Origin of the sequence: Methylomonas sp. EFPC3, from assembly GCF_029643245.1 — a bacterium.
Lineage (GTDB): Bacteria > Pseudomonadota > Gammaproteobacteria > Methylococcales > Methylomonadaceae > Methylomonas > Methylomonas koyamae_B.
This window is the reverse complement of record NZ_CP116398.1, coordinates 2,995,789-3,111,131: the sequence shown is the minus strand read 5'-3', so window position 1 is coordinate 3,111,131 and position 115,343 is coordinate 2,995,789. Positions and strand designations below refer to the sequence as shown.

96 protein-coding genes and 1 riboswitch (2 of these 97 only partly in view) are annotated in these 115,343 nt (G+C 56.4%); of the genes, 69 read left to right on the top strand and 27 right to left on the bottom strand.

What is annotated here, in order from left to right; translation table 11 throughout:
- From PL263_RS13920 to PL263_RS13865, 11 genes are all read left to right on the top strand, one after another.
- Positions 1 to 64, top strand: partial view of a FecR family protein gene (locus PL263_RS13920; protein ID WP_278209915.1) — the 3' portion only. Its footprint begins 896 nt before the window's first position; 64 of the gene's 960 nt are visible here — the last part of the coding sequence; its start codon lies beyond the left edge, outside the window; the stop codon is at positions 62 to 64.
- 128 nt (positions 65 to 192) lie between these two features.
- On the top strand, positions 193 to 2,667 hold the full coding sequence (locus PL263_RS13915; RefSeq protein ID WP_278209914.1) for a TonB-dependent receptor: 2,475 nt from the start codon (positions 193 to 195) through the stop codon (positions 2,665 to 2,667).
- The gene (locus tag PL263_RS13910) at positions 2,664 to 3,860 is read left to right on the top strand and encodes a PepSY-associated TM helix domain-containing protein (protein ID WP_278209913.1); all 1,197 of its coding nucleotides are present in this window, start codon (positions 2,664 to 2,666) and stop codon (positions 3,858 to 3,860) included. Before PL263_RS13915 ends, PL263_RS13910 begins: the two co-directional genes overlap by 4 nt.
- A 144-nt stretch (positions 3,861 to 4,004) precedes the next feature.
- The gene (locus tag PL263_RS13905) at positions 4,005 to 4,553 is read left to right on the top strand and encodes a sigma-70 family RNA polymerase sigma factor (RefSeq protein WP_278209912.1); all 549 of its coding nucleotides are present in this window, start codon (positions 4,005 to 4,007) and stop codon (positions 4,551 to 4,553) included.
- Between the two features lie 11 nt (positions 4,554 to 4,564).
- Positions 4,565 to 5,770 (top strand): PepSY-associated TM helix domain-containing protein, encoded by a 1,206-nt coding sequence (locus PL263_RS13900; protein ID WP_278209911.1) that lies wholly within the window; start codon positions 4,565 to 4,567, stop codon positions 5,768 to 5,770.
- Positions 5,771 to 6,320: 550 nt separating this feature from the next.
- The gene (locus tag PL263_RS13895; protein WP_278209910.1) at positions 6,321 to 6,821 is read left to right on the top strand and encodes a hypothetical protein; all 501 of its coding nucleotides are present in this window, start codon (positions 6,321 to 6,323) and stop codon (positions 6,819 to 6,821) included.
- 178 nt (positions 6,822 to 6,999) lie between these two features.
- Positions 7,000 to 7,368: a hypothetical protein gene (locus PL263_RS13890; RefSeq protein ID WP_278209909.1), complete on the top strand. Its 369-nt coding sequence runs from the start codon at positions 7,000 to 7,002 to the stop codon at positions 7,366 to 7,368.
- 51 nt (positions 7,369 to 7,419) lie between these two features.
- Positions 7,420 to 7,701 carry a hypothetical protein gene (locus PL263_RS13885; RefSeq protein WP_278209908.1) on the top strand — a complete coding sequence of 94 codons (282 nt, stop codon included), beginning with the start codon at positions 7,420 to 7,422 and terminating at the stop codon, positions 7,699 to 7,701.
- Complete coding sequence (locus PL263_RS13880; protein ID WP_278209907.1) at positions 7,685 to 8,155, top strand: hypothetical protein; 471 nt, start codon at positions 7,685 to 7,687, stop codon at positions 8,153 to 8,155. The genes PL263_RS13885 and PL263_RS13880 overlap by 17 nt, the downstream gene beginning before the upstream one ends.
- 246 nt (positions 8,156 to 8,401) lie before the next feature.
- Positions 8,402 to 8,803: a hypothetical protein gene (locus PL263_RS13875; RefSeq protein ID WP_278209906.1), complete on the top strand. Its 402-nt coding sequence runs from the start codon at positions 8,402 to 8,404 to the stop codon at positions 8,801 to 8,803.
- A gap of 806 nt (positions 8,804 to 9,609) precedes the next feature.
- A complete protein-coding gene (locus PL263_RS13865; RefSeq protein ID WP_278209905.1) occupies positions 9,610 to 10,167 on the top strand; it encodes a hypothetical protein in 558 nt (185 codons plus the stop codon).
- Between the two features lie 1,028 nt (positions 10,168 to 11,195).
- Here the strand turns inward: PL263_RS13865 and PL263_RS13860 are convergent.
- On the bottom strand, positions 11,196 to 11,642 hold the full coding sequence (locus PL263_RS13860; protein WP_278209904.1) for an NfeD family protein: 447 nt from the start codon (positions 11,640 to 11,642) through the stop codon (positions 11,196 to 11,198).
- A gap of 2 nt (positions 11,643 to 11,644) precedes the next feature.
- Positions 11,645 to 12,565, bottom strand: a complete 921-nt coding sequence (locus PL263_RS13855; RefSeq protein ID WP_278209903.1) for an SPFH domain-containing protein — start codon at positions 12,563 to 12,565, stop codon at positions 11,645 to 11,647.
- A 102-nt stretch (positions 12,566 to 12,667) separates the two neighbouring features.
- On the opposite strand from PL263_RS13855, the gene PL263_RS13850 reads away from it, so the two are divergent.
- Positions 12,668 to 12,931, top strand: a complete 264-nt coding sequence (locus PL263_RS13850; RefSeq protein WP_140913573.1) for a hypothetical protein — start codon at positions 12,668 to 12,670, stop codon at positions 12,929 to 12,931.
- 8 nt (positions 12,932 to 12,939) lie between these two features.
- Here PL263_RS13850 and PL263_RS13845 read toward each other — a convergent pair whose 3' ends face one another.
- Genes PL263_RS13845 through PL263_RS13835 form a run of 3 tightly spaced genes read right to left on the bottom strand, consistent with a single transcriptional unit; the run spans position 12,940 to position 16,747 of the window.
- On the bottom strand, positions 12,940 to 14,892 hold the full coding sequence (locus tag PL263_RS13845) for a DUF3488 and DUF4129 domain-containing transglutaminase family protein (RefSeq protein ID WP_278209902.1): 1,953 nt from the start codon (positions 14,890 to 14,892) through the stop codon (positions 12,940 to 12,942).
- A 2-nt stretch (positions 14,893 to 14,894) separates the two neighbouring features.
- The gene (locus PL263_RS13840) at positions 14,895 to 15,845 is read right to left on the bottom strand and encodes a DUF58 domain-containing protein (RefSeq protein ID WP_278209901.1); all 951 of its coding nucleotides are present in this window, start codon (positions 15,843 to 15,845) and stop codon (positions 14,895 to 14,897) included.
- On the bottom strand, positions 15,842 to 16,747 hold the full coding sequence (locus PL263_RS13835) for a MoxR family ATPase (protein ID WP_278212881.1): 906 nt from the start codon (positions 16,745 to 16,747) through the stop codon (positions 15,842 to 15,844). Before PL263_RS13835 ends, PL263_RS13840 begins: the two co-directional genes overlap by 4 nt.
- Before the next feature lie 134 nt (positions 16,748 to 16,881).
- Between PL263_RS13835 and PL263_RS13830 the strand changes: the two genes are divergently transcribed.
- On the top strand, positions 16,882 to 17,226 hold the full coding sequence (locus tag PL263_RS13830; protein WP_278209900.1) for a TraR/DksA family transcriptional regulator: 345 nt from the start codon (positions 16,882 to 16,884) through the stop codon (positions 17,224 to 17,226).
- A 64-nt stretch (positions 17,227 to 17,290) separates the two neighbouring features.
- Here PL263_RS13830 and yihA read toward each other — a convergent pair whose 3' ends face one another.
- Entirely contained in the window at positions 17,291 to 17,902 is a 612-nt protein-coding gene (gene yihA, locus PL263_RS13825; RefSeq protein ID WP_140913577.1) for a ribosome biogenesis GTP-binding protein YihA/YsxC, read from the bottom strand.
- A gap of 110 nt (positions 17,903 to 18,012) precedes the next feature.
- Here yihA and PL263_RS13820 point away from each other — a divergent pair, with 110 nt between their 5' ends.
- The 4 genes from PL263_RS13820 to PL263_RS13805 all read left to right on the top strand — a co-directional run bounded on the left by PL263_RS13820 (position 18,013) and on the right by PL263_RS13805 (position 22,332).
- The gene (locus PL263_RS13820) at positions 18,013 to 18,693 is read left to right on the top strand and encodes a c-type cytochrome (protein WP_278209899.1); all 681 of its coding nucleotides are present in this window, start codon (positions 18,013 to 18,015) and stop codon (positions 18,691 to 18,693) included.
- A gap of 46 nt (positions 18,694 to 18,739) precedes the next feature.
- The gene (locus tag PL263_RS13815) at positions 18,740 to 19,357 is read left to right on the top strand and encodes a thiol:disulfide interchange protein DsbA/DsbL (protein ID WP_278209898.1); all 618 of its coding nucleotides are present in this window, start codon (positions 18,740 to 18,742) and stop codon (positions 19,355 to 19,357) included.
- A gap of 110 nt (positions 19,358 to 19,467) precedes the next feature.
- Positions 19,468 to 21,006 (top strand): GGDEF domain-containing protein, encoded by a 1,539-nt coding sequence (locus tag PL263_RS13810; RefSeq protein WP_278209897.1) that lies wholly within the window; start codon positions 19,468 to 19,470, stop codon positions 21,004 to 21,006.
- A 12-nt stretch (positions 21,007 to 21,018) separates the two neighbouring features.
- Complete coding sequence (locus PL263_RS13805; protein ID WP_278209895.1) at positions 21,019 to 22,332, top strand: GGDEF domain-containing protein; 1,314 nt, start codon at positions 21,019 to 21,021, stop codon at positions 22,330 to 22,332.
- Between the two features lie 58 nt (positions 22,333 to 22,390).
- Here the strand turns inward: PL263_RS13805 and PL263_RS13800 are convergent, their stop codons facing one another.
- Both PL263_RS13800 and PL263_RS13795 read right to left on the bottom strand, forming a co-directional pair.
- Positions 22,391 to 23,074 carry a hypothetical protein gene (locus PL263_RS13800; RefSeq protein ID WP_278209893.1) on the bottom strand — a complete coding sequence of 228 codons (684 nt, stop codon included), beginning with the start codon at positions 23,072 to 23,074 and terminating at the stop codon, positions 22,391 to 22,393.
- A gap of 231 nt (positions 23,075 to 23,305) precedes the next feature.
- Positions 23,306 to 24,979, bottom strand: a complete 1,674-nt coding sequence (locus PL263_RS13795; RefSeq protein WP_347568917.1) for an exo-beta-1,3-glucanase — start codon at positions 24,977 to 24,979, stop codon at positions 23,306 to 23,308.
- 284 nt (positions 24,980 to 25,263) lie between these two features.
- On the opposite strand from PL263_RS13795, the gene PL263_RS13790 reads away from it, so the two are divergent.
- A complete protein-coding gene (locus tag PL263_RS13790; RefSeq protein WP_140913583.1) occupies positions 25,264 to 26,991 on the top strand; it encodes a multicopper oxidase domain-containing protein in 1,728 nt (575 codons plus the stop codon).
- Positions 26,992 to 27,051: 60 nt separating this feature from the next.
- Here the strand turns inward: PL263_RS13790 and PL263_RS13785 are convergent, their stop codons facing one another.
- Positions 27,052 to 28,704: a multicopper oxidase domain-containing protein gene (locus PL263_RS13785; protein ID WP_278209889.1), complete on the bottom strand. Its 1,653-nt coding sequence runs from the start codon at positions 28,702 to 28,704 to the stop codon at positions 27,052 to 27,054.
- Positions 28,705 to 28,944: 240 nt separating this feature from the next.
- Here PL263_RS13785 and PL263_RS13780 point away from each other — a divergent pair, with 240 nt between their 5' ends.
- A complete protein-coding gene (locus PL263_RS13780; RefSeq protein WP_278209888.1) occupies positions 28,945 to 31,581 on the top strand; it encodes a UPF0182 family protein in 2,637 nt (878 codons plus the stop codon).
- A 21-nt stretch (positions 31,582 to 31,602) separates the two neighbouring features.
- Here the strand turns inward: PL263_RS13780 and PL263_RS13775 are convergent, their stop codons facing one another.
- On the bottom strand, positions 31,603 to 32,049 hold the full coding sequence (locus PL263_RS13775; protein WP_260839377.1) for a sigma D regulator: 447 nt from the start codon (positions 32,047 to 32,049) through the stop codon (positions 31,603 to 31,605).
- Between the two features lie 90 nt (positions 32,050 to 32,139).
- Here PL263_RS13775 and PL263_RS13770 point away from each other — a divergent pair, with 90 nt between their 5' ends.
- Positions 32,140 to 32,967, top strand: coding sequence for a hypothetical protein (locus tag PL263_RS13770; RefSeq protein WP_278209887.1), 828 nt, complete (start codon positions 32,140 to 32,142; stop codon positions 32,965 to 32,967).
- Between the two features lie 74 nt (positions 32,968 to 33,041).
- Here PL263_RS13770 and PL263_RS13765 read toward each other — a convergent pair whose 3' ends face one another.
- Genes PL263_RS13765 through PL263_RS13755 form a run of 3 tightly spaced genes read right to left on the bottom strand, consistent with a single transcriptional unit; the run spans position 33,042 to position 34,995 of the window.
- Positions 33,042 to 33,518 (bottom strand): hypothetical protein, encoded by a 477-nt coding sequence (locus tag PL263_RS13765; protein ID WP_260839378.1) that lies wholly within the window; start codon positions 33,516 to 33,518, stop codon positions 33,042 to 33,044.
- A 56-nt stretch (positions 33,519 to 33,574) separates the two neighbouring features.
- Positions 33,575 to 34,408, bottom strand: coding sequence for an SDR family oxidoreductase (locus tag PL263_RS13760; protein ID WP_278209883.1), 834 nt, complete (start codon positions 34,406 to 34,408; stop codon positions 33,575 to 33,577).
- Positions 34,405 to 34,995 (bottom strand): DUF4124 domain-containing protein, encoded by a 591-nt coding sequence (locus PL263_RS13755; RefSeq protein ID WP_140913588.1) that lies wholly within the window; start codon positions 34,993 to 34,995, stop codon positions 34,405 to 34,407. The genes PL263_RS13760 and PL263_RS13755 overlap by 4 nt, the downstream gene beginning before the upstream one ends.
- Before the next feature lie 79 nt (positions 34,996 to 35,074).
- Between PL263_RS13755 and recC the strand changes: the two genes are divergently transcribed.
- The 7 genes from recC (at position 35,075) to PL263_RS13720 (ending at position 49,657) form a co-directional block, all read left to right on the top strand.
- Positions 35,075 to 38,176 (top strand): exodeoxyribonuclease V subunit gamma, encoded by a 3,102-nt coding sequence (recC, locus tag PL263_RS13750; RefSeq protein WP_278209882.1) that lies wholly within the window; start codon positions 35,075 to 35,077, stop codon positions 38,174 to 38,176.
- Positions 38,166 to 41,678: an exodeoxyribonuclease V subunit beta gene (recB, locus tag PL263_RS13745; protein WP_278209881.1), complete on the top strand. Its 3,513-nt coding sequence runs from the start codon at positions 38,166 to 38,168 to the stop codon at positions 41,676 to 41,678. The genes recC and recB overlap by 11 nt, the downstream gene beginning before the upstream one ends.
- Positions 41,679 to 42,209: 531 nt before the next feature.
- Positions 42,210 to 42,289, top strand: a riboswitch (cyclic di-GMP riboswitch).
- Positions 42,290 to 42,363: 74 nt separating this feature from the next.
- A complete protein-coding gene (locus PL263_RS13740) occupies positions 42,364 to 43,194 on the top strand; it encodes a hypothetical protein (RefSeq protein ID WP_278209880.1) in 831 nt (276 codons plus the stop codon).
- Positions 43,195 to 43,275: 81 nt separating this feature from the next.
- Positions 43,276 to 44,064, top strand: a complete 789-nt coding sequence (locus tag PL263_RS13735; RefSeq protein ID WP_278209879.1) for a hypothetical protein — start codon at positions 43,276 to 43,278, stop codon at positions 44,062 to 44,064.
- Positions 44,061 to 45,761: a sialidase family protein gene (locus PL263_RS13730; RefSeq protein ID WP_278209878.1), complete on the top strand. Its 1,701-nt coding sequence runs from the start codon at positions 44,061 to 44,063 to the stop codon at positions 45,759 to 45,761. Before PL263_RS13735 ends, PL263_RS13730 begins: the two co-directional genes overlap by 4 nt.
- A gap of 53 nt (positions 45,762 to 45,814) precedes the next feature.
- Positions 45,815 to 46,393 (top strand): hypothetical protein, encoded by a 579-nt coding sequence (locus tag PL263_RS13725; RefSeq protein ID WP_278209877.1) that lies wholly within the window; start codon positions 45,815 to 45,817, stop codon positions 46,391 to 46,393.
- 216 nt (positions 46,394 to 46,609) lie between these two features.
- The gene (locus PL263_RS13720; protein WP_278209876.1) at positions 46,610 to 49,657 is read left to right on the top strand and encodes a beta-propeller fold lactonase family protein; all 3,048 of its coding nucleotides are present in this window, start codon (positions 46,610 to 46,612) and stop codon (positions 49,655 to 49,657) included.
- A 49-nt stretch (positions 49,658 to 49,706) separates the two neighbouring features.
- Here PL263_RS13720 and PL263_RS13715 read toward each other — a convergent pair whose 3' ends face one another.
- A complete protein-coding gene (locus PL263_RS13715; RefSeq protein WP_278209875.1) occupies positions 49,707 to 50,621 on the bottom strand; it encodes an AraC family transcriptional regulator in 915 nt (304 codons plus the stop codon).
- 580 nt (positions 50,622 to 51,201) lie between these two features.
- Between PL263_RS13715 and PL263_RS13710 the strand changes: the two genes are divergently transcribed.
- The 4 genes from PL263_RS13710 (at position 51,202) to PL263_RS13695 (ending at position 55,033) form a co-directional block, all read left to right on the top strand.
- Positions 51,202 to 52,290 (top strand): AAA family ATPase, encoded by a 1,089-nt coding sequence (locus tag PL263_RS13710; RefSeq protein WP_278209874.1) that lies wholly within the window; start codon positions 51,202 to 51,204, stop codon positions 52,288 to 52,290.
- The gene (locus PL263_RS13705; protein ID WP_278209872.1) at positions 52,287 to 52,973 is read left to right on the top strand and encodes a DUF4276 family protein; all 687 of its coding nucleotides are present in this window, start codon (positions 52,287 to 52,289) and stop codon (positions 52,971 to 52,973) included. The genes PL263_RS13710 and PL263_RS13705 overlap by 4 nt, the downstream gene beginning before the upstream one ends.
- 269 nt (positions 52,974 to 53,242) lie before the next feature.
- On the top strand, positions 53,243 to 54,085 hold the full coding sequence (locus PL263_RS13700) for a hypothetical protein (protein WP_278209871.1): 843 nt from the start codon (positions 53,243 to 53,245) through the stop codon (positions 54,083 to 54,085).
- Between the two features lie 207 nt (positions 54,086 to 54,292).
- Positions 54,293 to 55,033, top strand: coding sequence for a M48 family metallopeptidase (locus tag PL263_RS13695; RefSeq protein ID WP_278209870.1), 741 nt, complete (start codon positions 54,293 to 54,295; stop codon positions 55,031 to 55,033).
- A 287-nt stretch (positions 55,034 to 55,320) separates the two neighbouring features.
- Here the strand turns inward: PL263_RS13695 and PL263_RS13690 are convergent, their stop codons facing one another.
- On the bottom strand, positions 55,321 to 56,334 hold the full coding sequence (locus PL263_RS13690; protein WP_278209869.1) for an IS110 family transposase: 1,014 nt from the start codon (positions 56,332 to 56,334) through the stop codon (positions 55,321 to 55,323).
- Between the two features lie 70 nt (positions 56,335 to 56,404).
- Between PL263_RS13690 and PL263_RS13685 the strand changes: the two genes are divergently transcribed.
- The 10 genes from PL263_RS13685 (at position 56,405) to PL263_RS13640 (ending at position 65,592) form a co-directional block, all read left to right on the top strand.
- Complete coding sequence (locus PL263_RS13685; RefSeq protein WP_278209868.1) at positions 56,405 to 57,631, top strand: M48 family metalloprotease; 1,227 nt, start codon at positions 56,405 to 56,407, stop codon at positions 57,629 to 57,631.
- A gap of 141 nt (positions 57,632 to 57,772) precedes the next feature.
- On the top strand, positions 57,773 to 59,662 hold the full coding sequence (locus PL263_RS13680; protein ID WP_278209867.1) for an ATP-binding cassette domain-containing protein: 1,890 nt from the start codon (positions 57,773 to 57,775) through the stop codon (positions 59,660 to 59,662).
- Positions 59,663 to 59,664: 2 nt separating this feature from the next.
- The gene (locus PL263_RS13675; protein WP_278209866.1) at positions 59,665 to 60,171 is read left to right on the top strand and encodes a hypothetical protein; all 507 of its coding nucleotides are present in this window, start codon (positions 59,665 to 59,667) and stop codon (positions 60,169 to 60,171) included.
- Positions 60,172 to 60,185: 14 nt separating this feature from the next.
- Positions 60,186 to 60,629: a universal stress protein gene (locus PL263_RS13670; protein WP_278209865.1), complete on the top strand. Its 444-nt coding sequence runs from the start codon at positions 60,186 to 60,188 to the stop codon at positions 60,627 to 60,629.
- The gene (gene cobU, locus PL263_RS13665) at positions 60,622 to 61,149 is read left to right on the top strand and encodes a bifunctional adenosylcobinamide kinase/adenosylcobinamide-phosphate guanylyltransferase (RefSeq protein ID WP_278209864.1); all 528 of its coding nucleotides are present in this window, start codon (positions 60,622 to 60,624) and stop codon (positions 61,147 to 61,149) included. Before PL263_RS13670 ends, cobU begins: the two co-directional genes overlap by 8 nt.
- 8 nt (positions 61,150 to 61,157) lie before the next feature.
- Positions 61,158 to 62,198, top strand: coding sequence for a nicotinate-nucleotide--dimethylbenzimidazole phosphoribosyltransferase (gene cobT, locus PL263_RS13660; RefSeq protein ID WP_278209863.1), 1,041 nt, complete (start codon positions 61,158 to 61,160; stop codon positions 62,196 to 62,198).
- A 131-nt stretch (positions 62,199 to 62,329) separates the two neighbouring features.
- Positions 62,330 to 62,743 carry a TM2 domain-containing protein gene (locus PL263_RS13655; RefSeq protein WP_140914376.1) on the top strand — a complete coding sequence of 138 codons (414 nt, stop codon included), beginning with the start codon at positions 62,330 to 62,332 and terminating at the stop codon, positions 62,741 to 62,743.
- 2 nt (positions 62,744 to 62,745) lie between these two features.
- Positions 62,746 to 63,465, top strand: coding sequence for an adenosylcobinamide-GDP ribazoletransferase (locus tag PL263_RS13650; RefSeq protein ID WP_278209862.1), 720 nt, complete (start codon positions 62,746 to 62,748; stop codon positions 63,463 to 63,465).
- On the top strand, positions 63,465 to 64,121 hold the full coding sequence (gene bluB / locus PL263_RS13645) for a 5,6-dimethylbenzimidazole synthase (RefSeq protein ID WP_278209861.1): 657 nt from the start codon (positions 63,465 to 63,467) through the stop codon (positions 64,119 to 64,121). Before PL263_RS13650 ends, bluB begins: the two co-directional genes overlap by 1 nt.
- Positions 64,111 to 65,592, top strand: coding sequence for a cobyric acid synthase (locus PL263_RS13640; RefSeq protein WP_278209860.1), 1,482 nt, complete (start codon positions 64,111 to 64,113; stop codon positions 65,590 to 65,592). Before bluB ends, PL263_RS13640 begins: the two co-directional genes overlap by 11 nt.
- On the opposite strand, the gene PL263_RS13635 is transcribed toward PL263_RS13640, so the two are convergent.
- The 6 genes from PL263_RS13635 to PL263_RS13610 form a co-directional block, all read right to left on the bottom strand.
- Complete coding sequence (locus PL263_RS13635) at positions 65,581 to 70,209, bottom strand: EAL domain-containing protein (RefSeq protein WP_278209859.1); 4,629 nt, start codon at positions 70,207 to 70,209, stop codon at positions 65,581 to 65,583. The two genes, PL263_RS13640 and PL263_RS13635, sit on opposite strands and share 12 nt — an antisense overlap.
- Positions 70,210 to 70,274: 65 nt before the next feature.
- Positions 70,275 to 70,943: a tetratricopeptide repeat protein gene (locus PL263_RS13630; RefSeq protein WP_278209858.1), complete on the bottom strand. Its 669-nt coding sequence runs from the start codon at positions 70,941 to 70,943 to the stop codon at positions 70,275 to 70,277.
- An 81-nt stretch (positions 70,944 to 71,024) separates the two neighbouring features.
- Complete coding sequence (locus tag PL263_RS13625) at positions 71,025 to 71,498, bottom strand: CYTH domain-containing protein (protein WP_140913822.1); 474 nt, start codon at positions 71,496 to 71,498, stop codon at positions 71,025 to 71,027.
- A 157-nt stretch (positions 71,499 to 71,655) separates the two neighbouring features.
- Complete coding sequence (gene lspA / locus PL263_RS13620; protein ID WP_140913823.1) at positions 71,656 to 72,135, bottom strand: signal peptidase II; 480 nt, start codon at positions 72,133 to 72,135, stop codon at positions 71,656 to 71,658.
- Positions 72,128 to 74,959, bottom strand: a complete 2,832-nt coding sequence (gene ileS, locus PL263_RS13615; protein ID WP_278209857.1) for an isoleucine--tRNA ligase — start codon at positions 74,957 to 74,959, stop codon at positions 72,128 to 72,130. The genes lspA and ileS overlap by 8 nt, the downstream gene beginning before the upstream one ends.
- Positions 74,960 to 75,187: 228 nt before the next feature.
- Positions 75,188 to 75,397, bottom strand: a complete 210-nt coding sequence (locus PL263_RS13610) for a hypothetical protein (RefSeq protein ID WP_278209856.1) — start codon at positions 75,395 to 75,397, stop codon at positions 75,188 to 75,190.
- Between the two features lie 109 nt (positions 75,398 to 75,506).
- On the opposite strand from PL263_RS13610, the gene PL263_RS13605 reads away from it, so the two are divergent.
- Together PL263_RS13605 and PL263_RS13600 are read left to right on the top strand one after the other, a co-directional pair.
- A complete protein-coding gene (locus tag PL263_RS13605) occupies positions 75,507 to 76,109 on the top strand; it encodes a nitroreductase family protein (RefSeq protein ID WP_278209855.1) in 603 nt (200 codons plus the stop codon).
- A gap of 34 nt (positions 76,110 to 76,143) precedes the next feature.
- Positions 76,144 to 77,517, top strand: coding sequence for a diguanylate cyclase (locus tag PL263_RS13600; protein ID WP_278209854.1), 1,374 nt, complete (start codon positions 76,144 to 76,146; stop codon positions 77,515 to 77,517).
- A 6-nt stretch (positions 77,518 to 77,523) separates the two neighbouring features.
- Here the strand turns inward: PL263_RS13600 and PL263_RS13595 are convergent, their stop codons facing one another.
- Positions 77,524 to 78,582 (bottom strand): TIGR03790 family protein, encoded by a 1,059-nt coding sequence (locus PL263_RS13595; protein ID WP_278209853.1) that lies wholly within the window; start codon positions 78,580 to 78,582, stop codon positions 77,524 to 77,526.
- Positions 78,583 to 78,883: 301 nt separating this feature from the next.
- Between PL263_RS13595 and PL263_RS13590 the strand changes: the two genes are divergently transcribed.
- The 7 genes from PL263_RS13590 (at position 78,884) to PL263_RS13560 (ending at position 88,798) form a co-directional block, all read left to right on the top strand.
- A complete protein-coding gene (locus tag PL263_RS13590) occupies positions 78,884 to 80,407 on the top strand; it encodes a fumarate hydratase (protein ID WP_278212880.1) in 1,524 nt (507 codons plus the stop codon).
- A 194-nt stretch (positions 80,408 to 80,601) separates the two neighbouring features.
- A complete protein-coding gene (locus PL263_RS13585; RefSeq protein ID WP_278209852.1) occupies positions 80,602 to 82,005 on the top strand; it encodes an efflux transporter outer membrane subunit in 1,404 nt (467 codons plus the stop codon).
- A complete protein-coding gene (locus tag PL263_RS13580) occupies positions 82,002 to 83,168 on the top strand; it encodes an efflux RND transporter periplasmic adaptor subunit (protein WP_278209851.1) in 1,167 nt (388 codons plus the stop codon). The genes PL263_RS13585 and PL263_RS13580 overlap by 4 nt, the downstream gene beginning before the upstream one ends.
- Positions 83,165 to 86,269 (top strand): efflux RND transporter permease subunit, encoded by a 3,105-nt coding sequence (locus PL263_RS13575; RefSeq protein WP_278209849.1) that lies wholly within the window; start codon positions 83,165 to 83,167, stop codon positions 86,267 to 86,269. Before PL263_RS13580 ends, PL263_RS13575 begins: the two co-directional genes overlap by 4 nt.
- Positions 86,270 to 86,478: 209 nt before the next feature.
- Positions 86,479 to 86,796 (top strand): hypothetical protein, encoded by a 318-nt coding sequence (locus tag PL263_RS13570; RefSeq protein ID WP_256612962.1) that lies wholly within the window; start codon positions 86,479 to 86,481, stop codon positions 86,794 to 86,796.
- 54 nt (positions 86,797 to 86,850) lie between these two features.
- Positions 86,851 to 87,483 carry a hypothetical protein gene (locus PL263_RS13565; RefSeq protein ID WP_278209848.1) on the top strand — a complete coding sequence of 211 codons (633 nt, stop codon included), beginning with the start codon at positions 86,851 to 86,853 and terminating at the stop codon, positions 87,481 to 87,483.
- A 685-nt stretch (positions 87,484 to 88,168) separates the two neighbouring features.
- Positions 88,169 to 88,798 (top strand): hypothetical protein, encoded by a 630-nt coding sequence (locus PL263_RS13560; protein ID WP_278209847.1) that lies wholly within the window; start codon positions 88,169 to 88,171, stop codon positions 88,796 to 88,798.
- A 52-nt stretch (positions 88,799 to 88,850) separates the two neighbouring features.
- Here the strand turns inward: PL263_RS13560 and PL263_RS13555 are convergent, their stop codons facing one another.
- The 3 genes from PL263_RS13555 to PL263_RS13545 form a co-directional block, all read right to left on the bottom strand.
- A complete protein-coding gene (locus PL263_RS13555) occupies positions 88,851 to 89,093 on the bottom strand; it encodes a hypothetical protein (RefSeq protein ID WP_140913966.1) in 243 nt (80 codons plus the stop codon).
- Between the two features lie 221 nt (positions 89,094 to 89,314).
- Positions 89,315 to 89,851, bottom strand: a complete 537-nt coding sequence (locus tag PL263_RS13550) for a J domain-containing protein (RefSeq protein WP_278209846.1) — start codon at positions 89,849 to 89,851, stop codon at positions 89,315 to 89,317.
- 410 nt (positions 89,852 to 90,261) lie between these two features.
- Positions 90,262 to 90,726 (bottom strand): hypothetical protein, encoded by a 465-nt coding sequence (locus PL263_RS13545; protein ID WP_278209845.1) that lies wholly within the window; start codon positions 90,724 to 90,726, stop codon positions 90,262 to 90,264.
- A gap of 766 nt (positions 90,727 to 91,492) precedes the next feature.
- Here PL263_RS13545 and PL263_RS13540 point away from each other — a divergent pair.
- From PL263_RS13540 to PL263_RS13525, 4 genes are all read left to right on the top strand, one after another.
- Positions 91,493 to 91,681 carry a hypothetical protein gene (locus PL263_RS13540; RefSeq protein ID WP_278209844.1) on the top strand — a complete coding sequence of 63 codons (189 nt, stop codon included), beginning with the start codon at positions 91,493 to 91,495 and terminating at the stop codon, positions 91,679 to 91,681.
- 295 nt (positions 91,682 to 91,976) lie between these two features.
- Complete coding sequence (locus PL263_RS13535; protein WP_140913961.1) at positions 91,977 to 92,171, top strand: hypothetical protein; 195 nt, start codon at positions 91,977 to 91,979, stop codon at positions 92,169 to 92,171.
- A gap of 200 nt (positions 92,172 to 92,371) precedes the next feature.
- On the top strand, positions 92,372 to 93,520 hold the full coding sequence (locus tag PL263_RS13530; protein ID WP_278209843.1) for a heparan-alpha-glucosaminide N-acetyltransferase domain-containing protein: 1,149 nt from the start codon (positions 92,372 to 92,374) through the stop codon (positions 93,518 to 93,520).
- A gap of 85 nt (positions 93,521 to 93,605) precedes the next feature.
- Positions 93,606 to 94,439, top strand: coding sequence for a thymidylate synthase (locus PL263_RS13525; protein ID WP_278209842.1), 834 nt, complete (start codon positions 93,606 to 93,608; stop codon positions 94,437 to 94,439).
- A gap of 87 nt (positions 94,440 to 94,526) precedes the next feature.
- Here the strand turns inward: PL263_RS13525 and smbP are convergent, their stop codons facing one another.
- Positions 94,527 to 94,862 carry a small metal-binding protein SmbP gene (smbP, locus tag PL263_RS13520; protein ID WP_140913958.1) on the bottom strand — a complete coding sequence of 112 codons (336 nt, stop codon included), beginning with the start codon at positions 94,860 to 94,862 and terminating at the stop codon, positions 94,527 to 94,529.
- A 196-nt stretch (positions 94,863 to 95,058) separates the two neighbouring features.
- Between smbP and nth the strand changes: the two genes are divergently transcribed.
- The 5 genes from nth to PL263_RS13495 all read left to right on the top strand — a co-directional run bounded on the left by nth (position 95,059) and on the right by PL263_RS13495 (position 98,558).
- Entirely contained in the window at positions 95,059 to 95,694 is a 636-nt protein-coding gene (nth, locus tag PL263_RS13515; protein WP_140913957.1) for an endonuclease III, read from the top strand.
- A 104-nt stretch (positions 95,695 to 95,798) separates the two neighbouring features.
- Positions 95,799 to 96,353 (top strand): hypothetical protein, encoded by a 555-nt coding sequence (locus tag PL263_RS13510; protein WP_140913956.1) that lies wholly within the window; start codon positions 95,799 to 95,801, stop codon positions 96,351 to 96,353.
- 31 nt (positions 96,354 to 96,384) lie between these two features.
- Positions 96,385 to 96,948 carry a DedA family protein gene (locus PL263_RS13505; RefSeq protein ID WP_064023096.1) on the top strand — a complete coding sequence of 188 codons (564 nt, stop codon included), beginning with the start codon at positions 96,385 to 96,387 and terminating at the stop codon, positions 96,946 to 96,948.
- A gap of 3 nt (positions 96,949 to 96,951) precedes the next feature.
- Positions 96,952 to 97,800 carry a DUF692 domain-containing protein gene (locus PL263_RS13500; RefSeq protein ID WP_278209840.1) on the top strand — a complete coding sequence of 283 codons (849 nt, stop codon included), beginning with the start codon at positions 96,952 to 96,954 and terminating at the stop codon, positions 97,798 to 97,800.
- A complete protein-coding gene (locus tag PL263_RS13495) occupies positions 97,800 to 98,558 on the top strand; it encodes a putative DNA-binding domain-containing protein (RefSeq protein ID WP_278209838.1) in 759 nt (252 codons plus the stop codon). The genes PL263_RS13500 and PL263_RS13495 overlap by 1 nt, the downstream gene beginning before the upstream one ends.
- Here PL263_RS13495 and PL263_RS13490 read toward each other — a convergent pair.
- Entirely contained in the window at positions 98,536 to 98,871 is a 336-nt protein-coding gene (locus PL263_RS13490; RefSeq protein WP_140913971.1) for an ASCH domain-containing protein, read from the bottom strand. The two genes, PL263_RS13495 and PL263_RS13490, sit on opposite strands and share 23 nt — an antisense overlap.
- Positions 98,872 to 99,113: 242 nt before the next feature.
- Here PL263_RS13490 and PL263_RS13485 point away from each other — a divergent pair, with 242 nt between their 5' ends.
- From PL263_RS13485 to PL263_RS13440, 10 genes are all read left to right on the top strand, one after another.
- A complete protein-coding gene (locus tag PL263_RS13485) occupies positions 99,114 to 100,187 on the top strand; it encodes a methyl-accepting chemotaxis protein (RefSeq protein WP_278209837.1) in 1,074 nt (357 codons plus the stop codon).
- 9 nt (positions 100,188 to 100,196) lie between these two features.
- Positions 100,197 to 100,565 carry a response regulator gene (locus PL263_RS13480; RefSeq protein ID WP_064027959.1) on the top strand — a complete coding sequence of 123 codons (369 nt, stop codon included), beginning with the start codon at positions 100,197 to 100,199 and terminating at the stop codon, positions 100,563 to 100,565.
- Between the two features lie 68 nt (positions 100,566 to 100,633).
- Positions 100,634 to 100,927, top strand: a complete 294-nt coding sequence (locus PL263_RS13475) for an STAS domain-containing protein (protein WP_278209836.1) — start codon at positions 100,634 to 100,636, stop codon at positions 100,925 to 100,927.
- Positions 100,928 to 100,931: 4 nt separating this feature from the next.
- Complete coding sequence (locus PL263_RS13470; protein ID WP_278209835.1) at positions 100,932 to 103,112, top strand: chemotaxis protein CheA; 2,181 nt, start codon at positions 100,932 to 100,934, stop codon at positions 103,110 to 103,112.
- A gap of 41 nt (positions 103,113 to 103,153) precedes the next feature.
- Positions 103,154 to 108,319 (top strand): methyl-accepting chemotaxis protein, encoded by a 5,166-nt coding sequence (locus PL263_RS13465; protein WP_278209834.1) that lies wholly within the window; start codon positions 103,154 to 103,156, stop codon positions 108,317 to 108,319.
- Positions 108,320 to 108,482: 163 nt separating this feature from the next.
- Positions 108,483 to 112,835 (top strand): methyl-accepting chemotaxis protein, encoded by a 4,353-nt coding sequence (locus PL263_RS13460; protein ID WP_278209833.1) that lies wholly within the window; start codon positions 108,483 to 108,485, stop codon positions 112,833 to 112,835.
- 9 nt (positions 112,836 to 112,844) lie between these two features.
- A complete protein-coding gene (locus PL263_RS13455; RefSeq protein WP_140914131.1) occupies positions 112,845 to 113,405 on the top strand; it encodes a chemotaxis protein CheW in 561 nt (186 codons plus the stop codon).
- A gap of 10 nt (positions 113,406 to 113,415) precedes the next feature.
- Positions 113,416 to 114,255: a protein-glutamate O-methyltransferase CheR gene (locus PL263_RS13450; RefSeq protein WP_140914130.1), complete on the top strand. Its 840-nt coding sequence runs from the start codon at positions 113,416 to 113,418 to the stop codon at positions 114,253 to 114,255.
- A 13-nt stretch (positions 114,256 to 114,268) separates the two neighbouring features.
- A complete protein-coding gene (locus tag PL263_RS13445; RefSeq protein WP_186289678.1) occupies positions 114,269 to 114,760 on the top strand; it encodes a chemotaxis protein CheD in 492 nt (163 codons plus the stop codon).
- Between the two features lie 12 nt (positions 114,761 to 114,772).
- Positions 114,773 to 115,343, top strand: partial view of a chemotaxis response regulator protein-glutamate methylesterase gene (locus PL263_RS13440; protein WP_278209831.1) — the 5' portion only. 518 nt of this gene lie beyond the right edge of the window; only the first 571 of its 1,089 coding nucleotides appear in the window; its start codon is at positions 114,773 to 114,775; the stop codon falls past the right edge of the window.

Sequence of the window (115,343 nt, the reverse complement as noted above, 5' to 3'; positions counted from 1 at the left end):
CCAGACTCTTCCCGTCAAAGTCACCACATTTGGTGACGCGCTGGTGTTTCTTTCCGCCGGCTGATTGTTTCGACGCCCGAAATTTTTTTTTCGGGCGGATGGATGCTCTACCGAGTTGATTTCGTCTTCATCGCAGGAGCCGGCGGCATAAGCCGCTGCCGGCCGAATCGGATAACAATCGACGGAGTCCCAATGATGCATGAAGCCAGTATCCCGCCGTTCGCCGCTGCCGCCAGCCCGGCCGCAAATGCCTGCCGCGAGCGGCGGGCGCAGGTCTGGGCCGCCCCGCTGCTTTGCGCCGGATTGTTGCTGACGGCCTTTCCGGTCCGCACAATCGCCGACACCACGGAAAAGTCGCCGCCGACGCTGGAGTTTAAGATTCCGGCCGGGGCGCTGGCCGATGCGTTGCTGCAGTTTTCCGAGGCCAGCGGCCAGCGATTGCTGATCAATGCCGATCTGCTGCGCGGATTGGTTTCGCCGGGCTTGCAGGGAACAATGACGCCGAGCCAGGCTTTGCAGCGCTTGTTGGCGGGCAGCGGTTTGACGGTCCGGCGTACCGAATCGGGCAGTCTGACCTTGGAAAAAGCCGCGGCCGCATCACCGCAGTCGGCCGCTTCCGTATTGCCCGGCGTGACGGTAACCGCTAGAGCCGAATACGCCGATACCGATCCGTACAACCCGCATTACAACCGGAGCGTTGCCAGCACGGCGACCAAGACCGACACGCCGGTGATGGAAACTCCGGTTTCGATCCAGGTGGTGCCGAAAGCGGTGCTGCAAGACCAGCAGGCGATCCGGGTCGGCGATGCACTGCGCAATGTCAGTGGTTATTTCGATACCCGCGGCGAGGAGTTTTTCTACGACACGGCTTTTCTGCGCGGTTTCGATACCGGTAGCAGCCAGTATATCGACGGCCTGCGCGACGTTTCCCAATCGCATTCGTTGGCCAACATCGAACAGGTGGAAGTTCTGAAAGGCCCGGCCGGGGCCTTGTACGGCCGATTACAACCGGGAGGTTTGATCAACTACGTTACCAAACGGCCGTTGGACACGCCTTACTACTCGGTGCAGCAGCAATTCGGTTCGTTCGATCTGTACCGGACCCTGGTCGATGCAACCGGTCCGGTCAACCAGGACGGCAGTCTGCTGTACCGCTTCAATATGGAGTATCTGGACAGCAATTCGTTCAGGGATGTGGTGCATAAAGAGCGCGGTTTCGTCGCGCCGTCGTTGGCCTGGATATTGTCGCCGCGCACCCGGCTGGATTTCGATTTTCGTTACCACGATGTCAACGGCCCGACGACTTTCGGCGTTCCGGCGGTCGGCCAGCGGCCGGCCAACGTACCGATCAGCCGTTATTTCGGCGAGCCGGCGCTGGATGGCGCCGATTTTAGCTTGCTTTACGGCGGCATGAGTCTGAGCCACGAATTCAACCAGCGCTGGAAGCTGGAAGCCAAGGCAGCTTACAACAGCAACCACCAATACAGCGCCGGCGTCGGCATCGAAGCCCTGGACGAAACCAGCGGCGAGGCTTCGCGCTGGTACAGCATGTACGATTACGACCAGGACAGCATTCAGGGTCTGATCAACCTGACCGGCAAATTTTCCCTGTTCGCTACGGAACATACGCTGGCGGTCGGCGGCGATATTTTTAAAATCGATTACCGCAACAACACCGCGTTGTTTCTGTGCGAAGTGGGCTGCGGCAATACTTTTCCGGCACGGATCAATATTTATCAGCCCATGGTTTACGGCCGGCCGGGCGTGGATTTGAGCCAGGAACAATACGATCCGACTTCGTCCGGCCGCGATTCCTGGTGGGGGCTGTACATCCAGGACCAAGTCAAAATCAGGGAAGATTGGCACTTGTTGTTCGGTACCCGTTACGACCAGGCCCGCACCAGCTGGGTCGATACGCCGACCACCGACGACGGTGAGTTCAGTCCACGGGTCGGCTTGCTGTATCGGCCGTTGCAGTGGCTTTCGCTCTACGGCAACTACAGCAAAGCCCTGAACGCCGCCAACAGCGTGTTGGTGGCGCCCGGCACGCAGCGCAAACCGGAAATGTCGGAAGGTTACGAAGCCGGCCTGAAAGGCGAGTGGTGGGACGGCAGGCTCAACGCCAGCCTGGCGTTCTTCGAATTGACCAAAAAGAACGTGGCTCAGACCGACCCCGGCGACCAACGCTACAGCATCTTCGTCGGCAAGGGCCGCAGCCGCGGGATAGAGTTCGATATGGCCGGCCGAATCACCGAGCAGTGGAATCTGATCGCAACTTATTCCTATACCGACACCCGGGTGGTGGAAGACGCCGACTTCCGCGACAAACGCTTCATTAATGTGCCGCGTCATGCCGGTAGCCTGTGGTCGAAATACGAGTTTGCCGAACCGGCCTTGAAAGGCCTGTGGTCGGGTGCCGGCGTCTATCTGGTCGGCCAGCGCGAAGGCGACAACCTCAACTCGTTTCAATTGCCCGGCTACGCGCGGGTCGATGCCGCGTTGGGCTACGCCTTTCATGCCGGCCCTTCCAAGATCAGTCTGCAGTTCAATATCGACAATTTGCTGGACAAGCGCTATTACACCAACTCCACCTGGGGCAGCCGTACCGGCGGGATTCAACCGGGCGCGTCGCGCACCTTTTTAGGCTCGGTGCGGATCGAGTTTTGAGCCCGGCAGGCTTACGGCGGCGGCAGACCCGCCGCAAAATCTGGCTGAACCTGCACTTATATCTGGGGTTGAGCGCCGGGGCAATCGTCGCGCTGGCGGGTTTGACCGGGGCGATTCTGGTGTTCTACGAGGAACTGCAGGAAATTCTGAACCGCGATCAAATCGTTGTTGCAGTGCCAACACACCCTCAAGTTCGCTCGCTGGACGAGATGGTCGCGGCCGCCGATAGCCTGAAGCCGTCCGGCAGCCGCTTTTTTAAGGTCTATTATCCGCGCCGGCCGGGCTTGGCCTATAAGCTGTTGTATTACGCATCCGTAAGTGGCGAAGCGGACGGCGACGGCTATTACCTCTTCGTCGATCCTTACACGGCTCAGGTAACTGGCCGCCAATTGTGGCATCCCGCCGCCGGTTACTGGCGGCGGCCGCTGGTCAGCTTCATCATGCAACTGCACTATTGTCTGTTGCTGGATCGGTTTGGCGTGGTTTTAGTCGGCATTGTCTCGGCGCTGTCGCTGGTTTCGATATTGACCGGGCTGGTGTTGTGGTGGCCGTCGACCGGCCGTTTTACCAGTGCCTTGGCGTGCAGACGCCGCGCCGGTTGGGTCAGGCGCAACTACGATCTGCACAAACTGGCCGGTGTTTTGAGCTTTTGTGTGTTGTTTCCGGTGCTGTTTTCCGGGGTGTATTTCAATTTGCCGGAGCCGGTCAACCGGGTGGTCGGCAGGTTTTCGGTGTTGACGCGGCCGAATGCCTGGGAAGGGATCGATAGCGAAAAGTTGTATTCGGAACCGGCCCTGGGCCGCGATCCGATCGGTTTTCAAGCGGCGGAAGCGGCCGTGAATCGGGCGTATCCCGGCGGCAGGTTGTGGATGTTGACCGCACCGACCGGGGAGCGGGGCGTGTTTCGGATTGCCAAACGCGACGCCGCCGAGTTAAGCGGTTTTGCCTTGGGCTATCGGGATTTCGCCGTCGACCAATACAGCGGCAGGTTATTACAAGTCTACGAAGCGGGGCGCGGCAGCTACGGCGACGTGTTTTTGGATTGGCAATGGCCGATCCACAGCGGCCAGGCTTTGGGTTGGAGCGGGCGGATCGCCGTATTCGCGTCCGGTCTGGCTTGCCCGCTGTTGTATCTGACCGGGGTGCTGCGTTGGCTGCAAAAGCGGCGGGCCACGCACGCACGGGAAAATTAAACTATGTTAGCTGCCGGCTGGATTGGGCGATATGCCGTATCGGCCAAGCGACATGGCGCGCAACATTTTGAATGTACAGGCGTTTTTCTGTGGCATGAAACTGGCTGTGTATTCGGCCGACCCCTCTTGCCTATTCCGCCCACCATGAGTTTGGACATTGCCGTACTGTACCGGAGTTACCGTAAAGAGTTGCTGCACCATTTGCAACGCATCGTACACTGCCCGGAGACGGCTCAGGATTTAGTGCAGGAAAGCTACCTGATTTTATGCCGTAACGCTGCCGATACCATTGAGCATCCGCGCGGCTTGCTGTACCGCATCGCCGGCAATCTGGCTTTGGACCATTTGCGTCACGGCCGCATCGTCGATCGGCACCGCGAAACCTGCGATGCGCCGGAAACGGACCGCTACCCGGACGCCGAGAGCCAAGTTGCGGATGCGCAGCGGCGGGCGTTATTGCATCAATCCATTGCCGAATTGCCGCCGCGCTGCCGGGATGCCTTCATCTTGAACAAACTGCGCGGCATGAGTTACCGCGACATCGCCCTGCTACTCGATATCTCCGAGAGCGCCGTGGAAAAACACGTCATCAAGGGTGTGACGTATTGCCGCAAGCGCCTCGGCGGCCAGATTCGTCGACGGGAAGCTCTGGCAACTCCGCGCGTTAGCGGTTCCAAGCATCTAGTGGCATAAAGGAGCGATCCATGAAATGGCGCCCGTTCTGGGTGGTTGTACACCGTTACGCCGGGCTGGCGATGACTGCTTTCCTGATTATTGTCGGTCTGACCGGCAGTTTGTTGGCTTTTTACCATGAGCTGGATACTTGGCTGAATCCGGCATTCTCAGTGCCTGCCGCCGGGCAGCCTCGGCTCGAATTGCCGGTCGTGCTGGAGCGAGTGGAACGGTTGGCGCCCAACGCCCGCTTACAGTCGGTAAATTTGGGGCACGACTTGGTCGAGGTTTGGCTCGAACCGAAAACCAACCCGATGAACGGCAAGCCTTACGCCTTGGATTACGACCAATTGCTGCTGAATCCTTACAACGGCGACGAGTTGGGCCGGCGCAAGTGGGGCGATCTTAGTCAGGGTTTGACCAATTTGTTGCCGTTCGTCTACCGCTTGCATTATGCCTTGGCGTTGGACGAAATCGGCGGTTGGATCATGGGCATTACCGCGCTGGTGTGGACGCTGGACAGTTTCGTCGGTTTTTACCTGACGCTGCCGCCCGCCCGGCGCGACGCTGCGCAAGCCCCGGCCAAGCCGTTTTGGCGGCGTTGGGCTGTGGCCTGGAACATCAAATGGCAGGGTTCCGCGTATCGGATCAATTTCGATCTGCACCGTGCCGGTGGGCTGTGGCTGTGGCTATTGTTGCTGACCTTCGCTTGGTCCAGCGTTTACATGAATCTGAGCGACAGCGTTTACGCGCCGGTGACGCGGACGCTGGTCGGTGAATACCATGAGCCGTGGATCGATGTTCTCGACCTGGACCAGCCGCTGGAAAACCCGGCCATCGGCTGGCGCGACGCCTACCGTATTGCCGGCGAATCGTTGGCCCAGGCCGCCCGTGAACGCGGCGTGGCAGTTAATGAGCCCGTGTCGTTTCGCTACAACGCCGCAAAGGGATTTTACGTTTACACGGCGCGCACCGGCGCCGACATTCAGGATACGGGCGGCGAGACCCGGCTGGTGCTGGACGCCACGACCGGCGCCCCGAAATTGTTGCTGTTTCCCCGCGGCCAGTACGCCGGTAACACCGTAACCAGTTGGCTGGCCGCGTTACACATGGCCAAGGTGTTCGGCCTGCCTTACCGGATAGTGGTCTGCATCCTCGGCTTGGCGATCGTCATGCTGTCGGTGACCGGCGTGGTGATTTGGTTGAAGAAGCGGCGGGCGAGGTTGGTTAAATCTTGAATAACCGCTGAAATCAAAACCCCGGTTTGTATGGGCTATATGCCTACGAAGGCAGCCATGAACGCAAGTCTAAAAGGTAGCCGAGTCATTCGGAGAAGTTTTATCCGACAATCGTCCGGGGTGGGCTGAGTAGATCAAATTCAACAGAGGGACTTCACAGCTTACCGGCAATTACTGCAACGGTACGATTTATTAGTCAGCAGGAGCGCCAAGGTCAATTGTCTATATTGTAAGGCGTTGTATACCTCGTGAGGTATTCGCTTACGCAGAAACATCCAGGAGCCCAGGTTGCTCGGTGGGTTCTGGCTGATCATGGTCTGGATGCTCAACGAGCTCTGTATCGCGTCCTGGTACATCGCCAAACCGGCCGGCGTCCCGTAGGCGCAACCAGCGCGCTGCCGGCCAAAACCATTTCGAAACCCAAAACACCTCATGACAAAAGGACACTAAAAATATGTGCTCAATACCGCCGGAGATGAGCAATTGATCAACAAACAACCAAGTCAAACCCACAACACTACCCAACTCAATTTCGGCGGCATTCAACGCGATGCCGGTCGCGACTACTACGAGTATTGAGTGCCAAGTTCCCCTCAAATTGCTGTTAGCCTGGACACCAACGGCGGAACTTGACCGCAGAGCACTGGATAACCCTGAGCTATTCAAGAGCCGTTTCGGGTTTGCGCCACCGACTATCATCCGCGAACAGATCATCGCCATTCGCCGGCAGCATGACTTCACGGATCAGAAAATCCGCTGGCTACGCTACTCAGGCTTGTTAAAAATCACCGCCCAGGAAGCCAAGCTAGCACCCAGTCAACTAATATTCATGGCAGGATGGCTGCAATTGCTCTTCGTGAGCCTGGTTTGCTCCACCATGTGGTTTCAAATGACTTACCCCACCGCCAGCGTTCCCGCCAGGAAACAAATGGCAGGATACTTATTCATTTGCGGATGTTGGATGATGATGGCCTGGCCGCCAGGCAAGCTCTATCTCGAGCCATGGTATGTGTTGAAACGGGCGGGCGTTATGGATGCCCAGTCAATTTGACGCCGAGCAAGCGGGCGATCCGCGACAAAGCGAATAGCTCTATTGCGTTGCCGATTGGGCTTAAGGACAAGTTTGTTCGAAGTAGCGATTTGCGAAAATTGGCTAACGCCGATGATCATCACTAAGTTGCGCGGCTAAAACCACAACCCCACCGGCAACCAATTTTAGAGACTAACAGATGGCACGAAGGGAATCGACAAACGACAGGGAAGCTTATGCCCGCCCACGTGACCACCACGCTCGGCATCGATCCGGATTCGCCAGCCTGCCTCACTGGAAAAACCTGAATCCAATCGTTATTGGCTTAACTTCGAGAAAGGTCGGCGGCAACCTGGGCGACATCAATCTGATCCACGATACCTTCCACAGCCGGTTTACCGATCACGTGGATACCAGAGCCGTCACCACCCTACCGGACATGCAGAGCTGTCCTGAGCGGAGTCGAAGGGGCGCGAGACAAGTCCGCAGCCTGCGCGAAGCGGCCAGCATCAGCACCACCTTGGCGGGCCTGCTCATCCAATTCGCTAGCGCCGGTCGCGCCGATTAGCAAGCCCTGCTGGATGAAATCCTTGACGCCTGGAGCGACGACACCAGCACCATGGCCTCTACCTTTGGCGGCGCCTGCAGCGGCCACAGCCTGACAGTCAACATCCAAAACGTCGCCACCGACAGCCCCTCCTACAACGCCTGGGCTGACAAACTGACCGTCCTGAAATACTTCGACGACCGCGCTTTTAACACCGAGTCTGTTGCTCGGCGGCAAATGAATCAACATCGAAAATGGCGGCATGACAACGATATCAATACATTCGGTAAAACAAACCAACAACAGATTCGAACAATTTCAACAGGAGCACACCAGCATGGCATTTGTGAATGAAAAAATCCCCGAACAAGACAGAGGGAAATTTGCTGCTGTTATTAACTACGAAAACCTCAGAAAACAGGCCCGATACATACCCGAATTCCGCTCCGATTTGCTGAATCTCTGGGCGATTGACCGTGTGCGCGGAGTCTATGTGATTTTTGTGACAGGTGGGGGGCGAGAGCAATTGGAATACTATGTACTCGTTATGGACGGACAGCCAGTCGTGTTCAATGTTGACCAAAAAATAATGGGACATGACAGCATTGGCCTTCAGGAACATTGGAGCGTGTATGACTTGCTGATACCGCCAAGCCTTGAATCGCGCAGGGAAGAGATCAAACAACTGATACGCGAGGCGCTCGAAGAAAAGGCTTATCTTCGTGCCACTGCTGACGGCGGCACCTTTGCAAACCCAAATACCGTTGCCCGAGGCAACATCATTTCTTTCGAAGTCGAATTCAAATAAATCAGGGAGCAGATCATGGCATATACAGTCGATCAAGCTTTAACAGGTTGGTGAAAAACTCATTTTTGACCCTGATTCAGTCTGTATTTAGTTGAAGCATGATACTGCAGACACTATATATTGATTAAGCTGACCAAAATTAGCGCCTGAAATATGGTTTTTCACCAACCTGTTAAGCAAAATTGGCACAGCGGAATATTCAGGCGTCGATGCAGATTTAATTAACTTTTCAATAAGGGAAATATCATGAGCTTTATATATGAAGAAAGTCTATCGAAAAATGACACTGAGAAGGCCAATGCTCTGGCTAGAAGTGTTGGAGTAAATGACGATGTATTTTTTCAATGGGTAATAGATCGTGAATGTGATGTGGTGATGCTTTGCTTTGCACTAACTTCCCATATGAGGAAAGGCCCAGGCAAATACGGTCTTTTTATAAAAGACAAAGGATTGATTTTTAAAGTGCAATATAAGGGAGTAAACGAAGAAGGTGTGGATGGTGCTGTTATTATTTTTGAAAACCTATCCCTTGAAATTCCAGATGGTTTTGGTGTTTCTCGTGAAGAAATAATTAACTTAATTAAGGAAGCATTAGATGTATTCGGCATGAGTATGCCTTATACAGCTTTAGTCCGCGTAAATATTTAATAAGGAAAAATGAAATGGGCTTGTCTTCCACTACATTAAAATTTCAGCTTCGCGATATTGTACAGGCTGGAACTCCTACAATTGAACAACTTACAAACCTGGTAAAACAAGCTTCAACTGATATTAGCAGCTCAAGGCCGTAAGGCGCAATAACCAACGGGCATTGCGCCGTATTTAATCAACCTGTCATTGATATTAAAAAAATGGATTGCCGGCGAATTTGGCATTCTGGCGGAACCTATTTTTTTTACTATCAATTTGTTACAAAGAAAGGATAACGATTTGTTGATCCGGCATATTCAATATTTGAGGGAGTCGGTTAAAACGGTAAAAGCTCATAACCCGTTCGAAATTCACGGTTGGGTGGTATTGCCCGAACACATGCATTGTTTGATTGAGTTACCGGAAAACGATACCGACTTTGCCACCCGGATACGCTAGATAAAAATTGGATTTTCTAAAGCAATATCCAAAACCGAGCGCAGATCGAGCGCGAGAATCAAACGAGGTGAGCGAGGCATTTGGCAGCGACGCTATTGGGATCATCTAATTCGAGATGAAGCGGATTTTCAAGCACACTTGAACTATATTCATTACAACCCGGTGAAACATGGCTGTGTAAAGCAAGTAAAAGAATGGCTATATTCGACCATTTTTCAAATGGGTCGAACGCGGTGTTTATCCTTTAAATTGGGCATGAAATGACGGAGATTTATATAAGTTTGAATAGTTTTAAAATACGGCGCAATGCCCGTTGGTTATTGCGCCTTACGGTCTTAAGTCTTGCTTTCTATATGAGATAACAAATGAATCAGGCAAATCAAAACAATTCAAGCCATTCAAATAATGAATTGGGTCTTACTTCAAATCATTTTTGGCTTTTAGTTCCTTTTGCAATAGGCTTATTAATATCGCTGCTATCTCCGGGCGACGTTATGAAATACGTAATTCCAAGAGAGATTGTTGATATAGTTGGTGTTGTTATACCGATGGTAAGAAAAATTAAGGGGGAATACGAGTTATCGCAAATAGCGCAATTTTATTATGCTGTTATATGGATAATTACGCCGATTTTTTCATTGTTAGCATTCAAGGCAAAACATCCCATAGAAAAAAACGAAGACAATTTAGATATAGGTGTGTTTGTAATTGCTATATTCCTTAGTTTTTGTCTAAGGTATCTGTTTTTTGAAGGACTTGATCCAAACGACACTGGTTCTAAATATGCCGTTTTGCTTCATAGCAGATTAGGCATGGGTATTTTTGGTATTTTAATTCCAATTTTTGCCTTCATAACTGTAGTAGTTGATTTAGCTGTTATTGCCGGATTTTTATCATATTTGAACAAAGGGAAAGAGGAATAATCATGTCGCAAAAATCCAATTTAGAAGAGAGTGTAACGATTAGTATCGTAAGGCCGTAAGGCGCAATAACCATCGGGCATTGCGCCGTATTTAATCAACCTGACATTGATATTAAAAAAATGGATTTCCGGCGAATTTGGCATCCTGGCGGAACCTATTTTTTTTACTATCAATTTTTTACAAAGAAAGGATAACGATTTGTTGATCCGGCATATTAAATCTTTGAGGGAGTCGGTTAAAACGGTAAAAGCTCATAACCCGTTCGAAATTCACGGTTGGGTGGTATTGCCCGAACACATGCATTGTTTGATTGAGTTACCGGAAAACGATACCGACTTTGCCACCCGGATACGCTAGATAAAAATTGGATTTTCTAAAGCAATATCCAAAACCGAGCGCAGATCGAGCGCGAGAATCAAACGAGGTGAGCGAGGCATTTGGCAGCGACGCTATTGGGATCATCTAATTCGAGATGAAGCGGATTTTCAAGCACACTTGAACTATATTCATTACAACCCGGTGAAACATGGCTGTGTAAAGCAAGTAAAAGAATGACTATATTCGACCATTTTTCAAATGGGTCGAACGCGGTTTTTATCCTTTAAATTGGGCAGGAAATGACGGAGATTTATATAAGTTTGAATAGTTTTAAAATACGGCGCAATGCCCGTTGGTTATTGCGCCTTACGGCCTTAAACTTCCCTGGCCGAGCGAAAAATCGCCCGTACAACTGAGAGCCAAGCCATTGCTGGAATCCAGAGATTGATCGCCAGAGCAACTAGAGCTAGCAAGATCAATAAATGTTGAAGCTTGAATCGTAGACGTTGCTAACCCAAAAACGCAAACCAGAAACCATTTCGCACGCATACTAAATTTATCCTTTTCTAGAATTTAATCTCAGCGTACTACCTGATTATTTCAGCTCTGTGACATAAGTGCGGTCGTTCAATTTGCAACGATTAAAGATGGCTTGGTCATCGCTGGTTGGCCGGCTTCGACACAAAACAGTGCTTTCGTGACCTAACGGTTTATTCACAAACCTCCACCTCAAACTCCGTCCCTTTCACTGCGGTAACTTTGACTTTGGTGCCCACCGGGCTATCCGGGCCGCGAACTGTCCAGATCGTGTCGTCGACTTTGACTTTGCCGTGGCCGTTTTCGATCGGGGCGATCAGATTGAAAGTGCGGCCGACGTATTGGGCGCCGCGCCGATTCAATAACGGGTGGTCGCTAACGTCCGTGGCGCGGTTGCGGGCGTATCGGCGCCAGACCAGTACCGACGACACGGCCAATAGCGAAAACAGTAAGACCTGGACATTGAAGGCGGTGGTTTCGACTAACAGCACTACCGAGCCGACGATGAAGGCTGAGACGGCCAGCCACAGGAAAAAGAAGCCGGTGGCCACAATTTCCAAAGCCAGAAAGCCGACCGCCAGCACCCACCAGTACCAAAATACGATGTCTTGTTCCATCATGTTCAACCCTTCTTCTGCAAGGCTTCTTTGGCCAGCTCGCCGATGCCGCCCAAGGCGCCGATCACGCTGGAGGCCTCCAGCGGCATGAATACCAATTTGCTGTTACCGGCGGAGGCGACGTCTTTCAAGGATTCGATATATTTTTGGGCGACGAAGTAATTGATGGCCTGTACGTCACCTTTGGAGATCGCTTCGGACACCATCAGCGTGGCGCGGGCTTCCGCTTCCGCCAAGCGTTCGCGGGCCTCGGCGTCGCGGAACGCGGCTTCCTTACGGCCTTCGGCTTCCAGAATCTTGCTTTGTTTCAAACCTTCGGCTTTCAGGATTTCCGCCTGACGCAGGCCTTCGGCTTCCAGAATTTGCGCGCGTTTTTCCCGCTCGGCTTTCATCTGCCGCGCCATCGAGTCGACTAAATCCTTGGGCGGCGCGATGTCCTTGATTTCGATCCGGGTGACTTTGATCCCCCACGGCGAGGTGGCATCGTCGACGACGGTCAACAGGCGAGCGTTGATTTCATCACGGCGGGACAACAATTCGTCCAAATCCATCGAGCCCATCACGGTGCGGATGTTGGTCATCACCAGATTGATGGTCGCCACGTCCAGATAATTGACTTCATAGGCGGCCTTGGCGGCATCCAGGATTTGATAGAACACCACGCCGTCGACCCGTACCATCGCGTTGTCCTTGGTGATCACTTCCTGCGACGGCACGTCCAACACTTGCTCCATCATGTTCAGCTTGCGGCCGATCTGGTCGATGATCGGCACGATAATGTTCAAGCCGGGCGTCAAAGTCGCGGTATATTTACCGAAGCGCTCGACGGTATATTCCATCCCCTGGGGGACGGATTTGACGCTCATGAACACCATCAGTATGGCAAACACCAGTAACACGGTTACAAACAAGCCAAAGCCGCCCATAGCGCCTCCTAAATTTGAAGTTTATTTTTGTTTATTGCCAACGTTTGGTCGGCTAATAATAATGTATGTCCCTTTAACTTGCTGGAAACAGGACCCGGATACATGAATACCTTGATCTACTACAGTTTTAACGTGATGATCCTCGCGGTGGTGATATTGATCGTCGGGATGTTCAAGCCCAAGTGGATTCTGTTGTGGATGGATAAACCGGGGCGGTTGCCGGTAATCGCCATTGCCGGAGCGATTTTCATGGCCGCCGCAGTGATGTTCGGCGAGGGTAACAAGCAATTACAGACTGAAAAAGCCAAGCAGGCTCAATCGCAGCCCCAGCAAAAAGCCAAGGAAGAAGTGCCGGATCTTCATTAAGCTCTCGCTCAAACCCGTAAGCCGCGAACCAGCGTTTTCAAGACCTGCAAGTCTTCGGCCGCAGTGCAAGGTTCGTAGCGCAGGCGGATAAAAACCGCTGCAATCCGTTCGATTGGGTCAGCCAAGTCCGGCCGCGCGATCTTGGCGCGTTGCGCCAGGGTCTGCGGGCCGTCGCCGGGACCGAAGTCGACGCCCGCCTGGCGCAGTTTGTCGCAAAACTGGCGGTAGGCCAGCAATACCGGGTCGCGCCGACGCCGGTTCGGCCTTAACAACCGCCAGGCCAACAGGCCTCCTAACCCGCCCACGCTGAGCACCAGCCAATAACCCAGCTTGACGAAGTCGTCGATACCCAGGCTTTGCAACAAAGCCTGTTGATTGGCGGTATCGTAGTTGATGACCCAGCGCTGCCATTGGTAATCGACGTTCTGCCACAGTTGCCGGCTGCGTTGTAGCCAGGTCAAGGTTTTGGCATCGAGTTGAATCGGGCTGAAATTCAGGGCTCCGCTGGCGATCTGCAAATCGACGTTCACGCTTTGTTCGATCCGTTCCGGGGCTATCGCGGCGGTCGGGTCAAAACGCACCCAGCCCTTACCGTCCAGCCAGACTTCGGCCCAGGCATGGGCGTCGGCTTGGCGGATTTCCAGAAAACCGCCTAGCGTGTTAAAGCGGCCGCCTTGGTAGCCGCCGACCACCCGCGCCGGGATTTCGGCGGCCCGCAGCAGATAAACGAAAGCCGTGGCGTAATGGCTGCAAAACCCGGCGCGGCGTTCGAACAGAAACGTGTCGACCGGACGCTCCGGCATCGGCTCCGGATTCAAGGTATAGCGAAAATTTTCGCGGTGGAAGTGCTGCATCAGATTAGCGATCAGCACCTCCGGCGATGTCTCGCCGCCGCGCAACTGGGCGATCAAATCGCGAATTTGTTCGGAAGGCTTGCCGGGCAATTGCAAGTTTTCCCGACTCTCGGCCGGGTTGATGTCGCCGGTGTTGTAGACCGGCGTTGATGAAATCCGATATTCGGCGCGGTCGCCGGGATCTTTGTTGGTGGTTAACTGGTACAACTCGTTGCGGCGCAGGCCGGCGCTGAATGCGCTCGGCAATTCCAAAGCAAACACCCAATTTTGTTTTTGCGGCTCCATCAGTAAGGTGTAATCGTAAGTCTTGCCGCTGAATGTCGGCTGATCGGGATTGGCCGCGCGGAACAAGGCCGGCGCCGCCTTCCAGGCCGAGCCATCGAAAAGGCTATAAACCGGGCCGCGCCAGTAACGCTGGGCCGGCGGCGGCAGATCGCCGTCGAACTTGACCCGAAACACTAGTTCGGGGGACAGGCTCAATTCGGTGATCGAGCCGGGTTCCAGCGTATCGCTCAAGCCGCTTTTGGCTTGATTGTCGGCATCCAGCCAACTCCAGCGCGGCGCTTCCAGCCTGGGAAACAACACAAACAACACCATGGCAATCGGCAGACTTTGCAGAATCAGCGTCGCGGCGGTTTTCAGGGCCGGAACGGTTTGCGGCGAGACGCTGTTTTGGGTGATCAACGTCGCCAACAGCACCGCGCAGACCAGCACAATGTAAAGCGCCATCAAGATGCTTTCTTCGTACAAAAACTGGGTTGCGGCGACAATGAAGGCCAGATAGACGATGACATACACATCGCGCTTGCCCTGAATTTCCAGTAGCTTCAGTCCCAGCGCTACGACAAACAACGCGGTGCCGGCGTCGCGGCCGAAAATGCCGCGGTGCTGGCTGTAGACCAAGCCAATGCCGGCCAACGTCAAGCCAAACAAGGCCAAACGATTCGGCAACCAGTCCGGCCGGCTTATCGCTAACAGCCGCCAAAGCCAGGCCAAGCCAAAAAAACCAATCAACAACGGCGGAACATGCCAGGCATGCGGCAAGGTAATCAGGCCGATCGAACCCGATATGAACCATAACAGGCGGGAGGAGGGGTGGCCGTTCATGCTCAAAACAGGGCCAAGGCTTGCAGACATTGGCGGTAGTGGGCCGCGCCGGTATCGGGCTGCAGGCGCAGATTGGGCAGCACCAGCCCGTAGCGCAATCCGGCTTTTTCCGCATCGATGATCCAGCGGCAGAGTTGGCTGAGGCGTTCCTCGCGGTTGTGTCCCGGCGCCTGTTGATAGTCCAGCCATAGCTCGCTGGAGCCTGCGCCGGCGTATTGCTTACTGAATACGCCCTGGCCCTTGGCGAAGGTTTTCCAATGAATCTGCCGAATCGCATCGCCGCGTTGATAAGGGCGCAAACCGTAAAATTCGTCGCCCTGGCGCCGGCTCTGCCCCTCGGCGACGGCACCGTCGTCGCTCTGCGGAAACGGCAATTGCCGCTTGGCCGGTTTGGGATAAACCAGCAACGGGCTGTCGAATCGTAGCGGCGCCCAGGCTCGAAACAATCCCAACGGATACAGGCTGGATACCGTCAATGTCTGCGGTTGCAGCCAGCCGCGGCGAACTGTCGCTTGATACAAAGTTGCGGTTTGGGTTTCGGCCGGCGCCAGACTGATAGTCAGCTCGGTTTGCAAATGTAGTTGGACGGCAAACCGGCTGAGCCGGCCGGGATTACTGATCTGAAAATTAAAGGCTCCCGCCTGGCCGGCAAACACGGCCGGTTGTCGGCCGGCCCTGACGATCAACCCGGCCAGAGCTTTGAAGCTGTGCAAAATCGCGACAAAAAAAATACTGGCTAACAAAAAGCCCAGTAGATAAGCCAGGTTATTGCTGTAAACGAAGCCGATCAGCAACAACAACAGGATCAGCAGGACGAACCCCAAGCCACGCTGGGTCGGCAAGATAAAGATTCGGCGGTGGCCCAGCGTGATCGGGCCGGCGGCTGGCGCTTCGCCCAGGAAAAACCGCGACAGGCGAAAGCGGTCCGGTAACGATAACGCCGCCGTGTTCAATGAACCGGCACTTGCGCCAGTATCGGCGCGACGATGCCGACCGAATCGCTGGACCCGGCATTCAAGCGGTGGCCGGCCACTGCCGGTAACACGGCTTGCACATCTTCCGGTAGCACCGCGTGGCGCTTATCGATAAAAGCCCAGGCTTTGGCGGCGGCCAGTAAGCCGAGGCCGGCACGAGGCGACAAGCCGTTGACGAAATCGGGCGACTGCCGGGTGTAAGCCAACAGGGCTTGTAAATAATCCAGCAAAGCGGGCGAGGCGTGTACGCCAGCTGCCGCTTGTTGCAGTTCGACCAGCTGCGTCGGGCTCAGGGCTTCGGGCAGCTCATTAATCAATAGATGGCGAGGTTGGCCGGCCAACAATTCGCGCTCGGCCTGGCGGCTGGGGTAGCCCAGTTCTATCCGCATCAGAAAACGATCCACTTGCGATTCCGGCAACGGAAAGGTGCCGATTTGATTGGCCGGATTTTGGGTCGCAATCACGAAAAACGGCTGCGGCAAAGCATAGGTCTGGCCCTCCACGGTTACCTGGCGCTCTTCCATCGCTTCCAGCAACGCACTCTGCGCCTTGGGCGTGGCACGGTTGATTTCGTCGGCCAGAATCATTTGTTTGAAGATCGGGCCCGGGTGAAAGCTGAATTGCTGCTTATGGGTGTCGAATACCGTCGAGCCGATGATGTCGGCCGGTAAGATGTCGCTGGTAAATTGAATCCGCTGGTATTCCATGCCGAATAGTCGCGCCAAGGTGTGCGACAACGTGGTTTTGCCGACGCCGGGAATGTCTTCGATCAGCAAATGGCCCTTGGCCAGCAGGCAACAAACCGCCAGCTGAATTTGGCGTTCCTTGCCCAGAATGATCTGGTTGGCGGCGGCGAGTAGCCTGTCGAGAGCAAAGTCCATCGCGAGATTCATGGCAGAAATGTCGATGTCTCGAGTATAGACCAGCTTGGTTGCGCCGGCAGGAGCTTCGTTGTATAAACCAAAAGGCCGGCATCGGCCGGACCAAGCCATGCAGCACCGCTGCGGAGACTGAAATGAAAGAATATCAAGACGTGCGCGACCAACTGCTGAATATGCTGGAAGATCTCGACGACCGGCTGGGTAAGATTACCGCCGATGTGAAGCACGCCGAGCATCCGCTGGATAAGGATTTCTCCGAACAAGCCGTCGAAACCGAAAACGATCAAGTGCTGGATGCCTTGGGTAATGCGGCCCGCGACGAAGTCGAAAAAATCAAACAGGCCATTATCAGAATCGATGCCGGCACGTATGGGGTTTGTGTCAGCTGCGGCGAACCGATTCGGCAGGAGCGGCTGGCAGCGCTGCCGTTCGCCAACCAATGCCTGCGTTGCGCCGAACGCAGCCAGAGCCGGCAATAGTCCGTTCCAGCTACGGCCGATCCCGGCTAGCGGAGGATTTTGCTGCAGCTATCGGCGGCACATGTCAGAGCGCTGCCACGGAAAATCCGAACCACTCGTCCAGAATCTGGTGCACGTCGTCGACGCCGACTTTGTCTAAGGCCGAAAACAGCTGCAAGCTCACGACAATATCGACCCGGCTCAACTCCTTCTGCACTTGTAGCAACGTGGTTTTAGCCGCGCCGAATTTGAGTTTGTCGGCCTTGGTCAACAAGATATGCAGCGGCAATTTGCGGTGTTCGCACCACTCGACCATTTGCCAGTCGAAGTCGGTCAACGGATGGCGGATATCCATTACCAACACGATGCCGCACAAAGCCTGGCGTTGGTTCAGATAGGTTTCCATCATTTTCCGCCACTCTTGTCTCATCGCTTCGGGGACTTTGGCGTAACCGTAACCGGGCAAATCCACCAGTTTTCGCTCTGGGTCGATTTCGAAGAAATTCAACAATTGGGTGCGGCCGGGTGTCTTACTGACTCGGGCGAGGGCATTCTGCTGTACCAGTGTATTGATCGCGCTGGATTTACCAGCATTGGAACGGCCGGCGAACGCAATTTCCTTGCCTTGATCCGGCGGCGCATCCTTCAGTTTGGGGGCGCTGTTGATGAACTTGGCCTGGTGGTAGATCGGATTCATCCAGTCTCGCTTACAGTGATTAAATCGGTTAGAATCCGGCCATTATAGCGCTTGGCGGCCGACGGCCGCGTGCTTTGTGCCGATCAACCTTTCCTGAGCAGGGGCCCATAATGATAAGAAAATTGCTGACTGTTTCCATCTCTTTGGCGTTGGCGTCCGCCGCCGGTTATGTCCACGCCCAAGGCAACGCCAGCGCCGGCAAGGCCAAGGCCGCCAGTTGCGCGGGTTGCCATGGTGAAGACGGTAACAGTACCATGCCAAGCTTCCCGAAGTTGGCCGGCCAGCACCAGGGCTATCTGGTGAAGCAATTGCAGGCCTTTAAAAACGGTAGTCGAATTGCGCCTATGATGGCGCCGTTGGCGGCCGGACTGGACGATCAAACCATTCAGGAAATCGCCGCTTACTACGCCGGCAATAAAATCTCCGCCAACCCTGCTCCGGTTTTGCCGGCCAGCGACGACGACGATGACGCCCCGGCCAAAACCGACGAGCAGAAAAAAGCCGAGTTGGCGGCATTGATCGCGCAGGGCAGCGATTTGTACCGCAACGGCAATTTGAGCCGGGAAGTCTCGGCTTGCGTGGCGTGTCACGGCCCTTATGCGGAAGGCAACAAACCGGCCTCGTTCCCGTCGCTGCATTCGCAACATGCCGATTATCTGATCAAAACCCTCACCGATTTCAAAACCGGCGCCCGCAGCAACAATCGGGAAAACATGATGCACATGATTGCCACCAAGATGACCGATGAGGATATCAAAGCGGTTTCTTATTACATCTCGACGATGAAATAAGGCCATCGAAGCCGATTGTCGGGATTATTTTTTACGGAGAACTTTGATGCTAAAAATTATTGCGTTGCTGGGGCTGTTCGGTTTTGCCACGTTGGCGAATGCGGAAGGCGGTTATGATCCGGTCTCGCCGGCGCAACCGGTGCAAAATCCGGCTAAAGTCGAAGTTATCGAGTTTTTCTGGTACGGCTGCCCGCACTGCTACAGTCTGGAGCCGGCAATGGTGGAGTGGCTGAAAACCAAGCCGGCCAACGTCGAATTTATCCGCCAACCGGCGGTGTTCAGCGAGCTGTGGGGCAAGCACGCTAAAGCTTATTACACCGCAGAAGCTCTGGGTGTATTGGATAAGGTGCATGCCGACCTGTTCAACACCGTCCAAGCAGCGCTTCGAGACAAAAAGCCGGCACTAACAGACGAAGACGACTTGGCGAAATTTTTTGCCGCCCACGGCGTGAAAGAGGAAGATTTCCGTGCCGCCTACAGCTCGTTTCTGGTCGACGCCAAATTGCGCCAGGCCGAATCGATCGGGCCGCGCTACGGCATTACCGGCGTGCCTTCTCTGGTGGTCAACGGCAAATACAAGGTGACCGCGCAGTCGGCCAAATCACAGGCCAATATGCTTAACGTGGTCAACCAGCTGATCGCCCAGGAAAGCCCCCAAAAATAAGGCTGCAACAGCCTTGGCAGCTTCCGGCAGGGACGCGGAAGCCGTCCGTCGCAATTTTGGCCATAGGCTATACTTGGCCCGATGAAAGTTTCGATATTGAGGCGGAGTTCATGGTTTTTTTCAAAAACAAGGAAGAAGGGCCGGAAAAGTGGAAGGAGAAATATCTCCGGCTTTTGGATGAGCAGGAACAAAGCGAAAAGCAGTTCAAAGCCAACGAAGAATTACTCTGCAAAACCATCGTCCGTTTTGCGTTAGCGGTGAAAGGGCTCAACCGGCAGTTAGACCCGCATTTGAACCGGATCCGCAATTTGTTGAAAAGCGGTCTGCAAAGCCAACAGCTACAACACGAATTGGCTGCCTTCTCGGCCGCGTTGGCCAAATTGGAAGATTCGGCGGAAACCAATTTTGCCGATGCCGGCTTGTTATTCGAATTTCTCGGCAAACAATACCCGCCGTTGCAACTTCGCTTCGACCACGTTCGCGACGATTACGAAAACCGCCGGTTTAATAACAACCAAGGATTGTTCTTGGCGCTGTTGGAACTGATCGAAGCCGAAAACAAAGCTCAGGCGCTGCCGGCTCTCGGTATAGAGCTGCCGGCCGGCGACATCGATGTCGATGCGATCCACATTCAGTTGATACGCTTGCTGGACAATGCCGAGATCCCGTCGTTTTTCGCGGCGGATGCCGAGCAACTGAAACAGCGGATCCAGAACGAACGGCAGCCTTTGGGTCGGGTGTTCGACGATACCATCAGTCTGTTGCTGTCGATAAAAAACCATCTGGAAGCCGAGCAGCGCGAAATGGCGGTATTTCTGGCCGCGTTAACCGAACAGTTGACGGAGCTTGGCATCAGAGCCACCGGCGTCAACTTGGCTGCCGAAAACAGTTTGAAAAAACGTAACCTGTTGGATCGCACCGTATCCGAACAGATTCAGGAATTGAAGGAAAAGGCCGAAAATGCCACCCAATTGGAACCGCTCAAGCAAGTCGTCAGCAGCCGGCTCAGTACCATCAGCGAGCAAATTCAGGAACACAATCGCCGGGAACAACAGGAACGCGATCGGGTGAGTCAAGAAATGCAGGCCTTGGCAAATAAATTGAAAGAAATGGAAACCGAATCCGGCGAATTGCGTTCGCGACTGGATGTCGCCCAGCAGCGGGCAACCCGCGATCCATTGACGGGTTTGCCGAATCGACTGGCTTTCGAAGACCGGCTCGCCGACGAAATCGCGCGTTGCAAGCGGCACAAGTCGCCGCTGACGATGATCGTCTGGGATGTGGATTTGTTCAAGGCTATCAACGACACTTACGGCCATAAGTCCGGAGATAAGGCGTTAGTCATTATCGCCAAGTTATTGACCGAACATTGCCGGCAAACCGACTTCGTTTCCCGTTTCGGCGGCGAAGAATTCGTCATGTTATTGCCTGACACCAATGCCGCGGCCGGACTGCAAGTCGCCGAAAAACTGCGTAATACGGTACAAGGCTGCAGTTTCAACGCCAATGGCAACAAAGTGAACATTACCCTGTCCGGCGGCTTGAGTCAGTACCGGGAAGGCGATAGCACCGAGGCTTTATTCGAACGTGCCGATGCCGGCTTGTACCAGGCCAAGCATTCCGGTCGGAATCGTTGCGTCGTGGTTTAGAGCGATTGTACGATGGCGATTCAGTCTCCTTATTCCGCCCCGTTCGATATCGAAAAATTTCTGTATAAGTTGGTGATCCAGCTTTTGATTTTCAGCCAGGGCAGCCACAAATTGCTGGAGCCGCATCTGGTGACGATCGGCGCTAGATTGCGCAGCGGCGCAAATTTGCATGACTTGTTGCAGGAGCTGCAAGCCGTGTCGAGAACGTTGTTGCAAATATCCAAGCAAGCCAAGGACGCGCCCGGAAGCGATAGCGCGGCCGCTGCCCAGCATGACTATGTGTTTCAACGCCTGGAGGAATTGTTAGGCGAAGCCGAGGTGCCGCGGAGATTTCAGCAGCAGACTACGCTGCTCCGGCAACGCGTCCACGCCAGACAAACCGGGCAAGCGTATAAACGCGTAATCGACTCGGCGATCGAGTTGTTGTTGAACATCAAGGACTACGGAGCTTCCGAGAAAAAGGATCTTGATCTGTTTCTGGCCGACTTGACCGATCAACTGGGCGAAATCGAGCAACAGGCCGAAACCGCCAGCAAAGCCAACAAATTGTCGATGGACAATCGCAACGACCTGAGCGAAAGAATTTCGCGGCAGGTCGGTGATTTGAAGGACTCTGCACAATCGGCGCAAGGACTGGCCGAGTTGAAAACCCACACCAGCGAGCACCTCGACCGCTTACTGGAACAATTGCTCGAACACAAGCAGATGGAAGACTTGCGCCAGCTCGAAGCGCAGCAGGAAATCGAGATCATGACGCAAAAATTGCAGGCCTTGGAAACCGAAACCGAGACTTTGCGCACCAAGTTGAAAATCGAGCACGACAAAGCAATGTGCGATTCGCTGACCGGGTTGCCCAACCGGTTGGCTTACAACAACAGAGTGGAAATGGAAACGAATCGCTGGAAGCGCTACAAGGAGTCGTTGGCGTTGGTGATTTGGGATATCGACCATTTCAAGCAGATTAATGACAATTACGGCCACAAAGCCGGCGACAAGACTTTGGCTTTGGTCGGTCAATTATTGTCAAGCAACTGTCGGGAAACCGATTTCGTCGCCCGATACGGCGGCGAAGAGTTTGTGATGCTGATGCCCAGCACCCCTGAAGACCAAGCCCTGGAAGTCGCAGACAGCATTCGCAGTATTGTGCAGCATTCCGGATTTCATTCCAACGGCGAGGAAATCAATTTAACCTTGAGTTGCGGCGTCAGCGAATTCAAGGAAGGCGACCAGCACGAAGACGTTTTCGTTCGAGCCGACCAAGCGTTGTACCGCTCCAAACAACAGGGGCGAAACCGTTGTACTTTATTCACCGACGATCTCGGCTAGGGGCGCGGCAAGCGCCCGCCTGCGCTATCTAACGTAATTGCCGGGCGGCAAGGCGGGATTAGTTGAAAAAGAAAGGGTAGCGGGCGGAACGGTAAGGCCGGGTAGCGGCCATACAGCGATCGAACACGGTAATTGCTTGGTCGCAGGAAATCACTTCTTGCTGGCTGTCCAAAATGTAGTGGGCCAAATTCAAAATGCATTTCCAATGCCGGCGATCGTCGATAATCCGGAAGGCTTCGGCCAGTAATTCCTGCATTTTCTTTTCGCGCTCGGCCCTGGAGGAAATGAAGTGCTCCAAATAGCTTGAGGCGGTTTCCAAATCGCTGTATCCGCCGTAGTTGTGCAGCGCGTTGAAATTAATCAGGTTGAGATTGAACACCTCGTCGTCGCGGATTGCCACGTATTTGGCTTCGGCTAACGGGCCGGCCAGCAGATTCACGACATCGGCTTCGTAAGCTCTTTGGCAACTGTGCTGTTGATGTTCTGCAAGTATTGAAAAACTTTCGACGACTGCGATCGGCAGGTTTTGGATCAGATTACCGTCCACCACTTTGGCAAAAAACTGGTCTTTACCCGCTCCGGGGCGTTGGACATGGATTTCGAAAAACACGGGAGGTAATTGCTTTTGCCGGTTGCCAAGGTAAATGGCCGCTGCGTGGCCGGCTTCGTGAAAAGCGGTGCGTAAGTCCAATTCGTCCGGATGCACGAAAGTGGACGTCGAAGAATGGTAGTTTCTTTCCATAATGACAACCTCGTCCAAAAAAAGATGCGGCGCAAGGCCGCATTGAGGAAGGATATTAAAACTCTTTACCCTTTAGGAGAGGGAGCGCATACATAAGAGTTGCATATAGTTTACTGGCGGGCTAGGGATTTGAGAATGTGACAAATTGCCGCGCGGCAAACTGTCGCTCGATATTGAGGCTTGGAAAACATCGCGCCGAGGGCACGGTTTCGGCGGCCGTAGTGTCTAGCATTAGCGATCAGCGTTCTGCGGTTTGCCGAACCAAAACGGTAACGACAGCACCGCCAGATAAACCAGCCAAGTCGCTAATTGCCGGTTGTTCAGCGTGTAACTTAGCGCGACCGGCAAACCTTCGGCGATGCCCGGATGAGCCTGGATGAAATCCCGGCCCACCATAAATGCCAGGCTTTCGCCGACCACCATTCCGGCAATTGCGAAACACAGCAAGTAGGCGACGACACGGCTATGTTTGAGGCCTGATTCCCAGCCTATCAACTGATCGAACGCCAGCAAGCCGCCGTTGGATTTCCCAGGTCCCAACCATCGGGACACGATTAGCGCGACCAAGCCGGAAACCGGAACCGAAAACTGTTCGATCGGGAAGCTCAGATAACGGCCATTGACTGCCAGGCCGTAAGTTTTGTACAGCGCCAAGCCGACAAACAGTAAGTATCCTGTCCGCAATGCCTTTGCCAGCTCCAGCGATCCGGGGCGGCCGGCCAGGATCTGCTGCACCCGGCCAAGCAACAACCCGGCCATTGCCGCGTTGGCCACCACTATTAATAAGGTGTATAACCTTTGCCAGTCGCTGTAGCTGGTATACCAAAGGAAATCGGCCAGCGTGACCAAACAGGCGCTGAAGGTCTGAATCGTCGCCAAAACCAGCAGCATCCCCCGCCAAGGCAAGGCTTGCAGCTTGTTAAAAAAGACTCCAACCACCGCCAAGCTAAGCAATGTGGCCGCCGCCAAGCGCCATGTCCAGTTCGGCGTTTCCAGCACCGGCCCGGTTAACGGAAATACCGGTTTGCGGGAAGCCGAGAACAGGCCCCAGTTAGCGCCGACCACGCCTTCCAACTCGCTTTTCCAGGGCTGATTGAAGGCTTCGACAATGTTGTAATCGAAATTATGGCGCTGGGCGACCTGGATCATGCCGCGGATGAACTTGGCTTCGTTGACCACGCTCGGTACTGCCAGACCGCGCTGGCGACCGGCACTGGGCCAGCCGGACTCGCCGATCAGAATCGGTTTGCCGGGGGCGATGCCGCGCGCTTCGTCTTCCACTTGTTTGACGATTTTCTCCAAATGTTGCGTCGCATTTTCCACCGAGATCGGCTCGTCCTCCCAATAGGGCAGAATATGAATGGTGATGAAATCGACCTCGTTGATCAGTTGCGGATGCTTCATATACATAGACCAGACGTCGGCATAAGACACCGGTTGCTTGACCGCCTGCTTCACGGCGCGGATGTAACCGATCAGCCGATCGACATCCATTTCGCCGCGCAACAAAACTTCATTGCCGACGATGACCCGTTTCACGACATCGGGATTCGCGTTCGCTGATTTGATCAAGGCTTCCATTTCCCGTTGGTTGTCGAGATAAATCGCATCGATCCAACAACCCTGAATCATCTGCAAACCGTATTTCCGCGCCAATTCGGGCGTGGGTTGCATGCCGCCCAGACTGGAATAGGTGCGGATGGTTTCGGTTTTATCCGCCAATAAACGCAAATCCTCATCGACGTGTTCGGGCAGCGGAAACTTTGCCAGCAACGGATTGAAGCCTTCACGGAACGGCGCAAACGACAGACTCATCAACTTGCCGGCCGGAACGTCGGTGCCGGCATCCTGCGGGCGGTTACTGAGCCAGGCATAGCCGCCGTGAACTGATAAAATTAGGATCAAACAAAGCAGGAGTCGGAGGCTGGGCATAATGTCGCGTGCTGAATTAACGGGCAAATATTTTGTCCGACGATTAGCAAAAAGCGCCGGTTATGGAATTATAAGGCATAGCTGCTTCGCCCGATTGCAAGGTTTTCTCGGCCGGCGAACCGAGCCGCCTCGGCGGCAAAATTGTTAAATAATTTCTGTACTTTACCCATGGGTTCTGGTTACAGTATCGCGCTTTTTCTGATGTTCGGATGCCCTGTCGAGCTATCCGCTAATTTGTCTGTTTTATGAGGTTTTGTATGCATAAAAAGGTTATCCCCATGCTGTGTGGCGCGATGTTGCTGTCCGGTTCGCACTGGGTTTTGGCGGCGGCGGACAAGCTACCGGCAAGTACTAACGTCAAATTGGGGGCGGCAGAAGAGTTTTGTTCAGAATTTACCGATCCGAAATGGCGCGAGGCGCAAGTGATCGACGGTGTGGAAATTCAGGAGTCGCGGATGTGCAATCCGGACAACCCTGCCGAGATCGCTGCGTTTGTAAAAGGTACCAACAATATTTCCATGGCGACCCTGATGGAAACCCAGTTGGCCGCCGATGCGATCACCGTCAGCAACGACATGGACGGCGACGGCGATCCGGACCATTACATCATCAAGCTGGAAATCGCCGAGCTCAACGGCCATTCGCCGGACATGAAGGAACCGACTACGACTTTCGACATTGCCCCCGGCATTCAGCCCACGTTCTGGGTTTATGCGCCCAAAACCCGTGACATGTCGACTCTGAGCCTTTACGAACCGGTGGCAAATCCACTATTACGCGCACCGTCGCCGGTAATCCGCGTAGAGCAAGGTGACATCGTTTGGATTGTGTTGGAAAACAGCCATTACTTCCCGCATTCGATTCATTTGCACGGTATCGACCATCCTTACATGGACCATGGCGGCGAAGGCAACGACGGCGTCGGCCAGACCGGGCAAATGGACGTGATGCCGGGCCAAAGCAAAACCTATGTCATCAAACCCCGTCAGCCGGGCACGATGTATTACCATTGCCATGTTCAGCCCCACACGCATATTCCGATGGGGTTGCAAGGTATTTTTGTGGTGGAAGAAAACCGCCCGAATAACTGGGTCCAGGTGTTTAACGTCGGTGCCGGCCAAGTCCGCCATCCATCGGTAGCGGTCAAGGAAAAATACGCGGGCGAATACGATCTGCACTACCAGTCCGCGGACAAGGAGCTGCACGAAATGGTGCGCTCTGCTAACGATCCGCGGATTATCGCCCGGCGCATGAATCAGGAATACGATATCACCGAAGCCAAGCCGGATTACTTCATGCTCAACGGCCGCTCGTTCCCGTACACTTTACGCGAATCGTTGATCCTGATGGAAGAGAATAAAAAGGTCAAAATTCGCGTCCTGAACGGCCACGAGGAAGAGTTCGCGTTGCATATCCACGGCCATAAACCGATGGTGACGCATTACGACGGCGTCGATAACGGCCCCTCTTCTTATATCAAGCGCGACGTGCATGGCATGGTGCCGGCACAGCGACTCGATCTGGAACTTAGCGGCGTCGACGACGGCTTGAATAGTTTCGGCCAAGGCGTCTGGATGTTTCACGACCATGTCGAGAAATCGTTCACCACCAACGGTATAGGCGAAGGTGGCGACATTAGCTTGGTGGTTTACAAAGGCTACATGGATGAGCGCGGCATCCCCAAAGTTCACGGCATGAGCTTGGCGCCTTATTTCACCAAGGAATTCTGGCAAGGCAAATTCCCCGCTTGGCAGGATTACGATGCCTGGAAAAGCCTGGGTTTACCGGACATTTCCAACAAAAAGCAAGCCGCATTCGTTCCGCCTCCGCCTGCACCGGCTAAAACCGATGCCGCTGGGCAACCGGCGTCCGCGGAACAATCGTCATTTTTCGGCCAATTGGTTACCGGTCTGATTTTAGGCGGTTTGGCTTATGTCGGTTTTGCCAATCGGCAACGTATCCTGGATTTATTCGGGAAAAAGTAATCCGTACTAGCCGCTAACACACGCCGGTGTCGAGCTTGTCTCGGCACCGGCGTTTTGTTTTCAGCCGATGTAATATTGGCGCATCATGCCCAAGTCTTCGTGCTCCAGATTGTGGCAGTGATACAGGAATAAGCCCTTGTAATCCTGGAACGGCTTGATGATGTTCACCTCTTCTCCCGGCATCACCAATACCGTATCCTTCCAGCCCGAATCGATAAACCCGTCTTTCACCGTTGCATAGTCTGCGGCTTTGGTATTGGCACTGTTGCGGGACAGGATCTGGTACTGCTGACCATGCAGGTGTATCGGATGGGCCATTTCCATCATCATGCCCCCCATTCCGCCCATGCCCCTGCGGTCCGATTCCGCGCCGCCGCGCATGCCGCCCATCCGGCCCATGCCCATACCGCCGCTGTGTTGGCCCTCCGCGCCACCATGGTCGTGGAAGATTCTGATTTTTTTGATCGAGCCCAGCGCCACTTTCTCGTAATCCATGACCCTGTCCATCGAGAACGAAAGTCCGTTCAATAGCGGCCGCATATGGCGAATCGACAAAGCTATCGGAATCGGGTTGTCCCGGTTGTCGACATTAGCTTCGCTTAGGCGCTGCAACGGCACCAGGGTTTTCGGCAACTTCGGCGAGTCGGCAACTTTTTCGCTGACCTTGAACGCCGCGATCGGAAATTTCGCGCCCTGCGCCAACTTGCCATGCATCATGCCCATGCCGCCATGCATCCCCGGCAAGGCGCCGGAATAGGCCAGGCTGTTTAGGGTCAAGCGCGTGCCAACGGCTCTGCCGCTGAAATCCAGCCACAAATCGACCCGCTCGCCCGGAGCCAGCATGATGTAGGGCCGGGTTTCCGGCTGCGCCAGCAATCCGGCATCGGTACCGATCGCTGTCAATGGCGTGCCGTCGTCCCAACCAAGTTTGTAGATTCTGGAATTGGAGCCGTTGACGGCACGAAACCGGTATGCGCGGGATTTGACGTTGAATTCGGCCTGCGGTTTGCCGTTGACCAATATCGTGTCGCCCAAAAAGCCCATCATCCGCTCCGGCATCGCCTGCAGATATTGCAATTGGTTTCGCTCGTCGAAACGCCGGTCTTGAATGACAAGCGGCAGATCGAATTCGCCGCGCGGCAAATCGAGCTTGGCTTCGTCGGCATCGTTGACCACGATCAAGCCGGCTAAACCGCGATAAACTTGTTCGGCGGTCAAGTCGTGGGCGTGCGAATGGTACAAACTGGTGCCTGCCCGATTCAGTACTTCGAATTCGTAAACGTATTGCTCACCGGGCTGTATCGAATACATCGGGTGGCCGTCGCTGTGCTGCGGCACATGCAGACCGTGCCAATGAATGATGGACGGTTCCTGCAGGCGGTTATTGAAAAATATCCGTACCTTCTGGCCCTGCTGCAAGTTTAGGATCGGGCCGAGATAATTGTCCGGCACTGTCCGCAATGTGCTCGCCGGCCCGTTTAAAAGCGAGGCGCTGTAGGTTTGTACCCGGGTGGCCGGGCCGTCTGCAAAAACGCGTACTTGCGATGTTTGCGCGGAAAACTCGATTTCGACATCGGCATTAAATCCCGGCGTGGCTTTGCGCAGCAGGCTGCTGCCGGTCGCCGCCGACAATCCAGGCAGCGCCGCGAACGCCGCTCCCGCTGCCGAAGTTTGCAAAAACCGCCGTCTGCTGTGGTTGGTTTGATGCGTCATTTTCCTCTCCCCCTGTTGGCCCTTTGAAAAAGCTCATAATTATTGGGTTTGAACATACTCCAAATTCCAGTGCCGAACAACTTGCCCTTAGGCCTTGACCGCCAGCCCGCGGCAACCCAATCACAATCCGGAATTGGGTGTTAGAATGCTCGGCGAGCGATATGCAAACGCCTAACCGGGCCGATTTAACTCCGGTCGGGGCCGCGGCGGGCAAGCGTAAAACTATTAAAAGAGGACATTATGCGTAACTGGAAACTGTTGCCGGCGCTGATGGCGGCAACCCTGGTAGTAGCTGCCGTTTTGTACGTGGCGTTCTACTTCGTGTTTCTCGATTTTTTCGTCGATTTATGGTGGTTTCGCTCGCTGGAATTCGAAACCTACTTTTGGTTGAAGCTGCTCTATCGCTTTATCTTTTCCGGGGCGGTTACCGCATTCTTCTTTGCAATCTTCCTGTTTCATTTCTGGATCGCCTCCCGTTACTTGGGCCTTAACCCGCCTGACGACATCTTGATGGACGACGGCAAACGCCGCCGTTTTCAGCGTTTTGCCGATGTGTTTATGACCGGCTCGGCCAGGGTTTACACGCCGGTATCACTGGTGTTGGCGATCGCGATCGCGGTTCCGTTCTACTTGCAATGGGAACAAGCGCTACTGTTCTTCTTCGGCGAAGCCGCCGGCATCACCGACCCGGTATACGGCAACGATGTCAGCTTCTACATGTTTTCGTATCCGATTTACATGTTGATTCAAAAGGAATTACTGACTACGGCCGCGCTGGTGCTGTTGGCGACAGGCGTGTTGTATTGGCTGGAACACGTGTTTGTACCCAACCAAAGTAAGGAGTTTCCGCTCGGCGCCAAAATCCATCTGGCGGTTCTGTTCGGCTTTGTCGTGCTGTTCGTGATCTGGGGCTTTCTGCTGGACCGGTTTTCGCTGCTGTATTCCGACCAAAACGAACCGGTGTTTTTCGGCCCCGGCTTTGTCGAATTGCATTACCAATTGCCGTTGATTTGGCTGGAAATATTTTTCATCGCCGCGATCGCGGTCTCTATCGTGTTTTATGCATTTTCGGAACGGCACCGCAGCAAAACCCCGACCATCGTTGCCGTGCTCGGTTATCTGGCGGTTTGGGGGCTGAGCGGCTCGCATACCATTCCGGAAATGATCGAAAAGTTTATCGTCAAGCCTAATTTTACCCGGACAGAGGGCGATTCGATGCTGCACAACATCGATGCGACGATGGCGGCTTACGACCTGAACAACATCAAAGTCGTCGATTTCAAAGTCAATCTCGACGCGACCAAAGATATCGAGGCCTGGTCCAACGTCAAGCATTTCGAAAACATTCCGGTCTGGGATCGCGAGTTTTTGATCGACAGCTACATGCAGTTGCAGGGCTTGCGCTCGTACTACGTGTTTCCGACTGTCGACGAAGACCGCTATTTCATCAACGACCATTTTCAGCAAGTCAATCTGGCGGCGCGGGAAGTCAACATCGAGCGCATGCCGAAGGAAGCCCAAAACTGGGAGAACACCCATCTGCGCTTCACCCACGGTTACGGTGCGGTGGTTTCGCCGGCGGCGCAAGACGCCGGTATTCCAATCGTCTGGTATCTGCGCGATTTGAACATGAGCTCCGACGTCGGCTTTTCGGTCAAATATCCGGATATTTATTACGGTCTGGAAAAGTACCGTTATGCCATTGTGCCTAACCAACTGGCGGTATCCGATATCTCCACGTCGGCACCCGACGAAGGCAAAGATTACCGCGGCAATACCGGCATCCCGATCCCATCGCTGTTTAGAAAGCTGTTGTTTGCCTTTTATTTGAAAGACGAAAAAATCTTTTTCTCGCCAAGTATCTCGGGCGATAGCAAATTATTGTTGCGCCGCAATATCGACGAGCGCATCAGCGCGTTGACTCCGTTCCTGCATCTGGACAAAGACCCGTATCTGGTCATCGACAAAGACCGGTTTTACTGGATCCAGGACGCCTATACGCTATCGAAATACTATCCGGTCTCGAAACCGGCCGCCGACGATTATCTGGACGGCAGCCACCAGTTCAATTACATCCGCAATTCGGTCAAAGTGGTGGTCGACGCTTACGACGGCAGCGTCGACTATTACATCGCCAACCCGGACGACCCGATTATCAAGGCATACAGCCGCGCCTACCCCGGGCTGTTGAAAAACCTGAAGGAGATGCCGGACCACTTGCTGAAACATTTGCGCTATCCGCGCGATTTGTACTTCATGCAAATGAAAATTTACGCCAAGTACCACCAAAACACGCCGGAGTTGTTTTACGAGCAGGCCGAAACCTGGCAATACGCGACGGTCGACGGCCAATCGGTTTTGCCCTATTTCATTACCATGGATTTCAATCGTTGCAACGACACCGAAGAATTCGTCATGATCAATCCGATGACGCCGATTCGTCGCGACAATCTGAGCATGGTCGGCCTGGCCGGCACTTTGGACGAAGCCGACTGCGGCCGCGGTTACAAACCCGGCATTACCATCTTCAAATTTCCGAAGGATGTACAGGTCAACGGTCCGTCGCAGGTCAATGCCTTGATCGACCAGAATCCGGAAATTGCCGCCCAATTCACGCTGTGGAACCAACAGGGTTCTGAAGTGAAAAAAGGCCGCATGGTGATTTTGCCGATGGGCAATTCGATTTTGTACGTGCAGCCGATTTACATGCTGGCGACCAAAACCAAAATGCCCGAGTTAGCCCGAGTTATCGTCTCGATCGGCAATCAAGTGGTGATGGATAAGACGCTGCAGGCGGCATTCGACCATTTGAAAGCGCAGTTTATCAAAGGGGCTAACGGCCCGGCCTCCGGCATTTCGGCAGTCGGCGGCAAATAAGCCTTTGGTGGTTTCTGCGGTTCAATGCAGCAGCATGGAGCAAAGCTGGTCTTCCAGCTCCATGCGCTCTGCCAAGTGCTCGCCGAGTACCGATAAGTCTTGCGCCAGATTATCGGTTTTGAATTTGCGCCGGCCTTCGTCGTAGGTGTCGCTGAACGATACCGCAGAGGCTGTGATCTTGGAAAACGCCGGATAAATCCGTTCCGCATAGTTCAGCGCCGTAGATTCGTCCTGTGTTTCGGTTAATAGATGCTCGTAAATGCCGAAATGGCCGAGTGAAATATAATCGATCAGTAGCTGAGAGAATTCGGATAGCACGGAGCGCAAATGACTGTCGCCATTGAATGGCAGCATTTTCCCTATCTGGCAATACAACTCCCAAACCGCAGAGCGTTCGGCCAATAATGTTTCGACCCAATGCCGGGCGCTGGCGCTTTTTTCGGCGCGGTAGACGTTAGACTCGATCACTGAAGTTCTCCCTAAATAAAATGACGAGCCTTAAATTTAAGTCACTTATTAACAATATTCAACAACACATTAAAAACAAAGCATTTTTTAATGAAAAATGTGAACGACTCAGCACCTGGGATTTTTGTTTTTGTGGCCCTGCCCTGTGAAGCAAAGCCCCTGGTTGCCGCCTGGAAGCTTAAAAAAAACACGCAAATACAAGCGTTTGCCACTTACCAGAATCAAAACAGCGTTCTTACGGTTAGCGGCCTGGGAAAAGTAGCGATGGCCGCAGCAGTGGCCTACACGCTGGCGCGCCACCCGGATGTCGCGCAACCGTTGTTGTTGAATTTGGGCGTGGCCGGACATCGCAATCTTCCGCTAGGCAGTTGCGTTTTGGCTGATCAAATCATTGACGCCGACAGCGGCCGGCGCTTTTATCCGCAATTGCCTTTCTCGGTGCCGTGTCCGACCCACGCTTTAAAAACAATGTCCCAAGCAGATGAGACATATAGCGACGGCTACATCCGCGACATGGAAGCCTCCGCCTTTTTCGAAACCGCGGTTAAATTCAGTTCCAGCGAACTGGTTCATTGCTTGAAGGTGGTATCCGATAACGCCGACTCGCCGCTGGCGAACATCACTGAGGATGCGGTAACAAACTGGATTGGCGGCCGGCTTTCGGTTGTAGCAGACCTGATAGTTGCGCTGAGGGAGTTGAGAGCTGTAATAGCGGGGCCTGACGGGCGGGATTGTCAAGGCATCCTGAGTCGATTTCATTTCACCGCGAGCAATGCTGCAAAATTACAATCGCTATTGAACCGGTGGCGTTTGATGAATGGCGTGTCGGTGGATTTAGCGAAAATCGATGCCAAAAACGCGAAAGACTTGATTGCGCAACTGGAAGCCTTAGTGGCTGAAAAGCAATTTTATTTGTAACGGGAAGGCCGTTCTGGAACGGTGGAGCAGACGGGATAAAAAACAGGGCGCCGAAGCGCCCTGCCGCGAAACGATTACAGCAATTTTTTCAAGCCATCGATGCCGGCTTTCGCTTTTGCCAAGTGCTCTTTAGATTCTTGCAGGTTGGCGGCTTTAGCAGCGGTGATAGCGGCTTTCAGGTGAGATCTGACTTTTGAATTTTCTCTGGCAACTTTGTCGTTGGCATTGATTTCTTCGGAAAAATCAGCGGCTTTTTTGATCAGGGCTGCAACTTCAGCGTCTTCAGCGCCGTTGTTAATCGCAGTCTCGGCAGCAGCGATACGCTCTAAAACGCCATTGATCGCATCAATAGGTTTGTAGGACGTTCTGCCGGCTTCGGCAACCGCAGCAGTCGAAAAAGAACCCATAGCGGCAGCCAAAGAGAACGCGATAACAGCACTTTTTAAAATTTTCATGTATTGAACCTCACAGTTATTTTTATAAGAACATATAGCTGCTAATCCAACCGATTTAGCCACCACATGTTGGGCCGGGATAATAGCATAGTTCATGCGCTTTGCTAGCGAGTTTATTGGCGAAAATCAGGGTTTTTCCGGCCCGTTTCGCCTCATTCGACGCTGACCAGTAACTTATCCAACCACGCTGTCGGCAGCAGGCGTTTCAGCCAGGCAAACAGATGGGTCGGGACGGTCACCCGGTAACGGATTTTAGGTCGCGCGGACTCCAATGCCGCCGCGACCTTTTCGGCGACCGCCGTGGCCGGCAAGGTAAATGGCGCCGCCGGACCTTGCTTTTGCAGGCGGGCCTCCATGGCTCGATAGGTTTCTTTGTGGACGCTGCGTTCCGGGTCGATGTTTTGCCGGTACAAGGCAAACGCGTTCTGCCGGAAACGGCTCTCGATCGGCCCCGGTTCGATCAATACCGCATGCACGCCGCTGCCGCGCAATTCCAGACGCAAAGTATCGACCAAACCCTCCAGCGCGAACTTGCTGGCGTTATAGGCGCCGCGGAATTTCATCGCTACAAAACCCAGCACCGAACTGTTGTAAATGATCCGGCCGTGGCCTTGCCGACGCATCACCGGCAACAACAAATTGGTTAACTCGTGCACGCCGAAAAAGTTGGTTTCGAACTGGTTGCGTAACACGTCCCGGCTTAGGTCTTCCACTGCGCCCGGCTGGCCGAAAGCGCCGTTGTGAAACACCGCATCGAGCTTGCCGTCGGTTACCCTCAATAACTCGTCTACAGCAACACGAATGCTTTGCGAGTCGGCCAGATCGAGTTGCAGGCATTCGTAGCCCTCGCCGCGCAAGCGTTCGACATCCTCCGCTTTGCGCGCCGAGCAGATCACCCGGTGGCCGCGTAATTTCAGATACAGCGCGGTGCTGTAACCGATGCCCGACGAGCAACCGGTAATAAAAATGATTTTGCCTTGGGTCATGGCTGGCTCAGGTCGCTTTCGCTGAAGGTATAGGTTTTACCGCTGCTGCAGTTGATCGAGAACACCAACTGGTCCAATTTGCTTTTGCCGTTCAGTTCGTCGGCTTCGACCCGTTGGCATTCGCCGCCGGCCAAGGCTTTCTGAGCTGCTAAACGCCGAAATTTCTCGACATCCGGCAGCCGGGTTTCGAACGGCTTGATTTCAACCGGTAATTTCTCGGGATCGTAGGGTGGGACGGCAAAAGCGGAAAACTGCAGCGGATTTTGCTTGATCAGACTTTGGGTTTGCTCGCTTTCCGATTTGGCCGCCTGCTTGGTTTGCGCGATCAAGTCCAGTTTGGCCTGCTGCGCCGCGCGCTCCTGCTCTGACTGCAATTTCTTCAATTCGGCTTCGTCGGCTTGCTTCTTCTCTTGTGCGGTGATGTCGACGCTGCTGCCGGTCTTGGGATTCATTTGCACCGCTTTATGTTGCTCGGTGCACGGCGACGACTGATAGTTAGTATGGCCGCTGGCATCGGTGCATTTATAAACGCCTGCCCAGCTGTCGCAAGACAGGCACAGGGCAAAAACAAAGAACAGATTTTTCATTGTATTCCTGTTGGTTAAACGCTACTGTAAAACTATCACTTAGCTTGCCCTTACTGTAAACAGATTTTTCAATCCGCCGATGTTCGTCCTGCACAGCTCCAACAAAACCGAAAACCTGCTGGAGCACTTGGTCACGGTCATTAGCACCGCACCGTTATCGTCGCCGTTCGCCGCCGAGTTGTTCTTGATTCAAAGTCAGGGTATGGAACGCTGGCTATCGCAGCAACTGGCAGCGCGGCTGAAGGTTTGGGGTCATTTCAGCTATCTGTTCCCGGCCAAATTCTTCGCCGAAATCGCCGCGACGCTGCACGACGAACTCTACGAGCCAGCCTTCGACCGCCATTGGATGCTATGGCGCTTCGAAGCCTTATTGCGCGATCTCGACGCCGAAGTGTATCAGGCTTTGCGGCAATATCTAGTCGGCGAAAACGCCGAGCTTAAGCGTTACCAATTGGCTCAACAATTGGCGCGGGTCTACGACCAATACCAGATGCTGCGGCCGGACCTGCTCGAGGCCTGGCAAGCGCGACGCCTGCTATACGGCAGCCCGGCGGAAGCCTGGCAAGCCCAGTTGTGGCGCGCCGTCGTTGCCGAAATCGGCCAGCGCCACCGCGGCGCGCACTGGCTGCAAGCGATCGCCAAACTGCAGCAAGCGAAACCCGGTGCGTTCGCCGGGCAATTGCCGGAACGGGTTTCGGTATTCGGCGTCAACAGCTTGCCGCCGCTGATGCTGAACTACCTGCAGGCCTTGTCCCGCCATTGCCATGTCCACCTGTATCTACTAAATCCGGTCCAGGGTTACTGGGCCGACCTGCCGCCGAAGCGGCTGCTGGCCGAATTGCAACAGTTCGATGGCCATCCCTTACTGGTCCGGCTGGGTCAGCAAGGCCGCGAATTCCAGCAAATGTTGCTGGAGCAGGCCGAATTCGCCTTCGAACCCAGCAGCTTCGAGCCGGCTGAGCCCGAGACCGTGCTGCAATGCTTGCAAAACGACGTCCTCGCCAACCGGGTACCGCAGCAAATCCGGCTGGCGGCCGACGCTTCGATCGGTATTCACGCCTGCCACTCGCGCCTGCGCGAAGTGCAAGTGTTGAAAGACCAGCTATTGCAAACCCTGGAACAACACCCCGATCTGGATCTGCGCGACATTGTCGTGATGGCGCCGGACATCCAGGCCTACGCCCCGTTCATCAGCGCGGTATTCGACGACATCCAGCACGCCGTCGCCGACCGCAGCCTGAAAATCAGCGATCCGCTGCTGGACGCTTTCATCCGTTTTCTGAAACTGTCGCAAAGCCGGCTGGGCTGGCGCACAGTCATGGATTTACTGGAGCAACCGCTGATTCACACAGGCTTCGGTTTGGCGGCTGCCGATCTGGAATTGATCGCCTATTGGCTGCAGGAGCTGCAAGTGCGCTGGGGGCGGTCGGGCGAGGCCAAGCAAGCGCAGGGCCTGCCGCCGACGCCGCAGAATACCTGGCAGGCCGGCCTGGAGCGGTTGTTCATGGGTTATGCCCTGGCCGAAGACGAGTTCGTCGACGACATCCTGCCCTACCCGGATATCGAAGGCTCTTCGGCGCAGGCGCTGGGCGGCCTGAACGCTTTCCTGCAACTACTGTTCCGGGCCGGCGACGAGTTGGCGGCCGCGAAAACCCTGAGCGAATGGCAAACCTGCCTGAACCGCTACGCCGACGGCCTGTTGGCCGGCGCCGACACGGCGCAACGCCAAGCGCTGAATGAGCTACTGGCCGAAATGGCGGAGATGGCCGCGATTCACGACCGGCCGCTGGCTTTGGCCGTGATCGTCGCCTGGCTGCAAGGCCGGATGGACGAAACCAAATCCGGCGCCGGCTTTCTGCGCGGTCAATTGACTTTTTGCTCGATGCTGCCGATGCGGTCGATCCCGTTTCAGATCATCGCCTTGTTGGGTATGAACGACGGCGAATTCCCGAAAATCGAACGCCAGCCGACCTTCGACCTGCTGGCGGCGCATCCGCGCTTGGGCGACCGTTCGCGCCGCGCCGACGACCGCTACCAATTTCTGGAAATATTGCTGTCCGCCCGCCGGCAATTGATCGTTACCTATTTGGGCCAATCGCTGCGCGACAATAGCGAAATTCCGCCGTCGCCCATCGTCAGCGAATTGCTCGAGGTACTGCGCGACGGTTACGGCCTGGACGGCATCGTGGTTCGCCACCCGTTGCACCCGTTCAGTCCGCGTTATTTCCTCGGCCAGGATCCCAACCTGTTCAGCTACGCCCGCCACGATTGCGACACCGCCCGCCGCCTGCGCGGCGAGAAACCGGCGCCGCAGCCCTGGTGGTCCGGCGCGTTGCCGGCCGAAACCGACACCGTGATCGAAATCGACCGCTTACGCCAGTTTTTCCACCACCCGCAACGCTATTTTTTCCGCCACTGCCTGGAACTGCAACTTCCCGGTTTGATAGTCGACGCCGAAGAGCGCGAACCGTTTGCCTTGAACAGCCTGGAAGATTATTTGTTAGCCCAGGAGTGGCTCGATGCCGAACTGCAAGGCAAAGTATTTTCGCTGGCAAAATTGCAAGCCCGCGGTTTGTGGCCGGCCGGCGCCGCCGGCGAAATCGCCTGGCGCCGCCGCCAGCCGGCGATCGCCGAATTCGCTTCGATTATCGCCGGCAAACAGCTGGGGGAGTCGCTACCGCCCCAGGCCATCGATCTGACCATCGGCGATTATCGATTGGTCGGCAAACTGGGGCGTTTACACCAACACGGCGGACTGATTTACCGCTTCGGCAAACTGAAAGGCCGCGATTTTTTCGGCGCCTGGTTGCAGCATTTGGTCGCCAACCGCATCGCGCCGCAAGCCACCCACTTGGTATGCGTCGATGCGGACTTACGTTTTCCGGCCCAAGCCGAACCCGACGACGCGCTACCGCAATTGCTAGCGATTTTCCGGAGCGGCCAAACCCGGCCCGACGCGTTTTTTACCGAAGCGGCATTGGATTTCGTGCGTCATAACGACCCGGAAAAGGCGCTGGCGGCAACGGCCAAACGCCTGGCCGACGCCATCGAACAGGGTTACGAAGCGGAAATCGGCCAACTGTTCGCCTACCGCGACTTGAGCGATTTGCTCGGCGACGCATTTAGCGGGTTCTGCCGGGATTGGCTGGAACCGGCCTGGAGGGCGGCGCATGCAGAGTAAGGCCTTCGACGCCACTCGCGGCGAGCTGGAAACCGGCATCAATCTGATCGAAGCCAGTGCCGGTACCGGCAAGACTTACACCATCGCGATGCTGGTACTGCGCTTTGTGGTCGAGTGCCGGCTCGACATCAAGCAACTGCTGGTGGTGACCTTCACCAAAGCCGCCAGCGAAGAACTGAAGGACCGCATCCGCGCCCGCCTGGTCAAGGCCCGGCACATTCTGCTGCATCCGGCGCCGGGCGACGATCCGGCGATTACCGCCTGGCTGGCAGGCTTGACGCTGGATAGCGCCAGCATTCGCCAACGCCTGGAACTGGCGCTGCTCGATATCGACCAGGCGGCGATTTTCACCATTCATGGTTTCTGCCAACGGGTGCTGGCCGAACACGCACTGGAAAGCGGCCAGTTGTTCGATTGCGAACTGAGCGGCGACGTTGCCGAATTGAAATTGCAGTGCGCCGACGACTTCTGGCGTCGGCAAATCTACCAACGCCCGGCCTGGCAAGCCGCATTGCTGCTGCGCGCCTATCCGACTCCGGACGCCTTGCTGGATAGCGTGCTGCGCATCGATCTGCAGCAAAACGCCTACCCGCTGGATACCGATCTGGACGCCGATTTGGCGGCGCTGCCGGCCTTGCGCGCGGCGGCCGCTGCGCAATTGCCGACGGTAGCGGCAACCTTGATCGATGCGCTAGAAGCCGGCTACTTTAGCGCAAGCTTCGCCGCCGGTTTGCCGCAACGGCTGCAAACCCTGGCAGAGTGGTTGCAAGACCCGGAGCAGGATTTGCCGGATTTCGACTGTCTGAACCAAGTCACGTTGCTGGCCGGTCTGAGCGGCATCAAATTTCGCAGCAGCAAGAACAAGCCGTTGCCGGCCGAGGAGCAGAAGCAGCAGTACTTGGCTGGTCTGAATATTGATTGCGGGCCGTTCGAGGCTCTGGCCGATGCGGTGCGGCGGTTGCCGGTCGCCTTGCGCGCCGCGTTGCTGGCCAGCTTGCGTTCGGAACTGGACCGGCGCCTGTTGCGGGAGAACGTGTTGTCCTTCGACGACCTGATCACCCGCTTGGCGGCGGCGCTGGACGGCGACAACGGTGCCTTGCTGGCGGCGGAATTGCGCCTGCGCTTCCGCGCGGCGTTGATCGACGAATTTCAGGACACCGACGCCAAGCAATGGCGGATCTTTTCCGGCGTATTTGCCAGCGCGGAACATTATTTATATCTGATCGGCGATCCGAAGCAGGCGATTTACAAATTCCGCGGCGCCGATATTTTTTCCTACTTCGCCGCCCAACAACGCGCCGACCGGCATTACACGTTGCTGCACAATTGGCGCTCTCATCCGCATCTGGTGCAGGCGGTGAACCGCTTGTTCCGCCGGCAAAAACCGTTTTTGTTCGATCAATTGGATTTCACGCCGGTCATGGCCGGCCGCCAGCCCGGCGACGGCAGTATCGCCGGCGCGCCGCTGGTCCTGTGGCAGCTCGATAAAAATCCCGGCAAGCAGGAGCATTGGACCGCGCGCAAAGGCAGTTCCGGCGAAGTCTCGGCGCTGATCGAGCACGCCGTCGTCGCCGAAATCAGCCGGCTACTGACGGCCGGCCGCATCGCCGAAAAGCACGGTGCGGAACGGCCGGTGCAAGCCGGCGACATCGCGATTCTGGTACGGAGCAATGCCGCTGCCGCGGCCTATCAACAGGCGTTGCTGGCGGCCGGCATACCGGCAGTATTGAACAGCAAGCAGTCGGTATTCGCCTCCATCCAAGCTTTCGAGTTGTACCACGTGCTGCGGGCGGTGGCCGGCGCCGGCCAAATCGATCTGTTGAAGCAGGCGTTGGCCACGCCGTGGTTTGGATTGGACGGCCAGCAATTGTATCGGCTGAGCCAGGACGAGGCGGAGCTGGACGCTTGGGTGTCGCGCTTTCAGGACTATCTGCAATGCTGGCGCAACCAAGGCCTGCTGGCGACGCTGCAGCAACTACTGCGGCGGGAGCGGATCGAACAACACCTGTCGGAGCAACCCCAAGCCGAACGGGTGCTGACCAATATCCACCATTTGGCCGAGCGGCTGCAGCAAGCGGCGATCGACGAGCATCTGGCGATCAGCAAGACGCTGGACTGGCTGCGGCGGGCGATCCAGCAAGCGGCGCAAGACAGTAGCGAAGACCGCCAATTGCGGCTGGAAAGCGACGAGGACGCGATCAAGATCGTCACGCTGCACAGTTCCAAAGGCCTGGAGTACCCGCTGGTGTTCTGTCCCGATCTATGGCGGCGCAGCGACCGGCTGAAAACCGAAACCGCTTTGGTGCAATGCCACGAACACGGGACGATGGTCGCCGACCTGGGTTCGCCACAATTCGCCGAACGCCGCGAACAAGCCTTGTTCGAAGAATTGGCCGAGGACCTGCGTTTGTTTTACGTCGCGTTGACTCGGGCCAAGTACCGCTGCTATCTGAATTGGGCCGACGTCCGCACCAAGGAGCGGGCCAACGACTCGGCCATGGCCTATTTATTCGAATTCGCCGACTGCGATTTCGCCGGCCAGCAGCAGGTGCTGCAACAGCTGGCAAGCGCAGAACCGGATTTATTCGAGTACCGCCTGCTACCGGCCGAAGCGGCCGGCGAGCCGGCCGAATTGCCGGCCGACCGCCGTGCTGCCGACCTGGCGTTGGCGCATCGTCGCCAAACCCGCAGTCTGCACAGCATCTGGCAAATGAGCAGCTACACCGCGTTGGCGGCGCTGAGCCTGGAGCAGACGCCGGAACTGCCGGCCGATAAAGCCGAAGAAAGCCACGGCCAACCGGCCGGCGATGAAGCCCTGCCGCGCGGCGCCCACACCGGCAACGTGATCCACAGCCTGCTGGAGACCGTGGCGTTTGCCGACTTGGCCGCGCGGCGCGACATCGGCCGCGCCAGCGCCCAAGCCTGCCTGCGCTACGGTCTGCAGTTGGCGCAACCGCAAATTTTGAGCGAGGTGCTGTACCGGGTAACGGCCACTCCGCTCAGCGAAGATCCGGGGTTTTGCCTGAAAAATCTGGAGCCGGCGCAGTGCATCAAGGAAATGCCGTTTTACCTGTCCATGCCGGGCCGGGTGGATACCGCCCGTATCAACCGGATCCTGGCCGCCTGTCCGGCCTATCAGGCGCTGGACTCCAAACAAATCAGCGGCTATCTGACCGGTTTCATTGATCTGGTCTGTTGTTACGGCGGCCGCTACTTTGTAATGGATTACAAAACCAACGCCTTGGCGGACTATAGCCAGGCCAGCCTGCTGCAGGCCATGCGCGAACACAATTACGGCCTGCAATATTGGCTGTACAGTCTGGTGTTGCACGCATACCTGGGCCAACGCCTGCCGGACTACGATTACGCCCGCCATTTCGGCGGCGTCAAGTACTTGTTCGTGCGCGGCATGGAGCCCGAGCGGCCGGCAAGCGGTGTGTTCGCCGACCGCCCGGAGCAAGGTCTGCTTGGCGATCTGGCCGATGTGTTCTTCCGTACCTAGCGGATTTTCAGCGCTGCTACGATTTAAAAATCCGATTTTGCCTATTCTCGTGGTAGCTTGGCGGCGTCGATCCGGCCAGGGACAATCTAAATATGTTAAATCACCCAGGCCGGTATCGGGATTTGCCGATATCCAGCCAAAGAGCCAGCCAATACAATAAGTTACCATTTGCCGCTTAGGGGGTGTTTGGGTTAAATCCCCTAACTTCCGTCGTCCGTTTCATCGCTTGGGCTTGTCGTCATCAGACCAAGCTCTAGCGGACATCCATTCTCTCAATCGCGACTCGAATCTCCCGTCCACCCTGTCCGGCCCCGCCGTTCCTGATATTTCAGCCGCTCGGCTTCCCGCTCCAGCCTGCTGAATCGGCATCTGGTTTTATTTGTTAGGACTGGCACGGTATCTGCTGAACTCCTGTTGTAGCGTTTGCCAGCGTTCTGGTGGCGGCTGTGGCCCGCCCGACCGGTGCGTTAGCAACCGCCGCTCACTAAGGGAATATGCCGTTCGGGGTCCAGCCGTCCGGTTTTCAAGGAGGGAGCACTTCGCCACATCCGCCGCAAGGTGGAGCCGGAAAGCCGCGGATCTCGCCAGCTCGAGACAGCCGGGCCGCCTCTCGTGCGAGAGTCATCGACGGCTTGAGTCGTTCAAGCCGCTTATAGCGTTTATATCTTTCATTTAGGAAAAAAGTATGCAAAAGATCGGATCGAAATCGCTGCGGCTACGCTGCGTCCTGGCTGCTGGCGCGCTGGCAATCGCTAACGTGGCAAGTGCGGGCACGCTGAACGGCGGGGTGTTCCAAATTTCCTATGACAATCCCGATGATTTGTTGTCGGGCTTGACCTTGGGCGACGGCGCGATCACTTCGTATTATGTCGCCAATTATTTCGACAAGTCGTTGGCGGACAATATGAATGTGTCGCAAATGCTTGGCGTGGCAAACGATACCTACCCGGCGCCTGCGACGCTGTCGTTCGACATCAACCCGTCCAGTTTGGCCGGTACCGGCATTCCGTTCGGTAGCGGCGGCCGCAACAACAAAGCGACCACGTTAACGTGGGGAAGCAGTCAGGACGCGTTGACCAACTCGTCGACCTTTACCGCCAGCGGCGTTGCCGGGCTAAACGGTGTGGTAATGACTCGCGGCAGTTTCACCGGTACGCTGCTATCCGGCGATTACCAATTCGGCTACGTCGCCGCTCGCAATAACGGCGTCAACAGCGGTTGGGCTCTGACCAACAACGTCAGCTTCTCGTCCACCACCTACGATACCCGCAACATCAGCGTCACCACCGACGGCGACAAACTGCTGTTTACCGGCGAACTGTGGTATTCCGCCAGCACCAGCGCCTTCCTGTTCGGCGGCGACGGCGTCAGCCAAGCCGGCCGTGCCGGTACCTTCAGCCTGATTTCTCCGGCTCCGGCCGCGGTTCCGGTGCCGGCAGCGGTCTGGTTGTTCGGTAGCGGTTTGTTCGGCGTGATGGCCTCCACTCGCCGTAAACGCACAGCCATTCCGGCCTAAGCCGGCTTTCGCACCCGGGCATACCCGGGTGCTTCGGCTTGGTTGGCACCGCTTTTCAAGATTATTTCCCTCAGCATGACTATGAGTATTCATTTAGCTAGATTTTCGGCGCTCCGCTTCGGCTGGGGTATGTTGCTGGCCACGGCGTTGTTATCCCCGGCGGAGGCCGCCACGGTATCCGGCGGCTCGTTGGTCGTGAACTTGGATCGCGACGCGTTGGCCGCCGCCGTGGATATCGACGAAACGCCTGCCCGGTCGATGTACCTGGAAGAGTTTTTCGACGCGCAAGCCTCGCGCAGCCGGAGCTATAGCCAAATTTTGGAAGACCACCTGGTACCCGGCGTGGCGGAGATTCCCGCAACCGGATTGACGTTTGCCGTTAACGGCAGCTCGGTCACCAACTTAACCAACCGGCGGAGCAAGCCGACGACCATCGATTTCGATCCGGCCGATTTCGAGGCCACGGTGACGGGTGCTATCGGCTTGGCCGGGGTGTTCCGGTTTCGGGTCGATACCGGCTCGGACTTCAATCGCATTTTATCCGGCGATTACACCTTGGAATACGACGCCGCCAATATCGACCTTGCTAGCGGCCGCTCGGCCTGGAGCCTGTACAACCACGTTTCTTTCCGCTCGCAGTCTTACAACCTGTTCAACGTCGTGATGGGACTCGATTCCAGCCGCTTCAGTCTGTCGGGCGATCTGGGTTTGGGAGAGGGCTACGACCACCTGAACGGTACCCGCGATGCGATTGTCGGCAATTTCAATCTGCAAACCGCGGTGGTGCCGCTGCCGCCGGCATTCGCGTTGTTCGCGGCCGGCTTGGCCGGCTTCGGCTTTTGCCGCAAGCCAAGAGGACACATGTTATGAAAATCGACCTAGGACAAGCGGCTAGCACCTGTCCGCGCCGTTACGCGCCCCCGGCGAAGCGCTTGGTGACGGCGTTGGCGGCTTCGATGCTGACCGCCGGCTGGACGCAGTCCGCGATCGCGAATCAATACAGCCAGGGCGCTTATATCAGTACCCAAGTCAATGTCACCGCCGACGGCAAAAATATCGTCGGCGATGCCGCCAACGAACCGAGCCTGGCGATCAATCCGCTGGACCCGGCCAATATGGTGGTTTCCTGGCGCCAGTTCGATTCGGTGGACTCGTCGTTTCGGCAAGGCGGATGGGCTTATACCGCCGATGCCGGTGCGCATTGGCATTTCAACGGCACGATCACCCCGGGCGAAGGCCGCAGCAATCCGACCTTGGATGTCGACGCCTTGGGCAATTTTTACTACCAGAGCCTGCATTTCGATCCGAGTTATACCTTTGTCCAAGACATCCAGGTCATCAAATCATTGGACGGCGGCCGCAGTTGGGAAGCACCGGTGTTCGCTTACGGCCAAGGCGGCGACAAGGCCCAAATGGCCGTGGACCGCAGCGGCGGCACCAGCGACGGCCATGTCTACCTGAATTGGCGCGACTGTCTGGCGGAAAAATGCTTCGTCCGCTCGATCGACAGAGGCGCCAGCTTCCAGCCGCCGCTGGCAATCCCGGAGACCCCGACCTTCGGCACGATGCGGGTCGGCAACGACGGCGAGCTGTATCTGGCGGGCAGACGGGAGCCGCCGGAATTCGACGAGGAACACCAAGACCGTAACCTGCATCACCATCTGTTTTCCCGGTCGTTGAATGCCCGCGATCCGGCGCAAACCCCGACCTTCGATACCCGCGAAATCGACTTGGGTGGTCTGGCTCCGCTATTTTTGTTTAAGCAAAACCCCAACCAATACGGGCCTACTGGCGACGTCCAAGTCGGTGTCGATAGCTCGGCCAGCGCGATGCGCGGCCATCTTTACGTTTTGGCGACGGTCGATCCGCCGGGGGCGGACAATCTCGACATTACCTTCGTCCGCAGCAGCGACGGCGGTGACACCTGGAGCGCGCCGATACGCATCAACGACGACGCGCAGAGCAAAAATAACTGGAATTGGTTCGGCATGATGGGCGTGGCGCCCAACTCGCGCATCGATGCCGTCTGGTACGACACCCGCGATAGCGGCAATTACAAGGTGTCGCGGCTGTATTACAGCTACTCCTGGGACGGAGGGCAAACCTGGAGCAAAAACGTTCCGGTCAGCCCGGCATTCGACACCACAATCGCTTACCCGCACGGCTCCACCAAGATCGGCGACTATTCCACCTTGGTGTCGGGCAAGGACGGGGCCAGCCTGGCCTACACCGCAACCTATAACGGCGAGCAGGACGTGTACTACCTAAACGTGTTTCCGGACTGTAACCAAAACGGCCAATCGGATGTAACCGACATCGAGCGGCGCCGGGTGGGCGACACCAACACCAACCATGTGCCGGACGTGTGCGAGGCCATCACTGTGGCCGGCGATCTTGACGGCGACCGCGATGTCGACCAAGTCGACATTAACCGGATTCTGGCGGCGCGCGGCAGCAAGATTGCCGCAGGCGACCCGCGCGACATCGACCGTAACGGCGTCGTCAACCTTCTCGATGCCCGCAAACTGGTGCAGTCCTGTACCCGGCCGCAGTGCGCGACCAACTGAACAAATTTCCACGGACCGTTGACCAGTCCATCAAACATAAGGAGATACCGCAAATGAAAAACCGTTTTAGCCTGACTCTGCTCGCTACGTGGTTATTATCGATATCGGGAACGGCAGGGGCCGCGATCGAATTGAGCCTGGTGCCGATCACGCAGACCGCTTCGTCGCTTAGCGTCGGCGTTTCGATATCCGGCTTGGGTAATGCTGCGGCGCCGTCGTTGGGAGCCTACGATTTGGACCTGGTTTTCGACGGCGATCATTTAGCGTATGTCGGCGCGGTATTCGGCGATCCGGTTTCGGGTAAGGCATTGGACCCGCTGGATTTGGGTTTGAGTCCGTCGGCGGCGGCACTGGCCGGCGCCGGCCGGTTGAATCTGTTCGAATTGTCTCTGGATAGTGCGGCGACACTAAACCAATTACAGGCGGACAGTTTCATCCTGGCCGTGCTCAATTTCGATTTTCTGATGGCCGGCAGCAGCCAATTGAGCCTGAACATCAACGCGCTAGGGGATGCCAACGGCGATCCGCTGCAGGCCGCCGCGACGCCGATCGCTGTCGCTTCCGTACCCTTGCCGCCGGCTTTTGCCTTGATGGCCGCCGGCTTGGGCCTGTTGTACCGGCGCCGCGCTTAGTGCCGTTTCGACTCGGCCGCATCTCGCCGGCCGGGTCTCGATATTCCTTTATCTTGCCGCGAATGCGTTTACGCGCGGGAAGGGTGGCCGTCGCTACGCTTCTTGCCGCTGCCGTGTCGCGTGCATTACCCGAGGGTGTTTTATTCGGCCGACTGCTCTCTGAGCAGCAAGTATCGGCGGATAGGCACCGCGTTTACCCGTCAGGAGGAGATCAAAATGTTGGGATCGATTCGCCGCGCGACCGTGCGTGGGCTCTGCTTTGTCATGCTGTTGCCGGCATGGTGTCCGCTGCCGGCAAACGCGCAATCGGGTTTTACCCTGTTCGAAAGCGGCCAAGTCCGGCCGTTGGCGCTGTCGCCGGACGGCAAGTTACTGTTTGCCTTGAACACGCCGGATAACCGGCTGGAATTGTTCCGGGTCGGCGACCGCAGTGCAGTGCCGTTGGGATCGGTCCAGGTCGGGTTGGAGCCGGTCGCCTTGGCGGTCAGAAACGACAAGGAAATCTGGGTCGTCAACCATCTATCCGATAGCGTCAGTATCGTCAATCTGGACGAGAACGGCAGCGGCCGAGTGACCCGGACCCTGTTGGTTGGGGACGAGCCGCGCGACATCGTTTTTGCCGGTCCCGGCAAATCCCGCGCCTTTGTCACGACCGCACATCGCGGCCAGAATACCGACCGCGACCCGCAACTCGCGAAACCGGGTGTGGGCCGCGCCGATGTCTGGGCCTTCGACGCCAACCAACCGGGCGATGCATTCGCCGGATCACCGCTGGCGGTGCTGACCCTGTTCACCGATACGCCGCGGGCGTTGGCGGCGTCGCCGGACGGCGCTACGGTTTACGCCGCCGGTTTTCAGACCGGTAACGGTAGCATGACCTTGAACGACGCCGTGGTCGAGCGCGGTACCGCGCCGCCGTTCAACCGGGTTTATCCGGGACCGGCGACCAATCATGCCGGAGAAGTGCAGCCCAAGTCAGGCTTGATCGTCCGCTACGACGGCAGCCATTGGCTGGACGAACTGGGGCAGCAGTGGGACGACATGGTGCCGTTTTCGCTGCCGGACCTTGATGTCTTTGCCATCGACGCCGGTGCCAGCCCGCCGGTTGTTAAATCCGGCGGTGCCTATAGCGGGGTCGGTACCGTATTGTTCAATATGGCTGTCAACCCGGTTAACGGCAAGGTTTACGTATCCAATACCGAAGCGTTAAACCATAACCGTTTCGAGGGTGCCGGCGAATACAGCAACGGCCAGACCGTGCGCGGCCATTTCAGCGAAAACAGAATCAGCGTGCTGGGCGGCAGTCCGGCAGTGGTGGCACGCCATTTGAACAAACACATCGATTACAGCCGCTGCTGCGCGCCGATTCCGAATCGGGAAAATGCCGACAGCGTGGCGCTGCCGTTGGACATGGCGGTTACCGCGGACGGCAAAACCCTGTACGTCGCGGCCTACGGCACCAGCGAAGTGGCGCGCTACAGTACCCAGGAGTTGGAACAAGATACATTTACTCCCAACAGCGCCGCGCAAATTCCGGTCAGCGGCGGCGGCCCGAGCGGCTTAGCGCTGGATGAGCAGAGGGGGTTGCTGTATGTGCTGACCCGATTCGACAATTCAATTTCGATCATAGACACGGCCAGCGGGCGAGAAATCAAGCATACGGCGATGTTTAACCCGGAACCCAAGCACATTGTCGAGGGCCGGCCGTTCCTGTACGACGCTTCCCGCAGCTCCAGCCACGGCGATTCGGCCTGCGCCAGTTGCCACGTCTTCGCCGACTTCGACAGTCTGGCCTGGGATTTGGGCGATCCTGACGGCGATCAGGCCGAGAATAGCGGCCCGTTCCGCAGTACGCCGGAAGTGGCGGCCAAGGTCCTGGGTCACGAATACAACGAACATTTCCGGCCGATGAAGGGGCCGATGACCACCCAAAGTCTGCGCGGGATGGATAATCACGGTGCGCTGCATTGGCGCGGCGACCGCACCGGCGGCAACGATGCCAATGCCTTGCCCAATTCCGGCGCCAACGTACAGCCCAATGGCGGTTCGTTCGATGAAGACGCGGCGTTTCGCAAATTCAATGTCGCGTTTCCGGGCTTAGTCGGCCGGCATCAAATGCTGACCGCCGACCAAATGCAAAAATTCGCCGACTTTATCCTGGAGCTTAGCTATCCGCCCAATCCGATCCGCAATTTGGACGACAGTTTGACGGCGCAACAGCAAGCGGGGCAGGATTTTTACTTCAAGGCGGCGCCGTCGGACAGTTTCTTCTCGTGCAACGGCTGCCACACCTTGGATAGAGAGGGCAATGCCGAATATGCCGAGGTCAAGCATCCCGGCTTTTTCGGCACCGACGGACACTACAGCTTCGACCACGTGCTGCAGATTTTTAAGGTGCCGCATCTGCGCAATATGTACCAAAAGGTCGGCATGTTCGGCTTGGCGGCACAATCGACCGTCACCGAGTCCAATTACTTTCTGCCTAAAGGCAACCTGGGCGAGATGGGGCCGCAGATTCGCGGCTTCGGTTTCGGACCGGACGGCAGCGTCGATACCTTGTTTCGCTTCCTGAGTGCGCAGATTTTCTCCAAATCGTTTTTCTCGGCGGAGTCCGATCCGAACGATACCCGTACCCCGATCGAGCGTTATTTGGCGGGTGTCGCGATCGGTAACCCCGGCGGCTTCGGCTTCGGCGCCGACGGTAATGCGGAACGGCGTAACCTGGAGGCGTTTTTGTTTGCGTTTGACAGCAATCTGTATCCGATTGTCGGCCAGCAAGTGACATTAACCGCTGCCAACGCCGATGCCGCCGCCGCGAGAATCGATCTTTTGATCGCGCAGGCCGATGCCGGCCATTGCGACCTGATTGCCAAAAATCGCTACAGCGGGTTCCGCTACCTGGGCAACGGCAAATTCAAAGCCTCCGCTCAAAGCCTGGCCGCAATTGCCGATGCCGACATGCGGGCTTCGGCTGTGCTGGCCGGCGGCGAATTGACCTATACCTGCACACCGCCGGGTTCCGGCGAGCGCATCGGTATCGACCGCGACGGCGATGGTGTGCTGGATAACGACGAGAATCGCGTCGGCGATCTGGATGCGGACGGCGATGTCGATAAAAACGACTTGAATTTGCTGTTGGCAGGCAAAAATACGGCGGCGGCCATCGGCGATCCGAAAGATTTGGATTACGACGGCACGATCACCGCCCAGGATGCCCGGAAGTTGATTTCGCTGTGTAGCCGGGAGCGTTGCGCGCTGAATTGAAGCGCAGGTGCCGGAGCTACTGGTCATCCCTTGGTGAGGCTCGGCCTCATCACTCCGGAATCGGAATCAACGGATACTCGGCGCCGCTGTGCGACCGGCGGTAGCGGCCGGGGCTGGTGCCGAGGCAGCGTTTGAAAGCGCGGCTGAACGACGATAGCGAATCGTAGCCGCAGCGGCTGGCGACCTTCTCGACCGTCATGCCGCTTTCGCTGAGCCAGTCGGCGGCGATCTGCATCCGCCAGCGGGTCAGATACTCCATCGGCGGCAATTGGAAATGGCGGTCGAATTTTTGGATCAATGCGGTTTTCGACAAACCGACCTGGGCGCACAACCCGTTCAAAGTCCAATCCCGCCACGGCTCCTGGTGAATCAGAGCCAAAGCCTTTTCCAGCCGGGCGTCCGCCATGGCGCCGAACACGCCGCCCCGAACCGAACCGGACTCGATGCAGTGGCGTACCGCCAACAGGAAAATGCCGTCGCACAGGCGTTCGATCACGGCAAAGCTGCCGAAGCGGCCGCTGCCGGATTCGGCCGTGATCAATTCGATCAATTGCGCCAGAATCGGTCCGGCCTGCCGCTGCCTGACCACGATCTCGGCCGGCAAGGTCCGCCAGACCGGCAACGGCGCAACCCCCGGTTCGATCAGGCCGCAGACCATGCCGCTGTCGCCTTGCGGCCAATGCGCGGTGCGGGCGCCGGGCAAATCCGGCCTCACGTCGCTCGGGCTGTAACTGAGATAGTGCTTGCGGGCGTGCGGCAAAAACAACACCAAGTCGCCGGTTTCCAGCCGCAACGGCTCGGGCCAGGCCGGCGAGTGGACCCAGCCGCACCCTTTGGTCACCAAATGAAACCAGATCGCCTGTTCGGAGTTATGGTCGACTACCCAGGGGCCGCACAGGCCGCCGGCAAATACCAGTCGCGCCCGCAGGCTCAGGCTGTGGAAAATTGCAGACAGGCCATCCATACGTCAACCTCGGTTAAACGGCCGGTCTCGGCAACGGCGCCGGCCTTTACGCCGCCGGCACATGATAGGACTGTTTCCGGACTGTGGGCAAAGGTTTGCCGGTGGGGTGTACTCGGGTGGGATTGGAACCGAGGCGGAGAGGGATTTTGCGAAGGGCTGGGTTCTAGCGGATTTGGATTAGGTAAAAATCTACACCGAGTATCGTTTGGAAGGCATCGTTGTGGGGAAGCCGGGGACTACTCGGTACGAAACAAGTTAGGTAAAAAGTGCTAGTTCGGCCATTAGCAGGTTGGTGAAAAACCATATTTGAGATGCTAATTTTGCTCAATCGAACCAGTATTTAGTAGGAAAAATAGCTTCATCGGCACTAAATATAGAGTCATTCAACGCCAAAAAAGAGTTTTTCACCAACCTGTTAGCGGTCGGTCAGGTTTACTAGATCGAGGGTGATTATTGGGAAAACAAAACTGCCCTGACACTGAATTTCCAAGTAGATTCCTGTCAGCGATGTAATCATGGTACTTTATTTAGTAGAATGAAAAAATACAGAAGCCTAACAAAACAAATACAGTAATAAAAAATGCCTAAATTAAATAGAATTACTATTAAAGGGTATAAGTCTATCCAAGATTTGCAGAATTTTAAATTGACTGATCTTAATATTTTGCTGGGAGCGAATGGCGCAGGGAAAAGTAATTTTATTTCAGTATTCAAATTCTTAGCCAATATGTATGAACAAAATTTGCAAGATTATGTTCAAACCAATGGCGGGCCAGATGCTTTATTGCATTATGGTCGGAAAAAAACAAAAGAAATCGAGATGGGTTTTTATTTTACGCATAACGGTTATGAATTCAGCTTAAAGCCCACCCTAGATAATCGACTAATCTTCAAACAAGAATGCCTTTACTATGACGGGACTGCTTACGCACCTTATTCATCAACGAGTATTATTGGCTCCGGCCATGGTGAAGCCATGCTTAGAGCATCTATACACCGTTATGCCCAGTATATAAAACCTGCCGTAGAAAGCTGGCGAGTTTATCATTTCCATGATACCAGTGATACTGCATCGGTAAAACAGATTCACTCTGTAAACGATAATTTAAAATTAAAAACAGATGCCGGCAACTTGGCGGCATTTTTAATGCGCTTAAAACGCCTTTACCCTGATAATTACCAGCAAATCGTCAATACCATTCGCTTAGTGGCGCCATTTTTTCATGATTTCGTCGAGCGTCAGGATGTTGAGAATGTTCAGTTGGAATGGTTCGAAAGAGGTAATCCTGATACGCCGTTTAAAGCCCATGTACTATCAGACGGAACCTTACGTTTTATTTGTTTGGCAACCCTGCTATTACAGCCTTTTCATATGATGAACGATACAGTATTGATAGATGAGCCAGAATTAGGCTTGCACCCCTATGCGCTTGCCGTTTTAGCCGACTTAATTAAACGGGCCTCAGAGAAAAAGCAGCTTATTATTTCTACGCAGTCTATTGAATTGATTGATCATTTTTCAGCCAATGACATAGTTGTTGTCGATAGAGGGAATGATAGCTCTACGTTTAATCGCCTGAGTGAGGAAAGGTTAAAAGATTGGCTTGAGGACTACAGTCTTGGAGACCTTTGGAAACAAAATATTATAGGCGGGAGACCTTCACGATGATAAGAATGTTTGTCGTTTGTGAAGGTCAAACTGAAGAAACTTTTGTTCGTGATGTGATTGCGCCAATATTGGCAAATCAACAGGTTTATTTAATCCCACGCTTAATACCGACATCAAAAGGACATAAAGGCGGTGGTTTAAATTATCAGCGGGTAAAAAGATTTATAATCAATTGCTTAAAAGAAGATTCTAATGCAGTAGTTACCACTTTTTTTGATTTATACGCTCTTGATAGCGAATTCCCTTGCTTTCAGGAAAGTCAGCGAATAATGGATGTACAGGAAAGGGCGAAAAAACTAGAAAACGAATTTAAGCTTGATCTTTTCAAAGATAACGAGCTTTTTGCCGATCGTTTTATCCCCCACATTCAGCCTTATGAGTTTGAGGGTCTGCTATTTTCTGATGTTGAAAAAATTATTGAATTAGAAACGGATTGGAAAAGGTATTTATCTGCTTTGCAATTAGTGCGTAGCGAATTTCCAAGTCCTGAACATATCAATAATAGTTATGAAACCAAACCGTCAGCTCGCCTTAAATCGATTTTAAAACAACCTACTTACGGAAAAGTTCGCCACGGTTCTTTGGCGATCAAAAGTATTGGCATTGATAAACTATGTGAACAGTGCCAGCATTTTTCTGAATGGTACACAAAATTAAATCAATTTGGGATCTTGGCTTATTAGGAGGGAATTTGTCCAAAAATCAATATGTCACACTTAATTGACAATACCGCTCATTCCGTCGCATTCCAAACGCCATAGCTTTCCATTCCCATTCCCGCCGGCTTGGCCCTGGGTCTATTTCCGATCGATTTCAGGCCCGCACAAGGCATAGATCAAGTCAGTAAATTCGGACATAAAATGTGAAATAGCTAACATATTATTCGCTATTCCCGCGCGTTAGACTATCGCTGCCGTTTGGCCTTTACCTGCAATTTTCAGGAGGATTCCCAATGCGAAACCCTAGCGCTTATTCCCTGCTTTGCGGCGGCTTGCTAGCCTGCTCCAGTTTATCCGCCCACGCCGTCTCCCAAATCGCGGCGGCCGGTTATACCGATTTGGATGGCAACTTCGTTCGCGAAAACGTGACCGCGGATGCCGAACCCAGCCCGCCCGGTACGCCGTTCGACCGCTCGGTCGTCGCGGTCCAGGCCGGCGATCCGAACGGTGCCTTCTATTACAGTGCCTCGGCCGATATCGGCCTGCTGGAGTTGAAAGTGTTCGGCCAAATCGACAATACCGCGCAAGACGCTAAAGCCAACGGCGAAATTGGCGTACTCAGCGCTCGTGCCGAATTGGACGACGTGATTTCTCTGCACTCCGACCTGGCTACGCCTTACGAGGTGACTTTCGAACTGCAAGTGGACGGCATTTTGAGCATCTTAGGCGGCAGCGCCAGCGGTTTTGCTTCGATCAATTTCGGCCCGACCAGCGGCGCCAATGCCTTCGACTCCAGCTTTTATAGTAGCGACGGCGCCTTTAGCGATACCTTGTCGGTGACCAAAACTTTTACCGGCAACGTCGACGCCGATATCGGCGCCTTGTTGAGTTTCACGATATTCGCGGTCGATCAGAACGCCATCATCACCGGCGCCTTGAATAACACCGCGACGCTGAATCTGATTCTGCCGCAGGGTGTGACGATCGCCGCCTCCGAGTCCGGCACGTTCGGCATTCCGATCCAACCGGTGCCCTTGCCGGCGGCGTTGCCGTTATTTTTGACCGGCATTGCCGCCACCTGGGCCGGCAGCTTCCGTCGCAACCGGCCGTGCGGCCGGTGTGCGGCCGAGGTTTAAACGGTCGGAGTATCCGTTTCGCGCCTGCGTTTGCCGGTGGGGCTAGGCGGCATCGGGCGCAAGCGCTTCCCGGCCGGTATCCGTCGCCTGCCCCTTCGAGATTAACCGCACAATCTTTCCGTTAGGTTGGTTATGATATCCGGGCCGCCATGCCGGCGGCTTTTTTGCCGATACCAGTAACTCAACCTTCTCTGCACGGAGCCTGCGATGAAATCCACGACCGAACGCCGCGAACACCTGGAAGCCCTGATCTGCCGCGCGGAACGGGAAGCGCAGCAACGACCCGATCTGTACCGGGCCAAAGTCGGCCTGATGGCGCTATTGGGTTATCTGGTGATCTTCGGCGTGCTGTTTACCTTGTTGGCGCTTAGCGTCGGCATCGGCTGGGCCGCGTTGGCCAGCACCACCTTTGCGATTCTGTTGCTGAAGAAGAAATTGATCTTCGTGATTCTGGGCATGATCTACGTGCTGCTGAGGGCGCTGTGGGTCAAGTTCGACGCGCCCGACGGTTACCGCCTGACCGCCAAGCAGTATCCGCAACTGTTCGACCGTCTGAAAACACTGAGCCGGCAACTGCGCGCGCCGCGAATTCACCAAGTGATTCTGACGCCGGAAGCCAACGCCGCCATCGTACAGACCCCGCGGCTGGGTGTGTTCGGCTTTCCGAAAAACACGCTGATACTCGGTCTGGAGTTGTTGATGAGCCTGTCTCCGGCCCAGGCCGAAGCCGTGATCGCCCACGAACTGGGCCATCTGTCGGCCGCGCATGGCCGTTTCGGCGGCTGGATTTACCGGGTCAGGCTGGGTTGGCAACGCATCGTCGACGGCTTGGAGCAACAACAAAACATCGGCGCATATATGGACTCCTCCCCAATTGCAAGCCAAGTGTTATCAAAATTGATGTTTCCAACAGAGATCAAGATTGCAGCCATATATTCGGTCTCTTGATGAAGGTACTTGATAGGCCTTCGGACCCTGATGAATCTATCCGCGCGCTTTTTCCACTATCATCCTAACGGTTTCTTAAGAACCTATGCGCGGAACGGGATTTAAAAGCACCGGTCTGACCTGTTGAATGTCATCACTTTTGAGTTACTTGCCTCCGCAATCTGTTGAACTCTGTTTGTCTTGCCCTACACCGGATTGAGGGTTATCCACGCTTTGCCCGACGCCGGAGCCCTTCCCTCGCGTGGAGGCGTTGGGCAAAGGGTGGATAACCCGGCATCGAACGGTGGTTATGCCCCCGCTCGGTATGCTTTGCCCTGCGTCGCCATCGCCCAGAGTATCCGGGCATTCTTGTTGGCCAGCGCCACGGCGGCTTTGTTGAAGCCTCGTCGTTCGATCAGACCTTGCAGCCAGCGACTCAGCGGATCGGTCTTGCCGCTGCACACTTTTAGCACTGATCGCGCACCGTGGATCAACAAGGTGCGCAAGTAGCGGTTGCCGCGTTTGCTAATCCCCAGTAATACCTGTTTGTCGCCACTACTGTGTTGTCTGGGCACCACGCCCAGACTGGCGGCGTAATCACGTGCTCGGGTATAGCCCTTGCCGTCGCCAATGTCCGAAGCCAGGATGGTGGCGGTGATCGGCCCAACACCCGGCACGTCCCGAAATCGTTTACTCAGCGCATTTTGCTCGCATAAGCGGCTGATACGTTGCTCGTGGGCCTTAATGTCAGCGTCGATGGCTACCAGACGCTGATACTGTTCGGCAAACAATTCGCGGCCCGTGGACGTCAGTGCATTGTCGGCGTCTTCCAGAATCAGCGGTAAGGCTTTGCGCACGCTGTTAAGGCCTGTTGCCAGCACGATGCCGCGCTCGGCCAGAAAACCGCGCATCTGGTTGGCCAGCGCCGTGCGCTCGGCTACCCGTTCTTGGCGCAAGCGGTGAAGCATCTGCATATCTTGTTGAGCATCGTCTTTCACCGCTACCTTACGTTTGTTGGGCCGGGTGACCGCCGTGAAAATGGCTTCGGCATCGTTAAAGTCGTTCTTGTTGCCGACTACAAAAGCCTTCACAAACTTGGCATTCAGCAGCACGACTTCATGACCGAGTTTGGTCAGCTCCCGCGCCCAGTAGTGAGCGCCGCCACAAGCTTCTAGGCCAATCAGACTAACCGGCAAGTTGGCGAAATAGCTCAGCATCTCTGCCCGTCTCAGTTTCTTTTTCACCGGCCTGTCGTTCGCCGCCTGGCTGTACAGATGAAAAATGCTTTTTGCCGTATCCAGACCCACCACGTTACTATTCATTTCGGACTCCTCGTCGCTCCGTTTAAATTCTCTGGCGCAGTATGACACCGCGTGGGGTGGGGAGGAGTCCATGCCATCATCCTTGATGCGGCGCTTTTTCGATTGGTATGCGCCGACCTTTGCCGCCTATTCGTTCGCGTTGGCCCGCAGCAATGAATTCGCCGCCGACGCCGTCGCCGCGCAACTGACCAGCCGCGCCGATGCGGCGCAGGCTTTGGTCAACAGCTACGTGGTCAGCGGTCTGGTCAACGAGCGGTTTTGGGCGCCGTTTTTCCAGCAAGCCGATTGCAACGAGCAGCCGGCTGCGCCGTTCGGCCCGTTGCGCGATTTCCTGAGCCAGGCCCCGTTTGCGGCCGACGAATTGCAGCGCAAATCCGCCGAAGCGATGGCGGTGGCAACCGGCCACTACGATACCCACCCGGCGCTGAGCGACCGGTTGCAGGCGCTACAGGCCGGAACCCCGCTGCCGAAAATGCCGGCGCTGTCGGCGGCTCATGCCTGGTTGGGCGAACGCTTGACCAACGTATTGACCGACTTCGACCGGCTTTGGCTGCAACGCCACGGTGACAAGTGGCAGGAGCGCTTCAATTATTGCCAACAAGGCCGCAGCCAACTCGCGGAATTGACGGCATTGTCGGCCGAAACCCTGAGCCGCGACCAGCAATGGCGTTTGGCGACGCTGACCGAGGAATTCGCGCCCGATATCGATCCGCTGCCGCTGTTTCAACGTTACCGCGCCGCCCATATCGACGCCAATGCCGACTTTGTGATCGGCCGATTGCTGTTGAAACGCGGCGATGCGGCCGGTATCGACGCAATCCAGGCCGCGATGCAGGCCAAGCCGGAATTGGCGCTCGACGGTTGTCGCTGGCTGGAATACTTTTACCGCAGCCGGGGCGAGGACGCTGCTGCGGAGCAGTGGGTACGCCGGGCGGAGCGGCAAATCGACGTCAACCATGCCGCGGCTATCGAGCGGCAAAACCTGACGCGCAAAGACGTGTTGATCATGCCCGATGCCGACGACGACACCTTGGCCGTGTTGCGCGCAGCCGGGCAAAACTTGTCCGGCGTCAAGCGTATTTGGCTGGCGGAAAAACCGATGCAGCATTATCCCGAGGCCAAAACCTATGTCGTGGCGTTTGCCAAAACCCGCTTTGCCAACGAAAAAAAACTGACGCAGCAGCTGATTGCCGAACTCCAACTGCCGCAAAACCTGTTCGTGTTGTGCAAATCCGGTGCTTATGCAGCCATTGCCAAACGGGCGATCAAGGCCGGTATCGAAGTTTACCGGCGCTAAGCCGCCGCCAAGGGACTCCCCCCGCCGCCCGCTCCGGCTTCGGACGGGCGGCACAAAATCCGTCACCCACCGAACCCCATCCCGCGCTAAAATCGCGATCCCGGTGCGGCATGTCGCCGAGCCGAACGTTTTATCGCCACCATGCTCAATTTCAAAAACATCGCGATTCGCCGCGGCAGCCGCCAACTGTTCAGCGGGGCGTCTTTCACCATTCATAAAGGCCAGAAAATCGGCTTGACCGGCGCCAACGGTGCCGGCAAATCCAGCTTGTTCGCGTTGTTGCGCGGCGAGCTGCATGCCGACGAAGGCGAGTTCTCGTTGCCGCCGAATCTGGAAATCGCCCATGTCGCCCAGGAAACTCCGGCATTGCCGTGTTCGGCGATCGATTACGTGCTGGACGGCGATCAGGCCTTGCGCCGGCTGCAGGCCGAGTTGGTTGCGGCGGAGCAGGCGCACGACGGTTTGAAACTGGCGGAATTGCATGCGGCACTGGAACACGCCGGCGGTTACACCGCCCAGGCCCGCGCCTCGCGGTTGTTGAACGGTCTGGGTTTTACCAGCGAGCAGGAAGCCCGGCCGGTCAGTTCGTTTTCCGGCGGCTGGCGGATGCGACTGAATCTGGCCCAGGCCCTGATGTGCCGCTCCGACGTGTTGTTGCTGGACGAACCCACCAACCACCTGGATCTGGACGCCGTGATTTATTTGCAGGACTGGCTGGTCAAATATCCCGGTACGCTGTTGCTGATTTCGCACGACCGCGATTTTCTGGATGCGATCACCGACCACATCGTTCATATCGAACAAGGTAAGGCCGAGATCTATACCGGCAATTATTCCGACTTCGAGCGGATGCGGGCCGAAAAACTGGCGCAGCAGCAATCTGCCTTCGAAAAGCAGCAGCGCGAGATTGCCCACATCCAGAGCTTCATCGACCGCTTCAAGGCTAAAGCCACCAAGGCCCGCCAGGCGCAAAGCCGGATCAAGGCGCTGGAGCGGATGGAAATCATCGCCCAGGCCCACATCGATTCGCCGTTCGGATTCGCCTTTCCGCCGCCGAAACGGATGCCGAATCCGCTATTGAAGATCGAGGAAGCCGACATCGGCTACGGCGACAAGGTGGTGATCAAAAACGCCAGCCTGTCGATCTCGCCCGGGGACAGGATCGGCCTGCTCGGCCCTAACGGCGCCGGCAAATCCAGCTTAATCAAAGTTTTATCCGGGCAAATGCCGGCGTTGGCTGGTAAGCTGCAGACCGCCCAGGATTTGAACATCGGCTATTTCGCCCAGCACCAGCTCGAATTGCTGCGGCTGGAGGAAAGCCCGCTGTGGCATTTGCAGCAACTGGACAAACAGGCCGCCGAGAAGGATTTGCGCAATTTTCTGGGCGGCTTCGATTTTCGCGGCGACAAGGTCAACGATCCGGTCGGGCCGTTTTCCGGTGGCGAAAAAGCCCGGCTGGTGCTGGCGATGCTGGTCTATCAAAATCCGAACCTGCTGTTGCTGGATGAGCCCACCAACCATCTGGATCTGGAAATGCGCCACGCCCTGAGTGTGGCCTTGCAGGAATACCAGGGTGCGCTGGTGGTGGTGTCGCACGATCGGCACTTGCTGCGTTCGGTCACCGACCAGTTGCTGTTGGTGGCCGGCGGCCGGCTGCAGCCTTTCGATGGCGATCTGGACGATTACAAGCAATGGCTGGCGGAACAGAAGAGGGCTGCGGACGAACCGGCCGCCGGTAGCGACTCGACCGGCAACGTATCGCGCAAAGATCAACGCAAGCAGGATGCCGAACGCCGGCAACGGCTGAAGCCGCTGCTGGATGCGGTCAAAAAGGCCGAAGCGGCGGTGGAAAAGTTTCACCAGCAACAACGGGATCTGGAGGAAATGCTGGCGGATCCGGCGATTTATGCCGACGAACACAAGGAACAATTAAAACAACTGCTAAGCCGCAAAAGCCAGATCGACAGCGCGCTGGAACAAGCCGAGACGGATTGGCTGGCCGCGGAGGAAAACCTACAACAAGCGGAGTGACCATGTACCAACTGATTGTGTTGTTTTTCGAGATTACCATCCTGCGCAAAGGTCCGCAGGATGTACCGGCCGCTCCGGTGTTGTACCGGCTGGTTTTCTTACCCTATATCGGCGTCAATCTTTTGATTCTGCTGCTGGACGGCTCCTGGAGCAAAGCCATCGCTCAGATCGCAGTGGAAACGGCGTTACTGGTCGGGTTTTGTTATCCGCTGCTGTATTTCGCCGGCAAAACCGCCCGGTTTCCGCAGACCTTTACCGCCTTGCTCGGTACCGACGCCCTGATCAGCCTATGCGCAATTCCGGCCGTGGCCAGCCTGCAAACCCAGATCGGCGACGTTGCTTTCATCGTGGTGATGGGCATGATGATCTGGCATTGGCTGGTCAACGGCCACATCTTCCGCAATGCGCTGGATCGGCCCTTGCTTTTCGGTTTGGCGTTGGCGTTTTTATATATACTGATTTCCTCGCAAGTAATGACCTTATTATTCGCCGGACCCGCCGCCGATTAACCTGGAGCTTATTTATGACGCTGTACCAACATATCTTGCTGGCCGCCGATTTTTTTGAACACGGCGGCCAAGTCGCGGAAAAAGCCAAACGCCTTGCCGAACAAAACCAGGCCCAGCTCAGCCTGGTACATGTGGTCGACAATCTGCCGATTACCGATCCGGCTTACGGGCCGATGATTCCGTTCGATGTCGATTTGACCCAGGAACTGATCGAAGCCACTAAAAAACGGCTGGCCGAATTGGGCGAAAAATTGGGCGTGCCTACCGAGCGGCAATGGTTGGAGATGGGCAGCCCGAAACTGGAAATCGTCCGCGTCGCCGCGGAAAACCAAGTCGATTTGATCGTGGTCGGCTCGCACGGCCGCCACGGCCTGGCTTTGTTATTGGGTTCTACCGCCAACGGCGTGTTGCACCATGCCCAATGCGATGTGCTGGCGGTGCGCCTGGCCGATGATTGAATTGGTGCTGGGCGGCGCCCGTTCCGGCAAGAGCCGCTATGCCGAACAGCAGGCGCTGGCCAGCGGACTGCCGGTGGTTTATGTGGCGACGGCAGAAGCCGGCGACGCCGAAATGCGAGCGCGGATCGAGCACCATCGGCAGCGGCGGCCGGCTGAGTGGACCACGCTCGAAGAGCCGCTGGATTTGGCGCGGGTCATTACCGAATCGGCCGGCAGCGGCCACTGCCTACTGGTGGATTGCCTGACCTTGTGGCTGTGTAACGTGCTGTTCGATCGGCAAGGGAATCTGCAGGCGGAGCGTTACCGCGACCTTAGCGATGCCTTGTGCAAGGCGCTGAGTATCGGCGGCCAGCGGGTGATTCTGGTCAGTAACGAAGTCGGCTTGGGCGTGGTCGCCGCCGATCCGATGACACGCCGCTTCGTCGACGAAGCCGGCTTCCTCCACCAAAAACTGGCCCAACTCTGCGATAAAGTGGTACTGGTCACCGCCGGTTTGCCGCAAATCCTGAAACAGGTTTAATCCCGCCGATGAATTGGATCTTCGAGCCGATTGCCGCGCCCGCGGCCGACTATTGCCTGCAAGCCCAACAACGCCAGCAGCAACTGACCAAACCGCCCGGTTCCTTGGGCGTGTTGGAGGACTGCGCCGCCCGGCTGGCGGCGATGCAACGCAGCCCAGCGCCGGGCATAGACCGCATTCATATCAGCGTGTTTGCCGCCGACCACGGTATCGCCGCCGAGGGCGTATCGGCCTTTCCGCAAGCGGTTACCGCGGAAATGGTGAAAAACTTCGCCGCCGGGGGCGCCGCGGTCAATGTGTTGGCTCGCCATATCGGCGCTGATTTCGAAGTGGTCGATACCGGCTTACTGCAGCCGGTGGCGCTGCCGAACGTGATTGCCGACCGCGCCGGTTCCGGCACGGCCAATTTCGTCGAGAGCCCGGCGATGACCGCCGCCCAACTGGAATTCGCGCTGGCCGCCGGCCGCCGTGCCGTGGCGCGGGCGCTATCCAACGGCGCGCAACTGTTCGTCGGCGGCGAAATGGGCATCGCCAATACCACTAGCGCCAGCGCGTTGGCTGCGGCTTGTTTGGGTCTGCCGGCCGTGGAGATTACCGGCGCCGGGACCGGTTTGCTGCCGGAACAAATCGGCCGTAAAGCCGCGGTGATCGAGGCCGCGCTGCAACGCCACCGGCCGCTGTTGGACACGCCGTTCGCCATTCTGCAAACCTTGGGCGGTTTCGAAATTGCCGCACTGGCCGGCGCTTATATCGCCGCGGCCCAACAGGGATTGCCGGTTTTGGTCGACGGTTTCATCAGTAGCGTCGCCGCCTTGCTGGCGGCGCGGCTCAACCTCGGCTGCACGGCCTGGTTTTTCTTCGGCCATTGTTCGGCGGAAATGGGCCACGGCCGGGTGCTGCAGGCGTTGCAAGCCCGGCCGCTGCTGACGATGGACATGCGTCTGGGCGAGGGCAGCGGCGCGGCGTTGGCGGTACCTATCCTGCAAATGGCCTGCCGGCTGCACAACGAAATGGCGACCTTTGCCGAAGCCGGAGTATCCGCAGGCTGACGCCGGCAGCGAGCGTTGCGGACGATGGCAGGCCATGGCGCTTTCCCGTATCATGGCCGGCGCTGCAAATATCCGAGTCGCTCCGGCGCGGCAGAATAATAAAAACAACTCAAACCAATGCGGATTAGCCCATGCTAGGACATATCGAAAGTTACGACGAACGCTGCCAAACCGGCGTTATCAAATACCAAAACCAGTTTTACGAATTCCATATCGACCAATGGACCTCCCAAGAGCCGCCTAAAGCCGGCGACGACGTCGATTTCGATCAGGACGACGGCAAGGTCACCGAAGTCAGTCCGGTCGGCGCCTACTTGATGGAAGTCAAACCGGTAAAGAGCCGGATGTTGGCGGCCTTGCTGGGTATTGCTTTCGGCGCGATCGGTCTGCACCGGATTTATCTGGGGTTTTATATGCTGGGTCTGTTGCAAACCCTGGTCACGCTGGGCACCGGCGGTTTTGGCGTGATGTGGGGCTTTATCGAAGGCGTACTGATTTTTACCGGCCATATCGATAAAGACGCCAAGGGCCGGCATCTGAAATAACCGTGCAGGCATTCTGGCTGGCCTTACAGTTTCTGACCCGCATTCCGGTCCCGGACACCGGTCCGGCCGACCCGCGCCGGCTGGGCCAATCCGCACTGTATTATCCGGCGGTGGGCCTGCTGCTGGGCTTGCTGCTGGCGCTGCTGGCGGCAATGCTGGCCGGCGGCCCGCACTTGGCCGGCGCCGCCCTGGTGCTGGCCGTCTGGGTGTTACTGACCGGCGGCCTGCATCTGGACGGTTTGGCCGATTGCGCCGACGCCTGGGTCGGTGGCTACGGCGACCGCGAGCGCAGCTTGCGGATTATGAAAGACCCCAGCTCCGGCCCGATTGCGGTGTGCGTTTTGCTACTGGTGTTGCTGCTGAAATTCGCGGCGATCGAGGCGCTGCTGGCCGAACAACGCTATGTGCCGCTGGTGTTGGCGCCGGTATTGGGCCGGGCGGGGATTTTGCTGTTGATGTGCAGCACCGCTTACGTCAATCCTCACGGCCTGGCCGCCAAACTGCTGGAACAGTTTCCGGCAGACGCGGCGCGCTGGCCGATCGCGGCCAGCGCGTTATTGGGCTTGGCGCTGGCGGGTTGGCCGGCGCTATTGGCCGCCGGGCTACTGCTGTTTTGGCTGCGCAGCACCGCCATCGCCCGCTTGGGCGGCTGCACCGGCGACGTCTACGGCGCGGCGGTGGAGTTGGTGGAAACCGCCGTGATTGTCGCCGCCGCATTTTGATGACGCAGTCGCCTTACCGCTTTTCCGAGCCGGAACTGAACGGCGTCTACCGCGCTATCGCCGAACGCCGCGACATGCGCCATTTCCTGGATCTCCCGGTCGATCAGCAAGTCCTGGCGCGCTTGCTGCAAGCCGCGCATCAGGCCGGCAGTGTCGGCCTGATGCAACCCTGGCGGTTTTTACGGATCAGCGACCGCGAACTGCGCCGGCAGATCCATGAGCTGGTGGAAGCCGAGCGCCGCGCTACCGCAGAGGCGTTAGCCGAACGCCACGACGAATTCATGAAGCTGAAAGTGGAAGGCATCCTCGATTGCGGCGAGCTGTTGGTCGTCGCGTTGCCGGACCGGCGCGAACGTCACATCTTCGGTCGCCGCACCCTGCCGGAAATGGATTTGGCCTCGGCCTCTTGTGCGATCCAGAATCTGTGGCTGGCGGCCCGCGCCGAAGGTCTGGGCTTGGGCTGGGTGTCGTTGTTCGAGCCGCAGGCGCTGGCAAATTTGTTGAACATGCCGGCCGGCAGCCGGCCGATAGCGATTTTATGTTTGGGCCATGTCGCCGAGTTTTACCCGAAGCCAATGCTGGAATTGGAAAATTGGGCCGCGCCGCAGCCGTTGTCGGCATTCGTTTACGAAAATAGCTGGCCCGATGACACCTAAGTCGCCGTTTCCGGCCTTGATGGTGCAGGGCACCACCTCCGATGCCGGCAAAAGCACGCTGGTCACGGCCTTATGCCGTTACTACCGGCGCCAGGGCGTCAGCGTAGCGCCATTCAAACCGCAAAACATGGCCTTGAACAGCGCCGTGACCATAGACGGCGGCGAAATCGGCCGGGCCCAGGCGGCACAGGCCGCCGCCTGCGGCTTGCCGCCGCATAGCGATATGAATCCGGTATTGCTGAAGCCCAATTCCGATACCACGGCCCAAGTCATCATCCATGGCAAAGTCCTGCAAAACCAGTCTGCGGCGCAGTACCACGACTATAAAAAAGTGGCGAAACAAGCCGTGCTGGCGTCGTGGCGGCGCTTGACCGAACAATACGCGATGGTCATCGTCGAAGGCGCCGGCAGTCCGGCCGAAATCAATTTGCGCGCGGGCGATATCGCCAACATGGGCTTTGCCGAAGCGGTGGATTGTCCGGTGATTTTGATCGCCGATATCGACCGCGGCGGCGTGTTCGCCCATCTGGTCGGTACGCTGGAATTGCTGTCGGACAGCGAACGGCGGCGGGTGGTGGGATTCGTTATCAACCGTTTCCGCGGCGACATCGGTTTGTTGCAGCCCGGCCTGGACTGGCTGGAAACCAAAACCGGCAAGCCGGTGCTGGCGGTGTTGCCTTATCTGCACGACTTGTACCTCGAGGCGGAGGACGCGCTGTCCATCCGCCATGCCGCAGCCGGCGCCGGCGGTTTTCAGGTGGTCGTGCCGCACCTGCCCAGTTTCAGCAACCATACCGATTTCGACCCGCTGCAATTGCATCCCGGCGTCAAAGTCAGTTTTGCCAAGCGGCCGGACCAGGTCGACGGCGCCGATCTGGTCGTGCTGCCGGGCAGCAAGGCCGTGCGTAGCGATCTGGCGCAGTTGCGCGAGCGGGGCTGGGATGGTTTCATTCGTCGGCATTTGCGCTACGGCGGCAAATTGCTGGGCATTTGCGGCGGTTTCCAGATGCTGGGCCAGACGATCGCCGATCCGCTCGGTCTGGAAGGCGCCCCCGGCCAAGCCGAAGGGTTGGGCTTGCTGGATATGGCGACCGAGTTGCAAGCCGAGAAATGCCTGAAGCGCACGGCCGGCCGTTTTTACCGGCTGAATACACCGGTGGCCGGCTACGAAATCCATCTCGGTATCAGTCGCGGCCCGGCCTTGTCCAGTCCGTTATTCGAGCTGGCCGACGGGCCGGACGGCGCGATTGCCGCCGACGGCCAAGTCGCCGGCAGTTACCTGCACGGCCTGTTCGATTTGCCGGAAGCCTGCGATGCACTGTTGGCATGGGCCGGCTACAGTGCCAACCAGGCCGTCGATTTTAATGCGCTGCGCGAGGCCGGCATCGAGCGTCTGGCCGATTGCGTGGCCGAACACTGCGATTTCGCCAAGCTGGAAGCCGGCGTCCGCCGGTTCGGTTCAGAACGATAGTTCGCAATGCTCCAGTAACTGGACGATCTCCAGATTCACTTCCAATAGCTGTTTAAACTGCTCGGCAGCTTCCGCGTTGCGGCCCTCTTGCCGGTTACGCCACATCAATTGCGCCAGCCGGTGTTGCTGCTGTTGCGCGCGCTCCAGCTGCTCCAGCAATTGCCGATCGACGTTGCGTTCGTTTTTCTGCCGCTCCAGCCAGCGGCCGAGGTGCGATTTTTTGGCCGTGGCAACCGGCCAGCGCGGTTTGATGTCGATAGCTTCGCCGTGCAGGCATTGCTCCAGCCGGCGCAACCAGTATTGCTGTTGCAATTTCAGCAATTCCAACTGTCTGTGCCAGGCGCTGCGCTCGGCTCCGGCACAACGGCTCCAGGCCGGCGGATGGCGGTAATTGGCGACCCAGCCCAACACGGCGTCGGCCGGCATCGGCCGGGCAATGCCGTAGCCTTGGGCGACGCTGCAGCCCAAGTCGATCAGAAACACGCCGTGTTCGAGGTCTTCGACGCCTTCCGCCACCGCCTCGCGTTTAAAGGCTTTGGCGAGTGCGATCACGCTCTCGACGATGGCCATGTCGTCCGGATCGTCGATCATGTCGCGGACGAAGCTCTGGTCGATTTTGACGGTGTTGATGGTCAGGTGGCGCAGGTGGGCCAGCGATGAATAGCCGGTGCCGAAATCGTCCAGCGCGCAGGGTATGCCCAATTCGTGGTAGCACTGCTTCAACACTTCGCCGACCGAAATCAAATCTTCCAACACGCTGCTTTCCAGCACTTCCAGTTCCAGTTGCCGGGACGATAGCTGCGGAAATTCGGCCAGCAGCGTCTCCAGATTCTTGATGAAATCCGGCCATTGCAGATGCCGCGGCGAGACATTGACGCTGATTTGCTGGTTCAAGCCTTGTTCACGCCAGCTTTGCAATTGGATAAAGGCCTGGCGCAGCACCCAGTTGCTGACGTCGATTTCCAGCGGCGTGTTTTCGATGATCGGCAGGAATTCGGCCGGCGGCAACAGGCCGCGCTCTGGGTGGCGCCAGCGAATCAACGCTTCCATGCCGACGATCTCGCCCGATTTTAAATTGACCTTGGGCTGGTAATACAGGCGGAACTGATTTTGGGCCAAGGCTTGGCCGACTTCGGCCAAAGCCTGTTCCAGTCGGCTGGGGCGTTGGCTGTAGCCGCTGCTCGGCTGCGGCAGATGTTCGTACAATTTGAAGCGGTTGCGGCCTTCGAGCTTGGCCTGGTACATGGCCTGGTCGGCATGACGCAGCAGGATGTCCGGATCTTCCATATCCAGCGGGTAGACCGTCACGCCGCTGCTGGCGGCGATACGGACGTGGCGTTCGACCAATTCGAACGGCTCGGCCAAGGCCTGGTGAATCCGGCTCAGGGTGTCTTCGCATTGTTGGATCGATTGCAGATTCTCGAACAGCAAGGCGAATTCGTCGCCGCCCAGGCGGCAGACCGTGTCGCCTTCGCGCAGATTCATCTTGATGCGTTTGGCGACCTCGATCAACAACTGGTCGCCGGTTTCGTGGCCGAAATGGTCGTTGACCTGCTTGAAGCCGTCCAGATCCAGGTAACACAACGCCAACAGCGAGTCGGCGCGCTTGCTGTGGGCGATAGCCTGGGCAAATCGGTCGGCAAACAGCGCGCGGTTCGGTAACTGGGTTAACGGATCGAAATGCGCCAGTACTTCCAGTTCCTGCTGTTGCTTTTTGGTTTCGGTGATGTCGGAAAACAAGCCAATGTAATTGATGATGGCGCCGGATTCGTCGCGCAATGCCGAGACCGTCAGCAGCTCGGCGTACAAGTCGCCGTTTTTGCGCCGGTTCCAGATTTCGCCGCGCCAATGGCCGTTTTGGCTCAGGGTTTGCCACATCTGCGCATAAAACTCGTTGGACTGGCGGCCGGATTTGAGAAACCGCGGATTCCGGCCGATCGCTTCGTCGCGGCTGTAGCCGGTGATTTCGCTGAACGCGGTGTTGACGTCGATGATCAACGCATCGACATCGGTAATCATGATGCCTTCGTGGGCATCGGAAAATACCCGCGCCGACAGCCGCAGTTTTTCCTCGGCCTTTTTACGTTCGCTGATATCCTGGACGATACCGCGCATCCGCACCGGTTTGCCGGAAGCGTCGCGTTCGGCCTGACCCACCGAGCGCATCCAGCGCCGCTCGCCGCCGTTACCTTGAATCCGGTACTCCACCTCGTATTTGGCACCGGTTTCGATATGGCGTCGCGTCGCTTCAATCAATAAAGGCCGGTCTTCCGGGTAAACCACGGCCAGAAAATCGGCCCAGGTATGAATGTCTTTGACCGGAAAACCCAATTCGGAGGTGACGATCTCGGACCAGAACTGGCGGTTGGTTTGCAAATCCGATTCCCAAATGCCGACGCCGCCGTAGAACTGGCTGATACGAAACCGCTCTTCGCTTTGCTTCAGTGCCAGTTCGGTTTGCTTGCGTTCGGTAATATCTTGCACCAGGACGACGAAGCGGTCGTGACCGGCTTTGTAGCTGTCGATGGCGTACCAGCGGTCGATCTGCGCCACATGGTTTTCGAAGTGTTTCGGTTCGCCGCTGATGTCCAGGCCGTCGAAACTGTTGATCCAGGCCGCTTCGGTTTGCGGCAACACCTGTTTGACAGTCTTGCCGATCCAATTTTCGCGGCCAAGGCCGGTCATTTTTTCGAAAGCGGGATTAATGTCCAGGTAACGGTAGTCGACGATTTTGCCGCCGGGATCGCGAATCACCTGGTGCAGCGCAAATCCGAGAGACATGTTGGTGTACAAGCGCGCCAGATCGGCTTCGCTGGTTTTGCGGGCCCGGATCTCGCGGCGTAAGCGGTAAACCCAGTAAAAGCAGAACAGCAAAGCCAATAGCAAGGCGAGCGCCGGTTTGGCCAAGGTTTTCAGGTCGGCGCCGGTGTCGGCCTGGATGCCCAGCCAGCGGTTGGTGATCTTGTCGCGTTCGGTTGGCTCGATCGCCGCCAAAGCTTTTTCCAGCAAACTCAACAATTCCGGGTGAGCTTTGGTCACAGCCAGCCGACTTTCGCCGACGTAGCCGGTCTGGCCGAGGATGCGCAGGTTGGACAGACCTTGTTGTTTGATGATGAAGCTGGCGGAAGCGGCATCGCCGATGTATGCGTCAACTTTGCCCTCGTCCAATAGTCGCAGGCAGTCATTTACCGAAGCGGCAACCGTCAGTTGCAAGTTCGGATCGTCGCGTTTAAGCAACTCCTGGACGAAATAGCCCTGTTCGACGGCGATCCGCCGTCCGGCCAACATATGCAGCGACGTAATGAAGCCGTGGAATTTGTTGCCGATAACGACGGCCGGCATCGACAGATAGGGCTCGGTGAAGGATAGATATTGTTCGCGTTCCGGCGTCTTAAGCGCTGCGGAGACGGCGTCGAGTTCGCCGCGCTCGACCATTTCGAGTATCTCCTGCCAGGTCTTGTTCTGCACCGGGACGAACTGGATACCCAACCGCTTTTCGATCAATTGCAGAAAATCCGGGACAGCGCCGGTGTAGCGGCCTGCGGCGTCCAGGGTTTCATAGGGTGGTAAGTTCCGCTCGACGCCGAGCCGAATCGTCGGATGCTTGTTCAGCCAGATGCGTTCGGCCTCGGTCAAGGATATGCCGTTCAAGCGGCCGCCGCTCAGAATGAAGCCGTCCAGCTGTTTCGGATTCAAGCTGGGCATTGATTTCAGATTGGAGAATATTTCCGCAACCCGCTGGAGCCGTGCCGCCTCGATTTGGCCGAGCGGAATCGTGTCGGCTTGAATCCGTTTGCGGGTTTCCTCGGCTTCGAACCGGAGTTGTCCGCGGCTGAGCTTACTGTGGTATTTGCTGCGGATTAGTTCGATAACGGCGTCCGGATGCTCCAGTGCATATTGCCAGCCTTTCAAACTGGCGCGGCGAAACGCCTCGCTGCGGCCGGGATGCTTTTCCAGTTCGGCCTGACTGGTAAACAGGATGTCGCCGTAAAAATCGATGCCGTAGTTCTGCGGTGAGATCAGATTGAATTTGATCCCTTTTTGGCGCAAGCCAAAGGGCAGGTCAGTGACGTAGCCGGCCATCACATCGACTTTATTGCGGATCAAGTCCGAGTCGGCAAAGTTGTGGGCTACTTTTTGAAGCCGGGTTTCGTCGAGATGGGCCTCGGCCAACAGCGCGCGGATTTGGGCGTTGTTTTCGCCGGCCAGATCGTACATGACTCTTTTGCCGGACATTTCATAGGGGCTGAGGATGCCGGAAGATTGCTTGCTGAACAACGCCAGGGCGTCGTGCTGGAAGATGGCCGCCAAGGCGACAATCGGTTTGCCGTTGGCGTACCGGACGACCAAGCCGGAATCGCCGATGCCGTAATCGGCTTGGCCGGAAACGACTTGTTCGACGAAATCCTGCGCAGGATCGCGTTCACGGATCTCGACCTGCAAGCCTTCCTCGGCATAGTAGCCTTGTTCGAGCGCGGCGTAATAGCCGGCGAATTGAAACTGATGAAACCACTTAAGCTGCAGTGTTACCGGCTCCGGCGCCTGCCCGGCAGCGAGGGCTGCGGCATTGAACGACACGGCAAAAACCGTTGCCAGCCGAATAAAGCTTTTTGTCATGGGGCGGCACGCCGGAATGAAAGTAGGGTTATTCTACATCCAAAAATCGAACGCCCCAGCCGGTTTTAATCGGCGCTGTAGGTCGCGGTCGTAAATATCGCTTGAAATTTATTTTTGCCGGTATTCGATTTTCGTTGTTGCGTATTGGTCAGGGCCAGTTTGGCCTCGTTCTGCAATTGGCTGTCGGCAAAATACTGGTTTTTGCGTAACGGTGCTTGCACCGCTTTACGCAAATATTCTTCCGCTTCGGCGCTGCGGTCTTGCTGCAGCAAATAATCGGCGTAGAAATAATTGGCATCAATGCCGTTGGGATTGATTTTCAGGCTGGCCTTTAACATTTGTTCGGCCAATTGGTTGTCCCCGAAAGAAATGGGCCAGCCGGGCGCCATGTAATACAAGGTGCCCAGCGTGACATAAGCGGCGCCATCCAATGCCTCGGGTTGCAATGCAATCGCTTCTTCCAACAAGCCTTTGGCAGTTCTCAGGCTAGCCAATGCATCCAATGATGACTGAAATTCGGCGTTGGTGGCAATGATGGTTGCTTGCCAGATTTTCGGTTCGGCGGCGCGCGGAAAGCGTTTGCCCAACTCGGCCGCTTTGTCGATCAAAGCCGGATAGGCTTTGCGCTGTAAGCTCTCGTCATTTTGGTAATACACCTTGGCCCACTCGCCCTCCAAATTGTCGATAGCATGGGTCAGCTCCGACGCCCAGATCGGGGTCGCGAAAAGTATCAAAAAAACAACAACAGTAGCTTTGCTCATACAGAAAATATAGAGCATTGCACCTCGCTTTTCAATACTTCTCGTAAATTATTGTTATTTATCCCAATCCTTGAACGGATTTTTTGCCAAATTATTGTTGTAATAGCGCAAATCGTCCGTCACTTCCTGGCCCAGCCAGGTCGGTTTTGCAAAAGATTCGCCAATTTGCGACAACTCGATCTCAGCCACGATCAAGCCTTGATTGTCGCCGAGGAATTCGTCGATTTCCCACAGATGCGGCTCGCGGCGCACGAAATGGCGGACTTTTTCAATCACCGGCTTATGGCAGAGCTCCGCCAGCAATTGCTCGGCATCGGCCAACGGGATCTCGTATTCGAATTCGAGGCGATGGGTTCCGATTGTCGCGCTTTTAATATTCAACCAGGCTTGGCTGTCGGAAATCCGTACTCGGATCGAGCTGAGCGGACTCCCGCTCAGATAGCCTTGTTTGTATAAAACCGAATCCTCGACTTCGTCACGCCAAGCGTCGTTAGCCAATAAAAATTTGTGTTCCACTTCGAGCGCCATGCTGTGTTTCCTCGCGGCAAAAGCGACATGATAATGGCTGGGAGCGGACTTTTCAGGACTTCGGGGGCGAACCGGGCAGACGCCGACTCGGGGCAGGCTGAGGCAGATGGAGCGCGCGCCGCCGAATTGCCGGACGGCGCATTGGAACTGTTGTGGATTATGCCGGCGAATCGGCGCTTTTGCGGCCGACGCCGAAGCTTTCCAGCAACATCAGGCCGACGCCGATGCAAATCGCCGAATCGGCGATATTGAACGCCGGCCAATGCCAGTTTTGGTAATAAACGTCGAGAAAATCGATCACGTAACCGTAAGCCACCCGGTCGATCAGATTGCCGATCGCGCCGCCAAGTACCAGCGACAAGGCCCAGGCCATCAGGGTTTCATATGGTTTCAGTCGGTACAACCAGACGCCGATGATGCCGCTCATCACCACTGCCAGCCCTGCGAACAGCCAGCGCTGCCAGCCGCCGGCCTGAGCCAGAAAACTGAAGGCGGCGCCGGTATTGCGGGCGTAAGTCAGATTGAAATTCGGCAGCAACGGAATCGATTCATAGAGTTGCATCGTCGCGTCGACCGTCAGTTTGCTGGCTTGGTCCAATATCAGCACCAGCGCCGAAACCCAAAGCCACTTAAGCATAACGACGGGTCTCGCCATTGCCGGCCACGTTTTCCACGCAACGGCCGCACAACTCCGGATGCTCCGGATGCTCGCCGATGTCGTAACGTTGGTGCCAGCAGCGCACGCACTTTTGCTGCTCGGATACTCTGACCTTTATTCTCAAACCGTCGATATCGGTCGCAACCGCATCGTCCGGGCAGAACTGCATATCGGAAACGCCGGCATTGGAAGTGATGAAAATAAAGTGCAACTCTTTGCCCAGTTTGTTCAATTCGGCGCCGTAAACTTCGTTGCAATACAAATCGACTTCGGCATTCAACGATGCGCCGATCGCGCCGTCTTTGCGCAAGGCTTCCAGTTCCTTGGACACCGCCGCGCGCACCGCCATGACCCTGTCCCAGGTGTCGCGGTTGATCGCGGCATCGGCTTCCAGCGGAAACAAGCCTTGGTACCAGGTTTCCAGGAATACCGACTCGCCGCGTTGGCCGGGGATGAAGTGCCAGATTTCGTCGGCGGTATAGCTGGTGATTGGCGCCAGCCAGCGCACCAGTGCCTCAATGACATGGTACATCGCGGTCTGGCCGGAACGGCGCGCCAGGCAATCTTCCTTGGCGGTGTACTGGCGGTCCTTGACGATGTCCAGATAAAAACCGCCCAAGTCGATGCTGCAAAAATTCAGCACTTTTTGGTAGATCACCTGGAATTGGTATTCGTTGTAAGCCGCCTTGATTTCTTCCTGCAATTGCCAGGCTTTGTCGACCACCCAGCGGTCCAGCGCCACTAAATCGTCCTTGCCGACCAGATGTTGCGTCGGGTCGAAGCCGTCCAGGTTCGCCAATAAAAAGCGCGCGGTGTTGCGCAAGCGGCGGTAGGCGTCGGAGGTGCGTTTCAGAATCTCGTCGGACACCGACATTTCGTAGCGGTAGTCGGTGCTGGCCACCCACAAGCGCAACACGTCGGCACCCAGCGATTTCATCACCGTCTGCGGCAGTACCACGTTGCCCTTGGATTTGGACATTTTCTTGCCCTCGGCATCGACGGTGAAGCCGTGGGTCAGCACCTCTTTATATGGCGCGACGTCGTTCATCGCCACCGACGCCATCAACGACGACTGAAACCAGCCGCGATGCTGGTCCGAGCCTTCCAGATACAAATCGGCCGGGAAACGCAGTTGCTCGCGGCGTTCCAGTACCGCGGCATGGGTGACGCCGGAGTCGAACCAGACATCCAGCGTGTCGGCGACTTTTTCGTAGTGCTCGGCGTCGGCGCCCAGCAATTCGGCAGCATCCAGCTCGAACCAGGCATCGATGCCTTGTTGCTCGATGCGCTGCGCGACTTGCTCGATCAATTCGGCGCTACGCGGATGCAGTTCGCCGCTTTCTTTATGCACGAAAAAGGCGATCGGCACACCCCAAGTACGCTGGCGCGAGATGCACCAGTCCGGGCGGTTGGAAATCATCGCCTCGATCCGCGCCTGGCCCCAGTCCGGCACCCAATCGACGCGTTTGACTTCGTTCAAGGCGGTATCGCGCAAACCGTTCTTTTCCATCGAAATAAACCACTGCGGCGTGGCGCGGAAAATGATCGGGGTTTTGTGGCGCCAGCAATGCGGATAGCTGTGCAGCAAGGCGTGGTGGTGCAGCAAGCGGCCGCGCTCGCGCAAAACTTCCAAGACCTTGTCGTTCGCGCTGAATACGTGCAAGCCTGCGAATAACTCGGTACCGGGCAGGAACACGCCGTTGCTGCCGACCGGGTTGTCGACCGGCAGGTCGTATTTCATGCCGACCACATAGTCTTCCTGGCCGTGGCCGGGCGCGGTATGCACGGCGCCGGTGCCGGCGTCGGTGGTAACGTGGTCGCCGAGGATGATCGGCACCTGCCGGTCGTAGAACGGGTGCTGCAACAACAGGCCTTCCAGCGCGTTGCCCTTGCAGTAGCCGACGATGTGGTGCTCGCCGATGCCGTAACGCAATACCGCATCTTTTAATAATGCTTCAGCCAGCAACAGCCGTTCGGTTTGGCCGTCGATTTCGCATTGCACCACCGCGTATTCCAGCTCCGGATTCAATGCCACCGCTTGGTTGGCCGGCAGTGTCCAGGGTGTGGTGGTCCAGATCACCACCGACAGCGGGCCTTGGCCTTCGCGATCGCCGGCATGATGGCACTTTTCCATGAAGGCATGCTCGTCGACGACGGCAAAACGCACGTCGATCGCCGGCGAGTGTTTGTCTTCGTATTCCACTTCCGCTTCGGCCAGCGCCGAGCCGCAATCGGTACACCAATGCACCGGCTTGAAGCCCTTGCTGAGATGGCCCTTGGCGGCGATTCGGCCCAGGGCGCGGACGATGTCGGCCTCGAACGCGAAATCCATCGTCAAATAAGGATTGTCCCAATCGCCCAATACGCCCAAGCGGATGAATTCTTCTTTTTGAATGCCGACCTGCTTCTTGGCGTAAGCGCGGCACTCCTTGCGAAACTCGGCCGGCGATACTTTGACGCCGGCCTTGCCGACCGACTTTTCCACCATCAATTCGATCGGCAAGCCGTGGCAATCCCAGCCCGGCACGTAGGGGGCGTCGAAACCGGCCAGGGTTTTGGATTTGACGATGATGTCCTTCAACACCTTGTTCACCGCGTGGCCGATGTGAATCGCGCCGTTCGCATACGGCGGGCCGTCGTGCAGAATGAATTTAGGCCGGCCGGCGCAAGCCTCGCGAATCTTTTGATACAGCTGGTTTTCGTTCCACTGTTTCAGCATCTCCGGTTCGCGCTGAGCCAGATTGGCCTTCATCGCAAATTCGGTCTTGGGCAGGTTCAGGGTTTGTTTATAATCGATGGTCATGGTGTTTTCTGCGTAGCATTCCGGCGCGTAATCGCCGACACCGGCCGCTGAAGCCGAACGCTTGCGCCGATTTGCCGAACGGTTTAATAATGGTAAACGCGCGATTCTAGCACCAACCGGCAAGCGCTATAAAGCGCCGGCTGCGCGAAGCAGGGAACCGTAATGGCGAGGGTAGAGCTTTGCAGGGCCGCCGAATCGGTATTTTCGGCGGCGGATGATGGCGGCGGTTCAGGCCCGGTTACGCAGCCAGTACAGCCCGTATACCGCGCCGATCAGCAGGCTGACGCCGATTGCCGTCAACGGGTGGTCGTATTCGGAAGCGCTTGCGGCGAACACCGTCTCGAATGCCAGCAGGTTTGCCGCCCAAGAACGCCCCGGTCCGGCCGCGGCGGCCAGTGCGCAAATGCTGAATAACCACCACAGGCTTTTTTTTGGCATGATACCGCTCCCGGTTGAATTTATTGTTATAGTTTTGATTCGCTATCATGTTAGCGACAAAACCGGAACGCGCAAACCTTTTTTTCATTCCTGATTTCGGGTGATCCTTATGCATAGAAAACCAGCCCAAACCGCGGTCGAAATTAACGGCTTGATCGCCGAACGCTGGAGCCCGCGCGCGCTTGCCGCCGACCAACCGGTCAGCCGGCGCGATCTGACCGCTTTGCTGGAGGCGGCGCGGTGGGCGCCGTCCTGTTTCAACGACCAACCCTGGCGATTTATCGTGTGCGACAAATTCGGCGATGGGGCGGCATGGCAAATCGCGCTGAATGTCGTTGCCGAAAAGAACCGGCTATGGGCGCAAAACGCGCCGCTGTTGCTGCTGGCGGTAGCCATGAATAATTTTAATCACAACGGTAAGCCGAACCGTTGGGCAGCCTACGATACCGGCGCGGCCGCGTTGAGCACCTGCTTGCAGGCCACGGCGTTGGGTTTGGCGGCTCACCAAATGGGCGGTTTCGATGCCGATCTGGCCCGGCAAAGTTTCGGTCTGCCGGATGACTGCACGCCGATGGCGATGATTGCGGTGGGCTATCCGGCGGACGCCGCGATCCTGCCCGAGGATTTTCAGGCCGGAGAGCGCGGCGAACGCAGCCGGGCGGCTTTGGAGCAGCGCTTCTATTGCGGACACTGGGGCAAAACCTTCGACTGATCCGTACTCTTAACATCCAATCCGGCGGTTCGGCATGTTGGTGAAATCTGCAAAAACATCGTATGCGCGGAGCCTGATCGAGGCCAGTCTCGATCCGTTGGTCACCATCAGCGCCGACGGTAAAATCATGGACGTCAACAGCGCCACCGAAAAAGTCACCGGCGTGCCGCGCAAGGAATTGATCGGTAGCGATTTCTCCAACTATTTCACCGATCCGCAAAAAGCCCGAGACGGCTACCGTCTGGCGTTTTCGCAAGGCAAGGTTACCGATTACCCGCTGGCGATTTGCCACGTTTCCGGCAAGATTACCGAGGTGCTGTACAACGCCTCGGTCTACCGCGACGAAGACGACAATATCGCCGGTATTTTTGCCGCTGCCCGCGACATTACGGCCTTGAATAAGGCTCAGCGCGAATTGGAAGCGGCGATCTTGCACATGCAATTGGTCCGGGAAATGACCGATCTGCTGCAAAGCTGCCAGAAAATGGACGAAGCCTATCCGATCATGAAGGCAGCGTTCGTCCGCCTGTTCCCGGAATCCAGCGGCGGCCTGTACATGCTGGACGCCGCCGGCAATTCGTTGGTGCTGGAAGACTCTTGGGGCGATACCCGGCTGGAAGCGGTATTCAACCCTGACGAATGCTGGGGCATGCGCCGCGGCCGTATCCACATTGCCCGTTGCGGTAATTCGATCAATCCCAGCTGCGGCCACGTTTGCTCCGAATCCGTTCCGTATCTATGCATCCCGTTGTTGGCCCATTCCCGCGGTCTGGGATTGATCTATATCGAGCCCCGTTTCGCCGATCCCAACGGCGACGACATTGAACGCACCCTATCTATCGCCGAAGCGGCGGCAGATAGCGCACGCTTGGCTTTGGCCAATCTGACCTTGCGCGAAGAACTGCACGAATTATCGATCCGCGACCCGTTGACCGGCTTGTTCAATCGCCGCTTTCTGGAGGAAGTGCTGGATCGGGAAATCTTGCGGATGGGGCGTAGCAACAAAATGTTGGCCGTGGCGATGATCGACATTGACCATTTCAAGGTTTTCAACGACAACTACGGCCACGATGCCGGCGACGAAGTTTTGACCAAAACCGGCCAATTGATGAACGGCTTTCGCGAGGGTAGCGACATCGTTTGCCGCTACGGCGGCGAGGAATTCGTCGTGGTTACTTCGGAAGTGGACCCGGATAAAATTTTGCGCCGGCTGGAGCATTTACGGATGGAAGTGGAGCATCTGCACGTCAAGTTCGGCAATCAGCAATTGCCGGAACTGAGCGTCTCGATCGGCGTCGCAATTTTTCCGGATCACGGCAGCAACCGGACCGAGCTGCTGAACCGGGCCGACCAGGCGCTGTATGTCGCCAAGGAAGCCGGTCGTAACCGGCTGATCGTAGCCGGCTAGCGGCGGTCAAGTCTTCGGCCGGTAGGCGAACGGTTTGGCCAGCGGTTCGCCGACAAATATGCCTTGTCCCGGCTGCTGCACGCTCTTCCAGTACGCTTCGATCAAACTGCTGCCGCGCAGGTAAAAATAGAGCACCACGCCGGGATTCGGAAACTTGGCCGGAAAATTACACGGTTCCACCACCGCGCCGTAGCTGGCCGTCGCTCCGGCGTTCAGCCATTCGGTGATGCTCATTTGGCCGCCGCCGGACAGCACGCCGCCGGCCGACGTCAAATGGTCGGCAATCGCCCCCGGCAGATAATGGTTTTCGGCCAGATGCGGCACATGGGTCAGGCCGGTGAAGTAAAACATCACGTCCTGGCGGCCGCTGATGTAGTCCTGCTCCAGATAGTGCACCGGCCAGAAATTCTGCAGCGCCTCGGCCACTTTCGGAAAGGTTTGGGCGCGGGAGCTGCGCGCCTTGTCCGAAGTTTTCAGCAGATAAGCGGCGCCTTGCGGATGCGAGTAATCGGACGCCACGCCGGTATCGATCAATTTCTTGGCCTCGGCGAAGGTTTTGCCGGCCACCGCCATGGTCGGCCGCCAGGCGTGGGCTTTAAACGGTTTGTCGGTTTCGGAAGTGAAATAGGGACTGTTGCGCGTGGTTTGGCAGCCTTTGGCGCAAAACGCCGGATCGTAACCGGCCGCGAATGCCGTCGTGATCGACATGCAATCCACTCGAAACGGCAGCAGCCAGGTCAAGGCATACGCCTGCACGTGGGCCGGGGTTTTGGCGTCGACCTGTTGTTTCAGGGCTTCGAAGGTACGTTGCGACATCACCGCCTGCCGCGGCGGAAACTGCAGATGGATGATCTGCTCGGCCGGAATTTGACGCTGCTGGCTGTAATATTCGCCGATCTGCCGGCTCAGCGGATCGGCATCGTTGACGATCACCGCCAGATCGTGGCCGCTTAGGGCCGGCGCCGGGCGGTACAACGGCGAAATCGCCTCGGCCTGCACGCGGCCGGGCAAGCAGGCCAAGGCCAATATCAGCCGCAACAATTGAAACGGTTTGGCGTTGAACACTCGATTCTCCTTCAGAAAGGGGCGACCCGGTCCGATAAGCCGGCGGCCGGTCAAACCCCGAGCATAGCCGACGCGGACTCGATTTCAAACCGGGACGCGGCCGATTATCGATCCAATTGCCAATATTGCCTGCGCCGCTCCATTCCGGCTAGCAGCAGACCGAGATTTTTGCCGACCGGCAGCGCCGCGGTTTCAAGTACAATCCGGGCTTCATTGCCGCGGCCGTTTGTGCCGCATCGTTCGCCATCGGGAATGCCTGACGCCATAGGCGCAACGGCGATTGCCCGCCAAGCCGAGAGCCATTATGACCACGATCCGCCAAGCCGATTTTATCCAAAGCATCGCCGATGCCTTGCAGTTCATTTCCTATTACCACCCTAAGGACTTCATCGACGCGCTGTACGCCGCGTATCAGCAAGAACAAAGCCCGGCGGCGAAGGACGCGATGGCGCAGATTCTGATCAACTCCAGGATGTGCGCCGAAGGCCGGCGGCCGATTTGCCAGGATACCGGCATCGTTACGGTGTTTTTGAAGATCGGCATGGACGTACGCTGGGACGCCGCATTGAGCGTGACCGAGATGGTCAACGCCGGCGTGCGCCAGGCCTATTTGCATCCGGACAACGTGCTGCGCGCCTCTATCCTGTCCGATCCGGCCGGAAAGCGCATCAACACCAAGGACAACACGCCGGCGGTGGTACATATGGAACTGGTGCCGGGCGACAAAGTGGACGTGGAAGTCGCCGCGAAGGGCGGCGGCTCGGAAGCCAAATCCAAGTTCGTCATGTTGAACCCGGCCGACAACATCGTCGATTGGGTGTTGAAAACCGTGCCGACCATGGGTGCCGGCTGGTGTCCGCCCGGCATCCTGGGTATCGGCATCGGCGGCACTGCCGAAAAAGCCATGATTTTGGCGAAGCAGGCCTGCATGGGCTCGATCGACATTCAGGACTTGATCGCGCGCGGCCCCAGCAATGCGCTGGAAGAATTGCGTCTGGAGCTTTACGACAAGGTCAATGCGCTGGGTATCGGTGCGCAAGGCCTGGGCGGCTTGACCACGGTGCTGGACATCAAAATCCTGGATTACCCAACCCACGCCGCCAACAAACCGGTGGCGATGATCCCCAACTGCGCCGCGACTCGCCACGCCCATTTCGTGCTGGACGGTCCCGGGCCGGCCATCTTGACGCCGCCAAAACTGGCCGATTGGCCGGCCATTACCCAATCGGCCAGCACCGCCCGTCGCGTCAACATCGACGGCCTGACCAAGCAGGATGTTGCCGATTGGCAGCCCGGCGAAACCCTGCTGCTTAGCGGCACCTTGTTGACCGGCCGCGATGCCGCCCATAAACGCATCGTCGATTTGCTGAACAAAGGCGAAGCGTTGCCGGACGGGGTCGATTTAAAGGACAAATTCATTTACTACGTCGGCCCGGTCGATCCGGTGCGCGAGGAAGTGGTCGGCCCGGCCGGCCCGACCACCGCGACGCGGATGGACAGCTTCACCGACACGGTGCTGGAACAGACCGGTCTGCTGGGTATGATCGGCAAATCCGAACGCGGTCCCAAAGCCATCGAGGCCATCGCCAGACACAGGGCCGTGTATTTGATTGCAGTCGGCGGCGCCGCTTATCTGGTATCCAAAGCCATCAAACAGGCGCGGGTCGTGGCCTTTCCCGAATTGGGCATGGAAGCGATCCACGAATTCGTGGTCGAGGACATGCCGGTTACCGTGGCGGTGGACAGCCGCGGCGAGTCTATTCACAACAGCGCACCTAAGCTGTGGCAAGCGAAAATCGGCAAAATCAAGGTGGTCGCGGAGTAGGTAAGTCGCGCGCAAGCGCCTGACTTTACCGGGCGGACTCGGTGCCGGCGGCCGGTTGGAGTTCCCGGTATATGCGGCATATGCCCTATTTTTTGGCGAGTCGGTGGGGATTTTGACTTTTGAAACGTCTTAACTGAAGAGGCCCTGTAAGCAAAGGGCCGCCTCACTGTCCAAAACCGTTCATTCATCGACGCATGCCCTTACCCCGCAAACCGGCCTCGACTTTAACGCTCTGCGCTGGGCTGGTTGCGGCGGCGTGCGCTTGCCAGCCGCTATCGCCCCGCGATCCGGAAGATTTAGCCTTTGCGACGCCGCCGCAATGGTCGGAACAGCCGACGGCGCCGGAGCAGTCGGTCTCGGCGTGGCTGGATCGCTTTGCCGACGCGCAATTGACGGCGTTAGTGGCCGATGGTTTGGCCGGCAATTTCGATCTGCAGGTCGCCGCGGCCCGTATCGATGCGGCCCGCGAACAAGCGGTGGTAGCCGGCGCCGGGCGTTGGCCGCAAGCTTATTTCAATCCGGGTTACCAACGCAGCCGCGATCTCGGCGTCGAATCCGGCCGCTTTGCCGCGCTATTCAACTTGAGTTGGGAGCTGGATGTCTGGGGTCGGATCAAGGCCGGGCAGCAGGCCGCCGTCCTCAATGCCGCTGCGGTCGCCGACGATTATCGGGCGGCCCGGCTCTCGCTGGCGGCGCGGATTGCCCAAGCTTATTTCGCCCTGGCCGAAGCCCGCTTGCAGGCTCATGTTGCGGCGCAATCGGTCCACGACCGCGGCGTGATCGTCGACCTGGTACGCGGCCGATTTAATAGAGGTTTGACCCGCGGTCTGGATTTGCGGCTGGCATTGACCGATCTGGCGAATGCCCAAGCCCAACTGGCTCAAGCCGAAAACGACGTGCAATTGTTGGCGCGGCTACTGCAAACCCTGCTCGGCCGTTATCCGGACGGCCGGATCGCTCAAGCCCCGGCGAACAACCCAGCCGGCCAGACGCCGCACAGCTTGCCGGAGCCGCCGCCCGGTCTGGCTGCCGGCCTGCCGGCCGAGCTGCTGCAGCGCCGCCCCGACATCACTGCGGCTTTCCAGCGCTTGCAAGCTGCCGACTCCGGCCTGGAAAGCGCCGAAAAAGCGTTGTTGCCGCGGCTGACGTTGACGGCTGCCGGCGGCAGCGCCAGCCCGGCCCTGGCCGAAATTGTCGATCCGCGCGCAGCGGCCTGGAACTTGGCGGCCGGCCTGGCTCAACCCTTGTTTACCGGCGACCGTTTGCAAGCCGAGATTCGCTTGAATCAGGCCCGAGTTCGCGAGGCCTATCAACAATACCAAAGCGTGGCGTTGAACGCGTTCCGCGAAGTCGAACAAGCCCTGGCCGCCGAAACTCGCTTGCGGGAGCAGGAACAGGCGCTACGCGAGGCCGTCGAGCAAACCGAAGCCAGCCGCAAACTGGCGGTGTATTCCTACCAGCAGGGTTTGATCGAAATCTTGACCCTGCTGGACAGCTACCGCAGCACCCTGAACGCGCAAAGCGCGCATCTGGCGGTGCGGCGGCAATTACTAGCCAATCGCATCAACTTATATTTGGCCTTGGGCGGCCCGGTGTGAACGAAAAATCCCGTTGGTTACAAATCATCTTGCCGGCTGCGGTGTTGAGCGCGGCCGTCGGCGCGGCCTGGGCCATGATCGCCTTGCGGCCGAGCAGTTTGCCGGCGCCGGCCGAGCCGCCAATCCCGCGCGTCGAGTTCGTCAATGCCGAGCCGCAAACCTTGAAACTGAACGTGCATTCGCAAGGCGTGGTGGCCCCGCGCGAAGCGATCGACCTGATCGCCCAAGTCTCCGGCAAAGTCGAGCAGATGCATCCGGCGCTGGTGTCCGGCGGTTTTTTCAAGGCCGACGAACTGTTGGCGACGATAGACCCGCGCGACTACGATTACGCCATCGTCGCCACCCAAGCCAAGATTGCCGAAGCCAAACGGGTACTGATCAACGAACGCGCCCAGGCCGAACAGGCGCTGAGCGAATGGCAGGCATTGGGCCAGGGAGAAGCCAGCGATCTGGCCTTGCGCAAACCGCAACTGGCCGAAGCCGAAGCCAAATTGCAGGCCGCCGCAGCGGATCTGGCCAAAGCCAAACTCGACCGCAGCCGCTGCGAGATCCGGGCGCCGTTCTCCGGCCGGGTGTTGAGCAAGCAAGTCGGCCGCGGCCAGTTTCTGCCGGCCGGCGCGACGATTGCAAGGATTTACGCCAACGACATCGCCGAAATTCGGCTACCGGTCGGCATCAACGAATTGGCTTTTCTGGATTTGCCGCTGGGCCAAGCCGGCCGCGCGGCGCATTGGCCGGCGGTGACCTTGAGCGCGGAGGTGGCCGGCCAGCCGCAAACCTGGCGCGGGCGCATCGTTCGCAGCGAGGCCGAGCTGGACAGTAGCAGCGGCCAGTTGTTTCTGGTCGCCCAAGTCGAGCAACCCGATAGCAGCCGCGACGGCGCCGCGCCGTTGTTGAGCGGCCTGTTCGTCCAAGCCGAAATCGAGGGCGTGGCCCGCGCCGGGCTGTATGCCTTGCCGCGTAGCGCGTTGAACAATCTGCAGCAGGTCAAACTGGTCGATGCCGAGCATCGCCTGGTGTTCCGCGACGTCGAGATCCTGCGCAGCGAGCCGGGCCGGGTCGTGGTCAAGTCCGGTTTGCAGGCCGGCGACCGGGTGGTGGTTTCGGAAATGCCGCTGCCGGTGGCCGGCATGCGGGTCGAAGCGGCGCCAAGCCAACCATGAGCGGCTCGAACGGCGCGGCCCGCCTGGGTGGGGTCTTAGCCTGGTTTGCCGGCAATCCGGTCGCGGCCAATTTATTGATGTTGCTGATCCTGGCCGGGGGCGTGATCGGCATGTTGGACGTCGACAAGGAAGTGTTTCCGCGCTTCAGTCCGCATCAGATCGAAGTTACCGCCGTCTTCCCCGGCGCCGGGCCGTCCGAAGTCGAGGAAGCGGTGTGCATCCCAATCGAAGAAGCGGTGCACGACCTGCCCGGCATCAAGCATTTGCACGGCGAAATCCAGGGCGACACCTGCACCTTGGCGGTCGAGATGATGCCCGACCGGGACCGCGAGCAAATGATGGCCTTGCTGCGGGCCAGGGTGCAAGCCATTCCGCGCCTGCCCAAGCAACTGGAAAAAATCGACGTATTGCCGGCCGACCGCAAAGACGACGACGGCGTGATCTGGGTGGCGCTGCACGGCGCTACCGATGCCTTTAAGCTGCAGCAGTTCGGCGATCGGATTCAACAGCAATTGTCGACGATACCGGGCGTCAGCCGGGTGCGCAATTACGGCGAACGCAATTACGAGATCGGCATCGAAGTCGCGCCGGAACAAATGCGCAAATACCAGCTGACGCTGGACGATGTCACCCAGGCCGTGCGGGCGGCGTCGGTCGATCTGCCCGGCGGTCTGGTCCGCAACCCCGACGGCGAATTATTGTTGCGGGTGGCCGGCCGGGCCAAGGATGCCGACGCGGTCGGCGCGTTGGTGGTCAAGACTTTGCCGGACGGCAATCGGCTGCGGCTGGACCAGATCGCCACGATCCGCGACGGCCTGGAAGAACGCTTGTACGACTGGCGCCACAATGGCGAAACCGCGCAAGGTTGGGAGGTGCATACCGAACGCGACAGCGTGGCAGTGGCGCGCAAGGTCAAATCGGAAATCGCGGCCATGCGCGCCGGCCTGCCCGAAGGTTTGCGTTTGATTACCTGGTGGGACGATTCCCAGGCCTACGACGAACGCATCGGCACCTTGCTCGAAGACGGCTTGAGCGGCTTTTTGCTGGTGTGTTTGGTGTTGACGCTGTTCCTGCGAGTGCGGGTGGCGCTGTGGGCCGGCGTCGGCATTTTTACTTCGGTGCTGGGCGCGTTCTGGCTGATGCCGGCGCTGGATATTTCGCTGAACATGCTGTCCTTGTTCGGCTTTTTGCTGGCGATGGGCGTGCTGGTGGACGATGCGATCATCATCGGCGAAAGTGTGCACAGCCGCCAGCTCGAAGGCGGCGAAACCCCGCTGCAAGCCGCCGTCAACGGCGTGCGCGCCGTGGCCTTGCCGGTGACCTTGTCGGTGCTGATTGTGTTGGTGGCGTTTTTGCCGGGCTTGTATTTGCCGGGCTGGGCCGGGCAAATGATGCGGCCGATCTGCGTCATTATGATCCTGACGCTGGTGTTCTCGCTGGTCGAAGCCCTGCTGATCCTGCCCTCGCATCTGGTCGCGCCGGTATCGGCGCCGAGCGCCGCCAACGGTTTGCAGCGGTTGCGCGCCCGGCTCAACTGTGGTCTGGACCGCTTCGTCGCGCGGGTGTACCGGCCGCTGCTGGCAGCCGCGCTGCGCTGGCGCTATCTGACCGTCGCGCTGTTCGCCGCCTTGCTGATTATTTGCTGGGGGCTGGTCGCCAGCGACCGGGTGCGCCAGTCGATCAACCCGGACGTGTCCAAGGACAGTTTTTGGGTGTCGATCCGGCTGCCGCAAAGCGCGCCGTACAGCGAAACCCAAGCCTTGGCCAACCGGGTCGAAAGTGCGTTGTTTGAATTGCGCGACGAACTGGACGGCGTGCCGCCCGGCACCGGCAAGCGCGGCCAACACCCCGAGCACAGCGTCATTGTTGGTGTCGAAACCATCGTCTGGGAACACGGCGCCGGCCTGTGGCTGGAATTGTCGGCGGCCGGCCGCCAGCGCATCAAGGTCGAGGACTTCATCCGCGACTGGCGCCAGCGCATCGGCGACATTCAAATCGGCCAGGTCGATTTCATTTTCAAGGAGGGCGACCAGCCCTACGACCTGGAACTGACTGTCGGCGCCGACAATCCGGCCCAACTCGGCCCGGCGGTCGAGCAGCTCAAACAACAGATCAAGGGCTTTCCCGGTGCCTACGACGTGATCGATTCCGGCGAACCCGGCAAGCCGGAGATTCACTTGACCCTGAAACCCGACGCCGAACGGCTGGGCATGCGCCTGGAACAACTGGCCGAGCAGGTCCGCAACGGCTATTACGGCGAGGAAGTGCACCGCTTCATGCGCGGCCGCAAGGAAGTCAAGGTGATGGTGCGTTTTCCGCTGCGCGAGCGGCGTTCGCTGGATCAACTCAAGGCCCAGCCGGTGCGCCTGCCCAACGGCGCCAGCGCACCGCTGTCTAGCCTGGCCGACGTTGAAGTGCTGCAAGGCTACGCCCGCATCGTGCGCGAAGACCGGCAACGGGTCTTGAAAGTCCAGGCCAGGGTCGATCCGACCCTGGCCGACGCCAACGAAGTTTACGCGGTGTTGGAGCGCGACGTGTTCCCGGCGCTGGAAAGCCGCTTTCCCGGCTTGAACGTCAAAATCGGCCAGCAACGCCAGGAACAGAAAGAGCTGCTGGCCGCTTTCGGCAAAAACACGCTGATCGCGCTGTTGGTGATCTACGCCTTGATCGCCGTGCCGTTCCGGTCCTACGCCAAACCGCTGATCTTTCTGCTGGCCGCGCCGGTGGCCTGGTGCGGCGCGGTGCTGGCCCACTGGGCCGCCGGCCTGCCGCTGTCGATGGAATCCTTGGTCGGCATGATCGCCGCCAGCGGCGTGGTGGTTAACGACAGCCTGGTGTTGCTGGACTATCTGCGCCAGCACGACGGCGACCAGCGGCCGGTGGACGTGCTGATCGCCGAAGCCTGCTGCTCCCGCTTCCGGCCCATCCTGCTGGCCTTTCTGACCAACTTCGCCGGCTTCCTGCCCACCCTGCTGGAAACCAGCCCGCAAGCCCAATTCCTGATCCCGATGACGCTATCCCTCTCCGCCGGCCTGCTGATCGGCATGGCCGCCAGTTTGATTTTGACGCCGGTTTGTTATGCGGTGTTGGGGGAGAGGTGAGTTGGGGGCAGCTGCGAATAGGCAGTTCGACCCGTTGCAGTCTATCGGCTGATCTGATTCAATGACCGAGATTTGGTGTGTATTTCCTCGGTTCCGATGATATACAGAAGGGAAATTCTTATGTTGATCAATAAATTGTCGCTTCGGGGCTATTTTCGGTAGATATACGGAACCATCTAATAACTAGTTATGCATAACAAGTCAACATCATGAACAAGTGGAAAGTTTCGTCCTTTGTAGCCTTGGCGTTACTAATCACCACCAACATTTTCTGGCTCTATTCGGCTATTGATGCTGGCGTTACATACACTTACCAACAAGTAAGCCTTGATGAAAAATCAAAAGCAGTCGGAATGCTCGGAGCCTTAGTGGTCAAAGGTGGGCAGCAATACACGAAGAAAGATATTCTTCATATTTTGCGCCAAGTGAATAAGGACGCATTCATTGTTGAAGAAGAGAACTTAATTGATGTTGATGGCGTCAAGTTTTTCTTCGTAAATGGCAAGCTTTCTGAGGTTGAAGGATGAATTTTCATAACCAGCCCGCGTAGCAGTTAATCAATCTGATATTGATATTAAAAAATGGATTACCGGCGAATTTGGCATCCAGGCGGAACCTATTTTTTTACGATCAATTTGTTACAAAGAAAAAATAACGACTTATTGATAAGGCATATTCAACTTTTACGAGACTCGATCAAAACGGCAAAGGCGGATCATCCGTTTAAAATTCACGGTTGGGTGGTATTGCCCGAACATATGCATTGTTTGATTGAATTGCCGGAAAACGATACCGATTACGCGACAAGAATACGTTTGATAAAAATTGGATTTTCCAAGGCAATACCAAAAACAGCCCGCGTAGGTACGATTAGCGGTAGCGTAATCGTACGCATGATTTTGAATTGCCGCGGCTGGTTTCAATGTCGGGTCTCGGCCCGACAGCCGAGATACTTTTCTTTGCTTGTCCAAAGAAAAGTATCCAAAAGAAAAGACACCCCCGATGCCGCTTGTATCCTCCGCTCCGAAGGGTTTGAACGGGGTTTTCGGAAGGGCTGTCCTAGCCCTCCGAAAACGAGCGGCATCCCTGCCGCTCCCCTGCGGGCTGATCCGTCCAAACCCTTCGGTGCTCGGCGCGGCAAAAGGGGAAAAAACCCGTCGCGGTTGACCATCGTTCCCACGCTCCAGCGTTTTTTTGTGCCCACGCGGAATTGAATTGCCGCGTCTGGTTTTAATGTCGGGTCTCGGCCCGACAGCCGAGTTTCTTTCGCTACGAAAACCATCCGTGGTTTTCGCCCTGCGGGCCAGCCTATCGGCTGTTCAAATTCGCTCCAGGCGAATTTGTGCTTGGTCAAAAGAAACAAACCAAAGACAAATCCGCCGGGAGCGGATTTGGACGCCATCGGCGCACGAAGTGCGAGCGCCTGGATGGCGCGAGTCAGTAGGCCACCCCATGCCGTTTGAGTCCTGCGCGCCTGCGGATTCGAGCGGGGTTTTCGAAAGGGCTGTCCTAACCCTCCGAAAACGCGCGGTATCAGGGGACAAAACCCGTCGCGGTTGACCCATTTTTTCGGGTTTCGTCATATTAATACGCCTTCGTAATGTTACGCGATGCGTACTACATTTGCTGATATTCTGAATCCAAAGCATTTATCACTTTGGGTCTGCTAGTTTTCTCCTTGTTTGGTTTGAGGGGGATCACAAAAATAGGTTTAATTGACGGATATAGCGGCCAATGTGAGTGGGCGCACATTAAATGGCTTTTGCTAGGCATATTATGCCCATACTGCAATTGAATGAGCGAAGGTTGATTAATTTCCTAAAGGGGGAAGCTTTATCTGTTGCAGTTTGTTTCTAAGCCGAGTTTTTCCGTTTTTTAAATTTCGATTAATAGGTGTTTATGTCCTCAAATAAAAAGCTTCCAGTGTTGGCATCCGTTTTGATTTTTGCGTCCGGATTTGCGCAGGCTGAATTGGTGACACTTAAGTTTACCGGTAAAGTTATATATGGTGGCGGTTTGGCCGCGTCAGGAGACACTGTTACCGGCATTTTGTCTTACGAGAGTCAGCCTCAAGACCTCTCGGCACCGAATTACGCTTCTTACAGTATTCCAGCTCCCTTTGTAGTGTCGGCAAGCTTTGGCGATCATATTGTAATTTCTAAAGGGATAAACATCACACTATATGATAACCAAGGCGGTAATGTAGAGGATATGGTTACTATTTCTGGCAATTCTATATTAGTGGACAATGAGCTTTATTCTGAAGGTTCAATCGGTATTAATCTTTCCAGCAAATCCGGCAGTACCGAAGCGCTGGTAGATACCAATCTGCCATTATCATTCGACTTGTCTAAATTTGACGGTGGTCCAACTTTAACTTATGGCTGGCTTCAGAAAGATGGTGGGCCGAATGGACAACTGGTACAGTTTTCGGTTGATTCGATTGAGTCCTCTGTAGAACAGAATGATTGCCCAAAGCATCGTCATTCAAAGCCAGTCCGTATCAAGTCGCACCTTAAATTCCAATAGGTCAAAATTTAAGCTAGGCGAGTTTACTCGCCTAGTTAGTTTCAGCCATTTGTCAGCCGTTCAATTCCGGAATATTGGCCGCCAACCGGGAACGTAACAAACCCAGTTGTCTTTGCAATTCGTCTTCGGCGTCGCCGATATTTTTGAAGGCCTGCAAGACTTTTTGATCGTTCAGTGCAGCCGGATAATTCGCGTCGACGAAATCCAGGATTTCCGAGTCCATTTCGCTCATGCTTTTGACGATTTCTTCCATTTTGTCCAAGACCGCGCGTAATTCGTTTAAATCTTTAGCCATAAATCTCTCATTCGTTTGGATTATTATCATCAGCTGACCGTTGGACAACGTTGTCTATTCGGTCTGGTTAGTCCGGCATTTGCGGCCGAATTCTTTTCTTCCCGCGTCATTCGCCAAATCGGCGTAACCGCGGATTGCACTGTTGGCAACGCCAATTACGGCAGGCCAAACAGCACGTTAAGCCAAGGTCGCCGCTGCCATTGCCTGTTTGCCGGGTTCATTTACGATGCTCGTTCCAGTAAGGCATTGCGGGCTTCGGTAATTCGAATGAATTGCTCGTGGCTGCCGCCGACGTCGGGGTGGGTTTTTTGGGCGAGGCGCTGAAATGCGGTTTTAATCTGGGAGGCTTTCAGTACGCCGTCGAGCGGCAGGTGCAATGCTTCCCGGTGTCGCCGTTCGCTGAAGCGGCGATCCTGGCTGAGAGCCTGAAAACGGCTTTGGTTGTGCCGGGCCTGGTATTCGTAAAGTCTTTCCTGTGCCGCGCGGCGGAGTTTCAACGACTCCCGGCGCAATTCCACTTGGTCGTCCTGCCATTTTTGCCGCGACATCACCGTGCAAGCTTCGAAGCCTATCCAACCGTTCGTTTCCAGCTCGTCGAGGTTGAACGGGCCAACCATGTCGTAGGGCTCTTCCAGCCAGGCATACCTCGCCTGCGGACTGGCTTTAATCAGGCCGATGGTCACGGTATCGACGATGCCGAGCGAGCCGTTCCAAATGACCCATAGCTGTTCTTCTTCCGGCCACGGATTGTGGTGCATGGTCTTTACCTGATTGGCTGATGAGCAAGAATTTTCTGTTAAGCCAGCAAGATGAATACCAAGCACGACAGCGGTTGGAGAAGTGTCGCCAGCCGTGGTTTGTTAGCGCGTTAAGCCCTATCCGGCCGAATGGAATCAGGGGGTTTGGGGTACGAAGGGGTAGTGGAAAACTGACAAACTGTCAGGTTTGGAACAAGGCGGTTGGTTTGTCGATTTCTAAAGGCCTGCGGCCGAATCTGCCGAGCTTTGCGTGGTCAGTCCGCTTGGCCCATCCTGACCAGCCTGGACGGCGTTGCGCAATCCAGGCTCCGTGCGGCGTAATCAGAGCGTTCTGAGAGGCATTCGACCCAGGCCGAGACCAAGGGACCGAGAATGGTTATCCGGTAAAGCATTCAAGATCGGGTCACCGACTATAGGCGCCTGATATATCCATCGTCTAGAGGGCCAAACATTTGCTTCAGCCGCGGAAATTTTGCAATCGCGTTGGCTAATTTCATTAGCGTGGCGTAATCCTTCATATCCACGGGTTTGAAGACACTGCGGCTGACATGAAAATCCGAAAAACCATCGGGAGTTGGGTAAAAACCGGGAGTGGGCAGAGGCACTTCGCTTTGATGATAGGTTTCCTGCAACCTTTTTCCCTGAATTTGGTTCGGATTAAAACCGTCTATCTTGTCCGGTTCGACGTTCATTATGCTGTAAGAATACGATTCGGTTACCAGCTCTCTGCCTATGTTGTTTGCCTGGCCATGCGCCTGGGTGATGTGGCCGTTCAGAAACAGAATCTGGGCGACGTCACCGACTTGTTTGGTTTTTATGGCCCCGTTTTCATCTCTCGATTCGGTAACAAAATACACTGTAGGATTATTGTCCAAGTCTCCACTGTAGCCAATTATGTTGTCCGGCCGATATAAATAGTCGCAATATCCCATCGTTTACCTACCTTCTTTAAGATTAAGCTTTTGTTGTTTTCCGCGGTTTGGTTTGGCTTTAGCCAGGGTAGCCCATAAAGTCAGTTAAATTTTTGCGGGAGGTTCAACCGGTTTTGGGTTAACCGCCGACTCTCAGCAACGCCAGCAGCCAAGCAAAGTGCTGCAAACCTGATGCAATTTCCGGCCGTTTCGGGTGGTTGCCGATTCCGTATCGACTTTCCGGTGATGCAGTTTGTTTGGCAGCAGCAAGCAAAACTGTAGTCGAAATCGGCGTTGGTGCCGGACAAAAATAGGATCGGCTTTCGGAGTCCGTCATGGCGCCCCCCGCAGCCCCAAGTACAAGATACCCGTTAGCGTCCGGCTAAGCGGCCATTAAGCTGAACCGAGAACAATCTGCCGCAACTGAAACAGTCCGCGAAGGAGGATATATGTTCAGGCTATTAGCAATCACGGTATTTTGTTTATCGTTTTCCGGTGTGGCGGCCGCGCACGGCGGGGATTGGGGCTATGGTCGCCACGATCATCACCACAGACATCATCACCCCCGTTTCTGGGGCTACGACCGGCCTTACTATCCCGCGTACTCTCAGCCGTACTGGGGTGTTCGCCCCATACCGCCGGGGTATCGCGAGCTGACGCCGCCCAGATACTACCGCTATGACCGATCCGGCCCGTATCGGGATTTCGACTACCGGCGAGGCTGGTAGTCATGCGTCGCTACCTGCGTTTATTGTTTTTGTTGGCCGGACTGTTGTTGCTGTCGGGATGCGTGGCCTATGTGCCCTACGGTCAGCGTTCGGCCGGTTACTACGCGCCTTACGGCGGCTATGGCTACGACGCCGGCCCGCACCACGGCGGTTGGCATCATCGCCATCACCGCCACCATTGGCATCACTGATTGCCGTCGCTTAGCCGATCCCGGCCGGGTGTCGGAATATTTGACGGCGTCAGCCGTGAGTGCGGGAACTGACGGCCGGCGTTGGCGCATCGGTCCTCGAATTTGCTGAGTTCTGACAGCCGATTGAGGCGATCGCGCGACGTTGCGCGTGTCGCGTTTTTTGACAATTGCCGCTGGGTCGCAGCGGTGTTCGGCTGTTGCGGCGGTTGTCGGCTTTGATTTTCAACAGGTTTTATGCCCAGGTTCGCTTTATGCAGGTGTTTTGACGCCACAAAACCATATACCGGGGGCGATTATGAACACCTTACACCATCACCCGAAAATCGCAGATTTTGCCCAGGTTGCCGTAGTTCAAGCCAAAGCCATCGACGGGCATAAGATATTCGCTTACTTGGCTTGTTTTGCCGATGTCGCGCTGGCATTGACTGTCCTGATCTCGATTTGCTGTTCCAGCCTGCTATTGCTTTGCACCAGCTTGGGTGTGATTTAAGTACCCGAAGCACAGGCGATGCCGCTAAACCAACAGTTAGGGCTGCAATTGTCTGGGCAGTAGCCGACCGGTCAGGTCCAAGATTATTACGGATCTGCCGGTCGGCTTTCATCAAATCCGGAGGTTTCATCGGCCGGCATCGATTGACTTCCGCTACTCCGCCGATAAGCTAAGCCGATTTGGCTTGGGTGGCACGCAATATGGTCCGACGTATCGCTTGTTTGGATAATCTGCGCGGTTTGGTCATGATATTGATGACGCTAGACCATACTCGCGATTTTTTCAGCATCTCTCATTTCGATCCTACCGATTTGCAGAAAACCTCCGCGGCACTGTTCATGACCCGCTGGATTACCCATTTCTGTGCGGCGGTGTTCGTGTTTCTGGCCGGTACCAGCGCCTGGTTGTGGGCGGCTAAACGTGGGCCGGCCGCACCGGTCAGCGGCTTTCTGGCCAAGCGCGGTTTGTTATTGCTGCTGCTGGTGGTTACGGTTGAAGCTTGGGCCTGGAATTTTCGTGCCGATTTGCGCCACGTCGACGCCGGCGTGTTGTGGGCGCTGGGTTGGTCGATGATGGTTTTGGCGGTGCTGGTCAAATTGCCGCTGGGTTGGGTGGTCGCCATCGGCGGCTTGATGGTTGTCGGCCATAACGTGTTTGACGGCTTGAAACCGGCCGAGATGGGGTGGTTCGGGCCCTGGTGGTCGGTGTTACATACCGGCGATGACATCGATTTCGGCGGCGGGTTTGTGTTGAATCCTTACTACCCCCTGATTCCGTGGATCGGCGTGATGGCCTTGGGCTACGGTTTCGGCCATTTGTTGGATGCAGAGCAATGGCGCAAACCGCGGCGGCTGGCGTGCTTGGGCGGCGGCTTGTTTGCTGCCTTCATATTGTTGCGCTACAGCAATTCATACGGCGATCCGCAGCCGTGGCAAGCTTACCCCGATCCGGTATTTACGTTGTTGTCGTTTTTAAACTGCCACAAATATCCGCCTTCCTTGTTGTATCTATTGATGACGCTGGGGCCGGCATTGATGTTTCTGGCGCTTGCGTCCCGGCCGATAGCGGTGCTGCAGGTGTTCGGCAGAACGCCGTTGTTTTATTATCTGATCCATCTCCATGCAATCCACGGTTTGGCGGTGCTGGTGGCCTTGGTTAGCGGCGGACCGGTGGCGGTCGTGGTCGGCGGCGGTATCTGGCAAAAAGATTGGCCGGCCTATTACGGCTTCGGACTGCCCGGCGTTTACGGTGTCTGGCTGCTGGTGTTGATGATGCTGTATCCGGTTTGCCGTTGGTTCGAGGCGTTCAAAGCGGCGCGGCCGCAGTGGCGTTGGTTGCAATATTTATAGCCAAGGGCTGCCGGTACGTGCATAACCGTTTACGCGTTATCCCCCGTCCCCGTTATACTGAGGCAATTTGTCCGCTTAACTTGCTATGCAACCATATTTAGAGCTTCTGGCCGATATCATGGCCAACGGCGTCGATAAAAGCGACCGTACCGGCACCGGTACCCGTTCGGTTTTCGGCCGGCAAATCCGTTACAACCTGGCCGATGGGTTTCCGTTGTTAACCACCAAAAAACTGCACTTCAAGTCGATAGCTTACGAGTTGCTCTGGTTTTTGCGCGGCGACACCAATATCAAATACCTGAACGACCACGGCGTCACGATCTGGGACGAATGGGCAACGCCGGATGGCGAGCTGGGCCCGGTTTACGGCGCGCAGTGGCGCAACTGGTTGGGGCCGGATGGAAGGCGTTTTGATCAGATCGAGATTCTGGTTGATGGCTTGAAGCGCAAACCCGACTCGCGCCGGCACCTGGTCAGCGCCTGGAACGTGGGTTTTCTGCCGGACGAATCGATCGGGCCGCGTGAAAATGCGGCGGCCGGCAGAATGGCATTGCCGCCGTGCCACGTGCTGTACCAGTTTTACGTGGCGAACGGTAAATTGTCCTGCATGATGACCCAACGCAGTGCCGACTGTTTTTTGGGCGTGCCGTACAACCAAGCCAGTGTGGCGTTATTTACGCACATGTTGGCCCAGCAATGTGGCTTCGAAGTCGGCGAATTGATCATGTCGTTCGGCGATGTGCACGTTTACCGCAACCATTTTGCCCAAGTCGAGTTGCAGTTGAGTCGCCAACCTTTGCCGCCGCCGCGTTTGCAGTTCGGGCGCCGGCCGGAGTCGATTTTCGATTACCGATTCGCCGATTTTCAGTTATTGGATTATCAAGCCCACCCGCACATAGCCGGAGCCGTGTCGGTATGATGGATTGCGGGTAGAGAAGCAGTCGATGGCGTCTCTACCCGGCGGCCTCAGGCCGCGGTTGAATTCTGATTGCGGGAGTTTGACAGGTTATTTATTGCCGGCCTTGATATGTTCGACGGCTTCCTCGGCGGCTTTGGTCGCAACGTCGGCATGGCCCATCTTGCCGTGTTCTATCGCGCTTTCCAACGATTTGACGCCGGCATCGAGATGGGTTTTGGCTTCGCCTTTGGCAACTTCGGCGCCTTTTTTGGCATGAGGCAGAGCGGCTTCGGCGTGTTCTACCAATACCGAGGCATGGCCGGCTTTGCCGTGGGTGACGGCCTGATTGGCGTGTTCCAGTGCGGTGGCGGCGTGTTCTTCTGCAAGGGCGCCGGTAGCGGCTAGCAACAGTGCGCTTAGGATAATGCTTGATAACGTTTTCATAATTCCCCCGAATTGATGTGTGTAGTGGTTCTGCGCACCCGCTTGGGTGCCAGCTAGAGACTGGCGGGGCGCGGAATGGTTCCGGCCAAATCCGCGTTATCGAATTTCAGGTGGCGGGCAGCAGAGGGATTGCCTGGACTTGCTTGCCGAATGTTTAATTGCCTGGAAAACTTAAACCCGAGGGTATCGATCCGGTATGAATAACGACAAACGCCTGGCCATTTTCGAACGTCTGGCCGAGGCCACGCCTAACCCCACGACAGAGTTAAATTACAGTTCGCCGTTCGAATTATTGGTGGCGGTGGTGCTGTCGGCACAGGCGACCGATAAGGGGGTTAATAAAGCTACCGCCAAGCTGTTTCCGGTGGCGAATACACCGCAGGCGATTTTGGCTTTGGGCGAAGACGGCTTAAAAGAACATATCAAAACCATCGGTTTATTTAACAGCAAGGCGGCAAATGTCATAAAACTTTGTCAGACTCTGTTGGAAAAGCACCAAGGCGAGGTGCCCCGCGAGCGAGAAGCGTTAGAGGCGCTGGCCGGCGTCGGCCGCAAGACGGCTAACGTGATTTTGAATACCGCGTTTGGGCAACCGACCATCGCGGTCGATACCCATATTTTCCGGGTCGCGAACCGCACCGGTCTGGCGCCGGGAAAAAACGTGCTTGAGGTGGAGAAAAAATTGGACAAGACGGTGCCGAAATCCCACAAGAAAGATGCACATCATTTGTTGATTCTGCACGGCCGCTACATCTGTATCGCCCGCAAACCCCGCTGCGAGGCTTGTTGTATTGCCGACCTTTGCGAATTTAAGGACAAGAATCTAGCGTGAGTATGCAATAATCAGAATCGAAGCAGCAGGACGTTTGCCCGTCGTAATGCGGCCGGACGAAGGCCGGATAACATAATTACAAAAACGCACGAGAGGATAGCTAAATGAAAAAATTCAATAAATCTCCGTTGGCCGCTGCAATGGGCGGTGCCCTTTTGTCCGGTATCGCTGCGAACGCGCAAGCCGAGCCCAATCCGTTTGCGTTGTCGGAACTGGCCGGCGGTTACATGCAGGTTGCAACCTCACACGCCGAGCATTCCAACGGCAAAATCAGCCAAGGTGCCTGCGGTTCCAATGCGATGGACAGCAACGGTAAGAAAGTGGCTGCCGGCGCTAAAAAATCCGATGCGAAGAAAACCGAAGGTTCCTGTGGCGAAGGCATGTGCGGCGGCATGATGAGCGGCGGCAAAATGAAGCCGGGCATGGAAAACATGTGCGGTGCGATGATGAAAGGCAAGGAAGGCGCCTGCGGCATGGGCATGATGGGCGGTATGGATCATGGTAACGCCGACAAACCGAAACAAGCCGAAGAAGGTAGCTGCGGTGCGATGATGAATCCGGATAAAAAAGCCGGTGAACATAGCTGCGGCGCCATGATGAAAGGCGGTGAAGGCAGTTGCGGCAGCAAAATGGATGCCGACAAAGCGGCCGGCCATTAATTCTCCGACCTGACGGTATTGAATCGACGTTATGGATTTTCAGGATATACAACAGCTGGTTATCGATTACGGTTATCTGGCCTTATTTATCGGTACCTATCTGGAAGGCGAAACCATTTTGGTGATTGCCGGCTTTTTGGCGCATAGCGGCTATTTGGCGTTGGAATGGGTCATGTTGACAGCGTTCCTCGGTACTTTTGCCGGCGACCAGACCTTTTTTTATCTGGGGCGGTGGAAAGGCATCTCCTTTTTGGAAAAAAGGCCGCTCTGGCACAGTAAAACCGACAAAGTGTTCGATCTACTGCACAAGCACCAGATACCGGTGATTCTCGGTTTCCGCTTTCTTTACGGTGTGCGTAACGTAACGCCGTTCGTAATCGGCGCCAGCAAGATTCATCCGCTTAAGTTTTTTGCCTTGAATTTTTTGGGTGCGGCGATCTGGGCGATAGCAGTCGGTTACTTGGGTTATACCTTTGGCCAGTTTGCCGAGTCCATCATGGGCCAGGTCAAAAAATACGAAATGTATATCCTGGGCGTGCTGGTGGCGATAGGCTTGGCCTTGTTTTGGCGTTCGACGCATAAACCGGAAGAATAAGCGATGCAAAGCGTCCGCAATCTGGTCCACGGTGTCGGCCTGGGTTTGCGTCGTTCGTTTTTGAGCGAGATTGTCGAGCAGCCGCCGGCGCAAGTCGGGTTTTACGAGGTAGCGCCGGAGAATTGGATGCCGATAGGCGGCAAGTTCGGCAAACAATTTCGGGCCATGACCGAGCGTTTCGACTTTGTTTGCCACGGCTTGTCTTTGTCCATTGGCAGCAGCGATCCGCTCGACGAGCAATTCGTGCGCGATTTGAAACGGTTCATCGCCGAACACGGCATCAAGTTTTACAGCGAACACCTCAGTTATTGCAGCCACGGCGGACATCTGTACGATTTGATGCCGATGCCGTTTACCGAGGATGCGGTCAAACATGTCGCCGCGCGAATTCGCCGGGTGCAAGACATTCTCGAACAGCGCATTGCCATCGAAAATATTTCTTACTATGCCGCGCCAGGCCGGGAGATGGCCGAGATCGATTTCTTCAATGCCGTCGTCGCAGAGGCCGATTGCGATGTGCTGATCGACATCAATAACATCTACGTCAATAGCGTCAACCACGGGTACGACGCGGAAGCCTTTCTACGGGCCATGCCCGGCGACCGCATCGCTTACGCCCACATCGCCGGTCATTACGTTGAAGCCGAAGACTTTTTGGTCGATACCCACGGCGCGACGGTGATCGATCCGGTTTGGAAGTTACTGGAGACGGCTTACCGCCTGTTCGGCGTTTTCCCAACCTTATTGGAACGGGATTTCAACATTCCACCTTTGGCCGAATTGTTACAGGAAGTGGACACGATCCGCGCCGTTCAACAGCATGCCGTTGCCGCCGAAAAACGGGTGGCGTGATGGCGGCATCTTTTCAAATTACGCAACAGCGCTTTGCCGCCTATATCCGCGATCCGCATAGTAATCCGCCCCCGGCCGATGTCGAGCCTGGACGGATGGCGATGTACCGTGAATTGTTTTTTAACAATATAGACAGCTTCATCGCCAGCAATTTCCCGGTGGTCAGGGCGATTCTGGATGATGCCCAATGGCTGGAATTGACCCGGGATTTTTTTTCCCGCCACCGTTGCCGAACGCCGTATTTTTCCGAGATTGCCGAAGAGTTTTTGGAGTATTTGCAAAACGAGCGCAGCAATCCGGAGGATTATCCCTTCCTGCTGGAGCTAGCGCATTATGAGTGGGTGGAAATGGCGCTGTCGATTGCCAAGGACGCGCCGAAACTAGGTGATCAAGCGTTTTTGGACAGCCTAACGACCCAAAGGATTGCGCTGTCAGAACTGGCTTTGCCGTTGTTGTACCAATATCCGGTGCATCGGATCGGTCCCGATTTCCTGCCGTTGCAGCCGCCCGAGCAGGCCACCTGTCTGGTCGTTTATCGCGACGGGATGGACCAAGTCCACTTTTTGCAGGTTAGCGGTCTGACGCTAAGCGTGTTGCAAATCCTGCAAGACCGGGGGCCAATGCCGGCCGCGCAATGTTTGCAAAACGTGGCAGCCGAGTTCCCGCAGATCGAGCCGCAACTGATTCAGAGCAACGGTCTATCGATGCTGCGGGAGCTGGCCGAAAAAGGGATTGTTATTCCGGCTGGCGACGCTTGAAGCAGTGCAGCCAGACCAAGCCGTCTTCGTTCCATTCCATGCCGCTGTGCATGCGTAAGATCAAATCCTTGTACATCGCTAAATTCGGATAGCCCTCGGCGCGGGCGTCGGCGTCCGTCATATCGCCGATTCGTTGCCGCTCGACTTCCGTTACCTCGAATTCCACTCCTTCCAGAATAAACCTCTCGCCCGGATAGGCATAGAGGCCGTCGCGGCGTTGCTGGGTCTTTTCCCCGGCTAGCGCAGCCGCCACCAGTTTGGGGTGGCGGACCAACCGATCGATATCGCAAGTTTTTTCCGGATAGTCGTGCATAGTCATCTTCAAAGTGCGTAAAAGCGCCACACTTTAAGAGCCTTATTCAAGCATGACAAGCCTCAGCCGTAACTGATCCACAAAATTTATTGGCCGATTGCGGCGAGTCGGACATTTCCTACATGTCCGTATTAGCAATACGGAATTCTCTGTCTATACTGCTTGACACATGATTGCTACCGAATCTTTGAATAAATCCTAGCAATTCGATTAAACGGAAAAGGGAGGCGGATCCCGTGCCTATGTTTCAAGTAATACTATTGTTGCTCGCCTGCTCGTTGTTGAGCGCTTGGCTTGCTTCTTCGTATACCAAGCGCCGTTTGCTTTTGGAACAGGCCAGCATGCCCAAACCGCCGCCATCGTTGCCGGTTCCTGATGTGGAAAAATACCTTATCGGGATCGACAAGTTTGCCAACGAAGTCGCTCCGGTTTGGTCCAAGCACATTGAATCGTCGCGCCAGGAAATGGAACAGGCCATTGGCGAATTAACCGGGCGCTTTGCCGGCATCACCAGCGGCCTCGACGTCTTGGTTGGCTCTTCTAGCAATCCGGCATTCGGCCGCAACGAGGATATTTTTTCGACGAGTAACGCCAATTTGCAGAAAGTTGTCGGTTCACTGGACGCCGCGCTACAGGAAAATTTACAGGTACTGACCAAAATCCGTTCCTTAGCCGGTTTCATAGAAGAATTGAAAACCATGGCCAAAGAAGTGGCGCGGATCGCCGAGCAGACCAATTTGATCGCATTGAATGCGGCGATCGAGGCGGCCAGAGCCGGCGAAGCCGGCCGGGGATTTGCCGTGGTTGCCGATGAGGTGCGTAAGCTTTCCAACCTGTCCGGTGAGACCGGCAAACTGATCGGTTCTAAAGTCGATCAAGTCAGCGGAGCGATTCAAACCACCTTGGCAGCCGTGGAGAAAAGCACCGAAAACGAAACCGCGGCGGTTGCCGCGTCGCAAGGCAATATCCAAAACGTGATGAGTGCGTTGCACGGGGTGTTCGAAACGCTGCAGCGGCATTCCGAAGAGATGAATAAACAGGCCCGTGTGATCAAGCGCGAGATCGACGAGTCGCTGGTGCAATTTCAATTTCAGGATCGGATTGGTCAGGTGTTGTCGCATGTGCGCGACAGCATCACCGATCTGCCGCGCCATATCATGCGCAGCCAAGGCGACGGCGTTTTTGGACTCAAGCCGTTGGCTACCGACGACATTCTGCACGAGTTGCGCAGCACATACACTATGGTTTCCGAGCACAGCGCCCACGGCGGTAGTGCGCACCACGAACAACCTTCTACCGAAATTACTTTTTTCTAGGAACAAAAAATGGCCAAAACAATTTTAGTGGTTGATGACTCAGCATCGGTCCGTCAAGTTGTCAGTATTGCTCTGAAAGGTGCCGGCTACGACGTTATCGAAGGCGTCGACGGCAAAGATGCGCTGAGCAAATTGAATGGGCAAAAAGTGCATTTGGTGATTTCTGACGTAAACATGCCGAATATGGACGGCATCACCTTCGTTAAAGAACTCAAGCAATTGCCCGCTTATAAGTTTACTCCGGTCATCATGCTGACCACCGAGTCGCAAGAAAGCAAGAAGCAGGAAGGGCAAGCCGCCGGTGCCAAAGCCTGGGTGGTTAAACCGTTTCAGCCGGCGCAAATGCTGGCTGCCGTGTCGAAATTGATTTTGCCCTAATAGCTTTTGCCGGTTATTCCAGGTCGACGGTTTCAGGCTTATCCAACTTATATGGCGAGGTTTTGACGATGCAAACGCTAACGATAGAAGATGAATTGACCATCTTTACCGCCGCGGAACAGAAATCCGGTCTGCTGAATTTTCTAGGGTCGGGCGACGATTTGGAAATCAATTTATCCCAGGTCTCCGAAATGGATACTGCCGGTTTGCAGTTGTTGATTCTGGCCAAACGGGAGGCGGCTCGCGCCGGGAAGGCACTGCGTTTTGTCATGCATAGCAAGGTGGTTCTGGAAATTTTGGAACTCGCCAATCTGACCACGGCGTTTGGCGACCAAGTGGTAATTTCGCATAACGAGGACTAACCAAATGAGTATCGACGCCGAAATGAAGGCCGCTCTGGTCACGTTCACAATAGAGAGTCTGGAACTGTTGCAAGACATGGAAGACGGGCTCCTGAGTCTGGAAGACGGGGAAGACCCGACGGAACGGATCAATTCGATTTTCCGCGCCGCCCATACCATCAAGGGTTCGTCCGGTTTATTCGGCCTGGACCACATCGTCAAATTCACCCACGTGGTCGAAAGCATTCTGGATGCCGTACGCGAAGGTAAACTCGACGTCAGCTCCGATCTGGTGGCGGTATTGTTACCTTGTTGCGACCACATCGCACTATTGATTCGGGCTGTAGTTGACGGGGATGTCGACGAGAACCCCGATATGACCGCGGCCGGAGATGTGCTGTTGGCCGAACTGCGGCCGTTTCTGGATGGCAACAAAGCTGGCCCGGTGGCAACGGTTGCCTCGACTCAGGAGCGGGTGGAAACCAGCGGCGGCGGTGAAGTCGAGACCGGCAATTGGCATATCTCGCTCCGGTTCGGCGAAGATTCTCTGCGCAACGGCATGGATCCGTTGTCTTTTATTCGTTATATGACGACGTTGGGAAGCATCGTTAATTTGACCACGATTACCAGCCGGATACCCGCTGTAGAAGAAATGGATCCGGAAACCAATTATCTGGGCTTCGAAATCGACGTTAAAAGCGATGCCGGTAAAGAAGCTCTGGAAAACGTATTCGAATTCGTCAGGGCCGACAGTATCATCCACATTTTGCCCTTGGAAAGCGCGATAGCCGATTACATCGAACTGATCCGTTCCTTGCCGGAAGACGATGTTTTCCTGGGCGAATTACTGGTGAAAAGCGGCGTGCTGACCAAACGCGAATTGGAAGACGGCCTGAGTAAACAGAAAATCGATTCCGAAACCAGTCATCAGGCGCAACCGATCGGAGAAATCCTGGTCGAGCAGCAAGTCGTGCAGCAGCCCTTGGTCACGGCGGCGCTGGAAAAGCAAAAACAGATCAAAGACAACAAAGCCCGCGAAAGCCAAAGCATTCGCGTCGATGCCGAACGTCTGGATAAATTGATCGACTTGATCGGCGAATTGGTGATTTCCAGCGCCGGCGTTAATCTGCGCGCCTTGCAAACCGCGCAATCGGCGTTGTTGGAAGCTACCGGCGAAATGATGCGGCTGGTAGAAGAAGTTCGCGACAGCGCGTTGCAATTGCGCATGGTGCCGATTGGGACCACATTCAGCCGTTTCCAACGGGTGGTTCGCGACGTTAGTAAAGAATTGGGTAAAGACATCAATTTGGTGATTACCGGCGGCGAAACCGAAGTCGACAAATCCGTGGTCGAAAAAATCGGCGATCCGCTGATGCACTTGGTGCGCAATGCAATGGATCACGGCATCGAATCGGCCGAAGTTCGTCATCAAAAAGGTAAACCCAGCCAGGGCACGCTACGGCTGAATGCCTATCACGAATCCGGAACTATTGCGATCGAAGTCAGCGACGATGGTGGCGGCTTGAATCGCGAGCGCATTCTGGCCAAAGCCGTCGAAAAAGGCATGGTCTCTGCCGATGCCAAGCTATCCGATCAAGAAGTCTACGCCTTGATCTTCGAACCTGGTTTCTCCACAGCCGCGCAAATTTCCAACCTGTCCGGCCGCGGCGTCGGTATGGACGTGGTGAAACGCAACGTGACCGACTTACGCGGCAGTATCGAGGTCGACAGCGCCATCGGCGTCGGTACTACCATGCGTATCCGCTTGCCTTTAACGTTAGCGATTATCGACGGCTTTTTGGTCGGTGTGGGCAAGTCCTCGTTCGTAGTGCCGCTGGATCGGGTCGTAGAATGCGTGGAATTGACTAACGACACCGGCCACAACGACTACATGGATTTACGCGGCGAGGTATTGCCGTTCATCCGTTTGCGCAGCCTGTTCGGCATCAACGAGCAACCCCCGCGGCGGGCGAATGTGGTGGTGGTTGATGTTGCCGGGGCCAAGACCGGCTTGGTCGTAGACCGCTTGCTTGGCGAGTTTCAAACCGTGATTAAGCCGCTTGGAAAGCTGTTTGCTCATGTTCAGGGCTTGGGCGGTTCGACCATCCTCGGTAGCGGCGAAGTTGCGTTAATCCTTGATGTGCCTGTGTTAGTTGGTTCCTTCGAACAAAAAATGCAGCGTCACGCCCTGTCCCTGTCGGCATGATGCTGTACCGATCATTCTCTTTGCGAATTGGGAATTAAGCCATGAGAAATAATCAACCCGTTACCAATATCGAACTGAATTTTTCCGAAGACGAAATACTGAGTTCCACAACCGATTTAGAAGGGCATATCACCAGTGCCAGCCCGGCATTCGTTAAATTGAGTGGATTTAGCGAACAAGAACTGATGGGCCAGCCCCACAACATCGTGCGCCATCCGGACATGCCGGAAGAGGCCTACGAATGGCTGTGGCGGACTATCGCGGCAGGTAAAACCTGGCGCGGCCTAGTAAAAAACCGTTCTAAGCAAGGCGACTTTTACTGGGTGGAAGCCAACGCCTCTCCGGTATACACCGATGGCAAAATCGTCGGTTATCGTTCTCTGCGCTATAAACCGTCCCGTCAGGAAGTCGACGAGGCCGCTAAGTTATATGCCGGCATCAAATCTGGCCGCATCAAAAATCCGTTTCGCCCCAAAAAATTGGACACCATGTTAAACAACATCAAACTATGGCAAAAATTCGTTGCCCTGATCGTACTGGCTATCGTTATGTTCGCTGTGCCAACCTACTTTATGGTAGGGCGCAATATTGAGGATAAAAATTTCGCGTTAAAAGAAAAACAAGGCGTCGATTATGCCACCGAAACTATCAAGCTGATGCAGTTAGTGGTGGACCACCGCGGCTTGAACGCAATGGTCATTGCCGGCAATGGGCAGGAGTCAGGCCGCAGGGAAACCAAACGCGAAGAAATCAGTCGTCAGATCGCGAACATCTCAGCCGTGGACGGCCGCTTTTCGGAATTGGGATTGACCTTAGCGTGGCGTGCCATGCAGGACAAGTGGCAGGCATTAGTCGCTTCGGCGAACGGGTTCGATGCGCAAACCAATATTGCCAAACATGCCGAATTTATTGCTCAGTTGCATGCGTTTAACCGTAAGGTAGCCGACGCATCGGGATTAACCCTGGATCCTGAAGTCAATACCTATTACGCTCAAGCCTTGGCTATTAATTTATTCCCGGACCTGTCCGAGCAATTGGGCATGCTCCGAGGTATCGGCTCACCGATTTTGCTGAGAAAAACGGTAACCCCGGCGGAAGCATCATATTTGAGGGAATTGATCTCGAATACGGAAGAAACTTTAGAGTTGATTGACGAGGACATTGCCAAGCTAGGTAATTTGGATGATGCCACCCGTTCCGCTTTACAAAAATCCAGTGCCGAAGCCAAAAAAGTTATAACTGTTGCAGAATCGGAAATATTGCAAGCAACCAAGCTCGAAATGTCAGGTACCGATTTTTTCAATGCGTTAACGGCTGCTATCCAACAGAATTTTTCTTTATCTGCCTCATTCGGACAGTTACTGCACGACGGTTTGGATGCTCGTGTGGCACGCTTGGACGGGGATATAAACGCTACTTTGCTGGTGCTCTCGTTGTGCTTTTTAGGCTTTCTAAGTATGAGCTGGTACATCGTTATGGGTGTATTACGCCCGGTCAAATCCATGATCAATGCGATGACCTTGCTTGGACGCGGCGAGATGCCGCCCCGGGACGATAACAATTACGGCTTGGAATTCAATCAACTTAACGAGGGTATTAAAGCCGCTGTGTTCTCGGTGCAGTCCTTGATTGCCGACGCCAGCATGCTGTCGCAAGCGGCGGTGGAAGGCAAACTGTCGACCCGAGCCGATGCCGGCAAACACCAGGGCGATTTCCGTAAAATCGTCCAAGGCGTAAACAACACCCTGGACGCCGTGATCGGCCCGCTCAACGTCGCCGCCGACTACGTCGACAAAATCTCGCGCGGCGCCATTCCGGCCAAAATCACGGACAGCTACAACGGCGACTTCAACGTCATCAAAAACAACCTCAACACCTGTATTGATGCGGTGAACGCCCTGGTGGCGGACGCCAACCTGCTGGCGCAAGCGGCAGTGGAAGGCAAACTGTCGACCCGAGCCGACGCCAGCAAACACCAAGGCGACTTCCGCAAAGTGGTGGAAGGCGTCAACCACACCCTGGACGCCGTGATCGGCCCGCTCAACGTCGCTGCCGACTACGTCGACAACATCTCCAAAGGCGCCATCCCGGCCAAAATCAGCGACCACTACAACGGCGACTTCAACACCATCAAAAACAACCTGAACAACTGCATCGACGCCATCAGCAACATGGTGGCGGAAGCCGCCGCCCTGGAAAAAGCCGCGATCGAAGGCCGCCTGGCCACCCGGGCCGACGCCAGCCAATACCAAGGCGACTACCGTAAAATCGTCCAAGGCGTAAACAACACCCTGGACGCCGTGATCGGCCCGCTCAACGTCGCCGCCGACTACGTCGACAAAATCTCGCGCGGCGCCATTCCGGCCAAAATCACGGACAGCTACAACGGCGACTTCAACGTCATCAAAAACAACCTCAACACCTGTATTGATGCGGTGAACGCCCTGGTAGCCGACGCCAACCTGCTGGCGCAAGCGGCAGTGGAAGGCAAACTGTCGACCCGGGCGGATGCAACTAAACACCAAGGCGACTTCCGCAAAGTGGTGGAAGGCGTCAACCACACCCTGGACGCCGTGATCGGCCCGCTCAACGTCGCTGCCGACTACGTCGACAACATCTCCAAAGGCGCCATCCCGGCCAAAATCAGCGACCACTACAACGGCGACTTCAACACCATCAAAAACAACCTGAACAACTGCATCGACGCCATCAGCAACATGGTGGCGGAAGCCGCCGCCCTGGAAAAAGCCGCGATCGAAGGCCGCCTGGCCACCCGCGCCGACGCCAGCCAATACCAAGGCGACTACCGTAAAATCGTCCAAGGCGTAAACAACACCCTGGACGCCGTGATCGGCCCGCTCAACGTCGCCGCCGACTACGTCGACAAAATCTCGCGCGGCGCCATTCCGGCCAAAATCACGGACAGCTACAACGGCGACTTCAACGTCATCAAAAACAACCTCAACACCTGTATTGATGCGGTGAACGCCCTGGTGGCGGACGCCAACCTGCTGGCGCAAGCGGCAGTGGAAGGCAAACTGTCGACCCGAGCCGACGCCAGCAAACACCAAGGCGACTTCCGCAAAGTGGTGGAAGGCGTCAACCACACCCTGGACGCCGTGATCGGCCCGCTCAACGTCGCCGCCGACTACGTCGACAACATCTCCAAAGGCGCCATCCCGGCCAAAATCAGCGACCACTACAACGGCGACTTCAACACCATCAAAAACAACCTGAACAACTGCATCGACGCCATCAGCAACATGGTGGCGGAAGCCGCCGCCCTGGAAAAAGCCGCGATCGAAGGCCGCCTGGCCACCCGCGCCGACGCCAGCCAATACCAAGGCGACTACCGTAAAATCGTCCAAGGCGTGAACAACACCCTGGACGCCGTGATCGGCCCGCTCAACGTGGCGGCGGACTACGTCGACAAAATCTCGCGCGGCGCCATCCCGGCCAAAATCACGGACAGCTACAACGGCGACTTCAACGTCATCAAAAACAACCTCAACACCTGTATTGATGCGGTGAACGCCCTGGTGGCGGACGCCAACCTGCTGGCGCAAGCGGCAGTGGAAGGCAAACTGTCGACCCGAGCCGACGCCAGCAAACACCAAGGCGACTTCCGCAAAGTGGTGGAAGGCGTCAACCACACCCTGGACGCCGTGATCGGCCCGCTCAACGTTGCTGCCGACTACGTCGACAACATCTCCAAAGGCGCCATCCCGGCCAAAATCAGCGACCACTACAACGGCGACTTCAACACCATCAAAAACAACCTGAACAACTGCATCGACGCCATCAGCAACATGGTGGCGGAAGCCGCCGCCCTGGAAAAAGCCGCGATCGAAGGCCGCCTGGCCACCCGCGCCGACGCCAGCCAATACCAAGGCGACTACCGTAAAATCGTCCAAGGCGTAAACAACACCCTGGACGCCGTGATCGGCCCGCTCAACGTCGCCGCCGACTACGTCGACAAAATCTCGCGCGGCGCCATTCCGGCCAAAATCACGGACAGCTACAACGGCGACTTCAACGTCATCAAAAACAACCTCAACACCTGTATTGATGCCGTCAACGCCCTGGTGGCCGACGCCAACCTGCTGGCGCAAGCAGCGGTGGAAGGCAAACTGTCGACCCGAGCCGACGCCAGCAAACACCAAGGCGACTTCCGCAAAATCGTCCAAGGCGTCAACGAAACCCTGGACGGCGTGATCCTGCCGCTGAACGAAGCGGTCGAAGTGCTGAGCTTGGTCGAACAAGGCGACCTGACCCGGACCGTCAACGGCGACTACAAAGGCCAATTGAGCGACTTCAAGGATACCGTCAACAACACCATCGCCAACCTGTCGAAAACCATCGGCGACGTCATCATCGCCGCCGACCAGCTGACCAATGCCGCCGAGCAAATCAGCTCCACCTCGCAATCGTTGTCGCAAGCAGCCAGCGAACAAGCGGCCAGCGTCGAAGAGACCAGCGCCAGCATCGAAGAAATGGCCGCCAGCATCAACCAGAACGCCGAGAACGCCAAAGTTACCGACGGCATGGCCGGCAAAGCCTCCAAAGAAGCGGTGGAAGGCGGTGGCGCGGTCAAGCAAACCGTAGACGCGATGAAAGAAATCGCCGCCAAAATCGGCATCATCGACGACATCGCCTACCAAACCAACATGCTGGCGTTGAACGCCGCCATCGAAGCGGCGCGGGCCGGCGACCACGGCAAAGGCTTTGCCGTGGTGGCGGCGGAAGTGCGCAAACTGGCCGAACGCAGCCAAGTGGCGGCGCAGGAAATCGGCGAATTGGCGGATAGCAGCGTGAAAACGGCGGAAACCGCCGGCAAATTGCTGGACGAAATCGTACCGAGCATTGCCAAAACCTCGGACCTGGTGCAAGAGATCGCAGCGGCCTCGCAAGAACAATCGGCGGGAGTCAGCCAAGTCAACAACGCCATGAACCAAATGAACCAGATCACCCAGCAAAACGCGTCGGCGAGCGAACAATTGGCGGCGACGGCGGAAGAAATGACCGGGCAGTCGGAACAACTGCAAACGCTGATGGCCTTCTTCAAAATCGGCCACGGCAACAGCAGCGGGTCGCGCAGCAGCGCGAAAGCCTCGCGGCGGGTGGCAAAGGTCAAGCCGGTCTCGAGCCCTGCGTCCCACGACGAAGGCGAAGCCGAATTCGACCTCAGCCAGTTCGAACGTTTCTAGGAGGCCAGCGAAAGAATAACTGCGACAAACGCCAAACCAAAACAGAAATAAAAGCTTTGTAGTGGCTGGCGCAAGGAACGTTGTTTGGGCCGCGGCGGGAATGCTGCGCCGTTTCAGGAACGCGGATGGAATCAAAGATATTGTTTTTTAACGAGGATTCATCATGACAGTCACACAGCGTTTGTTGATATTAATCGGTTCGGCCGTATTGGGTCTGGCCGGGTTGGCGGGCTTTAATTATGTCCAGATCGACAGAGTTTATACCGCGACTAATTTCAATACCGTCAACACCTTGCCTAGCGTATTACTGCTGAACGATATCGTCGGCGAAATATCCGGTGTTCGCGCCCACGTTTGGCAGCATCTGACAGAGACCGACGATTCGGCGATGCAGAGCGTCGAACGAGAAATCGAAACCAGACGCCGAAATATCGATAAGTTGTTGAAAGATTACGAGCCAATGCTGGCGGACGACGAAGACAAGCGTTTGCTTCAGGACGATAGAGCCCGGCTGGCGGAGTACGACAAACTGAGCGCCAAAGTGCGCGACTTGTCGAGACAGAATAAAAACGCCGAAGCTCGCGATTTAATGATGACGAACCAAGCGATCGTCGACAAAATGTTGAGCGCATTCAAAAGCCATAGCGAATATAACCAGCGCTTGGGAAAAAATTCGTCGGACGAGGCTATCTCGATCAAATCATCTGCTGTTCTGGTTTCTACCATCATTGCGGTATTGGCTATTGCGGTGATGGGCTTGCTCGGACTATTCATCGCGCGCAGTCTGATGAGGCAATTGGGCGGCGAACCTGATTTCGTGGCGGATCTGGCTTACAAGATCTCGCAAGGTGACTTGAGCACGGTGATTGGCCTGAAAGCCGGCGATCAAACCAGTGTCATGGCCAATATGAAAAGCTTGAGCGACAACATTAAAGCCTTGCTGGATGAAATGGAGCACATGGCCGCCGAACACGAAAAAGGCGATATCGATGTTGTCGTGAATACTTCTAAATTCCATGGCAGTTTTAAAACCGTGGCGAAAGGCGTTAATGATATGGTCAATGCGCATATCACCGTCAAAAAGATGGCCGTTGGCGTGTTCAAGGCTTTCGGGGAAGGTGATTTTGATGCGCCGATAGAAAAATTGCCGGGTAAAAAAGCCTTTATCAATGAGACGGTCGAGTTGGTACGCGGTAATTTGAAAGCCGTTATGGCTGACGCCAACCTGCTGGCGCAAGCGGCAGTGGAAGGCAAACTGTCGACCCGAGCCGACGCCAGCAAACACCAAGGTGATTTCAAAAAATTAGTCCAAGGCGTCAACGACACCCTGGACGCCGTGATCGGCCCGCTCAACGTCGCCGCCGACTACGTCGACAACATCTCCAAAGGCGCCATCCCGGCCAAAATCAGCGACCACTACAACGGCGACTTCAACACCATCAAAAACAACCTGAACAACTGCATCGACGCCATCAGCAACATGGTGGCGGAAGCCGCCGCCCTGGAAAAAGCCGCGATCGAAGGCCGCCTGGCCACCCGGGCCGACGCCAGCCAATACCAAGGCGACTACCGTAAAATCGTCCAAGGCGTAAACAACACCCTGGACGCCGTGATCGGCCCGCTCAACGTCGCCGCCGACTACGTCGACAAAATCTCGCGCGGCGCCATTCCGGCCAAAATCACGGACAGCTACAACGGCGACTTCAACGTCATCAAAAACAACCTCAACACCTGTATTGATGCGGTGAACGCCCTGGTAGCCGACGCCAACCTGCTGGCGCAAGCGGCAGTGGAAGGCAAACTGTCGACCCGGGCGGATGCAACTAAACACCAAGGCGACTTCCGCAAAGTGGTGGAAGGCGTCAACCACACCCTGGACGCCGTGATCGGCCCGCTCAACGTCGCTGCCGACTACGTCGACAACATCTCCAAAGGCGCCATCCCGGCCAAAATCAGCGACCACTACAACGGCGACTTCAACACCATCAAAAACAACCTGAACAACTGCATCGACGCCATCAGCAACATGGTGGCGGAAGCCGCCGCCCTGGAAAAAGCCGCGATCGAAGGCCGCCTGGCCACCCGGGCCGACGCCAGCCAATACCAAGGCGACTACCGTAAAATCGTCCAAGGCGTAAACAACACCCTGGACGCCGTGATCGGCCCGCTCAACGTCGCCGCCGACTACGTCGACAAAATCTCGCGCGGCGCCATTCCGGCCAAAATCACGGACAGCTACAACGGCGACTTCAACGTCATCAAAAACAACCTCAACACCTGTATTGATGCGGTGAACGCCCTGGTAGCCGACGCCAACCTGCTGGCGCAAGCGGCAGTGGAAGGCAAACTGTCGACCCGGGCGGATGCAACTAAACACCAAGGCGACTTCCGCAAAGTGGTGGAAGGCGTCAACCACACCCTGGACGCCGTGATCGGCCCGCTCAACGTCGCTGCCGACTACGTCGACAACATCTCCAAAGGCGCCATCCCGGCCAAAATCAGCGACCACTACAACGGCGACTTCAACACCATCAAAAACAACCTGAACAACTGCATCGACGCCATCAGCAACATGGTGGCGGAAGCCGCCGCCCTGGAAAAAGCCGCGATCGAAGGCCGCCTGGCCACCCGCGCCGACGCCAGCCAATACCAAGGCGACTACCGTAAAATCGTCCAAGGCGTAAACAACACCCTGGACGCCGTGATCGGCCCGCTCAACGTCGCCGCCGACTACGTCGACAAAATCTCGCGCGGCGCCATTCCGGCCAAAATCACGGACAGCTACAACGGCGACTTCAACGTCATCAAAAACAACCTCAACACCTGTATTGATGCGGTGAACGCCCTGGTGGCGGACGCCAACCTGCTGGCGCAAGCGGCAGTGGAAGGCAAACTGTCGACCCGAGCCGACGCCAGCAAACACCAAGGCGACTTCCGCAAAGTGGTGGAAGGCGTCAACCACACCCTGGACGCCGTGATCGGCCCGCTCAACGTCGCCGCCGACTACGTCGACAACATCTCCAAAGGCGCCATCCCGGCCAAAATCAGCGACCACTACAACGGCGACTTCAACACCATCAAAAACAACCTGAACAACTGCATCGACGCCATCAGCAACATGGTGGCGGAAGCCGCCGCCCTGGAAAAAGCCGCGATCGAAGGCCGCCTGGCCACCCGCGCCGACGCCAGCCAATACCAAGGCGACTACCGTAAAATCGTCCAAGGCGTAAACAACACCCTGGACGCCGTGATCGGCCCGCTCAACGTCGCCGCCGACTACGTCGACAAAATCTCGCGCGGCGCCATTCCGGCCAAAATCACGGACAGCTACAACGGCGACTTCAACGTCATCAAAAACAACCTCAACACCTGTATTGATGCCGTCAACGCCCTGGTGGCCGACGCCAACCTGCTGGCGCAAGCAGCGGTGGAAGGCAAACTGTCGACCCGAGCCGACGCCAGCAAACACCAAGGCGACTTCCGCAAAATCGTCCAAGGCGTCAACGAAACCCTGGACGGCGTGATCCTGCCGCTGAACGAAGCGGTCGAAGTGCTGAGCTTGGTCGAACAAGGCGACCTGACCCGGACCGTCAACGGCGACTACAAAGGCCAACTGGGCGACTTCAAGGATACCGTCAACAACACCATCGCCAACCTGTCGAAAACCATCGGCGACGTCATCATCGCCGCCGACCAGCTGACCAATGCCGCCGAGCAAATCAGCTCCACCTCGCAATCGTTGTCGCAAGCAGCCAGCGAACAAGCGGCCAGCGTCGAAGAGACCAGCGCCAGCATCGAAGAAATGGCCGCCAGCATCAACCAGAACGCCGAGAACGCCAAAGTTACCGACGGCATGGCCGGCAAAGCCTCCAAAGAAGCGGTGGAAGGCGGTGGCGCGGTCAAGCAAACCGTAGACGCGATGAAAGAAATCGCCGCCAAAATCGGCATCATCGACGACATCGCCTACCAAACCAACATGCTGGCGTTGAACGCCGCCATCGAAGCGGCGCGGGCCGGCGACCACGGCAAAGGCTTTGCCGTGGTGGCGGCGGAAGTGCGCAAACTGGCCGAACGCAGCCAAGTGGCGGCGCAGGAAATCGGCGAATTGGCGGATAGCAGCGTGAAAACGGCGGAAACCGCCGGCAAATTGCTGGACGAAATCGTACCGAGCATTGCCAAAACCTCGGACCTGGTGCAAGAGATCGCAGCGGCCTCGCAAGAACAATCGGCGGGAGTCAGCCAAGTCAACAACGCCATGAACCAAATGAACCAGATCACCCAGCAAAACGCGTCGGCGAGCGAACAATTGGCGGCGACGGCGGAAGAAATGACCGGGCAGTCGGAACAACTGCAAACGCTGATGGCCTTCTTCAAAATCGGCCACGGCAACAGCAGCGGGTCGCGCAGCAGCGCGAAAGCCTCGCGGCGGGTGGCAAAGGTCAAGCCGGTCTCGAGCCCTGCGTCCCACGACGAAGGCGAAGCCGAATTCGACCTCAGCCAGTTCGAACGTTTCTAGGAGGTCGGCATGGGTGCAATCGCGACAACATCAAGCCAACTGCCGGTGGCAGTAGAGTCCGTAGCTACTGCAGGCCAGTATTTGACATTTGTCCTTGGCGGCGAGGTTTATGCGCTGGGGATTTTGAATATCAAGGAAATTATCGATTACGGCCAACTGACCGAAGTACCGATGATGCCGTCTTTTGTACGCGGCGTGATCAATCTGCGCGGTAGCGTGGTGCCGGTAATCGACTTGTTGGCCCGATTCGGCAAAGGTGCAACTCAAATTGCCAAGCGTACCGGTATCGTGATCGTCGAGACGGCAACGAGCGACCAGGAAGACGAGCATAGCCAGGATATCGGCATCATCGTCGACGCGGTCAACGAGGTGGTGGATATCGGCAATCAGGATATCGAGCCACCGCCAAGTTTCGGCGCCGGTATCCGGCCGGATTTCATTAATGGCATGGCAAAGTGCGATAGCAGTTTCGTAATTTTGTTGAACGTTAACAAAGTGCTATCGGTGGATGAAATGGCCGCACTGGGGCAGACGGTTTCCGGGTTTGCTCAGGAAGGAATAGCCGATTAGGGAGGACGCAATGGCGGCCATTAGTCATCAATCCGGGTCGGCTCCTGTCTTGCAACAACATGAGTTTGTCTGGATCAAGGATTTTTTATACAAGCGCGCGGGAATTGTGCTCAACGACAATAAGCAGGCGATGGTGGTTGGGCGTTTGGAAAAACGCCTGCGCCATCATGGCTTGACCAGCTATACCGAATATTTTCGTTTGTTCGGCCGGCCAGGATTCGAAAACGAAACGACGATGGCGATCGATTTGTTGACCACGAACGAAACATATTTTTTTCGTGAGCCCAAACATTTCGAATATTTGACTCAGCATATTCTGCCGAATCATTCGCCTAGCAGGACGTTCAGAGTCTGGAGTGCGGCCAGCTCGAGCGGTGAGGAAGCTTACACCTTGGCGATGTTGTTGGCCGATCATGCCCGGCTAGGGCCATGGGAAATCGTCGGGACCGACATTTCCAACCGGATTTTGGAGAAGGCCAGGCGGGGATTGTATCCAACTCACGGCTCGGAAAAGATTCCGCCATCGTTGCTTAAAAAATATTGTTTGAAAGGTACCGGCGAGTTCGACGGATATTTTTTGATCGATCCGGCTTTGCGCAAGCATGTCAAATTTATCTATGCCAATTTGATTGGAAACTTGCCCAAGATGGAGATGTTCGACGTGATTTTTCTACGTAATGTCATGATTTACTTCGATATGGAAACCAAACAACGTTTGCTTGAGCGAATTACCAAATATTTGTTGCCGGGTGGTTACTTTTACGTCAGCCACTCCGAATCGTTGAACGGGATGAAAACCGATTTGCAGATAGTGACGCCATCCATCTACCGCAAGCCGGTAGAAGCTTGATTTTAGGAGAGGCATGAGCAAGCCGGAATTTTTTCTGGAGATTTTTTTACAACCGGGGGAGCTGTATTTCGGCGACAGGGAGACCAGAATTCGCACGGTTTTGGGTTCTTGCGTTGCAATCACATTGTGGCACCCCGCATTGCATATCGGCGGCATGTGCCATTTTATGTTGCCGGGAAGCCGGCGCCAGCAACGGTCCAACGAGTTGGACGGGCGTTACGCAGATGAAGCGGTATTGATGTTTATGCATGAGTTGCGGAAGTCCAAAACTTCGCCAAAGGATTACGAAGTAAAAGTGTTCGGCGGAGGGGACCAGTTCCCCGGACAAGCCAAGCCTAACCGGCTCAGCGTTTCCGATAACAATGTGATAGCCGCTAGGGAATTGCTGGCACATCATGGCTTTAAGATCAAAGCGGAGCACTTGGGCGGAACTGGTCACCGCAATGTGATTTTCGATTTGTGGAGCGGCCATGTCTGGATGAAGCACGTTTCGAAAGGGGCTTGAGCGAGTGAGAATATGAGCGAGAAGAAAATCAGAGTGCTGATCGTCGACGATTCGGCGGTTGTGCGCCAAGTGTTGACGCAAATTCTAAGTAAGTCGGCCGATATCGATGTCATCGGTTCGGTATCCGACCCGATTTTTGCGATGGCAAAAATGAATCAGGACTGGCCTGATGTGGTTGTGCTGGATGTGGAAATGCCGCGAATGGACGGTATTACCTTCCTGAAAAAGATTATGTCGGTTAGGCCGACGCCGGTGGTAATTTGCTCGACGTTGACTGAAAAAGGTGCCGAGACGACGATGCAAGCGCTGTCCGCGGGCGCTACCGGTATCGTGACCAAACCGAAAGCCGGCTTGAAGTCGTTTTTGGAGGATGACTGCGGTGATATCGTTCACGCCGTGAAAGCCGCGGCAATGACCGATATGCGGCGCATGAAAGCAATGACGATGGCCTCTCACGCGAAGCCGGTGAAAACCATGGACTCGGCCGCAACCGGAACGGGAGGCGTCGGGCATGCCTCGGCGATGGCTGCCACTACCGACCGGCTGGTTGCAATCGGCACGTCGACCGGCGGAACCCAGGCTT

Excerpts from the sequence above, each read along its gene's own strand:
- PL263_RS13915 (WP_278209914.1), top strand. The coding sequence starts at position 193 with ATGATGCATGAAGCCAGTATCCCGCCGTTCGCCGCTGCCGCCAGCCCG.
- PL263_RS13905 (WP_278209912.1), top strand. The coding sequence starts at position 4,005 with ATGAGTTTGGACATTGCCGTACTGTACCGGAGTTACCGTAAAGAGTTG.
- PL263_RS13900 (WP_278209911.1), top strand. The coding sequence starts at position 4,565 with ATGAAATGGCGCCCGTTCTGGGTGGTTGTACACCGTTACGCCGGGCTG.
- PL263_RS13895 (WP_278209910.1), top strand. The coding sequence starts at position 6,321 with ATGCCGGTCGCGACTACTACGAGTATTGAGTGCCAAGTTCCCCTCAAA.
- PL263_RS13890 (WP_278209909.1), top strand. The coding sequence starts at position 7,000 with ATGGCACGAAGGGAATCGACAAACGACAGGGAAGCTTATGCCCGCCCA.
- PL263_RS13885 (WP_278209908.1), top strand. The coding sequence starts at position 7,420 with ATGGCCTCTACCTTTGGCGGCGCCTGCAGCGGCCACAGCCTGACAGTC.
- PL263_RS13880 (WP_278209907.1), top strand. The coding sequence starts at position 7,685 with ATGGCATTTGTGAATGAAAAAATCCCCGAACAAGACAGAGGGAAATTT.
- PL263_RS13875 (WP_278209906.1), top strand. The coding sequence starts at position 8,402 with ATGAGCTTTATATATGAAGAAAGTCTATCGAAAAATGACACTGAGAAG.
- PL263_RS13865 (WP_278209905.1), top strand. The coding sequence starts at position 9,610 with ATGAATCAGGCAAATCAAAACAATTCAAGCCATTCAAATAATGAATTG.
- PL263_RS13860 (WP_278209904.1), bottom strand. The coding sequence starts at position 11,642 with ATGATGGAACAAGACATCGTATTTTGGTACTGGTGGGTGCTGGCGGTC.
- PL263_RS13855 (WP_278209903.1), bottom strand. The coding sequence starts at position 12,565 with ATGGGCGGCTTTGGCTTGTTTGTAACCGTGTTACTGGTGTTTGCCATA.
- PL263_RS13850 (WP_140913573.1), top strand. The coding sequence starts at position 12,668 with ATGAATACCTTGATCTACTACAGTTTTAACGTGATGATCCTCGCGGTG.
- PL263_RS13845 (WP_278209902.1), bottom strand. The coding sequence starts at position 14,892 with ATGAACGGCCACCCCTCCTCCCGCCTGTTATGGTTCATATCGGGTTCG.
- PL263_RS13835 (WP_278212881.1), bottom strand. The coding sequence starts at position 16,747 with ATGGACTTTGCTCTCGACAGGCTACTCGCCGCCGCCAACCAGATCATT.
- PL263_RS13830 (WP_278209900.1), top strand. The coding sequence starts at position 16,882 with ATGAAAGAATATCAAGACGTGCGCGACCAACTGCTGAATATGCTGGAA.
- yihA (WP_140913577.1), bottom strand. The coding sequence starts at position 17,902 with ATGAATCCGATCTACCACCAGGCCAAGTTCATCAACAGCGCCCCCAAA.
- PL263_RS13820 (WP_278209899.1), top strand. The coding sequence starts at position 18,013 with ATGATAAGAAAATTGCTGACTGTTTCCATCTCTTTGGCGTTGGCGTCC.
- PL263_RS13815 (WP_278209898.1), top strand. The coding sequence starts at position 18,740 with ATGCTAAAAATTATTGCGTTGCTGGGGCTGTTCGGTTTTGCCACGTTG.
- PL263_RS13810 (WP_278209897.1), top strand. The coding sequence starts at position 19,468 with ATGGTTTTTTTCAAAAACAAGGAAGAAGGGCCGGAAAAGTGGAAGGAG.
- PL263_RS13805 (WP_278209895.1), top strand. The coding sequence starts at position 21,019 with ATGGCGATTCAGTCTCCTTATTCCGCCCCGTTCGATATCGAAAAATTT.
- PL263_RS13800 (WP_278209893.1), bottom strand. The coding sequence starts at position 23,074 with ATGGAAAGAAACTACCATTCTTCGACGTCCACTTTCGTGCATCCGGAC.
- PL263_RS13790 (WP_140913583.1), top strand. The coding sequence starts at position 25,264 with ATGCATAAAAAGGTTATCCCCATGCTGTGTGGCGCGATGTTGCTGTCC.
- PL263_RS13785 (WP_278209889.1), bottom strand. The coding sequence starts at position 28,704 with ATGACGCATCAAACCAACCACAGCAGACGGCGGTTTTTGCAAACTTCG.
- PL263_RS13780 (WP_278209888.1), top strand. The coding sequence starts at position 28,945 with ATGCGTAACTGGAAACTGTTGCCGGCGCTGATGGCGGCAACCCTGGTA.
- PL263_RS13770 (WP_278209887.1), top strand. The coding sequence starts at position 32,140 with ATGAAAAATGTGAACGACTCAGCACCTGGGATTTTTGTTTTTGTGGCC.
- PL263_RS13765 (WP_260839378.1), bottom strand. The coding sequence starts at position 33,518 with ATGAACTATGCTATTATCCCGGCCCAACATGTGGTGGCTAAATCGGTT.
- PL263_RS13760 (WP_278209883.1), bottom strand. The coding sequence starts at position 34,408 with ATGACCCAAGGCAAAATCATTTTTATTACCGGTTGCTCGTCGGGCATC.
- PL263_RS13755 (WP_140913588.1), bottom strand. The coding sequence starts at position 34,995 with ATGAAAAATCTGTTCTTTGTTTTTGCCCTGTGCCTGTCTTGCGACAGC.
- recC (WP_278209882.1), top strand. The coding sequence starts at position 35,075 with ATGTTCGTCCTGCACAGCTCCAACAAAACCGAAAACCTGCTGGAGCAC.
- recB (WP_278209881.1), top strand. The coding sequence starts at position 38,166 with ATGCAGAGTAAGGCCTTCGACGCCACTCGCGGCGAGCTGGAAACCGGC.
- PL263_RS13740 (WP_278209880.1), top strand. The coding sequence starts at position 42,364 with ATGCAAAAGATCGGATCGAAATCGCTGCGGCTACGCTGCGTCCTGGCT.
- PL263_RS13735 (WP_278209879.1), top strand. The coding sequence starts at position 43,276 with ATGAGTATTCATTTAGCTAGATTTTCGGCGCTCCGCTTCGGCTGGGGT.
- PL263_RS13730 (WP_278209878.1), top strand. The coding sequence starts at position 44,061 with ATGAAAATCGACCTAGGACAAGCGGCTAGCACCTGTCCGCGCCGTTAC.
- PL263_RS13725 (WP_278209877.1), top strand. The coding sequence starts at position 45,815 with ATGAAAAACCGTTTTAGCCTGACTCTGCTCGCTACGTGGTTATTATCG.
- PL263_RS13720 (WP_278209876.1), top strand. The coding sequence starts at position 46,610 with ATGTTGGGATCGATTCGCCGCGCGACCGTGCGTGGGCTCTGCTTTGTC.
- PL263_RS13715 (WP_278209875.1), bottom strand. The coding sequence starts at position 50,621 with ATGGATGGCCTGTCTGCAATTTTCCACAGCCTGAGCCTGCGGGCGCGA.
- PL263_RS13710 (WP_278209874.1), top strand. The coding sequence starts at position 51,202 with ATGCCTAAATTAAATAGAATTACTATTAAAGGGTATAAGTCTATCCAA.
- PL263_RS13705 (WP_278209872.1), top strand. The coding sequence starts at position 52,287 with ATGATAAGAATGTTTGTCGTTTGTGAAGGTCAAACTGAAGAAACTTTT.
- PL263_RS13700 (WP_278209871.1), top strand. The coding sequence starts at position 53,243 with ATGCGAAACCCTAGCGCTTATTCCCTGCTTTGCGGCGGCTTGCTAGCC.
- PL263_RS13695 (WP_278209870.1), top strand. The coding sequence starts at position 54,293 with ATGAAATCCACGACCGAACGCCGCGAACACCTGGAAGCCCTGATCTGC.
- PL263_RS13690 (WP_278209869.1), bottom strand. The coding sequence starts at position 56,334 with ATGAATAGTAACGTGGTGGGTCTGGATACGGCAAAAAGCATTTTTCAT.
- PL263_RS13685 (WP_278209868.1), top strand. The coding sequence starts at position 56,405 with ATGCCATCATCCTTGATGCGGCGCTTTTTCGATTGGTATGCGCCGACC.
- PL263_RS13680 (WP_278209867.1), top strand. The coding sequence starts at position 57,773 with ATGCTCAATTTCAAAAACATCGCGATTCGCCGCGGCAGCCGCCAACTG.
- PL263_RS13675 (WP_278209866.1), top strand. The coding sequence starts at position 59,665 with ATGTACCAACTGATTGTGTTGTTTTTCGAGATTACCATCCTGCGCAAA.
- PL263_RS13670 (WP_278209865.1), top strand. The coding sequence starts at position 60,186 with ATGACGCTGTACCAACATATCTTGCTGGCCGCCGATTTTTTTGAACAC.
- cobU (WP_278209864.1), top strand. The coding sequence starts at position 60,622 with ATGATTGAATTGGTGCTGGGCGGCGCCCGTTCCGGCAAGAGCCGCTAT.
- cobT (WP_278209863.1), top strand. The coding sequence starts at position 61,158 with ATGAATTGGATCTTCGAGCCGATTGCCGCGCCCGCGGCCGACTATTGC.
- PL263_RS13655 (WP_140914376.1), top strand. The coding sequence starts at position 62,330 with ATGCTAGGACATATCGAAAGTTACGACGAACGCTGCCAAACCGGCGTT.
- bluB (WP_278209861.1), top strand. The coding sequence starts at position 63,465 with ATGACGCAGTCGCCTTACCGCTTTTCCGAGCCGGAACTGAACGGCGTC.
- PL263_RS13640 (WP_278209860.1), top strand. The coding sequence starts at position 64,111 with ATGACACCTAAGTCGCCGTTTCCGGCCTTGATGGTGCAGGGCACCACC.
- PL263_RS13635 (WP_278209859.1), bottom strand. The coding sequence starts at position 70,209 with ATGACAAAAAGCTTTATTCGGCTGGCAACGGTTTTTGCCGTGTCGTTC.
- PL263_RS13625 (WP_140913822.1), bottom strand. The coding sequence starts at position 71,498 with ATGGCGCTCGAAGTGGAACACAAATTTTTATTGGCTAACGACGCTTGG.
- lspA (WP_140913823.1), bottom strand. The coding sequence starts at position 72,135 with ATGCTTAAGTGGCTTTGGGTTTCGGCGCTGGTGCTGATATTGGACCAA.
- ileS (WP_278209857.1), bottom strand. The coding sequence starts at position 74,959 with ATGACCATCGATTATAAACAAACCCTGAACCTGCCCAAGACCGAATTT.
- PL263_RS13610 (WP_278209856.1), bottom strand. The coding sequence starts at position 75,397 with ATGCCAAAAAAAAGCCTGTGGTGGTTATTCAGCATTTGCGCACTGGCC.
- PL263_RS13605 (WP_278209855.1), top strand. The coding sequence starts at position 75,507 with ATGCATAGAAAACCAGCCCAAACCGCGGTCGAAATTAACGGCTTGATC.
- PL263_RS13600 (WP_278209854.1), top strand. The coding sequence starts at position 76,144 with ATGTTGGTGAAATCTGCAAAAACATCGTATGCGCGGAGCCTGATCGAG.
- PL263_RS13585 (WP_278209852.1), top strand. The coding sequence starts at position 80,602 with ATGCCCTTACCCCGCAAACCGGCCTCGACTTTAACGCTCTGCGCTGGG.
- PL263_RS13575 (WP_278209849.1), top strand. The coding sequence starts at position 83,165 with ATGAGCGGCTCGAACGGCGCGGCCCGCCTGGGTGGGGTCTTAGCCTGG.
- PL263_RS13570 (WP_256612962.1), top strand. The coding sequence starts at position 86,479 with ATGAACAAGTGGAAAGTTTCGTCCTTTGTAGCCTTGGCGTTACTAATC.
- PL263_RS13565 (WP_278209848.1), top strand. The coding sequence starts at position 86,851 with ATGGATTACCGGCGAATTTGGCATCCAGGCGGAACCTATTTTTTTACG.
- PL263_RS13560 (WP_278209847.1), top strand. The coding sequence starts at position 88,169 with ATGTCCTCAAATAAAAAGCTTCCAGTGTTGGCATCCGTTTTGATTTTT.
- PL263_RS13555 (WP_140913966.1), bottom strand. The coding sequence starts at position 89,093 with ATGGCTAAAGATTTAAACGAATTACGCGCGGTCTTGGACAAAATGGAA.
- PL263_RS13550 (WP_278209846.1), bottom strand. The coding sequence starts at position 89,851 with ATGCACCACAATCCGTGGCCGGAAGAAGAACAGCTATGGGTCATTTGG.
- PL263_RS13540 (WP_278209844.1), top strand. The coding sequence starts at position 91,493 with ATGCGTCGCTACCTGCGTTTATTGTTTTTGTTGGCCGGACTGTTGTTG.
- PL263_RS13535 (WP_140913961.1), top strand. The coding sequence starts at position 91,977 with ATGAACACCTTACACCATCACCCGAAAATCGCAGATTTTGCCCAGGTT.
- PL263_RS13530 (WP_278209843.1), top strand. The coding sequence starts at position 92,372 with ATGGTCCGACGTATCGCTTGTTTGGATAATCTGCGCGGTTTGGTCATG.
- PL263_RS13525 (WP_278209842.1), top strand. The coding sequence starts at position 93,606 with ATGCAACCATATTTAGAGCTTCTGGCCGATATCATGGCCAACGGCGTC.
- smbP (WP_140913958.1), bottom strand. The coding sequence starts at position 94,862 with ATGAAAACGTTATCAAGCATTATCCTAAGCGCACTGTTGCTAGCCGCT.
- nth (WP_140913957.1), top strand. The coding sequence starts at position 95,059 with ATGAATAACGACAAACGCCTGGCCATTTTCGAACGTCTGGCCGAGGCC.
- PL263_RS13510 (WP_140913956.1), top strand. The coding sequence starts at position 95,799 with ATGAAAAAATTCAATAAATCTCCGTTGGCCGCTGCAATGGGCGGTGCC.
- PL263_RS13505 (WP_064023096.1), top strand. The coding sequence starts at position 96,385 with ATGGATTTTCAGGATATACAACAGCTGGTTATCGATTACGGTTATCTG.
- PL263_RS13500 (WP_278209840.1), top strand. The coding sequence starts at position 96,952 with ATGCAAAGCGTCCGCAATCTGGTCCACGGTGTCGGCCTGGGTTTGCGT.
- PL263_RS13495 (WP_278209838.1), top strand. The coding sequence starts at position 97,800 with ATGGCGGCATCTTTTCAAATTACGCAACAGCGCTTTGCCGCCTATATC.
- PL263_RS13490 (WP_140913971.1), bottom strand. The coding sequence starts at position 98,871 with ATGCACGACTATCCGGAAAAAACTTGCGATATCGATCGGTTGGTCCGC.
- PL263_RS13485 (WP_278209837.1), top strand. The coding sequence starts at position 99,114 with ATGTTTCAAGTAATACTATTGTTGCTCGCCTGCTCGTTGTTGAGCGCT.
- PL263_RS13480 (WP_064027959.1), top strand. The coding sequence starts at position 100,197 with ATGGCCAAAACAATTTTAGTGGTTGATGACTCAGCATCGGTCCGTCAA.
- PL263_RS13475 (WP_278209836.1), top strand. The coding sequence starts at position 100,634 with ATGCAAACGCTAACGATAGAAGATGAATTGACCATCTTTACCGCCGCG.
- PL263_RS13470 (WP_278209835.1), top strand. The coding sequence starts at position 100,932 with ATGAGTATCGACGCCGAAATGAAGGCCGCTCTGGTCACGTTCACAATA.
- PL263_RS13465 (WP_278209834.1), top strand. The coding sequence starts at position 103,154 with ATGAGAAATAATCAACCCGTTACCAATATCGAACTGAATTTTTCCGAA.
- PL263_RS13460 (WP_278209833.1), top strand. The coding sequence starts at position 108,483 with ATGACAGTCACACAGCGTTTGTTGATATTAATCGGTTCGGCCGTATTG.
- PL263_RS13455 (WP_140914131.1), top strand. The coding sequence starts at position 112,845 with ATGGGTGCAATCGCGACAACATCAAGCCAACTGCCGGTGGCAGTAGAG.
- PL263_RS13450 (WP_140914130.1), top strand. The coding sequence starts at position 113,416 with ATGGCGGCCATTAGTCATCAATCCGGGTCGGCTCCTGTCTTGCAACAA.
- PL263_RS13445 (WP_186289678.1), top strand. The coding sequence starts at position 114,269 with ATGAGCAAGCCGGAATTTTTTCTGGAGATTTTTTTACAACCGGGGGAG.